We start from the raw sequence: 102,884 nt of genomic DNA on the forward strand, positions 1-102,884 counted from the left end.
ATTGCGGACTTGTTAATTCTGCTTAACTTGCCTATAAAATTAATAATCAGTTTTTTTAGTTTGTAATTAAAAATTTATTTACATGTAAAATTGTATAAAATTTGGAAAGTGATACATGGAAAAATTTATTGAAAGGTTGCTTGAAGAAGATATTAAATTTGAAAAAGATGTGAATAATGGTTTGAGTGATATAAATATATTTGATGCTTTGAATATTGAAACAAAAGAAAATTATCATTCTAAATTTATAGCTTATTTAATTGATATAAATAAGGATCATTATCAAAAAAATTTTGCAAAGGTATTTTTAGAAAAACTTGGTAAGAGTTTAGTAAATACGAAATTTGAAAATTTAAACATAGAAGATATAAAAAGCGTAGAAACAGAAGCCTGCATAAAAGATAATAGAAGGATAGATATTTTAATAACATTAAGTGATAAAAGATATATCATAATAGAAAATAAAATTTATGCAAAAGATCAAAAAAATCAATTGAAAGATTATATTAATTTTGTAAGAAAAAATATCAAAAATATAAAAGATTGTTATAAAAACATATTGACTATATATTTGCATCAAGATGAGTGTGCTAGTCCTAGTGATTATAGTTTGGGAAATTTTACAATAAAGACAAATTTGATTAAAGATAAAAATGAAAATAATGTTAGCTATTATTTGAAGATGGATTATATATGGATTAAGGAATGGATTGATGAGTGTATAAAAATATATGAAGAAAAATCAATCAAAGATCAAAAATTTATTCTTGATATACAAAACATTATTTTTACTCTAAATCAATACAAAAGTATTTTACAATGGTATATGACAGATGAGTATACTCAAAGAGATGATGTACTAGAATTTATTTTTCAAAACAATATAAAAATGCAAAATTTAAAAAATGCGATGATTTTATATAGATATAACAAAAATAAATCAGAGCTTAAAAATTTAAATGAAGAAAACTATAAGAAAGCTAAAGATATTATCCAGCATAAATGGAGCAACATCTGCGAATATATAATAGAAGAATTTTTTGATAGTTTTGAACACAAGGAAATTAAAATAGGTGATATAACTTTTATCGGCAATAAAATAGAAGAAAATCGTGTTAATCATGGTGTATTTACATTTTATCCTGTTGATTATAAGAATGAAAGCATATATCCATGTATATATATTTATTTTAAAAAAAATACTATGATATTATTGGTTTGACATTTGAAATTTCAAATGATGATGAAGAAGATATAGAAAATGAAAAATATAAAGAATGTTTAAAATTATTTAAAGATGTAAAAGAAGAAAATGTTAGAAAATATCAAAATCACTATTATTGTGATAAATTAATAAACAATGAAAAATTAGAAGGAGAATACGCTTTTATTTATTGGTTGATTGAAAATCAAAATTCTAAAAAAGATTTTATTCAAATTTTAAATGATTTTTTTATTAAAAAACCTATACAGGAAGCATATAAAGGTATTAATGATATATTAAATTCTTAAAAAATTTTATATAAAAGTAAAATTTGATAAAATACAAAATATTTTTTATAAAGGTTAAAAATGCATTTCACTTTGCTAAATGAAAAAGATTTTTTCAACCCATACTACCGCAAAAAGCAAATCATTCAAAATGAATTTGATATATTTAACAAGGCTTTAATGCAGTATTTAGAAAGACTTGAAAGTTCGCAAAGTGAAAATGAAGATTATCTTGTAGCTAATGCACTTAGTCCATTTTTAACCATGTTAAATTTCAAAACTCACATCAAAACCAAGCAAAAAGGCAAAAGTGAGATTGACTTATCCATCTCTAAAGATGAGTTTAGTAAAGACTTAGAAGTTCTTATTGAGGCTAAAAAGCCAAATTCAAAAGAATTTATCACTCATACAAAGGTAAATTCTAAAGCCTTACACGAGACTATTTTATATTATTTTAGAAATAGAGAGTATAGTTTTAGCTTAAAATTTATTATCATCACAGATTTTTATAAATTTTACATTTTTAAAATTAGTGAGTTTGAAGAGCTTTTTTATAAAAATCCAAGTTTTAAAAAACTTTTTGAAGAATTTTGTAATCCAAATTCACTTTTCAAAGGTAATACTGAAGAATTCTATAAAGAAGTAGCCAAACTCATAGAAAATTCCAAAGAAAACTTAAAAGGCTTTTTGATTGACTTGACATTTTTAAAAGACAAACAAAAATCAAATTTTAAAAACCTAGCAAGTATTTATAAAACTTTTCATAGAGACTTTTTGCTAAGTGAGTTTAACCCCAACGATGCAAATTCACTCAACAATGCTTTTTACAAAGAGCTTTTATATATCTTAGGGCTTTGTGAGAGCAAACAAAACTCAAAACTCATCATCGCAAAAAGTGAAGAAAGCAAAGAAGAGCAAGGCACTTTCTACACCGCTATAAACTCTAAGCTTAAAGAAGAAAATTTTGAAACCATCTTAAAACTTTTGATCTTATGGCTTAATCGCATTTTGTTTTTAAAGCTTATAGAGTCAAATTTGGTGCGTTTTAATGATGATAAAAATTTGAAATTTTTAAATTTCAAAAAAATCCCTGATTTTGACAAGCTTAGCGAACTTTTCTTTGAAGTTTTAGCCAAAGAAAAAAGCACGCGAAAGAAAAGCGAATTTGCTTATCTGCCTTATCTAAATTCTTCTTTGTTTGAAAAACAAAGCATAGAAAACACACTTGAAATTTCAAGCTTAAGCAATGACTTAAAGCTTTTTTACTATAAAAACACCGTGCTAAAAGATGATAAATGCAAGGCTAAAAAAGGACAAGTGGGGCTTTTAGAATACTTGTTTGAATTTTTGGATAGTTTTGATTTTGGTAGCGATGATGAGCAAAGCGAAATTTTAAGCCAAAAAGAACTCATAAGTTCAAGTGTTTTAGGAAATGTGTTTGAAAAACTCAATGGCTACAAAGAAGGAAGCTTTTACACGCCAAGCTTTATCACTTCTTATATGTGCAAAGAAAGCATCACAAAAGTTGTGCTTGATAAATTCAACGCTCAATTTGATCTTGATGCTAAAGATATAAGCGAACTAAGAAAGTCTTTAAGAAAAGAAGACAAAAAAGCACAAAAAGAGCTTTTAAACTCTATAAAAATTTGCGATCCTGCGGTGGGAAGCGGGCATTTTTTGGTTTCTGCTTTAAATGTTATGTTAAGCATTTATGATGAGCTAAATCTTTTTGATGAAGAATTTTATCTAGAAGTGCAAAACGATGAAATTCTCATCACGGGTAGAAAAGGCGAGTTTATAGAGTATAAACGCCCAAAAACACCTAAAGATAAAGCCCATCTTATCCAACAAGAACTTTTTTACACTAAAAAAGACATCATAGAAAATAACCTTTTTGGAGTCGATATCAACCCTAACTCATGCGAGATCACGAAGCTAAGGCTTTGGATAGAGCTTTTAAAACATAGTTTTTATCAAAGCTTTGATGATGAAAATTATCACGATCTTAAAACCCTGCCAAATATCGATATAAACATAAAATGCGGAAATTCTTTGGTATCTTACTTTGAAACAGGCAAAAGTCTAAGCCACTACCCTAACATCAAAGAACGCATTAACAAATACAAACGCATAGTAAAAGACTATAAAGAAGGCTTTTACATAGATAAAAGCCACATCAACCAAGAGATAAAAAATCTCAAAATTTCTTTTAAAAATTTCTGCTTTGCAGACAAATTTAAAAAAGAAATGAAAGGCTTTAACGATAAATGTGAAAAATACTCTAAAAAATACGGAAATTTCTTAGCCGTAGATGATGAAAATTTGAAATTCTTTGTTGGTGCGAATTTGACTCTTTTTGACTTTGATGAAAAAGAAGCCACAAAAGAATTTGCAAATCTTAAAAAAGAATACGACAATATCTTTAACCTAGAAAGCAATCATCCTTTTGAATGGCGTTTTGAATTCCCTGAAATTTTGGACGATGATGGAAATTTCAAAGGCTTTGATCTCATCATCGGCAATCCACCTTATATAAGAATACAAGGACTAGATAAAAATTCATCGCAATATTATAAAAAACATTTTAAAGTGGCAAGTAAAAATTATGATATATATATTTTGTTTATAGAACAATGTTTTAAACTTATCAAGAAGCAAGGTGTAATTTCTTTTATAATGCCTCATAAATGGTTTAATGCTGATTTTGGAGTAAATTTAAGAGAATTTGCAAAAGATAAAATTAGCAAAATCATATCCTTTGAAGAATTTCAAATTTTTGATGCTTCAACATATACGGCTTTACAATGGTTTGAAAACAATTCTTTGCATTTGAAATTTGTACAAGCAGACAAAAACATAAAGACAAAAGAAGAAATGTCGAATTTTATTTTTAACTTAAAAGAGGAAAATTTTAAAATGATAAATAATAAAAAATTATCCTCTTCATTTTGGAGTTTTGAAGAAAATTCAAATCAAGAAATTTTTTCAAAAATCAATCAACATATATCTGTAAAAGATTTATTTAGGGTTTTTGTAGGTTTGCAAACAAGCAAAGATAGTGTTTATTTTTTAAAAGATTGTCAAGAAAATAAAATTTCAGTTAAAGGGTATTCTAAAGAGCTTGATAAAGAAGTGGAAATAGAAAAAGAAATTTTAAAACCACTTTTAATGGGTGATAGTTTTCATAGATATGAAAAACCTATTTCAAATTCAATGGTTTTATTTCCTTATTGTGGACAAGATAATACAGATGTTAAAAAAATGTGTCTTTATGATGAAAATGAGCTTAAATCCAAATTTCCAAAGGCTTGGGAGTATTTGAAAGAATGTGAAAGTATTTTGAGGGCTAGAGAAAATGGAAGATTTGACAATGAAAAATGGTATCAATTTGGTAGAACTCAAGGTATAAATCAAGAAAATATAAGTAAATTACTTTGTCCTGATATTTGTAATAATACGCATTTTGTTTTAGATAATCTCGGAGAATTTTATTTTACTACAACAATTTATGGTTATGTTAGAAACGAAGAATATAAAAATTTAGATTATAAATATTTAATGGCTGTTTTAAATTCATCGCTAACTTGGTGGTTTTTACAAAAAACTAGCGTTGTGATGAGGGGTGGATTTTATAGGATTAAACCAGCTTATATAGAAAAATTTTGCATACCAAAAATAAATTCTAAAAATGAAAAATTAGCCGATGAACTTATAAATTTAGTCGATGAAATTTTAAAAGCCAAAGAACAAGACAAAAACGCAAACACCCAAGAGTTAGAAAATAAAATCAATTCTTTGGTTTATAAACTTTACAACCTAAACGAAGAAGAAATAAAAATCATAGAAGGGAAATAATGGAAGAACTAACAAAAGAACAAAGACAAATCATAGAAGAAGAAATTAAAAAAGAAATTAAAAAAGCTGATACTTTTTTAAAACCTGAATCAATTAACAAAACTATACAAGATATTATTGGAAATATAAAAGGAAATTTTAAATACCCAAAAAATTTAGAAGAAATATTATCGAGTATTCCGCAAAAAGTTTATGTATCTTTAGGAAAAGAAGAAATAAAACAAATTTTAAAATTAGATTTTTGTTGTTTTGTCGATAATGTATTTTACATTGATTTTGCTCCTAAAATAGAACCTTACGAACACAATCAAAATAAAACTGCTATCGAAGAGCAAAGAATAATACAATGCTCTTATGATGATTTATTGTATTTGTTTAAAACCTATCCTTTAATATTTAATCATTGTATATTTGATTATAAAATAGATAAGAAAACACCCATAGAACAAATCAAAAAACTTTCTTTTTTAAATTGTAATTTTAAAAAAGAAGTTTATTTAAATTTTCAAGAATGCTTAGATATTTTTCAAATGGATAATTGTGTATTTGAAGATAGGGTTACCATCAAAGGAAAATTTAACGATAATGTTTATTTCAATAATTCTATTTTTAAAAATTACGCTGATTTCCACGAGTGTGAATTTGAAAAAACTGCTAATTTTTATGGAGTGAGATTTAATAAAACTCCAAATTTTTCTCAAGCGATTTTCAGAGGAAATTTAAATGCTGTAAATGCGAATCTAAATTTTACTTTTGATGATTTACAAGAGAGAATCAAACAAGAATATGAAGATTTTAATAAAAATATAGAAAACAAAAAATCTTTAGATAAATTTGCAAATGATTTTAGAGATTCTTTTAGGACTTTTAAAAATGCCTTGATAAAAGATAATAATCTTTTAGACGCTTCAAATTTTCATAAATACGAGCTTTATTGTAAAGAGATAGAGCTAAAACAAAATTGGGATAAAAGGGGTGAGAATGTAAAAAATACGACAGATTTAGAAAAAAATGTTTCGAGAATTCGGGATTTTATGGATTTTTTACTTTTAGGATTTTATAGAAAGCTTTGTGATCATCACACAGACTTTTTAAAGGTTTTTAATAATCTTATATTATTAATTGCTTTGTATGCTTTGCTTGTTTTTGGTTTTACTTGGCTTCACGATGATAAACTAGAAGATACAAGAGCGATTTTAACTTTATTTGGATTTTTTGATAAATTTAGGCTTTATTTTGATATCATAAGTGCTATTTTTGTAGTTTTTGGATGCGGTTTTTTTGTTTGTAAATTAAATTCATATGAAAAGAAAAACAATGTCTCAAAAAAACAAAACATAAATTTTATATATATCATTGGTGATTTTTGGAATTTGACTAAAAGCTTATTTTTCGCATCCTTTATCTCTTGTGTTTTTTATGTGTTATTTTCATTATTTGGATTTTTTTTAAATTTAGATAAAGACTTTGGATATTCACTACTTATAAATACTTTGTTTGTTAGTTTATATATTTGTTTAGTTTATACCAAATCTTTGTTTTTTGGTAGATATGTGGTGCTTATCTTTTCATATATAGGATTTATTATAATGCTCATAAAACAACCTAGTGTAATTCACCCTTTGATAGGAAAAATCGCAAATGAATCTGATAAATTTTTTAATTACCCAAGCTTAATAGCGCTAAACATACTATATACCATACTTTTAGCTTTAGTTCTTTTCTCACTCCAAAAAACCGCACGAAAAAATTCCATAGTGCCAAGCTAAGCCTTAAACTTAGCTTGAAATTTTATCATCAGTCTTTTAAGTAGTATTCTATAGTAGAAACCACTCTTATAGTTTTGATATAAGGGGTGTTTTTATCTCTGTTGCTGATGCTAAATTGTCCTTGAGAAGCCTTTTTTATCTTGCCTAGATGGCTGTTTGAGTCTTGTGCGAATTTTATTGCTGCGTTTCTAGCATTGAGCGTTGCTTCTTCTATCATTTGTGGTTTTATCTCATTTAGCTTGGTGTAAAGGTATTCTATGTCATAATTATCGATTTTCGTTACTATACCAAATTTTGCAAGACTTGAAATTTTTTCTAGTATGCTTTTTCCAAGCTTTACATTTTGAGTATAGATGAGCAAATTGGCAGTGCCTATGTATCGGTATGCAGCTTGAGTGTCGTTGCCATAAGGATCGCTTAAACGATCTATGATATTTGGCGAGTTGTAGTTGATCTCATCTTCTTTTACGCCTTGTTCTTTTAAAAATTTGATGATATTTTCTTTATCTTGTTCTAGTTCTTCGTATAAATTTGTAAGATTGTTATTTGATCTTGTGAATTTTATAGGAAGTATCAAAGTATCCGCTTCGACTTCTTTTTGACTTAAACCCTTTACGCTTACACTTCTTTCAAGTGTTTTAAAATCGCTTAAAGCCTTGTTAAATCCAAAAGCTAGAATCAAACTTGCTAAAACTATGGCTAAAGCCATAAAGATATTATTTGTTTTCATTTTTTCTCCTTTATTTTGATTAGAAAATATATCATATTTGCAACCAATACGCAAGCACACATTACAAAAGCAAGGATTGTCGGCGTATTTGCGTTAATAGCCCCAACCACGAAGGAGATAAAACCTGCAAAACCAAATTGCACCGTTCCAAGCACCGCAGAAGCAGTTCCGCTATGTTCTTTAAACCTTGCCATAGCCAAAGTCGTGGTATTGGGTGCGATGAAACCGAGCATAGCGATACTTGTAAAAATACTAAGCTCAAAAAGCAAGAAATTTGGGTGAAAAAAGGCATTTGCAAGTAAAATCACAGTCGATATAAACATTATCATCAAAGCTTTTGCCAAAATTTTTTCGCTTTCGTATTTTAAAACCAATCTTGCATTGATATTTGCACAGATGACAAAACCTAAAGCATTTACCCCAAAAAGCAAGGCAAATTTTTGCTCACTTAAGCTAAAAAACTGCGTAAAAACAAAGCTTGATCCTGTGATATAAGCAAACATCGCCGCCAAAGCAAAAGAAGCACATAGTATATAAACTAAAAAGCGTTTATCGCTTAAAACAAATTTGTAGCTTTTCATCGCTTCATGATGGGAAAATTTTTTGTTTTTAAGATGAGGTGCGGACTCTTTTAAACCAAAAAGTATCATCAAAAAAAGCAAAATTCCCAAAGCAAACAAAGTCGCAAAAATACTATGCCATGAAAAATACTCTAGTAAAATTCCCCCAAAGGTTGGTGAAAGCATAGGAGCAAGAGAACTAAAAACCATCATCAAAGCAAAAATCCCTGCAGCTTCTTTGATCTCAAACAAGTCATTGATAATAGCCCTTGCGATAACCACACCTGCACAACCCCCAAGTGCTTCAAAAAATCTCAAAGCGATAAAAGCATAAATATCATCGATAATCACACAAAACAAACTCGAAACGATGAAGAAAAATATCCCCACCAAAGCTGGAATTTTACGCCCAAAAATATCACTTAAAGGCCCATATATAAGCTGTCCTAAAGCAAAAGCGATAAAAAAACTTGCGATACTAAGTTGGGTTAAAAAAGAATTAGTTTGAAAACTTTGCTCCACATGAGAAAGTGCAGGCAAATACATATCTGTAGAAAGCGGTGCTATGCTTGACATCAAAGCAAGGATAACGATGAGTTTAAATTTAGCAAAGCCGTGAATTTTGGTGTGTTTTTGCATTTGTAATCCTAATTATTCTAAAAGAATGATTTTAACAAGTCAATCTTAGAATAATCTTTGTTTTTCTATGTTAAATTTAGGGAAAAATTCTAAGGAAATTTTATGCAAAATTTAAACCAAAATGAACAAATCAAATGCCCAAGTTGTGGAAGTTTTATCGATATCAGCACTGCTTTATATGCTCAAATTTTAGATAAAGCTAAGCAAGAAATGCTAAAACAAAAAAAAGAATTTGATGATGAGGTAAATGCTAAAAGAGCTGAATATACCAAAGCTTTAAATGATTTAAAAACTCAAAAGATAGAACAAGAAAAACTCATAAACGAGCAAGTAAGCCAAAAGCTTCTTTTAGAAAAGCAAAAATTTGAACAAGAACTTCTTATACAAAAGCAAAATTTCCAAAAAGAATTCAGCGAGAAATTTAACAAAGAGCATGAAAATGAAATGAAAATCATGCAAGAAGAACTCGAGAAAAAAAGCAAAGAACTTAGCGAGTTTTTAAGCATAAAGGCTGAAAATGAAAGGCTAAAAAGAGAGCAAAAAGAAAATGAAGAAAGATTGAAATTTCAAGCCAAAGAAGAGGCTTTTAAAGAATTTAAAGAACAAGAAAGCAAAAATTTGGAATTTGAAAGAGAAAAAATGCGTCTTGAATTTCAAAAAAGTACTCAAGAGCAAGATCTTAAATACAAAGAACTAGAAACGAATTTTAAAAGTGTAGCTCAAAAGCTAGAAGACGCACAACGCAGGATAGAACAAGGCTCACAGCAACTCCAAGGCGAAGCAGCCGAACTACTCATAGAAGAATACATACAAAGTGAGTATTTAAGCGATGAAGTAAAAGAAGTGCCAAAAGGCGTAAATGGAGCTGATTGTCTGCATATAGTAAAGGATAATTTTGGAAATATTTGCGGAAGTATTTTGTATGAGAGCAAACGCACTAAAGAATTTAATAAAGAATGGCTTGATAAGCTTAAGCTAGACAGCATAGCCGCAAAAAGTGATATAGCGGTTTTGATCACAAAAACTATGCCAAAAGATAAAGAAAAAACGCATTTTAAAGAAGGAATTTTGATCTGTACTTTTAATGAATTCAAAGGTGTTTTAGCAGTGCTTAGAGAAAGCATTATAAACGCTTATAAACTCAAAAATGCTTTACAAAACAAAGATGAAAAAAATCACATTTTATACGAATACTTAAATTCCAAGGAATTTAATACGCAAATCACTTTTATACTTAAAACTTATCAAAATATGAAAGAAGAATTAGAAGCTGAAAAAAGAGCTTTGCAAAATATATGGAAAAAAAGAGAAAGAGCTATAGAAAATCTAAGTTTTAATTCCACTGCCATAGTGAGTTCTTTAAATGCGATATTTAGCGACTTACAAGGTGGAAATTTGATAGGCGAAGAAGGGATTAAAAGTCTTGAAAATTTAGCCAAAGATGAGGATTAATTTTGGGCTAAGCCCAAAATTAATCATTCTCCTGGGAAGTGATTTGGATTTTTCCAAGGTCCGTATTTTACTTTTATGTATTCTTTAGGGTCTAAATTTTGTTGCGGTGAGGCAAAATACTCAGGTTTTAATGATGGGGATTTGCTATAAGCTGTATCAAGTCCTGCACGATTTTCTGTAGTGGTTATAGGCATTCTTACAAAACCTGTATTGACATAAGCTGCTATATCTAGCGCATCTTCATCGCTTAATATAGGATTATCCGCACTCGCACCAAAAGGCATGGCTGATTTTAAAAATCTTGCTAAAAATGGTATCATAGCCATGTGTCCACCATCAGGATAGATAAGTAAAGATGGATATAAATGTCCGCTACCTTGTTCGTAATTATCATTTTTTACCCCAAGTCCTCTTTCGCCATGACAAGCAACGCAATTTTCTTCAAAGAGCTTTTTCCCACGCACAGGGTCAGCTGGGCGATTTGGAAAATTCATCTTAGCAAAAAAATCTCCTTCAAGTTTTACACCGTCTTTGATACCATAAGCTTCTTTTAGCCATTTAAAATAAGCTAAAATTGCTTTCATTTCTTTAGAATCATTAGGAAATCTATGAGAGTCAGTTCCGCCCATTCCGCGAATTCTATCTTCAACAGAGATGATTTTCATCGTTTCTATGTCAAGTCTTGGATAATTGTTTAGGATATTTAAAAATGGAATAACATATTTTTTTGTCCCTGGCAAACCATTGCCGTCATTGTCCATGTGACAGGAAATACAATTTACTTCGTTGCTTGTCTTTTTTAGCTTGCTATAGGGTCCTAGAGTACTTTCTGTCTTGCTTAAAAGCTCTATGCCATAACGGATTAAATCCCCTTGCTTGCCTTTTGGAACATCATTGATGCTTAAATTTTTATTTGGCCATTCTTGCACAGGTCTTTTGGAAAGTTCCTTAAAATACTCTACTCCTTCCTTGTCGCTTAATTCTTCTCCTACTTTGTAATCACTCACGCTTTTAGCACTAAGACTCAAACTAAGACATAAGCCAAGCAATAAAATGTGTTTTTTCATGATTTTCCTCCTTTTTATTTGCAGTTCAAATTGATTTTAATGTATTTTTTCTTAAATATTAAGCATAATAAGAATAATTTAAATAAAATTAAATTTTAAAGTGTTACTAAAAGTAATATATATTTAAAGTATATAATTAATATTTATTAAAATTTTATGATATTAACTTTATATTAATTATTTAAATAATTTATTTTTTATAGAATTTAGATTTTCTTCTAAATCTTTGAAATTGCTTTCTAAATCTTTTTTTATATCTATAAAGAAAGGATTGCTTAAAGTAGCAATAAGATAATGATTTTCTTTAGAAAAAACGTGATTTAAAGTGAAATTTTTATCTTGAAGTTTGATATAAATTTGCTCTTCATTTTCAAAGCTAGGATTTTTGTTTGCACTTAAAATTTCGAGCAAAATTCCGCAAAAAAAGCGTTTATTTTCGTCCAAAAACTGAATATCATAAATTTTAAAATCCTTAAATTCAAAGCAGTTTTGACTTTTAAATTCTTTCAAATCCTTTGTAAGTCCTAATTTTAAAAAGTCTTTTTGGCTTAAACTTTGCTTTTTAAATTTTGCCCCAAAACGACGCAAAAATAAATTTAAAGCATTAATTTGTAATTCTTTTTGTGCGAGTTTTAGTTTTTTGGCTGTAAAACGAAAGAAAAAAACACCTACAAAAACAGCTAAAATTACTGCGATTAAGGCATCTCTTATAAAAACAAAGGCTAAAAAACCTACAAGTAAGGCTTCGATAATGCTTAGGAATTTTAAGATTCCTAAGCGTTTAAGTATATAAAGTCTATTATTTTCTAAGCTTTTTAAATCCATTAAGATTTTGCTTTTTCCATTCTTTTTCTTTGAGTTGGGTCAAGATAGCGTTTGCGAACACGCACATTTACAGGTGTAACTTCTACAAGTTCATCTTCTTCTATCCACTCTAAAGCTCTTTCAAGACTTAATTTTCTAGGTGGCACAAGTTTGATTGCATCATCGCTTCCACTTGCTCTTACATTGGTAAGATTCTTTCCTTTGATAGGATTAACATCTAAATCATTTGGACGAGAGTGCTCACCTATAATCATACCGGTATAAACTTTAGTTTGAGGCTCTATGAAAAGTACTCCACGCTCTTGAAGGTTAAACAAAGAATACCCTAAAGCCACGCCATTTTCCATAGAAATTAACGCTCCATTATTACGCTTTTCAACCGCACCGCTAAAAGGACGGAATTCTAAAAAGCTATGATTCATCACGCCTTCGCCTTTGGTATCAGTTAAAAACTGACTTCTAAAACCTATAAGTCCGCGTGCTGGAATTTCAAACTCAAGTCTTGTTTGTCCATCGCCTGTTGGCGCCATGGTTTTCATTTCAGCTTTTCTTTTGCCAAGTTTTTCTATTACCGCACCGCTAAATTCTTCAGGCACATCGATAACTAAATGTTCAAAAGGTTCTGTTTTAACTCCATCTTCAACTTTTACGATAACTTCAGGTCTTCCCATGCAAAACTCAAAACCTTCACGACGCATATTTTCAGCTAAAATAGTGATTTGAAGTTCGCCCCTACCGCTTACTTTAAATTTACCTTCGCCTGTGCTTTCGTATTTCATAGCAATATTAGTTTTCATTTCAGCTTCTAAACGTTCAGCGATTTTATTTGAAGTTACATGTTTTCCTTCAGTTCCTGCTAATGGTCCATCATTTACAGAAAATACTATGCTTAAAGTCGGCTCTTCAATGTGTAAAGGATCAAGTGGCATAGGATTGTTTGGATCTACAACGCTATCACCCACATCTAAAGCTTCAAAACCTGCTATAGCTACGATATCTCCACTTCCTGCTTCTTCGATGTCCATTTTTTCTAAGCCCATAAAGCCAATGAGTTTTGAAATTCTACCATTTACCTTGGTACCATCAGCTTTTGCAAGCATTACGCTTTGGTTTTTCTTCACAACCCCATTGAAAATTCTAGCAATGCCTATTTTACCTACGAAATTATCATACCCCAAAGTGAAAACTTGAAGCTGCAAAGGATTTTCATCACTACCACTTGGAGCTGGAACGCGTTCAAGTATGGTTTTAAAAAGTGGCTCCATATTATCACTTTCATCGTTTAGATCAAGCTTAGCATAACCATTTTTTGCTGCAGCATAAACTATAGCAAAGTCAAGTTGCTCATCGTTTGCATCTAGGGCTACAAAAAGATCAAAAATTTCATTGATCACTCTTTCAGGATCAGCAGCTGGTTTGTCTATTTTGTTGATTACAACTATAGGTTTAAGCCCTAAAGATAAAGCTTTTTTAACCACGAATTTAGTTTGTGGCATAACGCCTTCTTGAGCATCTACTAAAAGCAAAACTCCATCAATCATTTTTAAAACGCGTTCTACTTCTCCGCCAAAATCAGCATGCCCTGGAGTATCTATGATGTTGATTTTTGTACCTTTGTAATTGATCGCTGTGTTTTTTGAAAGTATGGTAATACCGCGTTCTTTTTCTATATCGTTGCTATCCATAACGCGTTCTGAAATTTGTTCTCTTTCACTAAAGGTGCCTGATTGTTTTAACAATTCATCTACCATAGTGGTTTTACCATGGTCAACGTGAGCTATAACTGCTATATTTCTAATGTTTTCCAAATTTTCTTCTCCAAAGCTAAATTTTTAAAAGCTTAAATTATACAAAAATTTAACTTAAACTACAAAGTATCAAAACTTGGAACACTTCTTGCTTTAAAAACTTATGAAATTAAAATTTTAAAAAGGAAGTTAAAATGTCAAAACCATTAAATGAAGAGATTTTTGTTGAATTTAAAAGTGATCTAGCTGAAAGAAAAAATGAAGTTTTGCTTCAAGTTTTAGAGCTTTTAGAAACTTTTAGATCAGATGAAAACGAAAAAATGGCAAGAATTTCAAGTGAGCTTACAGAAATTTTAGAAAATGAAGAAAATTTAGAGAAAATTTTAAATGCTAAAAATTTAGAAGAGCTTTTAAATATCTTAACTGCTTTAAATGAAGATAAGATGATTAAAGTATATGAAGATTCTTATTTGAAAGAAAAATTTCCTAATGTAATGGTAGATAAATTTTTAAAATAATTTTTTGAAGGAAAAGTGATGTCAAATTTAGCTCCGCAAAATGATGTTTTAAATCTTACGCCGAGTAAAACTTCTACTACTAGCAGTTCTTTTAGTAAAACTAGTAAAAATAAAGAACATGAAAGTAGTGATAGTAAAAATTCAACTCAAGATGATACGGAAAGTTTTTTAAATTCTTTGCTTAATTCTATCAATGAAACCAATGAATTTTTACCTGATCATATGAAGATCAGTCAAAAAGAAGTTGTTAATGAAGCGATGAGCAGACTTCAAAAAGGAGCTTTTGATGAGAGCGATAAGATAAGCATTTTCGAATCTGCTTCTTTTATGCAAATTCTTTCTTTGTTAGATAAGCTAAAAACAGATACAGCAGATGTTAAACTAGCAAATCTTTCTACTCAACTTTCAAGTCTTATTAAAACAGAGGCTAATTTTAATGCTTTAAAAGGTGCATCAAATCTTAGTGAGCTTTTGGACATAGCTAAAGATCTGGGCTTAAATGTAAAAAATATTAAAGTAGATCGTCTTCTTGATCTTAAAGCAACTTTTCCAAATTTAGATAAGGCTGATTTTTTTAAGGGTGCTGTGGATAATGTTTTTAAAGAAATCATCAATAATAAAATTTCCAATGTGAGTAAAAATTTAAATCACAATTTAGAAAATACAACTCATACTACAAGCACTCATTCTATGCAAAAAACAAATTCTAAAGATAGCGGTTCTTTGCTTTCTCAAACTTTAAAAAATTTAGATTCCATACTTTCATCCAAAGAAAGCAAACACGAAAAAAACGATAAAGTTAAATCAAAAATAGAAGAAGATACCACAGATGCTAAAAATACTTTAAAAAATATCAAAAATGATGAGTTTGCAAAAAATTTAACAGAAGAGTTAAATATAAAAGATAAAAAAAACCAAGATAATTTAAATAAAGAAAGCAAAGACTTAAACAAAGATTTTAATAAAGAGTTAAATAAAAATCAAGAAAAAAACAATTTAAATCAAGAAAATATACAAGATCAAAATAAAAATTTAAAGAACAATGATCAAAATTTAAATCTTGATAAAAATTTAAATAAAGAAATTGTTAAAGATACTCAGAAATTAGTTTCAAATTTAACACAAAAAGATTTTAATCTAAATAAAGAGCCTAAAAACAACAACAAAGAAAATAAAGATATAAAACAAAATTTCTTTGATCAAAAATTAAATTTTGAAAATTTAAATAAAACTCAAGTAGTTCAAAACAAAGAGAATAATGCAAATTTTAATAATAATACTACTAATAAAGAAACTTTTACTCAAGAGCAAACAAAAACGCACAGTGAAAATGTAGATAAAAATAGCTTAGATGAGTTAAATTCTTTAGTCAAAGATTTAAATAAAGTAACACAAAACAATGCTCGCAATATCACTCCTAAAGAAACTTTGCAGTATTTTTCACAAGATTTAAAAGAGGCTGTGGATCAATACAAAGCGCCTATTACTAAACTTAGTATCACTCTAAATCCTAATAATCTTGGAGAAGTGGAGGTAACTTTGATACAAAGAGGTAATAACCTTCATATCAATTTCAACTCCAATGCCAATGCAATGAATTTGTTTATCCAAAATCAAGCCGAGTTTAAAAATTCTCTTGTAAATATGGGATTTACTGGACTTGAAATGAATTTTAGTGATCAAGGTAAAAGAGAGCAAAATCAAAATCAAGGAAAAAATCGTAGTGGATATGGTTTTAAAGATGCTTTAGATGGAAAAAATGAAAGTGAAAAAGTCAATCTAGAGCTTGTTTTAGCGAAGTATTTTTAAATTGGAACACTTATTGCTTAAATAATAAAAAACTAAATAAAAAGGAGTTTATAATGATATCATCATCGGATTGGAATTTAAATACCACTGCTACAACTTCAGGTACTACTTCTTCAGGAAGTACTAGTGGAACAACTAGAACAGATTCAAGCAGTAGCTCAGGAATAGTGAGCAATCCAAATGCTACCTTAGATAAGGATGCGTTTTTAAAACTTCTTTTGATAGAGCTTCAACATCAAGATCCAACAGATCCTATGGATAGCGATAAAATGCTTACTCAAACTTCACAGCTTAGTGCACTTGAAATGCAGCAAAATACCAATACAACTATGCAAAAAATGGTTGAAACTATGCAAAAGCTTTCTGATTCTTTTAGTACAAGTATGAGTACTTCAGCTTTAGGGGCTATTGGTAAAATGGCAACTGTTTCAGATAATAAAATCAAACTTACAGGTGCAGATGAGCTTATCGCTCTTAAAATGTATTTGCCTGAAGATTCTGATGAAAACGGTGTTACGCTAGAAATTTATGATAGCAATAATAAACTTGTTTTCAGTGAAAAAAGCGATGCTAAATCTATTTCTCAAGGTTTATTTACTATGGAGTGGCCAGGAAGAAATAACGATGGGGTTTATGCAGGTGATGGTGAGTACACTGTTAAAATGGTTTATAATAATAAAAATGGTGAAAAAATCACTGCAAATTACGGAACTTATCCTATCGAAGGTGTTGTTTTTAAAGATGGTGTTGCCTATGCAAAAATGGCTGGACAAGAAGTTCCTTTTGATGCAATACAAGAAATAACAGATTATAAGCTTGGTTCATCTTCATCTACTGGAGGAAGCGGTTCAAGTGGAGACTCAAGTGGTGGTTCAAGCGATGGAGATTCTTCTGGGTCTGGATCTACAGAAGATGGCGACAAAGAGGAAAAGGCATAAGCCATGATGAATTCATTTTATAATGGGATTTCTGGAGTAAAAAGCAATAGCTTTGGTATTGATATCACTGCTAATAACATAGCAAATGTCAATACCACGGGCTTTAAATACTCTGATGCTCAATTTAAAGATATTTTTTATACTACCATAACAACCCAATCAACCAACCCTGCTCAAGGTGGTTATGGTAGCGGTGCAGCATCTTCTCAAGTTGTTTTCGAACAGGGTTCTCCTGTTGCAAGTGATGGCGAATTTGATGTGGCTTTGCAAGGAAAAGGATTTTTTGGGGTTTTAGGGGCTGATGGCAATGCTTACTATACTAGAAATGGATCATTTAGAAGAGATGCCAATGGATATTTGGTAGATTCTTATGGAAATTTTGTTTTAGGAACAATGAATCCTGCTTTTACTGGTATTAACTATAGCGATAGAGTTGCTGGGCTTATGGGGGATTATCTTAACACAGGAACTCCGGTAAATAATGGTTTTACTGTAAATTCAAATAATTCTTTCAGTATAGGCACAACCGCTTCTCAAGGGGCTATTAAAGTACCTGTGAATATGTATTTACCTCCTCAAGTAACTCAAAATGTAAAATGGAGTGGAAGTTTAAATACTAACACAACAACAGAAGTAGTTAAAGTAGATCTTGATCCTAGTAAATTTAACATTACAAAAACTGAAGATGGAAAATATGTAGTTAGTGGTAGTGTTAGCAAAGAAGATGTGTTTAGTGCTAAAGCGGGTGATAGGATTATTTTAAATTTCACTGATGATAATGGCGTAAAAACAAGCTTTGAAGCGACTTTAGATGAAAATCTAAATTTTAAAAGTAACGAGCTTGATTTAAAAGGATTGGATGAAAATAGCATCAAGCTTGATACAGCTCAAATTTCAACAGAGCAACAAAAAGCCAATAAAGATATTTTAGAATCCCCTATTTATAATGCAGATGGAAGTAAAAGCACTTTAAGGGTTACACTTGAAAGAGTTTTACCGCAAGAAGGCGATAATATACAATATAAAGCTATTGCACAAATTTATGATTCTAATGGCAATGCCGTAGGCAATCCGACTGAAGGAAATATGGTTTTTGATAAAAATGGTGCTTTGCTTCAAAACAATATTACAAGCATTGCAAATCCAAATGGTGGAACAATTAATATTGATTTAGGTTCTCCTTATGATGCTAACAAGCCTGGTTCGGGTTATAGTGGGATTTATATTAAACAAGGCGTCGAAAAAAATGTAGTTACACAACAAGATGGTGTAGCTGAAGGGTTTTTTGAACAATATAATATATCCGATGATGGAAGTATTGTTGCGCAATTTAGCAATGGTAAAAATGCCATAGTTGGAAAGCTTGCTTTATATAATTTTATCAATGAGCAAGGATTAGTTGCTATGGGAGATAATATTTTTGCAGCAACGGCAAATAGCGGTGATGCAAGTTTTATTATGAAAGATGGTCAAGTTGTTAATACAGCTAAATTTAAAGGCGGATTCTTAGAACAATCAAATGTTGATTTAAGCGCAGAGCTTTCAAACCTTATCGTAACTCAAAAAGCCTTTGATGCAAGCTCAAAAAGTATCACTACAAGTGATCAGATGATACAAAAAGCCATTAATATGAAAAGATAATTCTTAGGAATTATCTTTTTCTAATTTTTCAAAAATAATTTTAATTTCTTCTATGTCGCTTTCGCTATAATTATGGCTTGATTTAATATAACTTACTTGCTGTCCTTTTTCAAGATATAAAACCTTTTCATAGTCTTTTAAATTTATATGATGTTTTAGTTCAAGGTTGGTGTTTGTGTTAGGATAAAATTTTAAAAAATTATCCTCTCCGATATTTTCGGCTTTTATGTATATTTTTACATTGTAAACCATTTCATTTAAGAAATTTAATTTCGCATCAATTTGATATTTTAATTTTACAAGTTTTTTATACGAAATGCTAAGATGATTGTATTTTTTTATGATATCGTGATAAAGATTTGAAAATTTCATTTCTATGGCGCTAGGATTTTTAGTCTTTTGAAGTTTGATGATTTTGATTTGATTTTTGATTAGATAATCATAGTAATTTTGCATTTTGCTTATGGTGTCATCAAGCTTACTTTTTATTTTAAGGCTTAGATTTTTAAGATTTTCGCATTCTGTATCTGAGTTGTTTTCAATAGAAACTAGTGGTGAAACTACGATATTGTTTTTAAATTTTATATTGTTTGTTATGATTAGATTTTTTCTTGGATATAAAGTATTATCCGTTAGTAAATTGCAAATATAAATATTTTCTGCTTCTATTTTTCCACCCATGCAGTTTTCAACAAATACATTTTTAGCTATAATTGTCCCATTTTCTAAATTTTTTATATATACAGTGTCAGCTTGCAAAGTTCCTTTGTGTGTTGTAATAAAAATATCTTGTGCAAAAATTTCGCTTTTTGCATGAGTTAAGCCTTTGATACTGATATTTTTTCCATAAAGTTTTGTTGCTCCAACATTCCCATTTACTTTTATATTTGAAGCTTGAACATTTACAATACCTGATTTAATAGCATCATCACTTATATCAAAATTAGTGATTTCTAAGTTTATATTTTCATCGGTATTTGTTTTGATTGAACCGGTTGTTTTAAGCCCTATTTGTGATAATTTTAAATTATTTGCGATACAATATCCTGTATGATCTTTGTTTAAAAATCCATAATTGGCACTAAAATATTTAATTCTATCTTCTAATTCTTCTGTGTAAATGCTTTCATCTTTTATGATAAAAGGATTATCAAGAAAGGCTATTGGATTTAAATGAAGTATCTCTCCTCTTAAATTTCGTCCTTCTTTTCCAAGAATTCTATAAATGTATTCAAAAAGTAGCTCATTTTTTTCAATAGGTTTACAGTAGTTTCCTTCATCATAGTTAATATTTTCGTCAAAACATTCTTCGTTAACATCTCTATGATAAATAATTTCATCACTTTTATGTTCAATCTTATCTACACCTTTGGCAATTTCAAGCTCTATTTCTTTAATAGATGGACTTTTTTGTATTGATAAGATAAAATCATCAATCTTGTCAAATAAATTTTTATCAAGTCTTAAGATTAAAAATTTTTGTTTGATCATTATTTTGTAGATATTTTGCAAAATATCAAATTTTAAATTAGGATAATATTTAAAATTTTCTGTAAGGTTGATACTGGCTTTTAGATGGGTTAGGTTGGAGTTGGATCTAAGTTTGACTGTAAAAGGAAAACTTTGGGTTTTTGGGTAAATTTCTATAAGAAATTTTTGCACTATGGTATTGTAGTTTTTTACAAAAAAATCATCTGCATAAAATAAGTCAAAATCCTTTCTTTCATAAGTTTTTGTTTTTGCTGGTTTTACACTAGAACACAGAAGTTTAAAATCTATAACTCTAAAATCAAGAATTTGTTCTGTGTTTGCTTGTTCATGATTTAAACTTTCAAAAGGATTGAAAGTTTCTAAGGTTTTTACTTGAAAATTCATCTATCCCCCCCCATATCATTTTTTTGAGTCGTGAAATGGTGATTTTGTAGTGCATCTTCAAAAATAGCATTGAATTTTTCGAAATTTTGATTCAAATCAAAATAATCCAAATGAACTAAAATTTGCCCACATTTTTCGCACTTTAAGGTATTTTCTTTGCTAACAAGCTCTTGATGTATAGTCTGTGGAACTGCATGGATACGCAAAGAACAATTGCAAATATAATCATGAGTTTTTTCAGCTCTTAGGTCTTGTTTGATTGATTTTAGTTTTATGTATTGTTCTAAGGTATAATGGATTTCTTGAAGGTGTAGGGTTTTTTTTGTAAAATTAGCTATCCATAAATCTTCATTAGCAAAATGATCTAAAATCCAATCTTTGGTTAATATGGAAAGTTCTTGAGACATTTTTACAATATCATTTGAGTGTTCTAAAAGCTCTTTAGTTTTTTCTACTAATATTTGATGAGATTTTTTATGTTCTTCAATTAAAGGAAAATCAATGCTTTCCATAAATTTTTCTTCATCTTTAAAATGAATTTTGATGTATTGAAATAGCTTTACAAGAATTTGTTTTAAATCATTTTTGTGTTGTGTATTATTATCTTGAATGTTTAGAGCTAAATCATTTGCAAGATTGGTAATTTCAAAAATTAGTTCGTGTTGTTTGTCTAATTGCATATTTTTAATGCTAAAATCTCTACTCCATTTAACTTTCATATTTTTTCCTTGCGATATAAATTATTTTTATATCGTATTTTTAGAGAATAAAATAATAGTTTTTATAAATAAATTTTAAAAAATGTATAAAATTTTAACCAATTTATTATTTATATATTATTTTTTTAGTTTTATAATTCTCAAGGCTTTTTAAGTATATTGTGATATAATTTTAGAGCCTTTTCCTAGACCTGTGCAATGCTATTTTTAAGCACCGCTTCAGGGTGGGAACACAGCAGAGCACTTGATTTTAGTGTGTGCCGCAGTTATCTGGGGAAGGGTTTTATTCATTTTAAAATTCCCTATTTATTTTTCAATCAGGCTAGCTTTTTTATAAATTAAAAATTTATTTAAAAATTATAATTTTAAGATTTATTAAAATATTAGTTAACTAGAATTTCATTACCAATATCAAAAGATAAACAATGGATAGAAAGAAAATTCCCTTGTTGGTGCTGCGTATTTTATTGCAGCTGTGTTTTGGCCTATACCTACTCCTTGTAGGTTTGGAAGATAATTCTTGGCATTTTCTTGGGCTTTTTATTGCTGTGATTATGGCAGTGATTTTACAAGTAATGCCTTTGGGGCCTGTTTGTATGATAGCTATTGCCATAGTAGCTCTTAGTGGCATTACCACTACCCAATTGAAAATCTAAGTAAAATTTACACCAAAGCTACTTCGAAAACTTCTACGCAACAACTTATTGATGAGACTAAAATTTCCTTTAAATACTTCAGTACTTGATTTTTTATATCAAAAGAGTATAAGATGAAAAGGTAAATACTGCTATATCAAATTTAAAATCTAAAACGGGTATAAAAGACGCTTTAAGTGGTTTTTCAAATTCTTTTATTTAGCTTATAGTTATTCTATTATTGTGGCTCGTGGAGTTATTAAAACAGGACTTGGAGAGCATTTGGCTTATCATTTTATCAGTATTCTTGGTAAAAAAACCTTAGGTATTGCTTATTCTATAGCTTTTTGTGAAACTATTTTAGCTCCAGTTACTCCTTCAAATACTGCAAGAGCAGGGGCTATCATAAATCCTATAGTTCAAGTTATTGCAAGAAGTTTTAAATCCACTCCTGAAGATGGAACACAAAATAAAATAGGCACTTATCTTTCTTTGGTAAATTATCAAGAGCCAATCCTATTTCATCAGCTATGTTTATTACAGCTACAGCTCCAAATCCTTTGGTGCTTTATTTTCTCTCTCCGCTAGAAATTAAATCCACGCCTAATGCTTCTACTTTTGCTAAAGATAAATTAAAAGAACTTGTAAAAATGAAAAATAGTGAAAAAATCATTCTCAGTGTTTTTGTCTCGCTTTTACTTTTATGGGCTGGAGCTTTGGGCTTGTTTTTTTGGAATTTCTCTTGATGCGACTAGTGTGGCTTTGCTTGGGTTGTCTTTGGTGTTGATTAGTGGAGTTTTAACTTTTGGGGAAGTTTTGGCTGAAAAAGCTGCTTGGAATACTTTAGTATGGTTTTCAGCTCTTGTAATGATGGCAACTTTACTTGGCAAACTTGGCGTTACACAGTTTTTAGCTGAAGCTTAAGGTGAATTTGCTTCTGCTATGGGACTTGGGGAAATTTCTATTATGATATTTTTAAGCCTTGCTTTTTTTATATACACACTATTTCTTTGCTTCCATTACAGCTCATATATCAGCAATGTTTTTTGTTTTTTATAGTGCAGCTTGCCTTAGGAGCACCACCACTTTTTTATGCTTTTATTATGATAGCTTCAGGTAATGTTATGATGGCATTAACTCACTATGCAATAGGAACAGCTCCTGTTATTTTTGGAACAGGCTGTGTAACTCTTAAAAAATGGTGGAGTACAGGTTTTGTGATTTCCATAGTTGATATAGTAGTGATGATAGCTGTTGGGCTTGTTTAGTGGAAAATTTTAGGATTTTATTAATAATTTCTAGGAATTAATTCCTAGAAATTATTCTATAAAACCACTTGCTATGACTTTATCATGATCATAAAAGACTGCCATTTGTCCGCTAGCAAGCCCATAAACAGGATCTTTTAGGATGATTTTTGCACTTTTATCTTCATAAATTTCTACCTTGCAAGGTGTGGATTTTGAACGATAGCGGATTTTTACTTCGCAATCAAGCTCTTTAGCGTCTATAAAAAGATTGATATTTTTTAGGTTAAATTCACTGATTTTAAGCTCTTCTTTTGTTCCTACGATGATTTGATTTTGCTTAGGATTGATTTTTAAAACAAAATGTGGCTCATGTGCTCCACGCACTTCAAAACCTCTTCTTTTGCCTATGGTATAGTGCATATAGCCCTCATGTTTGCCTACTACTTTTCCGCTACTATCTAATACTTCTCCAGGAATTTTTGTATCCATAAACTGATCTAAAACTTGCACATAAGTATCTTCAACAAAGCAAATTTCAGAACTTTCCTTTTGGGTGGCAAAAGATTTTAAAACCTCTATAGTGGAAGCAAATTTTTTCACATCTTCTTTTTTCATTTCGCCTAGCGGAAAAATAAGATATTTTAAAGCTTCTTTATCTGCACTGGCCAAAAAATAGCTTTGATCCTTGCTTTCATCTACTGCGGTTTTTATTAAGTTGTTTTCAAGTCTTGCATAATGCCCTGTGGCAAGTTTTTCACAACCTAAACTTTTAGCAAATTCTAAAAGTTTTCCAAGTTTGATAAAACGGTTACATAAAGCGCAAGGATTTGGTGTTTTACCCTCTTTATAAGTATCCACAAAAGGCATGTAAACTTTGTTTTTAAAATCTTCTTGTAAGTCTAAAATATGATAAGGAATTTGCAAAAAGTTTGCAACTTTTTCTACTTTTTTGATATTTTCTTCGTGATAATTTGGTTTGCCATGAAGTTTCATATAACAACCTATAACTTCATGACCTAAATTTTTAAGTTTATAAGCAGTGACTGTACTATCAACTCCACCGCTCATAGCGACTAGAATTTTCATTAAATTTCCTTTAAAGTATTAATTATAAAATCCAAGTCGTCAGTGATTTTATACTTTAACTCATCTCCTTTAGAAATCACTTCAAGTTTGAGTAAAGAATTTCTGACGAACTCATCAAAACCTCGCCAAAATTCACTCCCAAACAAAATAATAGGAACATCTTTTTTAAATTCTAACTGTTTTAATGTAAGAATTTCACACAATTCATCAAGTGTTCCAAAGCCGCCTGGGAAGATCACAAAAGCTAGACTCTTTTCAATAAGAGCCATTTTGCGTATGGCTAAGCTCTCAAAAGTAATATTATATTCTACAAAATCATTAAGTTTTTGCTCGTGAGGTAAAAATATATTAAACCCTACAGAACTCATTGAATTTGTATTATTTTTTTGTGAAAAAGCACCTTCGTTGGCTGCACGCATAATACCACCACCTCCACCACTTATCACACAAAAACCATTTTGAACACATTTTTGTGCCAAAATTTTAGCCTGCTGATAATAAAAATTATCTTCTTTAAGTCTTGCTGAACCAAAAAAAGTTACGGCATTTTTTAGGTTTGGTATGTTAGCAAATTTTTCTAAATCTTGGCTTATTTTTTCATTCATTTTTCAACCTTTAGTTAAAATAAATTCCATTCTAGCTAAAAATTTATAATAAGTTCTTTATTATATAAGTTTTAATAGGTTTATTTTATTAAGATTAGGAATTTAAAGACTTTTAAATCCTTAAGCTTTAATATCTATACTTTTTTGTGCAGTATTTTGAGAAATAATTTTGTTAAATTCTCCTGTGTTATCATCACTAAATTTCATACCAAAAAGAAGTTCTAACTCATCGCTTGTGCCAAATTTATTTTCCAGTAGCTTTTTTAAAAGCTCATTCATTTTATTATCATCTTTATAGGTTTCGCTTGAACTTTGCGCTTGTATAGGTTTAAATGACTTTTTTTTGTCTTCTTCTGAAGTTTCTTTGTTATTTGTATTTTTTGTAGGATTGTTTAAATTTTCTTTTTGTTCTAGTATTTTTTGTTTAAAATCATCAATGCTCATATCTGAATTTAATAAATCAAAAAGCTTAAAAATATCTCCTTTAAAATTCATACTATTTTCACTTATGAATTTGTTTAAATTATCAATTTCACTTTGACTCATAGTTTTATCAAATCCTTGCATTTTGCCTAAAATACTTGTTTGTCCTTCGATAAAATAGTTTTTTGCTTGAAATCCAGTAAAGAAAGTCATAAAAATACCACTTTTTGTTATAGTTTTATCATTATTACTATAAGGAGTAGGATCTATTAAAGAATATTTAAAAATATCACTTTTATCATCAAGTGAGAAAAAAGTCATTATTTTTATATTATGGGAAGTCGGAGAGTAATTTTGATAATTAGACATAAAATCTTTATACTCTTTATCATTTAAATTATATTTTTTATTTATCTCCAAAGTATTTTGATTAAATTCGAAACCTTGTGGTATTTTTACTAAGTCTTCTTTTGTAAAATTGATTTTATTGTTTAACTCATCATTTAAAAGTTGTGAAAATACTTTATAAGCATTTCCTATACTTTTTGCTATATCAATATTAATATAACTTGATAATAGACTTTTTGTTTGAATATTAACAAAATTTTCTATATCTTTAGCATAAATCTTATAATCTTTTGGTAAGCCTGCAGCTTCGTTAAAATCGCTTGTAAAAAAGCCATCTTTATCTACGCCATATCCTAGCATTTTACTTACTGCCCTAGATTTATCGCTTACAAGGCTTGAGTTATCATTTGCAACATTAGATGATTTTATATTTGAAGTATTATTACTAAAAGTATTTGTGTAATTGTAGCTTGAATAAGAATTTATACCATTAATCATTTTTACCTTCCTGTAAGTAAAGTTTTATTTATAAGATAAATCGGCAAAAATGATTTTTTCATAAGTTTTTTATCTTCTAGCTCTAGCAGTCCAGCCACCAAGATTACTTTCAAATTGAGTTTTATATTTCATAGTTAATTCTTTAATAACCTGATTATTATTTAAAATCTCACTCGAATTAACTCTATGCAACCCCGTTTGTCTATCAAGTAGTGCAACACCATAGTTAAAAAGAACATAAGGTTTTCCCGAGCTTGATATTGCGATATTTCTTTTTACTGTATAACCTAAAAATGTATTTGAAAAAGTGTTATCGCCAGTTACGGTATAAATGGCTACCAACTGTTTATATGTTGTTGTATTATCTGGAATAGCTAATGCTATATATTCAGAATTTCCAAGTTTGCTTGTAAGAACTTGATATCCACCCTTAACTTGTTTCATCTCATCTAAATTAAGAGCCTTAACTCCTTGAGAATTATCACTTAAAGCACCATTACTAACCTTAGCTAAAAAATCCCCAGCAAAAGCAGAACTTGTAAATAAAGAACCCAAAATTAAACAATTTACTAATTTTTTTAACATATAATTCTCCTTTTCTTAACTATTTTACTCTTTATTTGAATAATATCATAAATTATATATTAAAATCAAATTTTTTTATTTGGAACATTCATTGCTTTAAAAAAATTTTTTAAAATATTTAGAAAGGTAACAATGAAAAAGATTTATTTAACATTTATGGTTTTAGCCAGTTGTGTTTTTGCTAGTGATGAACTAAATATAGACAGTTTGTTTAAAAAGCAAATAGGTTTAAGAAGTATTACAAGCTTTTCTTTACTTAGCACAGGAAATGCAAACTCGTATTCTCTTTATCCTAATATAACAATAGGCGGAGATCCTACAATTTGGAATGATACAAAGCAAGTGTTTTTAACTCAAACTTTCATTTATACCATAACACCTAAGTTTGACATACTTATTTCAGGGGGCGGAAGTTATGCAAGACAAGAATATACAAACTTTTTTACAAATGAGTATTCTAGTAAAAACAGAATAGGTTTTGATAGTTTATGGCTAGGTTTTATTTATACAGGCGATAGCATTGCAGATTTAATTCCACAAATTACCTTTCAAGCTGCAGTCGTTCAAAGAGAAAAAGCAGTCAATCAAACCAAAAACTTTTATCTAAAATCACAAAGCTTACAAGCTAGTTTGAGGGGATATAGCGATCCTGTAGTTTATAGCATTTATACCGTTTTGGTTATAATCAATCAAGAAAATTTAAAACCCTTAAAATAGAGTATGGAAATAGTATTTATGTGGGTGGGGATTTATCTATTATTCTAAGTCCTAAAATTACTTTAGATTTAGGAGCAGAGCAAAGATTTCAAACCGAGCAAAAAATTAATGGTTATCAAAATTCTGAAGTGCGTTCTATTCCAACTTTAAGTTTAGGTTCTACTTATAGCATTAATTCAGATACCGCAGTTTCTGTTAATGCTAGTTTTGGAGGAAGCTCTGCTTCTCCTGATAGCATATTTGGGATAAGCTTATGGAAAAAATTCTAAAAATTTTATTATTTTTACCCATTCTTACTTTGAGTGCAAAAGCGGAATGGGTAGTTAAATCCTATCAAGAAATTAAAAACGAAAGAGTAATAAGGCAAACTTACGAGCAATCTTGTGGGGCTTCATCTTTGGCAACTTTACTCAATATACTTGATGATAAAAAGTTTGATGAACTTGAACTTTTAAAGATTATGAGCGGACAAGAACTTTATACGGATATGGTAAGCTTTGCAGATTTAAGCGATGCAGTTGAAAAACTGGGCTTTCAAAGCAATTCATATCAAATCAATAGAGAAAACTTGGATAAACTTGTAAATATTCCAATGCTTGTAAAAATTGAAGATGATCCGCGCTTTCCACATTTTGTTATAATTGTCAATCATAAAGGTAATTATTTACAAGTGCTTGATCCAAGTCATGGAGAATATATAAGTTCTAAAAGTCAATTTTTTAGTATTTGGGATAGATATAATAAAGGTGGTTATGCTTTAATTGTTGCTCCTAAAAAAGAGCTAAAACCTTTTAAGTTAAATACTCCAAAATCTTTACATTTTGATTTTAGCCCTTTTAGTTTGTTTTAGTTTTAATTCGTTTATATTTATTATTCTTAATTTGTAGGCTAAAACTTTTTATCTTAGTTGTTCTAATCTTTCTTTTTTAGAACCAATTTCTGTAATTTGAACGCCGAAGTTACCATCGACAATTACTACCTCGCCATAAGCAATTCTTTTATCCCCAATTAAAATTTCAAGCGGATCGTTTGCAAGTTGATTAAGCTCCACAACTGAGCCTATATCCATAGTTAAAACATCTTTTAAAAGCATTTTTTTATTGCCTATACGCACACGAACAGGCAAACGCACATCCATGATAAGATTGATATTTTTAAGCTCTTCGCTAAGCATTATCGCTTTTTCTTCAGTATTGTGATTAGAATCAGTGCTTGTATTTCCTGTTTCAGCAGGTTTCCCGCTTAGGATGTTATGGAGTGTTTGATCCATGGCTAAAGAAACTTGTTCTTCTAAATCGCCTATTTTTACATCATATAAAAATAATTTTTTAAAATCTTTAAAATCTACGCTTTCAGGCACAAATTCACAAGATTCTATGCTAAAATCCATTTTTGGAATGTCTTTTTGGGCTCCTAAGGTTGTAGAAAATGCTGAAATGATATTTTGGATGGCTTCTTTAGCTGCATCCATTTCATCAGGACCTAGTTTATCGTTTTTGGTGATCTCTTCTTCACCCATCATCCATTCACCAATAGCACTCATTAAAACAGCACCAGCTAAAATTCCTATTTTTCCACTATTTGCTATATTAAATATAGCATACACTAAAGGTGCTTTTAAAGTATCGCTTGTATTGACATCAAATTCTTTATATTCGCTAAATTCAGCACTTTTTCCTGTTAAACCTTCAATGGTGCTGATGCATTCATTTGTAAACATTTTTAAAAAATCATTGATCATATTTCTTCATCCTCCTCTTCAGGCTCATCATAAACACTGGCTTTAGCTTTACGCTCTTCTTCGTATTTTTCCAAAATTTCTTTGATTTCATCTTTATCTGTGCGTATAAGTTCTAAAATTTTAATAGATTTTCTAAAACGATGCAATCCAATTTGTGCTAAGAAAACATCTTTTTTATCGATACTTACTATAGCTTTATCGTCTGCTTCTCTATCAAGCCTTAAAATATCGCCTTGTTTAAGTTCTAAAAATTCATGAACATTAATTAAGGTTTTTCCTAAAATTGCCTCATATACCACTTCAGCGCGACCGATTAAAGTTTTAAGTTCTTTGTTGCGTGATTTTTTGGCTGAGGTTTCACCCATCATAATATCACGGTTTGCTAAACGGCTTAATATACTTTCTAAATGTACTACAGGATAGCAGATATTTACCATTCCGCTTGAATTTCCTATGATGATTTCCATTACCACCATGATAACAATCTCATTTTGAGATACGATTTGTACAACATTTGGACTTGATTCTTTAGCTTCTATACTAGGATAAATTTCAGTTACGGTAGCCCAGCTTTCTTTAAGTCTTTGCATAATGATACGCAAAATAGAATCAAGCAAATTAAGCTCAATATCCGTAAGCTCACGCGAAGCTTCATAGCTATCACCTTGTCCGCCCAAAAGTCTATCTATCATAGGAAAAGCTATGCTTGGATTGATTTCTAAAACACAGTTTCCATCTAAAGGTTTGATAGAAAAAACGTTAAAACTTGTTGGGCTTGGCAAAGACATTAAAAACTCTCCATAAGTCATCTGATCGACTGAATGAAGTTTAGTTTCAACAATACTTCTCATCATCGATGAAATTTGAGAGGCTAAATTTCTTGCTAATTTATCATGTATGCCTTTGATTGTCCTAAGTTGTTCTTTTGAAACTCTGTTGGGACGCTTAAAATCATATACAACGATATTTCTTTCATCTTTTTCATCTTTTGAATTTGAGGCTATGGGTGTGTCAGTGTTATCATCGACAACTTCAAGTAGAGCATCAATTTCTTCTTGGGAGAGTATCTCAGCCATTACACTAGCCTTTCTCTAAGTTTTTTAAGAAGTTTTTTGTGAATTTGTGAAATTCTGCTTTCACTGATTTGTAAAATTTCACTGATTTCTTTTAGGCTTAATTCTTCATAATAATAAAGCTGAATAATTAACTGATCGCGCTCTTTAAGATCATCTAGCACTTCGTGAATTTTTTCTAAAAGTTCTTCTTTTTCAATTTTTTCTAAAGTATTGTCTTCATTATAAAGTTCGATTTGCTCATCAATGGGCAGGGTATAGCTAATAGCATGAGCTGTTCTTACTTCTTTGATTTTTTCTACATCTAAATCAAGTTTTTTGGCTAGATACTCATCATCAGGTTCGCATTCATGTTCTAAAAAATATTCATCCATGATTGCATCAATATCTTTAATAATTTTACGATTATTTCGACTCATTACATCAAGACTTCTAAGATAATCAAGCATAGAGCCGTTAACTCTTTTTCTTGCAAAACCCCAGAAGTTATCATTTTGTTCTTTATCGTAACGGCGTGAAAGCTTTATCATTTCTTCAACGCCTATGCTAATAAGATCATTAACATCTATACTTGAAGGCAAGCGTTCTTTTAGTCTAAAAGCCATAGCACGCAGAGCTGGCATGTAAGAAAGCACAAGCTCATCTTGCTCTTTCTTTAGCATTTGTGCATAAGCTTTAGGCGGCTCTTTTAGCATTTCTTCGTCTTTCTTTGAATTCATTTTTCTTTAGCTCTTCTCTTTCTTCATTGAGCTTTTCTAAAATTATATCCATTTTCTTTTCACGAATAACTAAATCGTTGATAATATTATTGCTAGTTTTTTCATAATCGTGTTTATTAAAGATTCTGCCACTAATTTTCTTTACATCTATAAAATTCATAATAGCAATATGAACAAAAACATAAAACATAAAAGTAATAAAACAAGTAAAAATCAGTATATCAAAGGCTTCATCTATACTAATAATGCTAAATGCAAGTCCTATAAAAAATCCACAAACAGTGAAAAATGCTACGTAATTTTCTGGCCTCATAATCTCTTCTCTTTATTGCTAAAATCTTTCAATAATTTTTCTAAAAAAACTTGAAAAACTACGATTTGAAACATTATCAAGCACTTTCCGTTCCAATCTATATAAAAGCTTGGAAGCTAGGGCTTTAATCTCATCACTTGAGGCTGTGTTTTCATCGCTAAATAAAGTTCTTTTTTTAATACTACCACTTACATCTTTAGAAGCGCTTAAATGACCTAAGAATTCTAAATTTAAAGGATTTTTAATGTTTGCATCTGCAACTTTTTTAATATTTTCAAAAACTTTTAAAGCTTCATTTTCATTTTTTACAACATTAAAGAGCATTAGTAAATTTTCTTTTGTCTTAGAAGTTGTTTTTATGGTTGCATACGCATCAGTGATTGCTGCAGGATCAGGAACAGTTACTACTATAACTTCATCAGCCATTTCTAAAAAATTTAAAATATTTCCACCAATACCCGCGCCTGTGTCGATAATAAGAAAATCAAGTTCATCTAAAATACTTGCTTGATTTAAAAATCTCTCGTAAATATTTTTATCATTATATTTTAAAATCTCATCTCCACTTTCGCCTGGGATGAGCCATAAATTTGGCTTAACTTCTATTAAAATGTCTTCCAAGGAGCATTCTCCGCGTAAAACATGCAAGAGATTTTTTTGTATGCGTACATTTAAAATGACATCCAAATTTGCCAAGCCAATATCAGCATCAAAAAGCCCAACTTTATAGCCATTATTTGCTAAAACATTGGCTAGATTCGCACTAATCGTACTTTTTCCAACGCCACCTTTTCCACTTGTAATAGCTATAAAATGAGTGTTTTGGGATTTTTTGGTTCCATTTTGACTCATGAGATTGCGAAGTTTATTTGCTTGGTTATTCATTATTTTTTCCTTTGTTAAACCCTTCTAAAATACAATGAACTAGAAAATCACTATTGGCTACTTCTAAATCATCTGGCACTTCTTGTCCTATAGAGAAAAAGCTTAGAGGAATATTTGTTTCATAAACAAGAGAGAAGATATTTCCAAAAACCTTTGTTTCATCAAATTTAGTAATAATCAAAGTATCAATATTTAAGAATGAAAAATTTTTATAAATTTCCATTAAATCTTCATGTTTGGTGTTTGCAGAAACCACTAAATTTACATCAATTTCTGCATTTGAGTGCATTAAAAATTCTTTAGTTTTAGCAAGTTTGCTTTGATCGTATTGTGAATTTCCTATAGTATCAACTAAAATTACTTCGCAATTATTTAAGCTTTTTATCGCTTCATCTAAATCCTTTGGTTCTATGCTATCAATAATAGGAAGTTTCATCATTTTTGCATACTGAAAAAGTTGCTCAACCGCACCGATTCTATAAGTATCAAGCGTAATAATACCTGTTTTATAACGCTTATCTCCATAAGCATAGCGAAAAGCTAACTTAGCTAAGGTTGTTGTTTTTCCGACTCCTGTTGGGCCTACTAGCATCATGATTTTTTGTTTTTTTATATCGCTTTCAACACGACAAGGCAAGATATTTCTTAAAAGTGAGTGAAAATATCTTTGAACCGCATCTTTGTTGGTTTTCATAGCAGCTGGCATATTTTCTATAGTTGCTTTCATAATCGCTTCTAGATGATTTTCAAGCATTCCACTTTCTTTGGCTTGTTTATAAATACTTGCAAATTCAGGAGGTATCATAAGATTTTTTCTAGCTTCAGCTTTATCGTCCCACATCATATCTGCAAGAAGATCTATTTTATCATTAAGCTTGTTGATTTGTTTTTCAAATTGCTTTTCAAAATTTTCTATTTTTTTATTATAATTTGGATTAGGGGTGTAATTTTCTAAAGGTGTGTTTGTGACTTTAGAAATTTCATTGCTAACTTCACTTAGTTTTTCTTTGAAATCATCAAAGCCTAGAGTCTTATTTTGATGAGGGTTGATTTTGTTTTGCGGAAAATCTTGATAGGTTTTTTTAGTTAAGTCATTGTTTTTTACAGTGTTTAAATTTGTATTTAAGCGAGTGTTTGAGAAATCCAAGACTACATCTTCATCTTCTTGAGGGATTTGAGATCTAATTTTTTCTTCTGCAAGAGAGGTAGAAGATGGTTTTGGCGAGCTTTTTTTTGCAGGTAAAGATTTTCCTTGTTTTTTTAAGTGTTCTTCATAGTCGCTTTCTTCTATGGCTACCATAACCTCATAAAGCGCACTGCGATTTAAGGTTTTAGGACGAATTTGTTTATTTGTTATAATTAAAGCTTTATCTCCGTAATCTTCTTTTACTTTGGGTATAATTTGTTCTGTATCTTCAACAGTAAAAGTATGTATAAGTTGTCCCATTTATATTCCTTATATCATGCCTAAAGGCAAAATTACACTCACTCTTTCTTTAGCCCCTTTATGAGGCACCTCACACCACTTATCACGCTTGACTTTTTGTGAAAAGTATAAAAGATCTAAATCAAGCGTTCTAGGAGCGTTTTTGAAAGTTCTCTTGCGTTTAAATTTTACTTCATAGTAAAGTAAAACTTTCAAAAGTGCTCGTGCATGCAAATTAGTTTGTATCAACATAACAGCATTGGTAAAATCTTTTTGCTCTTTAAAACCAAAGGCTTCATTTATCAACATAGGAGATGTGGATAAAATTTTAAATCTTTTATCATCCATCATTACTCGAAAAAGCATATCAAATCTTTTTTTTTCGGGCTCTATATTGCTTCCTAAGCCTATAAGAGCTAAATATTTAAAAGATCGTATATTTTGACTAAAAAAAGGAAAAAAACGACTTTTTTCAAAGTGTTTTACTCCTTGAATTTTTAGCATTATTATTTATTCGTTTGTTGTGCTTGTTGCATTGCGCGCAAATTTTTTATTTGTTCGCAAATTTGAATTATACCCATTAAAGCCAAGTGATAGCCAAAAGGACCAAAACCAACAATAGTTCCAGAACATACAGGCGCTATAAGACTTTTTTGACGAAATTCTTCTCTGCGATAAACATTGCTAATATGTACTTCAATTGTAGGCAAAGCTACTGCTGCAATAGCATCGCGAATAGCTACTGAAGTATGAGTATAGCCTGCTGCATTGATAATAATTCCATCAACTGTTCCAAGGCATTCTTGAATTTTATCTACGATTTCACCTTCAAAATTACTTTGGAAAAAGTCAAGTTCTACATTATTTTGCGATGCTGCAAGTTTCATTTGCTCGTGAATTTCTTCCATTTTCATAGCACCATAAATTCCCACTTCTCTTACGCCAAGCATATTAACATTTGGGCCTTGGATAATCATTATTTTCATGGATTTAACCTTAAAAATTTATTTTTAACCTTTTATTATAACATTTTAAAAATAAATTTTTGCTACAATGTAATTTTTGAAAGGAAAATCGTGTTTATAGTTGCTGCAAGATATCTTTTTTTATGTGATGAAGATTTTACAATACTAGAAAATCAAGCCTTTGTTTTTGAAGATAAAATTTTAGAATTGGGTGAATTGGATAATTTAAAAAAAAAATATCCTAAGGCTAAAATCATCAAAACACCTAAAAATTCGGTTATTTTACCTGCTTTTATAAATCCTCACACACACTTAGAATTTAGTGCAAATTCAACAACTTTACATTTTGGAGAATTTTTAATTTGGCTTAAAAGTGTTATAAATTCTCGTTCCATATTAAATGCACAGGCCAAAGAAGAATTAATACTTCAAAGCATTAAAAAAATGCAAAAAAGTGGTATAGGCACTATAGGTGAAATTTCAAGTTTTGGGAGTGATTTAGATCCTTGCTTAAAGGCTAGTCACAAGGGTATGCGTATAGTATTTTTTAATGAAATTTTGGGTACAAATGAAAATCAAGTTGAAGATAAAAAACAAGAATTTTTAAAAAGATTTGAAAATTCTTTGAAATTTAAAAATGATTTTTTTATCCCGGCAATTTCGATTCATTCTCCTTATTCAACTCATCCTAGTTTGGCTCATTTTGCTCTTGATTTAGCTAAAAAGCAAAATTTACTAGCTAGTACGCATTTTTTAGAAAGTAAGGCTGAAAATATCTGGCTTAGAGAGTCTAAAGGGGGTTTTAAAAAATGGCTTGAAAATTTCACACTTCATCCTAAGCCTCTTTATACACCAAAGGATTTTGTTAAACTTTTTAAAGGAGTAAGGACTCTTTTTACGCATTGTGTTTATCTAAAAGAATATGAATGGTTAGATAAAAATTTACATTCTATTACACATTGTGCATTTTCAAATCGCCTTTTAAGTCAAAAAAGCTTAGATTTAAAAACGGCTTTAAAAAGTGGATTAAATATCCATTTAGGAACTGATGGACTTAGCTCAAATATTTCATTGTCTTTACTTGATGAAATGCGCGCGAATTTGCTTATACATAAGAATTTTGATTTATTAGAGTTAGCCTCTAAGCTTTTGCAAATGGTAACACTTTATCCTGCAAGGGCTTTAAATTTAAATTTAGGAGAGCTTAAAAAAGGTAAAATTGCTGATTTTAGCGTATTTGAGCTAGGAGAATGTAATAAAAAGCAAGCTCCTTTGCAGTTTATTTTAAATGCTAAGGAAGTGGATAAATTATTTATAAAAGGAAAAGAATGCAAATTTTAAAATTATTTTTTAAGGCTTTAGGATGTGGTATAAAATTTATCAATACTTATTTTAAAACCTTTGTTTTATTGTTGATTGTTATATGGATTTTAATGCCTGGTGCAAATTCAAGCTCCAATCTTGCAAATTTAGAACGCATTGATTTAAAGGGTGAAATTTTTGATAGCTCTGCGGTTTTAGAAAAAATTATCAATGCTAAAAATGATAGCAATATCAAAGGAGTGCTTTTTGTTATAGACTCTCCTGGTGGAGCTTTTGCTCCTAGTATGGAACTAGCTCTAGCTATAAAGGATTTAAAAATTAAAAAGCCTGTGCTTGTTTATGCAAGCGGAACTATGGCAAGCGGAAGTTATTTAGCAGGAGTTGGAGCCAATAAAATTTTAGCCAATCCAGCAAGTTTTATAGGCTCTATCGGTGTGATTATGCAAGGAGCTGATTTAAGCGGATTGGCTAATAAACTCGGTATTAAAGAACAAACTATTCAAGCAGGTGAATTTAAAAGTGCTGGAACTTTTGCAAGAGCTTGGAATGAGAATGAAAGAAATTTTTTACAAGGTTTAATAGATCAAAGTTATGATCTTTTTACAGGTTTTGTTGCTAAGGAAAGAGCATTAGATCTTAACAAAAAAGATCAATGGGCAAATGCAAGAGTGTTTTTAGCTGCCAAGGCTAAGGAGCTTGGTCTTATAGATGAGCTTAGTAATTATGAAAATGCTAAAAAGGAGCTTGAAAAACTTGCTAATGTTTCAAATCCTATTTGGAAAGAAGAAGATAAGATTGATAAATTTCTTAACCGCCTAGAAGGACAAGCATCAAGCTTGATAAGTAAAAGCTTAATCGAAATCGCTTATAAGACTAATAGCAGTTTTGTAAACGCTAGATAAAATATATAAATATTTTTATTTAATTTTTGTAATATTTTTATGCAATAATTATTTATATCTTAGATAAGGAGTAAAATAATGAAAAAAAATATTGTTTTTTTCGAAGTTAAAGGTGGGAGTGATAAAGGTGAAGATGGTTATAGAAAAGATACTATGCCTATGGTAAATGCTTTAAAAGCTAAGGGTTGGAATGCTGAGGTGATTTTTTTTGAAGTGGGTAAAAAAGATGAAATTTACAAATATGTAAAAGAAAATTTTGATGGTTATGTTTCTCGCATCAATCCTGGCAATCTTAAAGAAGAAAATGAGTATTTTGATATGTTAAGAAAACTTTGTGCCGATAAGCTTGTAGGTATGCCTCATCCTGATGCTATGATAGGTTATGGTGCTAAAGATGCACTTACAAAATTAGCAGATACTGATCTTGTTCCAAGCGATACTTATGCTTACTATGATATTAAGACTTTTAAAGAAAATTTTCCAAAAAGTTTGGCTAAAGGTGAAAGGGTTTTAAAGCAAAATCGTGGCTCTACAGGAGAGGGAATTTGGCGTGTGAGTGTAGAGGGTAATGTTAGTGGAGATAGTTTGCCTTTAAACACAAAAATCAAATGTACTGAAGCTAAGGATAATCATGTAGAACATAGAGAGCTTGGGGAATTTATGGATTTTTGTGAGCAATATATCATAGGTGATAATGGTATGCTTGTGGATATGACTTTTTTACCGCGCATTAAAGAAGGTGAAATCAGACTTTTAATGCTTTATAACACCCCTGTAAATGTAGTGCATAAAAAACCAGCTGAAGGTGCTGATGCTTTTTCTGCTACGCTTTTTAGTGGGGCAAAATATCGCTATGATAAGCCAGAAGATTGGAAAACTTTGGTGGATATGTTTTTAGGCGAGCTTCCTAAGGTAAGGGAAAAATTAGGCAATTACGACTTACCATTGATTTGGACGGCTGATTTTATTTTAGATACTGATGAAAAGGGCAATGATAAATATGTTTTAGGTGAGATTAATTGTTCTTGTGTAGGCTTTACTTCTCATTTAGAACTTGCTGATGAAGTAGCTTCAAATATTATTAATATTGTAAGTAAAACTAAGGCTTAGTCTTTAAGTTTAATGTCCATTTTATTATTGTAAAATGGACATTCTTTTTCTATTGTTTTTAAGTTTGAGCTATATTCTATCGAGAAAAAATTTTCACAAAATGAGCATTTTGTATCTTTGGTTAGTATAGGATAGGAATAGTCAAATTTATCCAAAATAAAATATTTTATTTTTTTATCCATTAAATTTCCTTCTTTGTCTAACTTATACTTTATTTATTATTTTAACGCATAAATAGTTAATTAGAAATTTTCTGAATATTTTTTATAAAACTGTATGGCTTCTTTGCATTTTTTACATTTAAATTTTACACCCTTAAGTTGAATTTTTTGATGAATTCCAAAAGGTACATCATGCATTTGTCCTACGCATTCACATGTATAAAGATAAACTGCATTTTCATCATCTTTTTCTTCTTTGACTTCTTCAAAGCTTACTTCTCCATCATCTTCAGAAGCTAAAGAAGATCTTCTGTATTGTTCAACTTTCATATCTTCATAGAGTATATGTTCTAAAAGCCATTTTTTAGAAACTGTGTAAAGCTTCTCTTTTAAATCATTAGTGGTTTTTATGTTTTGTATAAGATAAGACATATCACGAATGATATTTTATGCATGATTTTGTGTTCATTTAAATAAGGATAATGAATTTCTTGCATATAATCTTCTTCATTACTAAAATGTTCTTTCATATAGTTAAAAAGTTCTGTTAAAATTTCTTTGAGTTCTTCTCGTTTTACAAATTTATAAACAGCACTTTCAACCTTGCTTGCAAGTTCACAAAGTTTTTGGTGTTGAATGTCAATCATTGTGTCATGAATACTGTATTTTTCATTCCAAGTTGGAATTAGTTTATCTAAAAGCACCTTCTTTAATTTTTGTATTTAAAATTAATTTAATATATTTGAGTGAAATATTACATAATATTTTATTAAAATATTATTAATTAGAAATTATTTATTTTATTTATATTTGTATAATATAAAAAATATATATAATTAATATTAAAAATTAAGACTTACTGATTCTAGTATAGAATCAGTAAATAATAATATGTGCAATTTGTGGCCCATGAACACCAAAAACAGTGATAAGTTCTATATCTGCTGTTCTTGAAGGCCCTGCTATAAATAAGATATTAGTAGGTAAAATTTCATTTTCTTTTTTTACTAAATTTAAAGCTTCGCTAAGACTTTTAACAACATTTTCTTTTTTAAGTAATACTATGCAAAGTTTAGGTGCAAGGCTTAGCATTCTAGGTTGGGTTTTACTTGAAGGTATAAGTGCAACTCCGTGAGAGCTTACCCCTGCTCTTGCGTGAATGATGGAAAAATCACTATGAAAAACTTCAGATCTTAAATTTTCGATTTCTTTATCAAAGCAAATCTTTTTTTCTGCTTTGATTTGTTCTAAATTTAAATTTAAATCCGCTCCATAAATCATACTTTTAAAGCCATATTTTGCGACAATTTCATTGATTTTTTCTTCTAAGGTATCTTTTGTAGCATTTTCAACGATGTATTTGTTATCGCTCATTTTTTGCTTCATTTCTGTAAGCATATCTTGGGTTGTCTGGATATGTTCTACAGGATCTATACTTTCAATGCGTGTGAAAGTTGTTTCTTTGTAAGCTTTTTTAAGATGTTCTAAAATATTTGCTTTGCTTTTGCTTGAAATTTCATCGATTTTACTCATAGCTTACTCCTTCTAGTTTTTGCACTTCTTTATAAAGATCCATTTTAATTTGAGGTAATTCTTTAAAAGCGTACCATTTTTTAATCACAGGCAAAATGCTTGCGAAATTTTGTACCGTCCAGTTGAAATAATGTGCTTTTGAAAGTGAAAAACGCCATTTATCGCCATTGGTTGCGATATTTTTAAATTGTTTAAAAGCAAAGGCTTCTAGGGCATTGTGATGAACATTATTTGCTCCTAAAGGTGGATTTTTACCTTGTCCTATTTTATCACATCTTAATTTGCGAATAAGATCAGCCAAAGGAATTTGGACTGGACAAACTTCAGAACAACGCCCACAAAGTGAACAGAAATTCAAAATATCTCCTGTATAATCTATACCAAAAATATTAGGACTGATTACTTCTCCTATAGGCCCTGGATAAGTGGTTTGATAAGCATGTCCGCCGATTTGATCATAAACAGGGCAAAAATTCATACAAGCCCCGCATCGAATACAACGCAAAGCCTCATAATAATCCTCATGAGCTAACATTTTAGAGCGATTGTGATCAAATAAAATCACATGTACTTCTTTAGGACCATCTAAATCTCCATTTTTTCTAGGGCCTGTAATGATATTGTTATAAGTTGGTATAAATTGTCCTGTGGCTGAAGGAGTAAGTAAAGAAACCATAGTAGCCGCATCTTCAAAGCTTTCCATGACTTTTTCTATACCACAAAGTGCGATATGAATATCAGGTGCTGTAGTGCACATTCTACCATTTCCTTCATTTTCTATAAGCCAAAAAGCTCCTTCTCTTGACATGGCAAAATTGACCCCACTAAGTCCAAGTTTTAAGCCTTCAAAATCTTTTCTTAAATGTTCTCTAGCCACCGCATTTAAACTTTCGGGTTCATCGTTTTCTAAATTTGCTCCTAATTTTTCTTTGAAAATTTCTCCGATTTCATGGCGGTTTCTATGTATGGCAGGTACAACTATGTGTAAAGGGGGTTCTTCATTAAGCTGTAAAATAAGCTCTCCAAGATCGGTTTCTATAGCTTTTAAACCTTTTTTTTCTAGGTAGTGATTTAGGCCTATTTCTTCACTTGCCATAGACTTGCCTTTTAAAAGCTTGGTGATATTTTTTTCTTTCATGATTTCATAGACGATTTCACAGGCATCTTCATCACTACTTGCCCAATGCACCTTAATGCCATTTTTTGTAGCATTTTTTTCAAATTCTAAAAGTCTTTCTTCTAAGCTCATTAAGGCATTATTTTTAGCTTGCTTAGCTTTAGCTCTTAAGCCCTGCCAGTCTTTAAATCTAGCATCAATAACATTGAGTCTATTTTTTTGCAAAGTATGCATGGCAGTCATTAAATTTTCTTGCATTTGTTTGTCATTGAGTTTAATTTGAACGATTTGTTCGTGAGGAATTTTTTGACTCATAGTCTCTCTCCTTCTAAGCGTTTAAGTAAAAAGTCATATAAATGTATGCCTTTTATATCCAAACCCATTCTTTTCATTGTGCCATCTATATTTAAAAGACAACCTCCATCACCACTGATGAGATATTTTGCACCGCTATTTTGTATATCTTTGATTTTGCTTCTTACCATAGCATTTGAAATTTCAGGCTCTTTTACTGAAAAGGTTCCTCCAAAACCACAGCATTCTTCTTCGTATTGAAGTTCTACTAATTCTACATTTTTTAGTTTTTTGATAAGATTTTTACTCGCTTGTATGCTTTTTTGCACTCTTAAAGCATGGCAATTAGAATGCCAAGTTACTTTTATAGGTGCACCTTTATCTTCATAATCTACTTTTAAAACTTCATCAAGGTATTGTGAAAGTTCTATCACTCTAGAGCTAAAAGTTTTTATTTTGGAAAATTCAGGTCTGTTTTTAAAAAGCTCTTTATAGTCATGACTCATCATACCCGCACAAGAACCACTGGGTACAACGATGGGATAATCTTTATCAAATAAATCTACATTATATAAAGCGATCTCACGACTTTCATCGAAATAACCTGAGTTAAAAGAAGGTTGGGCGCAACAGGTTTGATTTTTTTTGAAAATCACTTCAATACCCTCACGCCTTAAAAGTTTTATCGCATTTAAAACGCTTTGTTGCATAGCAGCACTTCCTAAGCATGTGGCGTAAAAATACACTTTTTTCATCATTTTTCTCCTTTTAGGATAATTTAGGATAAATATTCTAATCCTGTAAAAATAAAAGCAAAGTAAAATTTCTAACAAATATTCTAAAAACGAATATTTGTTGAAATAAAACTTAAATTTTTTTAATTATTTCACTATAACTTCAGGGATGATTCCTTGTAAGAAAAAAGCTATAATGCAAGTCCAAATTCCTATTAAAATAATAAAAGCTACAGAATATTTTAATGTGAATTTGAAAAGATCAGATTCTTTTCCCACAAGTCCAACCGCTGCACAAGCTATAGCAATGCTTTGTGGACTGATCATCTTTCCAACAACCCCACCTACTGAATTAGCTGCTAAAAATAAAGCTTCGCTAATACCTAGTTTTTGAGCGCTTACTTGTTGCAAGGTTCCAAAAAGTAAATTAGCACTTGTATCAGAGCCTGTTAAAAATACCCCTATCCAGCCAATGATTGGTGAAAAGAAAGAAAAAGCATCACCTGTGTGTGCAAAAGCAAGTCCTAAAGTAGTGCTCATACCACTATTTTTAGAGATAAAAGCAAAGGCCACAACCAAACCTATGGTGATACAAGGTATAGCCATTTCTTTTAAGGTAACCCAAAAGCATTCTGCAACATCTTCGGCTTTGATTTTTAAAATAGCTATAGTTAGAAAAGCGGCAAGTAAAATCGCTGTTCCTGCTTGAGCTACGGTTTTTCCATTGATTAAATCTACACCCAAGGCCAAAGATAAAGGCTTAGCTTCTCCTATGCCTGTGATAGAAGGGCTTAAAATTCCAGTTGTGATATTGCTAAATTGTAAAGTAATACTTGTATAGCTTAAAATTCCGTCCTTATCAAAGAGAGCTTTAAACCAAGGTTGTGTCCAAATGATAATACAAACAATGAGTAAAATAAAAGGTGACCAAGCTTTTAAAATTTGATTAAAACTTAAGGTGTTATCTTGAGTGAAATTGCTTTCATTGTCAAATCTAAAAATATTTTTTGGTTTCCAAAATTTCAAAAATACAGTCGTAACTGCTAAAGAAACCACAGCTGAAATAATATCAGGTAATTCCGCTCCTAGGTGATTTGAGCTTAAAAATTGAGTAGTTGTAAAACTTAGCGCCGCAACTAAAATAGCTGGAAAAGTTTCTTTAATACCTTTAAATCCATCCATTAAAAAAACTATGAAAAAAGGTATAGTAAGGCTTAAAGGAACTAGCATTCTACCTACCATGGCAGAAACTGAATGCTGTTCTATGCCGACAAGATTTGCCATAGCAATAATAGGAATTCCCACCGCACCAAAAGCAACAGGAGCGGTATTTGCGATAAGACAAAGCCCTGCAGCTTGTAAAGGACGCAAGCCAAGTCCTACTAAAAGTGCAGCGGTTATAGCCACAGGGCCACCAAAACCTATAGCACCCTCTAAAAATGAACCAAAACAAAAACCTATTAAAATCACTTGAATTCTATGATCTGGAGTAATGCTCATCACGCTTTTTTTAATGATTTCAAAAGAACCTGACTTGATAGAAAGTTTGTAAAGAAAGATTGCCGCGATGATAATCCAAGCTATAGGCCACATACCATTTGTAAAGCCTTGAATAAAACTTGCACCCACTAAATTCCAAGGCATTTTATAGGCAAATAAAGCTACTAAAGTAGCAAGTATAACAGTTAAAAAACCTGCTTGATAGCCTTTAAGCTTTAAAACAACCAAACAAACTAAAAAACATAGTATAGGTAAAAATGCCACTAAAGCACTTAGCCAAATGTTTGAAAAAGGGTCATAAATTTGTTGCCATGTTAAAATTTGTTCCAATTTTTCCTCCTTGATAATTATTATGTATAAATTTATTGTAACAAAAAATTAAATTAAAATAAAAGAATTATAGAGTAAGGTAAATTATATTGTATTATTATTAATTATTTTGTGTATTTTAGTAATATCATAAATATTAAATAAATATAAAAATAGAACAAGATAAAAATCTTATTCTAAAGGGGTAGCAGCTGTTAAAGGTGGGGTTATAATCATTAGTTCATTTACTTCAGCAAAAAAAATAGGATCTAGGGTGCAAGGGGCTATTCCAAAGCGTTTTTGTATAGGAATATTTGGATTAAAAAAAGTTACTATACATTCATCAGATTCCAAAACTAAAGAACGAATTTGCACAGCTGAAGTTGTTGTTGGCATTATAGAAAATACAGTTTCTAATTTACCATCTTTTAGATCATCTTGACAAGATTTTGCTCCAAAGGTTCCATCTTCTAAGATGGCTAAACAAAGATCGCTTTCTTTTGGATTTGTAAATTGCACATAACCAAAAGGAAGTTCATCAGCTAATTTATCTTTTTGTTTTAACTTATCGCTTAAAACAATTTCTTTAATATTCCAATTTTGATCAATAGGATCTTTTGAGGTATCCCTAAAGGCGCTTAAAAAAATTCCCGTTTCTAAGCTTCTTATAGAAACCATTTCGGTAAAATCTTTCAAATCTCCAGTAGGAGTTGCAAAGGCTAAAGTTATAAACATAAAAAACAAAGTAATAATTTTTTTCATATTAAATGTCCTAAAATTTTCTAAAATTTACTGGAAAATGATCTGAAACTATATGAGATCTTAAACTTGCAAGCATTAAAATCGCAGCTAAAAGCGGTGGAGTATAGGTTTGTTGTCTATTTGAATTTCCCGTAATTGCATAATCAAGAGTCCCTCCGCTTGCTTGAGTGGCGCTAGTTGGAAAAACCACTCTAATTCTATTTGCTAATTCTCTATCCACTGTACTTGTTATAGTAGAAGGATCACGGTTAAAATCCCCTGCTATCATCCAGTTAACTTGAGGCATATTTGCAAAATGTGCATCTACAGCTGTGATAATTGCTCCTACATCTGTTCCTCCATTAGCTAAAGCATGGATATTGAAAAAAGCATCATTTCCATTGCGAATTCCTATAATGGGTCTTGAAACTGTAGTAGGTGGAGGTAAAACAATCACTTCTTCAGCTTGCATTCTTGAAACTATAGCTAAATTTACACGATTAGCTCCTACATCAACGCGAGAATAATAAATAAAAACCCTATCAGGCCTTGAAAGAGTTCCTAAATTCCACTCATATTCATCAATAGGTGTTCCACCTTGTTGCACATGGCGTCCTGTTGGAGTGGCTGTTCTTGGTAAAGTTCCTGCTTCTTGTATCATTAAGATATCTAAGGGGTTTGCTCCACTTACAAGTTGTCTTACGCTAACACTCCATTTGCTTTCTGTGGCTGCGGATGAGCCTTGCAAATTCCAAGTGCCAACATTAAAATTTTCTAAATTTGCAAAAGCAAGGTTAAAAGATAAAAATAAACATATAATTTTTTTCATCGTACCTCTCCTTGACGATATAAAGGTTTTGCGGTAAAAGGCGGAGTAGTTAAAAACCATTGTTGATCAAAATTATCTTTTTTTGCACACTCTACGGTAAAAATTTTAAAAACCTTGTGAAAATCACCATAAAGATTTGTAATAGGTGCTTGTATGCATTTTCCATTTCCTAAATTTTTAATTTGAACCGCTGTATTGCTCATAGGGATAAGTTTCCACATTTGTGCGTGATTGCTTGCATCGCAAGGATAATGGACAATTCCATTACCATAAGCATTAAGACAAGTATTGGTTTTGGCATTTTTAATCATTGCAAAATCATTAGGATAAAGCAAAAGTTGCCAAACTCTAGCATCGCCAAATCCTTTACTATCGATTAAAGTATAGCCCCAAATCCAATTTCCTTGCGCTAAAGCCCAAACCGTTAAAGCTGCTCCGCTAGGGCCTAAAATGGTTAAAAAATCAGAAACCGCAGGGCGATTTTCAAAAATTAAAACATCATTAAAAGCTTCGTCTTTAAAGCGAGGATTGATCCCATTTACTGCATTATTGTTGGCACTATTGCTTGTTCTAGTTAAAGGTGGGGTAATAGGAGTAATAGGTACTAAATCAGCACCGCTAATTAAACTTGGAATTTCTTGATTGGTAGGAAAAGTAGGTTCAAGTCCTAGTTTTAAAGGATCAGTATCTTCAAATTCTCCAAATGAACGCCCCAAAGGATTTACATTTTCAAATTTAGAAGAACATGCATAAAGAAAAAAAGTCATAAAACAACATAAAATAAAAACTATAATTTTTTGCATTAAAAACCTTGATATGTATTTAAATTTTTAAGAAAATAATAACATAAATTTCATTATAATTTTCCGCTTTTTAAAAATGTTTTATTTTGTTGTTTTTAAAGGTAGAATTTACATGTATCTTAAACACTTATATTTTAGCATCTCTCAAATTTTTAATTTTTACAAAGAAGGTTTTAAAAATTTAACTCTTGGAAAGACCCTTTGGAAAATTATCTTTATCAAACTTTTTGTTATGTTTGTGATTTTAAAACTTTTTGTTTTTGATGTAAATTTTAATTCTATTTTTAAAAGCGACAAAGAAAAAAGCACTTTTGTACTCAAAAATCTTACACTCGAAGGAAAATAAATGAACGAACTTAGTAGCGTTGATTGGTCAAGAGCGCAGTTTGCCTTAACTGCACTTTATCATTTTTTGTTTGTGCCTTTAACCTTAGGCTTGTCTTTTATGATTGCTATCATGGAAACCATCTATGTAAAAACTAAAAATGAAAGATGGAAAAAAATCACCAAATTTTGGCTTTCATTATTTGCCATAAATTTTGCTATCGGTGTAGCTACAGGCATTATAATGGAATTTGAATTTGGAACAAACTGGGCAAATTATAGCTGGTTTGTGGGCGATATTTTTGGCGCACCTTTGGCGGTTGAAGGTATTATGGCATTTTTCTTAGAGGCTACTTTTTTTGCAGTTATGTTTTTTGGCTGGGATAAAGTAAGTAAGGGTTTTCATTTACTTTCAACTTGGTGTGTGGCTATAGGAAGCAATCTTTCTGCTTTTTGGATTTTAGTGGCAAATGGTTGGATGCAATATCCTGTAGGAATGAGCTTTAACCCTGATACAGCAAGAAATGAAATGCAAAGCTTTTTTGAAGTAGCACTTTCTCCTGTAGCTATTTCAAAATTTTTACATACCATAGGCAGTGGTTATGTGATTTCAGCTTTATTTGTAATGGGAATTTCAGCTTGGTTTATGTTAAAAGGACGCCATATTATCGAGGCTAAAAAAAGCTTAGTTGTAGGAGCTAGTTTTGGTTTGGTTTGTTCAATCTTTTTGTTTTTCAGCGGAGATGAAAGCGCTTACCGTGTAACTCAAACTCAACCTATGAAACTTGCAGCTATGGAAGGGGTTTATCAAGGTGAACATCGTGCAGGACTTGTACCTTTTGGAATTTTAAATCCTAAAAAAACCATAGATAATAACGAAAGTGTGTTTTTATTTGACATTACTATACCTTACGCTCTTTCTATATTAGGAAACCGTGATCCAAATTCTTTTGTTCCAGGAATTGAAGATTTGATCTATGGAAATGAAAGCAAAGGTATAGAACCTATGCAAAATCGTATCGATAGAGGAAAAATCGCTATACAAGCTCTAAAAGACTATAAACTTGCTAAAGAAAACAATGATACAATAGCTATGGCAAATCACAAATCCATTTTAGAAACTCATTTTAAAGATTTTGGTTATGGATATTTAGAAAAACCAAGCGATACTATTCCACCTGTGGCTTTAACTTTTTATAGCTTTCATATCATGGTTGCTTTAGGAAGTTTTTTCTTTTTACTTTTCATCGTTACGCTTTATCTTACCATGGCAAATGATATTGAGAAATTTAGAAAAGTACTTTGGGTGTGTTTGTTATCCATTCCATTGGGTTATATTGCCGCTGAAGCAGGTTGGATTGTTGCTGAAGTAGGTAGACAACCTTGGGCAATTCAAGACTTGCTTCCTGTACATATCGCAGCAACACAACTTGGAAAAGTCAATGTTCAAATTTCATTTTGGATTTTTGCAGTACTTTTTACAGCCTTATTGATTGCAGAAGTTAAAATCATGCTTACTCAGATTAAAAAAGGTTTTGACGCACATGCAGGACATACTCCACTTATGGGCAAAGGAGAAAAATAATGTTTTTTGGTTTAGAACTTGAAGGTTTGCAAATTTATTGGTGGTTGATTTTAAGTTTACTTGGTGGACTTTTAGTTTTTATGTTTTTTGTTCAAGGTGGACAGACTTTAATCGATGAGCTTAGCAAGGATGAGCTTGAAAAAACTATGCTAGTTAATTCTTTAGGGCGTAAATGGGAGCTTGGTTTTACAACTCTCGTACTTTTTGGCGGAGCAGCTTTTGCAGCTTTTCCACTTTTTTATAGTGCAAGTTTTGGCGGAGCTTATTGGGCTTGGCTTTGTATTTTATTTTGTTTTATTTTACAGGCTGTGGCTTATGAATATCGCAAAAAAGAAAATAATGTTTATGGCTCTAAAACCTATGAAATTTTTCTTAAAATTAATGGTTATTTAGGTGTGTTTTTAATCGGAGTTGCAGTAAGTAGTTTTTTTAGCGGTTCTGAATTTATCTTAAATGAGCATAATTTTGTTTCTTGGCAAAATCCTTTGCACGGCTTAGAACTTTTACTTAATCCTTTTAATTATCTCTTAGGCTTAGCTTTAGTATTTTTAGCAAGGCTTTTAGGTGCAGCGTATTTTATGAACAATATCAATGATGAGAATATCAAAATAAGAGTTATGAAAAAACTCATGATCAATAGTATTTTATTTTTACCTTTTTTCTTAGGTTTTTTAGCGTGGATTTTCTTAAAAGATGGTTTTAGTGTGGATACAAATGGAGTTGTAAGCATGAGTGCGAATTTATATTTATATAATTTCTTAAATCAAATGATTTTTGCTGTTTTGCTTGTTATTGGTGTGATTTTAGTGCTTTTAGGTATGGTTCAAGGAACAAAAGGTTGCTCTAAAGCTATTTTTACCCTAGGACTTGGAACGGTTTTAACAGTTTTTGCTTTATTATCAAGCATTGGTTTAGGTCAAAGTGCTTTTTACCCATCTTTAAGTGATTTACAAAGTTCTTTAACTTTAAAAAATGCAAGTTCAAGCTATTATACTCTAAGCGTCATGGCTTATGTATCTTTACTTGTACCTTTTGTTTTAGCTTATATTATCTATGTTTGGAATGCAATGGATAAAGTAAAAATCACACGCGAAGAAATCGCAAACGATGATCACGCATATTAAGGAGAAAAAATGTTACATGCTTTGTTTTTATTGGCTTGGCCTTTAGTAATTTATCTGAGCTATAAATTTATAATGCTAAATATCAATCAATTAGAAAAAGATAGCAAACTATAAAGCAAGATAAGATTTAAACCGATATAAGTATAAATCTTTTCAAAATATTGCAATTTGCCCATTTTTGGGCATCTTTTAATCATAAATCTTTTAAAGCTTCATTAGCAGCATCAAGGGCGTGAATAAGGCTTGTGTCAAAAATTTTGATATTTGTATCATTTTTGGATATTAATAAACCAATTTCAGTGCAAGCTAAAAGCACTCCTTTTGCCCCTTTTTCTTGTAGTTTTTTTATAATATTTAAATATTTTTCTTTAGAATCTTGCTTGATTTCACCTTTGCAAAGCTCATTAAAAATAATATCATTAACGATTTTTATATCTTCATCACTAGGAGTAATAACGCTAATATTTTCTTCAATCAGCATTTTTTTATAAAAATCCTGCGTCATTGTGTATTTAGTACCCAATAAACCAATTTTTTGTATGTTTTCTTGTTTTAAAGCCTTAGCAGAACTTTTTGCAATATGTAAAATAGGGATATTTATATTTTGTTGAATTTCATCAAAAACCTTATGCATAGTATTAGTTGCAATTATTATAAAATTAGCCCCTGCAAGTTCTAATTTTTTAGCACATTGAGTCAAAATTTGTGCAGCTTCTTGCCATTTATCTTGGCTTTGTAAATTTTCTATTTCTTCAAAATTAACACTGTAAAGTAAAATTTTTGCAGAATTTAAAGATTTTAATTTATCATTTATAGCTTGATTTATTGTTTTATAATAAGTAATAGTGCTTTCAAAACTCATTCCGCCTATAATACCAATGGTTTTCATTTTTCTCCTTAAGAATTAATTTTTGAGTCGTTTTATTACAATATATTTCATAGAAATATGATTTATTTTTAAATAAATAAATATATTTTAATATTTTTATTAAAGTTTAAAATAATTTTTTAAACTATTTTCCAATCTATAGGAATTTTACCAACTTTTTTTAAAAATTCATTAGCCTTTGAAAAATGCTTACAACCTAAAAATCCTGTTCTAGCTAAAGGGCTTGGGTGAGCTGCTTTTAAAATCAAATGCTTAGTATTATCAATCAAAATCTCCTTGTTTTTTGCGTAATTTCCCCAAAGCATAAAAACAAGCCCTGATTTTTCATTACTTAATTTATGTATTATAGCATCACTAAATTCTTGCCAACCCCACGAACTATGGCTAGCTGCTTTATTTGCTTCAACGCTAAGAATAGAATTTAAGAGCAAAACTCCTTGTTTTGCCCAAGAGCTTAAATCTCCGCTTTTTGCTGGAGTGATGTTTAAATCATTTTGCAATTCTTTAAAAATATTATTAAGACTTGGTGGGATTTTTACATTTTTTGGAACCGAAAAACTAAGCCCCATTGCTTGATTTGGTTGATGATAAGGATCTTGTCCTAGGATAATAATTTTAATTTCTTTTAAAGGACATAAATTAAAAGCATTAAAGATTAAATTCGCAGGTGGATAAATAATTATATTTTGATTAATCGCATTTAGGTATTGTTTTTTGATTTCTAGAAAATATTTTTTTTGAAATTCGTCTCTTAAAAATTCTTTCCAGTCATCATTTATTTTAATCTTATCTATGTTTATTGTAATTTCTTCCATATTATCCCTAATTATTTAAATTATTAAAAATTTTATTCTAACAAAAAAGCTTGCAAAAATATATTAATTTTTTTTGAAGTAAATAAAATTTTTTATATTAATAAAAATTAAATATAAAGACATAATAGGATATAAAAATACTTAATTTATTGTATTTGAAAGTAGTTTTCTTATTAACCAATTATTAACTAAAAATGCAATATCATTATTTTATGATTTAAATCAAAAATTTTTGATTTTAAATTAAAATACTTTTATGAAAGGTTCAAAATGGGAACAAGAAAAGAACATGATTTTATTGGGGAATTAGAAATCTCTGATGAGGTTTATTATGGAGTGCAAACTTTTAGAGCTGTTGAAAATTTTGATATTTCTCATGATAGATTAAAAGATTTTCCTCGCTTTGTTAGAGCTTTGGCTAGAGTAAAAAAAGCTGCAGCTATGGCAAATCATGAATTAGGTCTTTTGGATAAAAATATCCAAGATGCGATTATTAAAGCGTGCGATAAAATTTTAGAAGGCGGGTATTATGATCAATTTGTAGTAGATATGATCCAAGGAGGTGCTGGAACAAGTACAAATATGAATGCTAATGAAGTTATAGCGAACATAGGACTTGAACTTATGGGTCATAAAAAAGGTGAATACCAATATCTTCATCCAAATGATCATGTTAATTTAAGCCAAAGTACTAATGATGCTTATCCTACGGCTTTACACCTTGCCTTACATGATTATTTAAGTGATTTGGCAAAAGCTATGGAACATCTAAAAAAAGCTTATGAGAGAAAAGCTGAAGAATTTAAAGATGTTCTTAAAATGGGTAGAACCCAACTGCAAGATGCTGTACCTATGACTTTAGGTCGTGAATTTAAAACTTTTGCCGTAATGATAGGTGAAGATATACAAAGAGTATTAGAAGCTAGAAAATTGATTTTAGAGATCAATTTGGGTGGAACTGCTATTGGAACAGGAATTAATTCTCATCCTGATTATCCGAAGGTTGTAGAAAGAAAAATAAGAGAAGTGACAGGTTTTGAATATACTGTGGCTGAGGATTTAATCGAGGCGACTCAAGATACGGGAGCTTATGTACAAATTTCAGGTGTTTTAAAACGTGTTGCAACAAAACTTTCTAAAGTATGTAATGACTTAAGACTTTTAAGTAGTGGTCCAAAATGTGGTCTTAATGAGATTAATCTTCCAAAAATGCAACCAGGTAGTTCTATCATGCCAGGTAAGGTAAATCCTGTTATTCCTGAAGTAGTTAATCAAGTTTGTTATTTTGTTATTGGAGCAGATGTAACTGTAACTTTTGCTTGTGAGGGTGGACAATTACAACTTAATGTTTTTGAACCAGTTGTAGCATATAGCTTATTTAATTCTGTTGTAATGCTAGAAAAAGCAATGTATACTTTAGCTGATAAATGTATAGATGGTATTACCGCAAATGAAAAAATTTGTTCAGACTTTGTCTATAATTCAGTAGGTATAGTAACAGCTTTAAATCCTTATATTGGTTATGAAAATTCAGCTTCTATAGCTAAAGAGGCAATGAACACTGGAAAAAGAGTGGCTGATATTGCGCTTGAAAGAGGGCTTTTAAGCAAAGAACAAATTGATGAAATTTTAACTCCATCAAATATGCTAAATCCTCACATGGAAGCTAAAAAATAGCACTTAGGATTTAATATGGATATAATGATAATTTTGCAAGTAATCGTCCTTCTTGGGGCGATTTTTATCGGTATTCGCCTAGGTGGTATTGCTATAGGTTATGCTGGAGGATTAGGTGTAGTTATACTAGGACTTGTTTTAGGTATGAAACCTGGTAATATTCCTTGGGATGTTATTTTAATTATTGCCGCAGCTATTGCAGCAATTTCTGCTATGCAACAAGCAGGTGGACTTGATTACATGGTAAGGGTGACAGAAAAAATTTTAAGATCAAGTCCTAAATTTATAAATTATTTAGCTCCAGCTTGTGGGTGGTTGCTTACAATTTTAGCAGGAACAGGAAATGCAGTATTTTCTTTAATGCCTGTTGTAGTTGATGTTGCAAAATCTCAAAACATAAAACCTAGTGTTCCACTTTCATTAATGGTTGTTTCTTCGCAAATTGGAATCACTGCTTCTCCTGTAAGTGCAGCTGTGGTTTATATGAGCGGCGTTTTAGAGCCACTTGGATGGAATTATCCAACTTTAATTGGAATTTGGATTAGCACAACTTTTGTAGCTTGTATGCTTGCAGCTTTTATAGTGAGTTTAATCACTCCTATGGATTTGAGTAAGGATAGTGTTTATCAAGAACGATTAAAAGCAGGACTTGTAAAGGATGCAGGAGCTGTTTTGCATGGCGAAGATAAACCAGGTGCTAAACTTTCAGTGGTAATTTTCTTGATCACTGTTTTGGCAGTTGTACTTTATGCAACCGCAATTTCAAGTAATATTAAATGGATTGATCCTGTTGTGGTTCCAAGAGATGCAGCTATTATGAGCTTTTTGCTTACTGCAGCAACTTTGATCACTTGGCTTTGTAAAGTTGAACCAGGTAAAATTCTTGACACTAGTGTATTTAAAAGCGGTATGACTGCTTGTGTTTGTGTTTTTGGTGTAGCATGGCTTGGAAATACTTTTGTTGCAGGACACGAAGCTTCTATCAAAGAAGTAGCAGGCGACTGGGTTAAACAAACCCCTGCTATGTTAGCAGTTGCATTTTTCTTTGCAAGTATGCTTTTATATTCTCAAGCAGCAACCGCAAAGGCCATTGTACCTGTAATTATCACCGCTTTAGGAATTTCAGCAGCAAATCCGCATGATTCTTATATGCTTGTAGCTTGTTTTGCAGCAGTTTCGGCACTTTTTGTGCTTCCAACTTATCCAACCTTGCTTGGTGCTGTGCAAATGGATGATACAGGAACGACTAGAATTGGTAAATTTATATTTAATCACTCTTTCTTTATACCAGGAGTTTTAGCTATTGCAATTGCTGTAGCATTAGGCTTTGTATTAGCTCCTATGCTTATTTAAATCAAACCCTAGGTTTTTCTCTCCTAGGGTTAAAATTTTTTCATTAGTTTTTAAGTATATACTACGCTATAATATTCATTTTTAATTTTCTTTAAGAAAGGAATTTAATGAAGATAAAAGTTGGGTTGATTTTTTCAGGTATTGTTTGCCTTTTTTTAACAGCTTGTGTTAATCAGGTTAAACAAAATACAACATTTGAAAATGCTTTAACACAAAAATATTGTGGTGATGATTTTTTCAATCAAAATTTAGAAAAAATTAAAAAAAATGATGATGTCATTTATACAGGATTAAATGCAGGTTTGATTGCTAGAAATTGTGGTGATTTTAACAAAAGTAATGTATTTTTTGATGCTGCGGAAGAATCTTATAAATATGATGTGGATTTAGAAAATGTAGGCTCTAAAGCAACTAAATTTGTTGGTACAACCTTGCTTAATGATACTATAGTAGATTATGATGGTTCTTTATATGAAAGAATTATGGTTAATATATATAAAGCTCTAAACTATATGGAAGAAGATGATTATGAAAATGCAAGAGTTGAGTTTAATCGTGCTTTAATGCGTCAAGATAAGGCAAAAGAATATTTTACTAAAGAAATTGAAAAAAATCGTGCTGATTTAGATAAGGCAAAAGAAGATAAAAATTATGATAAAAATATGAATGAAAATTCAAAAGTTATAGAAGAGCAATATGACAACTTATTTAAAGAATTTGATACAACAAAAAATTTCATAAATCCTTATGCGACTTATCTTGCTTCAATATTTTTCTTTATGGATAAAGATTATAGAAAAGCTGCAGATTTATTTAGAGAAGTAGCTATTATTTATCCAAAAAACAAAACTATCAAAAAAGAGGCTAAAATTTTTAAAGAATATGCCACAAAAATAAAAGTCAAAAAAGCTAAAAAATATGTTTTTGTAGTTTATGAAAATGGATTTGGTGTAGTTAAGGATGAATTTGTTTTAACCTTACCTTTTATAGTGGATAAAAAAATTATTAGCACAAGTATTGCTTTACAAACCTTGAAAAAAAGGGAAGCTTCTTTTGCAAATTTAAATATAAATGGTCAAAATACAAATGATTTTGTAGATTTAGACAATATTGTCGCTACTGAATTTAAAATAAATATGCCTGTAATGATTGCTAAAGCCTTAGCTCAAACTATAATTAAAACCACTTTAAATGTAGCTGTTGCAAATAATGACTCTACAGGTGGATGGCTAAGTCTTGCAACAGCAGTAGCAACTGCTGCAACCAATAAAGCTGATGTGCGTTCTTGGAGAGGTTTACCAAAAAGTATTGCTATAGCAACAATAGAAAACGACGGAAATTTAGAAATCAAAGATCCACAAGGCAATATTTTGTTTCAAAAATCATTAGATAAAAATAAAAATGTTCTTGTGATAGTGCGTTCTTTTGCTCCGTATTTAGCCGCAAGTGTTGCTATCATGGAAAAATAAGGCTAAAAGATGAAAAAAAATATTTTATTTATTTTAATGTTTTTACTTAGTGCTTGTGCACCAAGTTATCAAATAAATTCAAATCAAAATACTGTAATTTTAGGTTCAAATTTACCAAAAAGTTTAGTAAAACAATTTCAAAAGCGTATAAATAACAATGGTTATTTAGAATTTGAAGTGATTTTACGCAGTACTTTTGCTAAAGATGTAATTTATAAAGTGGATTGGTTAGATAAAGATGGTTTTGTGCTAAGAGATGTTTTAAATGAGGGCTATCAAGCCCTTAGAATTCCAGCAGGACAAGAGGTGATTCTTCGTAAACTTGCATCTGATATAAGAGCGAAGGAGTTTAGATTAGAAATTAAAGCAAAAAATTAATCTCATTTTAGGAAGGATAAATCATGAAAAAAACAAAAATTTTAGGAATAGCTCTTATTGGAGCTTTGCTTTTTAGTGGTTGTGCGCAAACAGCTTATACAGATGGAAAGGCAAGTCAGATAAAAAAAGGCGATGCTTTAACCTTGGGTCTTGATAGACAAGATTTTGAAAGTGCAGCTGAAACTATGATAAATAGTATGTTAAGTGATCCTGCTTTTGCAAATATTAAACCAGGTACAAGAAAGGTTATTGCTATTGGTAGGGTTGTGAATGATACCCCACAAAGAATCGATACTGAAAAACTCACCGCAAAAATCACTTCTGCATTAAGAAAATCAGGTAAATTTGTTCTAACTTCAGCAGTTGCTGCAGGCGGAGCACTTGATAGCATGAGTGAAGATGTAAGAGAATTAAGAGATAATGATGAGTTTAATCAAAAAACCATAGCAAAAAAAGGGACATTGGTATCGCCTGATTTTTCTCTTGCGGGTAAAATTAGACAAGATAATGTAAAACTTAGCAATGGTAAAACTCAAGTAGAATACTTTTTCTTGTTAAGACTTACTGATTTAACATCAGGTTTAGTTTATTGGGAAGATGAACAAACTATTGATAAAACCGGTTCTAGTAAATCAGTTACTTGGTAAAATAAAAATTAATTTATGAATAAAATTTTTTAGCTCAAGTGTTTGGCTTGGGCTTTTTTTATGATTTTTAAAAGGATACGAAATGAAAAAAATATTATTTATCGGCTCTTTAGTTATGGCAAGTTTACTTTATGCACAAGGTTCCCAGCCTGTAGAAATTACACAACAAGATATAAATACTCAAAATGAAATGTCTGACGCAAGTACTAAGGATATTACCCCAAAATCAATTGAAGATTTTTTTGAAGAATTTGCGGATAATTTCGGTATAGAATATGGTATAACCAAAGATGGAAAAACTTTTTATACAGGAAAAAGTACTGTTGCTGTAAATGATACTGATCCACAATTTGCACAAGCTTTACAAAATGCTTACCAAAAAGCAATGTTAAATTTGCAAAGCGAATTTATAAGAGATGCTTTTGGAAGAATTGCTACAAGCAAGATTCAAAATTATGAAGCAGACAATTCTACTAATGCTAAGGAATTTGATGAATTGCCAAAAGGTGATAAGGTTGATCAAATTTTAAATAAACTTACACAATTAGCTGGTGCTCAGCTTGATAAGGCATTAAAAGATTTAGGTATAGATACAAATTCTTTAAGCGAAGACAGAAAAAAGACTTTATTAAAGCAAGAATTTCTTAATAAAACTATGACAAATGCCATAGGTTCTATGAGTGGACTTGTTCCTGTGCAAACTATAGTTACACAAAGAAGAGGTGAGTATGATGTAGGTGTTATTGCTATTATTTCCAATAAAACTCGCCAATTAGCAAAAGATATGGCACTAGCAAGACAGAGTGCTATTAAGGGTAAAGGCAAGGCAATAAGTGAGTATCTGCCAAAAGATACAAAAGGCTTTTTAAATGAATATGGAATTCGCTTAGTTTATGATGAAAATGGTGCACCTATTATTTTAAGTTATGGAAACTGGGGTTATGTAGCAGATCCTAGCAATGCTAAAAAAACAAATATTTTAGAAGATAGAGCCAAAGAAACAGCACTTACTATGGCTGATGCTGCTATTATAGAGTTTATTAATACAAATTTAAGTCTTAAAGATGAAAGAACAACTGGTGATACTTACGAGGAAATCATCAAACAAAGTATTAATGTTAATGATAGTTCCACTCAAGAACAAACTCAAAACATAACAAATATTATTGACAAAGTAAATAGTAAAATAAAAGCAAGCACAAGCGGTAAAATTTGTGGTATTCGTACTCTTAAAAAATGGAGCTATACAAGTGAAAATGGTATTGAACATGTAGGAGCTGTGAGATTTTATTCTTATGAAAATTTAGCCAACACAAATGAGGCTTTAAATTCAAAGTCAAATACAACAAAAAATGAAGCTAAAAAATCTTCTAGCATACAAAGAAGCTCTAATGTTGTAAATAGCATGGATGATTTTTAAAGGTAAAAGATGAAAATAATTAAAATTCTTTTTTTAGGCTTATTTTTAAGCCTAAGTCTTAATGCTAAAGTTATAACCACAACTTCAACAAAATCAAGCACAGGTGAAGGCACAGGCTTGACTAGGGAAGATGCGATAAACAATGCCATTATAGAGGCTATAGGAAAAATGAGCGGAGTAAGCATCAATTCTCTTAAGAAATCTAACACTAGCGTTTCAACTGATAATTCAGGTTCAAACATACAAGATAATTACAGCGAGCAAATTTCAAAAGCCACCAAAGGTAGAGCTGATACTTATGAAATCAATAGTGTTGAACAAGATGCAAATGGTAAATATGCAGCTAATGTAACGATTTTTAAAACCACAACAACAAAAAAGTATCAAGCTCCAGGTTTAAGTGCAGATAATAGAAGAAGTATTACTGTTTTTGATTCTACTCCAGATGCTGCAAAAAGAGGCATAGGCTCAGCTTTGCAACAAAAAATCATTTCTGATTTATTGCAAAGTCGTAAATTTAATGTTTTGGACCGTGATTCTAGTGGCTATTATGAAATGGAAAAAGCTTTAATTAAAAGTGGCGACGCAGCTAGTGGTGAGGTTTATAAACTTAAAAATGTGTTAGCAACAGATTATATTTTATTGTTTTCTATTTCAGGACTTGAAGGTAAACAAAAAACAAGCAATTTAACAGGAAAAAGCAAAACTGAAATTGAAGTTATCGTAGATTATCGTGTGCTTTTATTTGCTACAAGACAAATTAAATTTTCTAATACTTTAAGCATGAAAGTCAATCTTAAAGACAATAGTCTTAGTGCCAATGAAACCGCACTCAAACAAATTGCAAATCGTATAGCAGGAGATATTTTAAACGCAATTTATCCTTTGAAAGTTGCAAGTGTTGAAAACAATGAAGTAATATTTTCTCAAAGCTTAAATCAAGGTGATGTTTATGAATGTTTTGCTCTTGGGAAGGTTATAAAAGATACTTATACAAAAGAAAATACAGGAAGAGTAGAAAGCAAAACAGGAAGTATTGAAATCACTCGCACAAGCCCTAAATTTTCTTATGCAAAAATCACAGAAGGTAGTGTAAAAGTGGGCGATATTTGCAGACCTTTAAGTAATACTGGTAGTGGAAATGGCTACACTATAGGTCGTGATGCAAATTATCAAACCCAAGAAGGCGGCGGAGTAAATCTAGGCTTTTAAATTTTTAGAGTTTGATTTTTCTCAAACTCTAAATCCTTTCTTAAATTCATCAAAAATTAAAGAAAAATTTTGTAAAATCGAAATTTTATTAAACCACTAAAGCTTTTAAATCCGTTATTGCGGTGCTTTATGGTACTACCAATTTATAAGGAAAAGCAATGTATGCTATTATCAAACACAGCGGAAAGCAATACAAAGTAAGTGTTGGCGATGAGCTAAAACTAGATCACTTTGAAGCTGAAAGCAAAGCAAGTATTGAAGTAAGCGAAGTTCTTGCTATCAATGATAAAGAATTAAAGGTAGGTGCGCCTTTCGTAGCAGGTGCAAAAGTTGTTTTGGAAGTGATCAATCACGGAAAAGATAAAAAAGTTGTGATTTACAAAAAAAGACGCAGAAAAGATTCTAAACTCAAACGCGGTTTTAGAAGACAATTTACTCGCGTTGTAGTAAAAGATATCAAAGCTTAAGGAGTAAAGAATGGCACACAAGAAAGGTCAAGGTTCAACTCAAAATAACCGCGATTCCATAGGTCGTCGTTTAGGTGTTAAAAAATTTGGTGGCGAGTTTGTTAGAGCTGGAAATATCATCATCCGCCAAAGAGGAACTGCAACTCATGCAGGTAACAATGTAGGTATGGGAAAAGATCATACTATCTTTGCTTTGATTGATGGTTTTGTAAAATTCGAAAGAAAAGACAAAGATAGAAAAAAAGTTTCTGTATATCCTGCATAAGTTTTTAGGACGCTTTTTAGCGTCTTGAAAACTTTAAATTTATAAATTTAACTTCTTTTATTTACTCAAATTTAGCTTTATAAATTTAAAGTCAAAGGCAATTTAAATGTTTATTGATAGTGTTAAAATTACTTTAGCTTCAGGCGATGGTGGCAAAGGTGCTGTAAGTTTTCGCCGTGAAAAACATGTTCCACTTGGTGGTCCTGATGGAGGAGATGGTGGAAATGGTGGTGATATTATTTTCGTATGTGATAATAATACCCACACTCTTGTAAATTTCAAAGGCAAAAGAGAATTACGCGCGCAAAATGGTGCTGGTGGAATGGGACGCAATAAAAATGGCAAAAAGGGTGAAAATTTAGAACTTATAGTGCCCGAAGGAACGCAAGTTATCGATGCACAAACTAATGAAATTTTACTCGATCTTACCAAAGAAGGACAAAGAGAGCTTTTTTTAAAAGGTGGAAAAGGTGGACTTGGCAACACCCATTTTAAACACGCCACCAATCAACGCCCCGATTACGCACAACCTGGTATAAAAGGAGAAAGTCGCTTAGTCAGACTTGAACTTAAACTTATTGCCGATGTAGGGCTTGTGGGCTTTCCAAATGTGGGAAAATCTACTCTTATAAGCGTTGTTTCAAATGCAAAACCTGAAATTGCAAATTATGAATTTACCACCCTTACTCCAAAACTTGGACTCGTAGATGTAGATGAGTATAATTCCTTTGTTATGGCTGATATTCCAGGGATTATCGAAGGAGCAAGTGTGGGTAAAGGCTTAGGACTTGCCTTTTTAAAGCACATAGAAAGAACGAGCTTTTTACTTTTCGTGCTAGATCCTATGAGGCAAATGCCTTTAAAAGAACAATTTATAGTACTAAGAAAAGAACTTGAAAAATTTTCCAATGAACTTTTTGGGCGTAAATTTGGCATCATGATTTCAAAAAGTGATAGTGTTCGTTTAGGAGAGGAATTTGCTGAGCAAATTGCTTTAAACATTAATGAGTTAGACAATTATCTCAAAGAAATAAATAATCCACAAAGCTTTTTAATCAAAGTCTCAAGCCTTGAAAAAACAGGACTTAAAGAACTTAAATTCATGCTTTTAGAAGAAATTAAAACTTTAAGAAATAACAAATAAAAATTTTAACAATCTAGGAAGTGTTTTATATTAAAAATTTCAAACACTCCCTATTTTTTCAAAAAATAACTAGTTTATATGAAATTTTGGCTAAAATTATAAAAATTTTTCAAGGAATAAGCATGAAAAGAATAGTTGTTAAAGTGGGTTCTCATGTGATTAGCGAAGAAAACACTTTAAGTTTTGAGCGTCTTAAAAATTTAGTCGCATTTTTAGCTAAACTCATGGAAAAATATGAAGTAATTTTAGTAACCTCGGCGGCTATTTCGGCAGGACACACCAAACTAGATATCGATAGAAAAAACCTTATTAATAAACAAGTTTTAGCTGCTATTGGACAACCTTTTTTAATCAGTGTTTATAACGAGCTTTTAGCCAAATTTAACAAACTAGGCGGACAAATTTTACTTACAGGCAAGGATTTTGACTCTAGAAAAGCTACCAAACACGCAAAAAATGCTATCGATATGATGATAAATTTAGGAATTTTGCCTATTATCAATGAAAATGACGCTACAGCTATAGAAGAAATTGTCTTTGGTGATAATGATAGTTTAAGTGCTTATGCTACGCATTTTTTTGATGCGGATTTGCTTGTGATTTTAAGCGATATTGATGGATTTTACGATAAAAATCCTAGTGAATTTAGTGATGCAAAGCGTTTAGAAAAAATCACTTATATTAAAGAAGAATGGCTACAAGCAACCATAAAAACAGGTAGTGAGCACGGAACAGGTGGTATAGTAACCAAACTTAAGGCAGCTAAATTTTTACTTGAACACAATAAAAAAATGTTTTTAGCAAGTGGCTTTGATTTAAGTGTGGCAAAGACATTTTTATTAGAAGATAAACAAATAGGTGGAACTTTGTTTGAGTGATTAATTTATTAAATTCTCTTTTAAAATCAAATAAGCTATAATTAAAACTTTTAATTTCACACAAAGCGAAAAAATGAAAAAAATTATTTTTATGGGCACTCCATCTTACGCAACTTGTATTTTAAAAGCACTAGTAGAAAATGAAAATTTTAAACTCGTAGCACTTTTTACTCAGCCTGATAAAGCCGTAGGTAGAAAGCAAATTTTAACTCCAAGTGATACTAAGGCTTTTTTAAGTCAAAATTATCCTAGTATTCCTATTTTTACTCCAAGTTCTTTAAAAGATAAAAATATTATAAGAGAGATTAAGGATTTAAATCCTGATTTTATCGTGGTTGCTGCCTATGGAAAAATTTTACCTAAAGCCATTTTGGATTTAGCGCCTTGTGTGAATTTGCATGCTTCTTTACTTCCAAAATACCGTGGTGCCAGTCCGATCCAAAGTGCGATTTTAAACAAAGATGAAAAAAGTGGAGTTTGCACCATGCTCATGGAAGAAGGGCTTGACACAGGTGCTATACTTGAAAGCTTAGAATGTGATATAAAAGATAAAAATTCAAGTGAAGTTTTTGAACTTTTAGCAAATTTGGCCGCTAAGCTCATCCTCTCTACTCTTTTAAATTTCGATAAAATCACCCCTAAAAAACAAGAGGAAAGTCTAGCAACACTTTGTAGAAAAATCAAAAAAGAAGATGGGCTTATAAATTTGCAAAATGCAAGAGAACTTTATCAAAAATATCTAGCTTTCACCCCTTGGCCTGGAGTTTTCTTGGAAAATGGACTTAAATTCTTAGAACTTGAACTTGTGGATGAATTAAAACAAAATGCTAAGATGGGTGAAATTTTAGAATTAGAAAAAGAAAGTTTTTTGCTTGCTTGCAAACAAGGAGTTTTGCGTATTAAAAAACTTCAAGAAAGTGGAAAAAAAGCTCTTGATGGCAGGACTTATTTAAATGGAAAAAGGCTTAAAAGTGAAGATAGTTTGTGTTGAAAGTATAGACTCAACTCATCTTTTTTTATGCGAGCAAATACGCAATGGAAAGATTGATGAAAATTTTGCTATTTATGCTTTAGAACAAACAAATGGAGTTGGAAGTAGGGAAAATTCTTGGCAAAGCTCTAAAGGAAATTTACATCTTTCTTTTTGTATTAAAGAAGAAGATTTACCAAAAGATTTACCTTTAGCTTCTGTGAGTATTTATTTTGCTTATTTACTTAAAGAAGTTTTACAAGAAAAAGGTTCTAAAATTTGGCTTAAATGGCCTAACGATCTATATTTAGATGATAAAAAAGCTGGAGGAGTTATAAGTGCTAAAATTTCAAATTTTATCATAGGCGGTATGGGTTTAAATCTTAAATTTGCACCCCAAAATACAGCTTTATGCGATATAGAAATTTCGCTTAAAGATTTAGTGAGTGAGTTTTTGCAAAAAGTAGAAAAAAAAATTTTATGGAAGAATATTTTTAGCAAGTATATGTTAGAATTTGAAAAATCAAGAAAATTTAGCGTCCATCATGAAGGTAAAGTTTTTTCACTTGAAAATTCTTTTTTGTACGAAGATGGTTCAATTTTACTAGGCGATAAAAGGGTGTATAGTTTAAGATGAGCGAAATTATTACAATAGCAAATCAAAAAGGTGGAGTAGGAAAGACTACAACAGCAGTAAATTTAGCCGCTTCTTTGGCTGTGGCTGAAAAAAAAGTACTTTTGATTGATGTTGATCCACAAGCTAATGCGACTACAGGGCTTGGTTTTAATCGTAATAATTATGAGTATAATATTTACCATGTTTTTATAGGAAGAAAAAAGCTTTCAGATATTATTTTAAAAACAGAATTGCCACAACTTCATTTAGCTCCTTCAAATATAGGTCTTGTAGGTATAGAACAAGAGCTTGCTAAAGGTGAAAATAATGAGAAAAAAATGTTACTTAAAAATCAAATTCAAGAAGTAATTGATGAGTATGATTTTATTATTATTGATTCTCCACCTGCTCTTGGAAGTATTACTATAAATGCTTTTGCAGCAAGTGATAGCGTAATTATCCCTATACAGTGTGAATTTTATGCGCTTGAGGGTGTAGCTATGGTTTTAAATACAATTAAAATTATCAAAAAAACTATTAATTCTAAACTCAGGGTTCGTGGATTTTTACCGACAATGTATAGCTCTCAAAATAATCTTTCTAAAGATGTTGTAGATGATTTGAAACAAAATTTTAAAAAACAACTTTTTACTATTAATGGAAACGAAGATGACTTTATTGTGATCCCTCGCAATGTAAAACTTGCAGAAAGTCCAAGTTTTGGAAAGCCTATAATTCTTTATGATATTAAATCGCCAGGTTCTGTTGCTTATCAAAATTTGGCGTATTCTATATTAGGATAATTATAATGGGGTTAAATAAAGATAGGGGTTTAAGTAGTTTAATCAGTGATATGGATACTGTTTATAGCAAAGAATTGGGTTTTGATAAAAATCAAAGCACTATGATAGAAATTGATCAAATTTCACCCAATCCATTTCAGCCAAGAAAGAATTTTGATCAAGAAGCTTTAGATGAGCTTGCTAATTCTATCAAAGAATTTGGACTTATTCAGCCTATTATTGTATTTAAAAAAAATAATAAATTTATTTTAATTGCTGGGGAACGTCGCTTAAGAGCAGTGAAAGCATTAGGAAAAAAAGAAATTCTAGCTTTTATTGCTGATATTGATGAGAATAAACTTAGAGAATTGGCTCTTATTGAAAATATACAAAGAGAGAATTTAAACCCTATTGAACTTGCTAATTCTTATAAGGATTTGATGCAAGTTCATAAGATTACTCAAGAGAATTTAGCAGAACTTATTCATAAGTCTCGTACTCAAATAACAAATACTTTAAGACTTCTGAATTTAGATATTAGAACTCAAGAGTTGATTGCTTCTGGAAAAATTTCTCAGGGTCATGCTAAAGTTTTGGTTGGTTTAGATCAAAAAGATGAAAAAATGTTGGTTGATAGCATAATAGGTCAAAAACTTAATGTTAGAGATACTGAAAAAATAGTTAAAAAAATAAAAAATAATGAAAGCTTACCTAATCAAGAATTTGAAGATGAAATAAAAAAATTAAAACAAATACTAAATCGCTTTGGATTTGACTGCAAAAATAAAAATAATGATTTTGTAATTCATTTAGAAAATATTGATAAAATTAAAAAATTAATCAAAATGCTTGAAAAGTTTTAACCAAAATCTTAGCTTTTTTATGGTAAAATAGTCCTTCAAAAATTCTAACCAAGGAGAATTATGTTTGAAGATATGCATCCTTCCATAATGCTTGCTACTATAGCTATTTTTTTGGCTATGATAGTTATTTTAAATAGTATGCTGTATAAGCCGCTTTTAAAATTTATGGATGAAAGAAATGATTCTATAAAAAATGATGAGAATAAAGTAAAAGAAAATTCTCAAGAAGTTTTATGTGTGAATGATGAATTAGAAGTTATTCATATTAACACTAGAGAAGAAATTCAAAAAATCAAACAAAGTGCTATAGCTGCTGCTAAAGAAGAGGCAGAGCAAATTCTTAGAAGCAAGAAAGAAGAATTAGAAAGAAAAATGGCCAGCTTTTATGCAGATTTAGCTATTCAAAAAAAAGAGTTACAAGAACATTTAAACATACATTTACCTGAGCTTAAGCAAGCTTTGCAAAATAACATAAAGAAAATTTAAGAGGAGAGAAATGAGTAAGTTATTATTTATTATATTTTTGCTACCTTTGTATGCTTTTGGTGCATCAAACGATAGTGGAGAATATGATATTATTCCAAGGACTATTAATTTTCTAATTTTTGTGGGTATATTGTATTATTTTGTTGCAACTCCATTTAAAAATTTTTACAAAAACCGTATTGTAAAAATTTCTTCTAAACTTGATGAAATTCAAAAAAAACTTTTAGAAAGTAAAGCTAAGAAATTAGATACGATGAAAAAACTTGAAGAAGCTAAGGCAAGTGCTGCTGCCGCTTTAATTACAGCAAAAAAAGAAGCTGAAATCTTAGTTAAAAATATTAAGAAAGAAACTCAAGATGAGTTAGATTTACTTCAAAAACATTTTGAGGAACAAAAAGATTATGAATTTAGAAAAATGGAAAAAGAATTAGTATCAAATACTTTAAATGAAATTTTTTCTGATCCAAATATGACATTAAAACAGAGTGAAATAATAGAACTTATGATGAAGAAGGTATCTTAAATATGGAAAATATAATTGCAAGAAGATATGCAAAAGCGATAGCTTCAAGAGCTGATATAAATGATTTTTATCAGAATTTGTGTATTTTAAATTCTGCTTTTGTTTTGCCAAAATTTAAAAATATTATAGAATCTAATGAGATTAAAAAAGAAAGAAAAATGGAATTTCTTGATTCTTTTCTTGATATTAAAAATTCTAGTTTTCAAAATTTTTTAAGACTTTTGATTGAAAATTCAAGATTAGAATGCATTCCTCAAATAGTTAAAGAACTTGAAAGACAAAAAGCTTTTAAAGAAAATATTTTTGTTGGTATTGTATATTCTAAAGAAAAATTAAGTCAAGAAAATCTTAAAGATCTTGAAGTCAAACTTAACAAAAAATTTGATGCAAATATTAAACTAAATAATAAAATCAGTCAAGATGATAGTGTTAAAATAGAATTAGAAGAATTAGGTTATGAACTTTCTTTTTCTATGAAAGCTCTTCAAAATAAGCTAAACGAATATATATTGAAAATTATCTAAGGAGAAAAAGTAAATGAAATTTAAAGCTGATGAGATCAGTTCAATAATCAAAGAAAGAATTGAAAATTTTGATTTAAATCTTGAAATTGAAGAAACAGGAAAGATTATTTCTGTAGCTGATGGTGTTGCTAAGGTATATGGACTTAAGAATATTATGGCTGGAGAAATGGTAGAATTTGAAAATGGTGATAAAGGAATGGCCTTAAACCTTGAAGAGTCGAGTGTAGGTATTGTTATACTTGGAAAAGGAGAAGGTTTAAAAGAAGGTGCTTCTGTAAAAAGACTTAAGAAATTACTTAAAGTTCCAGTAGGTGAGGCTTTGATTGGCCGTGTTGTAAATGCTTTAGGTGAGCCAATTGATGCTAAAGGTGTGATCAATGCTAATGAATATCGTTTTGTTGAAGAAAAAGCAAAAGGTATTATGGCGAGAAAAAGTGTTCATGAGCCTTTACATACAGGAATTAAAGCTATTGATGCGCTTGTGCCAATTGGTCGTGGTCAAAGAGAGCTTATCATAGGTGATAGACAAACAGGTAAAACTACCGTTGCTGTTGATACTATTATATCTCAAAGAGGTCAAGGAGTTATCTGTATATATGTTGCAATTGGTCAAAAGCAAAGTACAGTGGCACAAGTGGTTAAAAGACTAGAAGAACATGGTGCTATGGAATATACTATTGTTGTAAATGCCGGTGCTTCAGATCCTGCGGCTTTACAGTACTTAGCTCCATATACTGGTGTAACCATGGGTGAATTTTTTAGAGACAACGCAAAACATGCTTTAATTGTTTATGATGATTTGAGCAAGCATGCTGTAGCTTATCGCGAAATGTCTTTGATTTTACGTCGTCCCCCAGGTCGTGAAGCTTATCCAGGCGATGTTTTTTACCTTCATTCAAGATTGCTTGAAAGAGCAAGCAAGCTAAATGATGAATTAGGTGCTGGTTCTTTGACGGCATTGCCGATAATTGAAACACAAGCAGGAGATGTTTCTGCTTATATTCCAACTAATGTTATTTCAATTACAGATGGACAAATTTTCTTAGAAACTGATTTATTTAACTCAGGAATTCGTCCCGCAATTAATGTTGGTTTATCAGTATCTCGTGTAGGTGGGGCTGCTCAAATTAAAGCTACAAAACAAGTTTCAGGCACATTAAGACTTGACCTTGCTCAATATAGAGAGCTTCAAGCTTTTGCACAATTTGCTAGTGATTTAGATGAGGCAAGTAGAAAACAACTTGAACGTGGACAAAGAATGGTTGAACTCTTAAAACAACCACCTTATTCTCCGCTTAGCGTTGAAAAACAAGTAGTTTTAATTTTTGCAGGAACCAAAGGTTTCTTAGATGATATTGCTGTTTCTAGAATTAAGGAATTTGAAGATGGAATTTATCCTTTTATTGAGGCAAAACATCCAGATATTTTTGAGCAAATTCGCTTTAAAAAAGCTTTAGATTCTGATTTGGAAGAAAAACTAGCTAAAGCCATTAATGAGTTTAAAGCAAATCATTTATAAGGTCTTTTATGTCTAATTTAAAAGAAATTAAAAGAAAAATTAAAAGTGTTCATAACACTCAAAAGACTACAAATGCTATGAAGCTAGTTTCTACTGCTAAGTTAAAAAAAGCAGAAGAAGCAGCTAAAAGATCAAAAATTTATGCACAAAAAATCGATGAAATTTTGAGTGAAATTTCATTTCAGATCAATAAAATTGTTCACAATGAAGATGATGTGCGTTTATCTTTGTTTCATAAAAAAGAACAAATTAAAACCGTAGATTTAATATTTATCACTGCAGATAAAGGCTTATGCGGTGGTTTTAATATTAAGACTTTAAAAACAGTAAGTGAAATGCTAAAAGAATATGAAGCAAAAAATATTAATATTCGTCTTAGAGCTATAGGTAAAACTGGGATTGAATATTTTAATTTTCAAAAAATAGAATTGTTAGAGAAATATTTCCATCTTAGTTCTAGTCCTGATTATGAGAAAGCATGTGAAGTAATTCATGCTGCTGTAGATGATTTTTTAAATAGAAATACAGATGAAGTGATTTTAGTTCATAATGGTTATAAAAATATGATTACCCAAGAACTTAAAATTAATCATCTTATTCCAGTTGAACCAAAGAGTATTGAACAGACTCATAATTCTCTTTTAGAGCTTGAACCAGAAGGAACTGAGCTTTTAGAAGATTTAATGAAAACATATTTTGAGTATAATATGTATTATGCGTTAATCGATTCTTTGGCGGCAGAGCATAGTGCAAGAATGCAAGCTATGGATAATGCAACTAATAACGCAAAGGCAAGAGTGAAACAACTAAATTTAGCTTATAACAAAGCAAGACAAGAATCTATTACCACTGAGCTTATAGAAATTATCAGTGGTGTTGAATCAATGAAATAGTAAATTTTAAGGAGAAGATAAATAATGCAAGGATTTATTTCACAGGTATTAGGTCCGGTTGTTGATGTAGATTTTAACGACTATTTACCTCAAATTAATGAAGCAATTGTTGTAAATTTTGAAAGCGAAGGAAAAAAACATAAACTTGTTTTAGAAGTAGCAGCTCATTTAGGAGATAATAGAGTTAGAACTATTGCTATGGATATGACAGATGGTTTGGTAAGGGGTTTAAAAGCTGAGGCTTTAGGTGCTCCTATTAGTGTTCCTGTTGGTGAGAAAGTTTTAGGAAGAATTTTCAATGTTACTGGAGATTTGATCGATGAAGGTGAAGAAATTTCTTTTGATAAAAAATGGGCAATTCATAGAGATCCACCAGCTTTTGAAGATCAAAGCACAAAAAGTGAGATTTTTGAAACAGGGATTAAAGTTGTGGATTTACTTGCTCCTTATGCAAAAGGTGGTAAAGTAGGTCTTTTTGGTGGTGCAGGTGTTGGTAAAACTGTTATTATTATGGAGCTTATTCACAATGTTGCATTTAAGCATAGCGGCTATTCTGTATTTGCAGGTGTGGGTGAGAGAACTCGTGAAGGAAATGACCTTTATAATGAAATGAAAGAAAGTAATGTTTTAGACAAAGTTGCTCTATGTTATGGACAAATGAATGAACCACCAGGGGCAAGAAATCGTATTGCTTTAACAGGTTTAACAATGGCTGAGTATTTTAGAGATGAAATGGGTCTTGATGTGCTTATGTTTATTGATAATATCTTTAGATTTTCACAATCAGGTTCTGAAATGTCAGCACTTTTAGGAAGAATTCCATCAGCTGTGGGTTATCAACCAACCCTAGCAAGTGAAATGGGCAAATTCCAAGAAAGAATTACTTCAACTAAAAAAGGCTCAATCACTTCAGTTCAAGCTGTTTACGTTCCAGCTGATGACTTAACCGACCCAGCTCCAGCAACTGTTTTTGCTCACTTAGATGCTACAACGGTTTTAAATAGAGCTATTGCTGAAAAGGGTATTTATCCTGCAGTTGACCCACTTGACTCAACTTCAAGAATGCTTGACCCAAATATCATTGGAGAAGAACATTATAAAGTTGCTCGTGGTGTTCAATCAGTGCTTCAAAAATACAAAGATTTACAAGATATCATCGCCATTTTAGGTATGGATGAGCTTAGCGAAGAGGATAAACTTGTAGTTGAAAGAGCAAGAAAGATTGAAAAATTCTTATCACAACCATTTTTCGTTGCAGAAGTTTTCACAGGTAGCCCAGGAAAATATATAAGCCTTGAAGATACAATAGCAGGATTTAAGGGAATTTTAGAAGGTAAATATGATCATTTACCAGAAAATGCTTTCTATATGGTTGGAAATATAGATGAAGCTATTGCAAAAGCGGATAAATTAAAAGGTTAATTTATGAACGATTTGATTAATTTCGAGATAGTTACGCCTTTGGGTGTAATCTATCAAGGAGAAGTAAAATCTGTTACTTTACCGGGTAGTGAAGGAGAATTTGGCGTGCTTAAAGGACATGCTGCTTTGGTTTCTTCTTTAAAATCTGGAGTAATTGATATTGAAAAAGCTGATTTAAATCATGAATTAATTGCTATTGATGCTGGACATGCAAAGGTAGATGAAGATAAGATTTGCGTGTTAGCAAAGGGTGCGGTTTGGGTTTGTGGAAGTGATGAAAGTGAGATTGAAAAAAATCTTGCTCAAGCAAAAGATTTGATTAAATCTATGAGTTCTGATAATGCAGCTTTAGCAGCAACTTTTTCAAAACTTGATAATGCAAGGATGCATTAATGAATTTTGAAGCTATATTTCATTTTTTCAATAGTTCAAGTATTATTACTTATATAGTTTTATTATGGCTTTCTTTATATTTTATTTTAGCATTTAGTATTTTGTTTGCTAGATTGACTTATTTGGCTACATGGAGAAATAAAGAAAAAGAAAGTTTAGAAATTTTGCTCTTGGGTGAGAAGGATTTAAGTCGTACTGATTCGATTTTAAGAAAATGCAATGATACAACTTCAAATCATTTAGAAATCTATAAAAATTTAGCAAGTCGCCGCGCTTCTGCTGGACTTACTTGGCTTAGTATTATTGCTTCAACTTCACCTTTTATAGGTCTTTTTGGGACAGTTATTTCTATACTTGAAACTTTTGGTGGGCTTGGAACTCAAAATTCTTTAAGTATCATAGCTCCTAAAATCAGTGAGGCTTTAGTTGCTACAGGTTGTGGTATTTTAGTAGCAATTCCTGCTTATACATTTCATCTCATCATTAAAAGAAAAGCTTTTGAACTTTTAAGCATTATTGATAGCGAGATTAAAGTTATAAGTTCGAGTAAATAAGGTTAAAAATGCCATTTGATGATGAAAAACCTGAACTTAATATCACACCTTTAGTAGATATTATGCTTGTATTGCTTGCGATTTTAATGGTAACAGCTCCAAGCATTACTTATGAAGAAAAAATTAATCTTCCACAAGGTAGTCAAAAAAATACTAGCGCTCCAACTGTTAAGAGTTTAATTATTAGTATTAATGCAAAAAAAGAAATTTTTTTAAATCAAGAAAAATACGATTTTATAAGTTTTGCTGACAATCTTGCTCAAAGAAAAGCACAATTTAATACCGAAGATCCGGTTTTTATACGCGCTGATAAAAGCTTAAAATATGACGATGTTATTTCAGTCTTAAGAAGTGTAAAAAATTTAGGATTTAATAAAGTTGCTTTACAGACTGAATAATCATGAAAAATTATGGTTTGAGTAATTTAAATTCGTTTTTACTTGCTTTAGCAATATATATTAGTATAGTAATTCTTGTTTTTTTTAGACTTGTAAGCGAGGTTGAACCTGCTATACAATATACTGATATAAAAGATAGTTTTGTAGATATTGAACTTGCTGAACCATCAAAACAAGTTATTACTCAAAGCAACACTCCTAAAGAAATACAAAAACCAACAGAGCAAATTGATATAGAAAAGCTTTTTGCTCAGACTACAAATAAAACAGTTAAAACTGAAGATATTGACCAAAAGGCAAGTAATTTTAATGAGCTTTTTGGAAATATTAAAGAAATACAAGAAGAAAAGACTACAAAAATTCAATCAAGTGCTAAATCAGGAATTTCTAGTGCCCCAAAACCTCAAGCTTCTGAACTTGTAAAACAACTTAATGATAGCTTGCTTCAAGAAGAAAGTTCAACACAAGGTGAAAGTACAAAGGCACAAAAAATTGGAATTTATGATGAATTTTTAGGGAAAGTTGTGCGTATTATCACTCAAAGATGGACTCAGTATTATCCAAATAGTGAAAAAATTTCTGTTAAGGTAAAAATTTTTATTGATGAAAATGGAAAATTTGGCTATACTTCAGTTGAAAAAAGTGGGAATCCTTTATATGATGCTAAAGTGGCTGAATTTTTAGAAAGTCAAAAAGGTAAATTTATTACTTATCCTCCGCAAAATAAAAATATAAGCATTACCATGAATTTAAGAGATGAAGTAAAAGTTAAAAATGATTAGGAGAAAAAAATGAAAAAAATTGTAGCAATTTTTTTAGTCTTTTTAGGAAGTCTTTGGGCAGAAGATCCAGTGATTGATGTTGTTAATTCTGGTGTAGTTTTACCAAAGATTATTGTTAAAGACAATTCAAATTTAAGTGATGAGAATTTAAAGAAAAGCTTTTATAATATCATTGTGAACGATTTGAAAGTAAGTTCAAACTTTGAAGTTGTTGCTAATGCAACTGAAACAAGTAATTATACTTTTGAATACGCTTTAAATAAAAATGGTAACACTTTGAGTTTAAATGTAAAAATAAAAGCTGGCGGTTCTGATAAGTCAGAGCAAACTTATACTTTAAATGGTTTAGAGCAATATCCATTTTTGGCACATAAAAGCGTCAAAGCTTCTGTAAATGCGTTAGGACTTGCACCTGTTGATTGGATGGATCATAAAATTTTGATCGCGAGAAATTCCAGCTCTAAGAAAAGTCAAATTATTATGGCTGATTATACTTTAACTTATCAAAAAGTTATTGTTGATGGTGGGCTTAATTTATTTCCAAAATGGGGAAATAAAGAACAAACTCTATTTTATTATACAGCTTATGATCATGATAAGCCAACTTTATACCGTTATGATTTAAATACCAATAAAGCTAGTAAAATTTTATCAAGCGGCGGTATGGTTGTAGCAAGTGATGTGAGTGTAGATGGAAGTAAACTACTTGTTACCATGGCTCCAAAAGATCAGCCTGATATTTATTTATATGACTTAAATACCAAAAATCTAACACAATTAACTAATTATTCTGGTATTGATGTTAATGGAAATTTTATTGGCTCAGATGATAGTAAAGTGGTATTTGTAAGCGATCGTTTGGGATATCCTAATATTTTTATGCAAGATTTAAATAGTAATAGTGCTGAACAAGTTGTTTTTCATGGTAGAAACAATTCGGCTGTTTCGACTTATAAAGATTTTTTGGTTTATTCAAGTCGTGAACCAAATCAAGCAGGTGTTTTTAATATTTATTTGATGTCAATTAATAGTGATTATATTCGTCAACTTACAGCAAATGGAAAAAATTTATTTCCAAGATTTTCTAGTGACGGTGGAAGTATAGTATTTATCAAATATTTAGGTGCGCAAAGTGCTTTAGGTGTTATTCGTGTAAATGCAAATAAGACTTTTTATTTTCCTCTTAGGGTTGGAAAAATTCAATCAATTGATTGGTAAAAATTTCAATTTTAGGTTAAAATTAATTAAAAATTAGATATAATAGTAAGAATTTATTAACTTTGAAAGGTCATAAATGAAAAAAATTCTTTTTATTTCAATTGCAGCTCTTGCAGTTGTTATTAGTGGTTGTAGCACAAAAAGCACTAGCGTAAGCGGTGATAGTAGTGTTGATTCAAATCGTGGTTCAGGTGGAAGTGATGGTTGGGATATTGATTCAAAAATTTCTCAACTTAATGATACTTTAAATAAAGTATATTTTGATTTTGATAAATTCAACATTCGTCCTGATATGCAAAATGTTGTAAGCGCAAATGCTAATATTTTTAACACTGAAGTAAGCGGTGTAAGTATTACTGTTGAAGGAAACTGCGATGAGTGGGGAACCGATGAATATAACCAAGCTCTAGGTTTAAAAAGAGCAAAAGCTGTAAAAGAAGCTTTAATCGCTAAAGGTGTAAATGCTGATAGAATTGCTGTTAAAAGCTATGGAGAAACAAATCCTGTGTGCACTGAAAAAACTAAAGCTTGCGATGCGCAAAATAGACGTGCTGAATTTAAATTATCAAGATAATTAATGAAAAAAATATTCACAGTAGCTCTTCTTGGAGCTACTTTACTTTATGCAGAAAGCTCAGCTTTTGGTGCAGGAGATATAACAAGCAATTCTTCTTATGGTTTAACTTCAAATGAAAAATTATTTAAAGAAAAGTTAGATAATTTAAATAATGAAAATATACAAACAAATGCTAGAATTAATGAAATTAACGAAAGAATCGAGGGTTTACAAAGCACTTTAGAAGGTATAAATTCTCAATATGCTAAATCAAATTCTAGATTAAGTCAAGTTGAAGAGAATAATCAAAATATTGAAAATAATTTTACTAGTGAAATTCAAAAATTAAAGGCTTATGTTGAAGAAAGTAGAAAAATTCAAGAAGCTAATAATAAGCAAGTAAAAAAAGTTTTAGCCGAACTTAGTTCTTTAGTAGATGCTATTAATGCAAATTATGTTTCTAAAAACGAATTAAATGATGCAAATTTAAGCGTTAAAACTATTACACCTAGTGTTGTTGTTTCAACTACAGATTCAAATAGTACCATTGAAAACAATAATACTCAAAATACCCAAGATGATAAAGCAAAACAAATTGATGAATCTTGGAAAAAGAAAAAAAATAATGAAATTTTAGAATTAGCGATAAAAGATGTTGATAAAAATGCTTTTGAAGATTCCAAAGCAAAATTAAATTTTCTCATAACAAAGCAGTATAAACCTGCAAGAGCAAATTTTTGGTTAGGGGAGATCGAGTATAAACAAAAAAATTATAACAATGCTATTGTTTATTATAAAAAAAGTTCTTCTTTGAGTACAAAAGGAGATTATTTCCCAAAACTTTTATATCATACTGCCATTTCATTGGATAAAACAGGTGATACAAAAACAGCAAATGGTTTTTATAAAGCTTTAAAAACTAATTATCCAAATTCACCCGAAGCAAAAGCTTCACCTAATAGAAAATAAATTAAGGAGATAAAATGGCTATAGAAAAAAATAGTGTAGTTTCAATGTTTTATGAGTTAAAAGATGCAAATACAAATGAAGTTTTAGAATCAAATTTATATTCTCAACCTATTTCTTTTATTTTAGGCAAAGGTCAGATTTTAGAAAGCTTAGAAGAAGAAGTGATGAAGCTTGATTGCCCTAGCAATGCTGATGTGGTAATTAAAAAAGAAAAAGGTTTAGGCGAATACGATGAAAATGCCGTTCAAACTTTACCAAAAGAGCAATTTGCAGGTATTGATTTAAAAGTAGGTATGGAGCTTTTTGGCGAAGGCGAAAATGGCGAAACCGTTCGTGTAACTGTAAAAGAAATTGGTGAAAATGATGTCACAATTGATTATAATCATCCTTATGCGGGTCGTGATTTGCTTTTTTCTTTAAATATCGTAGATGCTAGAGCTGCGAGTGAAGATGAAATTCTTACAGGTATTATCGCAGGAAGTCATAGTTGTGGTTGTGGAAGCGGACATGGACACGATCATCATCACGGACATGGACATGGTGGCGGCGGTTGCTGTGGTGGTGGCGGTTGCGGTTGTCATTAATGAATGCTGCGTTTATATTTCCAGGTCAAGGCTCTCAAAGTCTTGGCATGGGAAAAGATTTTTATGAAAACTCTATAAAAGCCAAAGAACTCCTTCAAAACGCAAGTGATTTTTGTAAGATTGATTTTAAACATTTGCTTTTTGAAGAAAACGAAAAACTCAATCAAAGTGAATTTACTCAACCCGCCATCGTTTTAAATTCCTTAATGGCTTATAGTGTTTTACTTGAAAAAAAACCTGATTTAAGTTCGAAATTTGCTTTAGGGCATTCTTTGGGAGAATTTTCAGCCTTAGCTGTCAATGGTGCTTTTGATTTTTTAGAGGCTCTTTCTTTGGTCAATAAAAGAGGGCTTTTCATGCAAGAAGATTGTGCAAAAGTTGAAGCAGGTATGATGGTGGTTTTGGGGCTTGATGATGAAAAGGTTGAAGAGCTTTGTCAAAAAGCACAAAAAGAAAACAAGCAAATTTTCGCTGCAAATTATAACTGCGATGGACAAATCGTTGTAGCAGGTTTAAAACCTGATTTAACAAGTTATGAAAGTGTATTTAAAGAAGCAGGAGCTAAAAGAGCTATGCTTTTAAATATGAGCGTGGCAAGTCATTGTCCTCTTTTGGAAAATGCTTCAGCTAAGCTTTGTGTGGAGCTTGAAAAGGTGTTAAAACCAAATTTTAAAGCCGTAATTTCTAATGCAAATGCCAAAATTTATACAAGCAAAGAAGAAGCCCTTGAGCTTTTAAAAGCACAACTTATCTCTCCTGTGCTTTATAAACAAAGCATTAAGGCATGTGAAAATGAAGTAGATTATTTCATAGAATTTGGCGCAAGTGTGCTTAAGGGTTTGAATAAAAAAATCACTTCAAAAGAAACTTATGCTTTAACAAATATGAATGATATTGATGAATTTTTAAAGGTTGTATGATGAAAATAGCAATTTTAGGAGCCATGAGTGAAGAAATCACTCCTTTGCTTGAAACACTTAAAGATTATACGAAAATAGAACACGCTAACAATACTTATTATTTTGCAAAGTATAAAAACCATGAACTTGTTTTAGCGTATTCTAAAATTGGCAAGGTAAATTCTACTCTTAGTGCTAGTGTGATGATAGAAAAATTTGGCGCACAAGCTTTGCTTTTTACAGGAGTTGCAGGTGCTTTTAATCCTGAACTTGAAATTGGCGATTTGCTTTATGCAACAAAATTAGCTCAATACGATCTTGATATTACTGCTTTTGGACATCCTTTGGGCTTTGTTCCAGGTAATGAAATTTTTATCAAAACCGATGAGAAATTAAACAATCTTGCTTTAGAAGTTGCTAAGGAATTAAATATCAAACTGCGTGCAGGCATTATTGCAACGGGTGATGAGTTTATTTGCGATGAAGCAAAAAAAGCAAAAATTAGAGAAATTTTCAATGCGGATGCTTGTGAAATGGAAGGCGCAAGCGTGGCTTTGGTTTGTGATGCTTTAAAGGTGCCTTGTTTTATCTTAAGAGCTATGAGTGATAAAGCAGGGGAAAAGGCTGAATTTGATTTTGATGAGTTTGTGATCAATTCAGCTAAAATTTCAGCCAATTTTGTGCTTAAAATGTGCGAGAAATTATGATAAATCTTAGCAAAAAACTCATACGCCAAGTTGCACAAGCTAATGCTAAATTTGGACTTATTAAAGATGGAGATAGGGTTCTTTTAGGGCTTAGTGGCGGGAAAGATTCTTTGGCTTTAGCCCATCTTTTAAATCGTATGCAAGCTCACGCTCCTTTTAAATTTGAACTTGAAGCGGTAACTTTGAGTTATGGTATGGGCGAGGATTATTCTCATCTTCATGCACATTGTGAAGAACACGGCATTAAACATAGCGTGCTTGATTCAAATATTTATGAAGTTTCAGGCGATACCATAAGAGAAAATTCAAGTTTTTGTAGTTATTTTTCGAGAATGCGTCGTGGAGCTTTATATACTTACGCTCTTGAAAAAGGTTTTAACAAGCTTGCTATAGCTCATCATTTAGATGATGCAGCAGAAAGCTTTTTTATGAATTTTATTCATAATGGAGCTTTAAGAACCTTAGCGCCTATTTATCAAAGCAAACGCGGTATAACTGTGATACGCCCTTTGATTTTTGTGCGAGAAAGACAGCTTAGGGATAATGCTACGCAAAATGAACTTAGCGTGATAGGAAATGAATTTTGTCCTGGTATGAAACTCAGCGAAAAAAATGTGAAATTTCCACACGCTAGAGAAGAAGCTAAACAGCTTTTAGCAAATTTAGAAAAAGATCATCCTAAGCTTTTTACAAGCTTAAAAACTGCTTTTACAAATTTACACACAGAAAGTTTTTGGCTTCAAAAGGCATAAAAGCATGAAAAAAGCTTTTGTTTTAGTGGATTATCAAAATGATTTTATTGATGGAAGTTTAGGTTTTGATAAGGCTTTAAAAATCAAAGAAAATATTCTTAAAGCCTTAAATCAAATCGATTTTAATAACACGCATTTGCTTTTAACCTATGATACGCATGATGAGCATTATCTACAAAGTAAAGAAGGTTTAAATTTACCTGTAAAACATTGCATTAAAGAGAGTTTGGGTTGGCAAATGCCAAAGGAATTTGAACCTTTTTTACAAAAAGCTCATAAAATTTTTTATAAAAATACTTTTGGTAGCTTAGAATTAGCTAATTTCATACAAAAAAGTGATTATGAAGAACTTCATTTTGCAGGGCTTGTTTCTCATATTTGTGTGTTTTGTAATATTATTTTAGCTTTTGGTGCTAAGCCTAATGCAAGGATAATTTTACACCAAAATTTAAGTGCAAGTTTTGATGAAAATTTAGAAAAATCCGCTTTTGATATACTTAGGGCTTATGGTATTGAAATTGTTTAATGCAAGGCTTTATACTTCATACTCAAAAAGTTAAAGATGAGGATTTGATTGTTTATATTTTAAGTCCTAAAATGCTTATTAAGGCTTATCGTTTTTATGGACTTAGACATTCTAGTATTTTAAGCGGCTATAAAATCGACTTTGCTTTAGAAGAAAATCCTAGTTTTTTACCAAGACTTAAAGATGTATTGCATTTGGGATTTTTATGGATTATGCAAAGGGATAAAATGCTTATTTGGCAAGAATTTATCCGTCTTTTATATAGGCACTTAAAAGATGTAGAAGAGCTTGATAGTTTTTATTTTGATTTACTTGATGAGTGTGTGAAAAGGTTTGAAAAACAAAATCCAAAGCGTGTTATTGTTGATGCTTATTTAAAAATTTTGGAATTTGAAGGAAGATTGCATAAAGATTTTTTTTGTTTTGCCTGTGATGAGAAAATTCAAAATTCCATTACATTGCTAAGGGCTTTTTTACCTTCGCATTCTCAATGTGCTTTAGGATTTGAGTTTGAAGAGAAAAAACTAAAACAATTTTATAGTAGTAAAAATTGTGCGATTTTTGATGATGAAGAAATAGAAAATTTATATCATTTGATTAAGGAAGGTTTATGATATTAAGTGATGAAAAATGTGATTTTTTAGAATCTATAGCAAGTTTTTTAAGTCCTAAAGATGTGGAGCTTGTCTTTGTGGATAGTAAAGAAATGCAAGAAATTAACTTAGAGCAAAGAAAACAAGATAAAACCACTGATGTACTTTCTTTTCCACTTGAAAATATCGATGAGAGTTTGCCTTTGGGTTCTGTTGTGATCAATGTGGATTTGGCAAAAGAAAAGGCTAAAGAGTTAGGGCATAGCTATGAAGAAGAAATAAGCTTGCTTTTTATCCACGCTATGCTTCATTTGTTAGGTTTTGATCATGAAAATGATAATGGAGAAATGAGAGAAAAAGAGAAAGAACTTATAGAGCATTTTAATTTACCTAAAAGTTTGATTGTAAGGACTTTGGAAGATTAAGTAAGATTTTTTTCAAGGGCTAGAAGACTTGCGCTTTATATTTTAAATATATGAGTAAAAATATTAAAAAAAATCATTTTTGCCGATTTACTTTAGAATAAAATTTATTCCAAGGTGATAAAGATGATAGTATTTCCTCTAAGCTCTTTTAATAGATATTTTGGAAACAATCCTTTGCAAACACTTACCAAAATAAGAGATGAAAGTATTGAAAATGGAAATCCCGAGCTTACAAAAAAACAAAGAGAAGAATTAGGTAATGATTTGATAGATTTGTATAAGATTTCTAAAAAATTCAGCGATAAAATAGAATTAGTCGAGGGTTCAATAGAAGATAAGCTTAGAAACAATGAATTACCAGAATCAGAAGTTAAAAATTTATTTCAATGGATGGATGAAAATGCTAAACACCCTCGTTGGATGCATATTGATGGCGTGAGTTATGATGAAGCTTATGTTAAAATTTTTCACACAAGCAAAAGTATAGATGAATTTAAAGAAAAATATCTTGAGCTTCAAAAAAAATATTTTGTTGATTTTAACAATATTGATTCATCGCAGAAAAAACTGCAAGAAACTTCAGAAGAAGACAAAAAAGCTTTCAAACCTATACAAGTAGAAAGTAAAAGCGAAACCTACAAAGATGATAATACAAGAAATGAGCTTTTAAGAAAACTACTAGAAACTAAATTTGGCACAAGCGATGAGCTAGAAATTCTTTTTGGTATGAATTTTAGCAATGATAATGCAGGGGAATTTAATAAAATTCTTTCTCAAAACACTTCAGCAAAAATTATAGATATTAAGGCTTAAGATTTTTTAAATTATAAAAATCAATCAAGTTAAACTAAAAAATTCTTCTATTTTTTTTCGCATTTCTTCGACATTGTCGATACGATTAACGGTATCTCTAAAGGCTGAAGCGTCTTTATGCCCTTTAGAATACTCGTGTAAATGCTTGCGAAATATACTTACGCCTTGATCTTTGTAGTGTTTTATCATTTCATCAAAATGAGTGAGTATGATTTCTTTTTTGAGTTTTTCATCTACACTTTTACCGCTTTTGATTTCATAAAATATCCAAGGATTTCCTACGCTTGCACGCCCTATCATGAGTCCATCACATTTTGTGATTTTATAAACTTCTTTAGCGTTTTGTGCGTTAATATCGCCATTTGCAATCACAGGAATTTTCACGCTCGCTTTAGCACTAGCAATGGATCCATAATCGGCTTTTCCGCTATAAAGCTGTTTTCTTGTGCGTCCGTGGATACTTATAAAATCCACCCCCAAGCTTTCACAAATTTTAGCCATTTTTTCAGGATATTTTTCATTAAATCCTAGTCGAAATTTCACACTTGTAAGGCTTTTTTTATTGTTTTCTTTAATCACTCCTACAAGATTTTTAAAAAGCTCTAAATTTTCTAGCAAAGCACTGCCAGCACATTGTTTAACAACTTTATTTACAGGGCAACCGCAATTAAAATCGATCCCATCTACAAAATCCATTTCATTTAGCATTTGCACTGCTTTTTTTAGCACTTCTTTATCTCCACCTGCAATTTGGACTATATAGGGATTTTCTAATTCAGCTCTTTCTAGCATATGTAAAGTTTTAGAACTTTCATAAACTAAGGCATTAGAACTTATCATTTCACTTATGGTAATATCAGCACCAAATTTTTTTACTACATTACGAAAAGGCAGATCTGAAAAACCTGCCATAGGGGCTAAAAACAGGGGTTTTTTGCTAAAATCTATCATTGTATGAGTTGATTTAGATTGATTTTGATATTTTTTTCACGCAAGGCTAAAAAGGCTTTAAAATCATTAAATTTTTTATCATCATTGTGAATTTGTTCTCTTAACTCATCTAAAAGTCCAAATTCAGCCAAAAGATATAAATATGCTCTTAAAGCTTCGCTTTTTTCATTTTTAATTTTGTTAAAAATTCCTAAAATAGCATCAGGATTTAAAAGTTTAGTACTTAGTTTTGCTGCATTAAGATAGTCTTTTTCGCTTAATATGTTGTGTGAAAGTAAAACTTCATATTCTGCTACACTAAGTTCTAAATTTCCTTCTTTAAAACGCTTGATAAGTGTGAGAACTTCAGAAGGCTTTTTAGGGATTTTTACATTTTTAATTTGCTCATAACTAGCTTTTTCTATAAGAGTGTTAAAAGCAATTTCTTCAAATTCATCTTTGATTTCATTAAGGTTTTTAAGTTTGTTATAGGCATAATTTGCATCATTTTTGAGATGATTTTTTTCATTTTGCAAATATAAAACATTGTTATTTTCGAGTTTAAATTTGCTAAGGTTAAAAAATTCGTTTTTATTTAAACCATCAATAAGATCTAAAATTTCATTGATTTTATTTGAGTGTGGAATTTTTTCATGTGTTTTTATGGTTTTAAAAAGTTGTGCTACAGATCTAAATTCTTTTGTTTGAAAAGTGGTTTTAAGATCTTTTTCAAGGAGTAAATCTTGAGTATAAGCTTCAAATTTAGCTGCATCTTTAAAAAAATGCTTAAATTTTAAATAACGCAAAAATCCATAAAATGCTATGTGTAAAACGGCTAAAATCATATAAATAAATAAAGGAATAACAAGCCATATCATAATAGGTAGTTCAAAGGTATAAGTGCTGATATTTAGAGTATAGCTTCCTAGTTCTAGATGCCAAGCAAAGGCAAAAATAAGTGCTATATAAATAAAACTTGCAAGTAAGAAGAGTTTAATTTTCATGTTTTTTTCCTTGTTCTGCAATTTGACGGCAAGTGATACAATATCTTGCGTGAGGTTTGACTTTTAGTCTTTGAGAGTCGATTTCATCATCGCAAGATTCGCAAATTCCATAAGTGCCGTTTTTGATTTTATCTAAAGAATCTTCGATTTCTATAAGTTCTTCTTTGAGATTGGTGCTGATAGCAAAGTCAATTTGAGAGCCTGTTTCTATAACAGAAAAATCTACACTATCGCTTGGGACGCTATTGTGAAGAGCTTCGATTTCATTTGAATTGCTTTGCAAATTTTCTAAGATGGCTTTTTTTCTTTCTTCTAAAATATTTTTGAAATTTTGTATTTCATTTTTTTTCATTTTAAAACTTTCTATTTGTGATAAGGGTGATTGTTGTTGATGCAAAATGCACGATAAATTTGTTCTAAAAGTAAGGTTTTAACAAATTGATGTGCTAAAGTAAGTTTGCTTAATGATAGTCTAAAATCCAAACTTTGATTAAATTCTTCTCTTAAACCATAAGCACCGCCTATAAAAAAACTTAATTCATTTTTATCTTGGATGAGTTTTGCAAATTCTATACTTGTAAGATCTTTCCCTTTTTCATCAAGAGCGATACAATAGCCTTTTTTATAAGGCATAAAAGCTTCTTCATAGCTTTTTTTTGCTTCTATGGCATTTAAATTTTGAGCTAAGGCTATTTTTTTATTAAAAACATTTATTTCTTTTAAAGTGGCGTATTTGGAGATGAGTTTAGAGTATTTCTCACTCCAAGTTTTAAATTCATCACTTTTTTGAATACAAAAGATATTAACTTGCAAATTATTTTCCACTAAAAAATTTTAGTACATCGCTAAGATATTGTTTTTGTTCTCCTCTTTCAACTATGGCATCTATAAGTCCATGTTCTAACAAGAACTCTGCTTTTTGAAAACCTTCAGGTAAATCTGCTCCTATAGTTTGTTTAATAACTCTTGCACCAGCAAAACCTACTAAAGCTTCAGGTTCAGCAATGATTAAATCTCCAAGCCAAGCAAAAGAAGCACTTACCCCACCCATAGTAGGATCGGTTAAAATGCTAATATAAGGAAGTTTTTCTTTGCTAAGAAGTTTAAGTGCAGCGCTAGTTTTGCTCATTTGCATTAAAGAATAAGTACTTTCTTGCATTCTAGCTCCACCGCTTGCACTTACGATGACAAGAGGGGTTTTGCTTGTGATGGCTCTTTGTATAGCTCTAACGATTTTTTCTCCTTCAACAGAACCTAAAGATCCGCCCATAAAAGAAAAATCAAATACAACAAGTTGGGTTTTTAAACCATTGATTTCACATTCTCCACTGATGACAGAACTTTTTCTACCTGTTTTACTTTCACCTTCGCTAAGGCGTTTTTTATAGGATTTACTATCAACAAATTTTAAAGGATCTATAGCTTCTAAATTTGCATCATACTCAATAAAACTGCCTTCATCGCTTAAAAGTTTAATACGTTCATCAGCTGAAATTCTCATGTGATAATTGCATTTAGGACAAACATTAAAACAAGATTCTATTTCTTTATAATACATCAAAGCATGACAACTTTGGCATTTTACCCAGTGATTTGGAGCTTCTTTAATACTAGGTTGTTGTCTTCTTATTTTTGAAAAAATATCTGCAAAATTCATAATATTCACCTAATTATTTTTTAAAAATTCCAAGATTATATCAAAAATTTTTTTGTCTTGGCTTAGGAGAAGGAAATTTTCATTTTTTTCTATATATAAATTTTGATGAATTGCTAAAGCAGCTGCTGTATCAAAAATTCGTGTTTTTCCAAGAATTAATACAAAACTAAAATACGAAGCATAAGCGAGACTTAAGGCTGTTGCACCCAAAGAGCGAAATTTTAATTGATTTTTTGTTAAAAAATCGAGAAGTTTTGGATAAAGTGAAATTTTTTCAACTATACCTATTTTAGAAAATAGATTAGGTGTTAAGGGTGAGTATTTTGGATCGGAAAGATTGGATTTAAAAGCTTGATTGTTATTAAAAGCAAAAATTTCTTGACTGACAAGATTGCAAACAAAAGCACTTTTTGCCTGATCTTTTTCCATAAGAGCTATAGAAGTTCCATAAAATGGTATTTTAGAAACAAAATTTGAACTTCCATCCAAAGGATCAAGAATCATTTGTTTTGGGCTAGCTTTTCCGATCAATCCGCTTTCTTCAGAAAAAATTTGTCCAAAACAACTAAGATATTTTATGAAAATTTGTTCACATTTTAAGTCAAGCTCATAGCCTTGATTTTTATCATAGCCTAATTTAGAGCAAAGTTTAAGATCATTTTGTGGGATATTGTTTAGATACTTGCGTATTTGCAAATTTGCATTCAAGCAAGCATCTAAAAATTCTTTCATTAAAAGCGTGTTCCAAGATTAAATTCAAAACTATTAGTATCATCACCTTTTTTATCATTAAGAGGTTTGGCAAATACAAGTTGTAAAGGTCCAATAGGTGTAATCCATTCAATGCCTATACCTGTACTCATTCTTTTTATTTCATCTAAATTTTTACGCCCTATCATACCATAATCAAAAAACACGCTACCACGAAGTTTGATTCTATCAATCAAAGGAAAACTAAGTTCTACGGAATTGGCAAAAGCTATGGTTCCGCCTATTTCATCTCCCCATTGATTTTTAGGACTTACTGTTCTGCTTTCAAAACCGCGTATCGATCTAATACCACCTAAATAAATTCTTTGGTTAATTGGTAAATAACCTTCATCCCATACTTTATAAAAACTCGCTTTATAGCGATAAATAAGATCATATCCTATATAGTCTTGCAAACCTTGATAAAAGTTAAATTTAGAGCTTGATGAAATAAATTCTTGATCTCCGCCAAGTCCAGCGTATTCTAAACTAGTTGAAGCAATAATACCTGATCGTGGCAGATAATAATCATCTGTATTGTTAAAGGTGATTGCTGGAGTTATAGAGCTTTTAATACTTTTGCCAAGTTCATATCCTGTTCTTAAAAGAGTTGGACTTAAGTGATATATATCGCTTTGTTCAAGATTATAAGTTAAGCTTACATTATAGTATCTTGCAAATTGGCGTCCAACTGTTATATCAAAGCCGTAATTTTTTTCTGAATAATTATCCCATTCATAGTCATTTGAATAAAGTGTTCCACCCAGACTATATTGACTATCAAGAACGCGTGGATTTACGAGACTAATCCTTCCCGATAAAGTATCATCGCTTTTATCTACGCTTACAGAGCTTTTTATTCCTGAACCAAAGATATTTGTATCCGATAAAGAAGCGTTAAGCAAAATACCATCGCTTGATCCATAGCCAATGCCTCCAGAAATAGCTCCTGTAGAAGCTTCTTTAACATCAACAATCAAATCAATATGTGTATCATCAACTTTTTCTTCTTTGATATTTACATCGTCAAAATAAGAAGTTCTTTTTAAAGCATTTTTTGACTCGCTTAAGTCTGTTCTATTGTATAAATTACCTTCTGTTATATATAATTCTCGGCGTATGACGCGATCTACGGTGCGTGAATTTCCTGAAATAATAACATTTCTTATATAAACTTTATCGTGAGGGATTACTTTAAATACAACGGTGGCTTCTTGAGTTTGATCATTTTTTTGAATATCAGGATAGACTTCTACAAACGCATAACCCAAATCAGCACTTTGTGTTTCTATGGTTTTAACATCTTTTCTAATGTCTTCGATATTGATAGTTTTGCCAGCGCTTGATCTTAAATCTTTTACGGTTTGTGCATTTTGCTTATCATCAAATAAAGGATTTTCTATGCTTATACTTTTAATTTTATAAGGCTTTCCTTCTTTGATAAAATAAGTCAAATTTGCTTGATAAGTATCTGTGTAGGTTTTAAGATAAGGGGAGGATACTTGAACATCTAAATATCCTTTTTTCATATATTCATCAGCAATTCTTGAACTATCGTTACTAAGTTCAAAAACTTTTAATTTTCCATCATTGCGTCCCCACATCCATCCCATAAATTCTTTTTCTTTGTTAACAACAGCAGGTTCTATATCAGAATATGAAAATTTCTTGGCTCCACTTAAATGAACATTATCAATAATGATATTTTCGCCACGATTTACTATAAATTCAAGCTCTAGTCCATCAGTATTTTCTAAAGTCTTTTTTTTGTATTCTATAATAGTATCAAAATAACTTTTTGCTTCATAATAAGCTTTAATGCGTTCAATAGCTTCTTTTATACTTCCTTCATCAAGTAGTGTACCTCTTTTAATCCCTAAAATACTTTCAACTTGTTTTCTATCATTGGAAGCTATACCTGTTATACTAACCTTTGCTATAGTTGGTTTTTCAGTAACTATAATTTCCAAAATTCCATTGTTGTTTTCTACTGCAATATTTTCGAAATAATTTTGTTTATAAAGATTAAGAATAGCAGTGTTGATTTTTGCAGGATTTATTTCCTCGCCTATTTTAAGCCCCGCGATATTTATAGCGCTTGTGTTCGATAAATGATTTAATCCGATAAATTTAATATCTTTAATGGTTGCTGCATTGGCCATAGCAACTAAAGCACAAATACTAATAAGATGTTTTTTCATTGATTTTTTACCTAAAGCTTTATTAAAAGCTGTATAATAGCAAAAAAAATTTAACAAAAAAACTAAGGTAGAAAGTATGAAAATAGCAATTATAGGGCTTGGGCTTATGGGTGGATCTTTAGGGCTTTGTTTGAAAGAAAATAAGCTTATTTCTTGTGTTTATGGTATGGATTTAAGCAAAGAAAATGAAAAAGATGCCCTGCAATTAGGTCTTATTCATGAGCTTATAGAATTTAAAGATTTAGCTTTATGTGATATGATTTTTGTCGCAACTCCTGTTAATGCTATTATAGAAATTTTGCAAAAGTTAGTTGATTTGCCTTCTAATGTAACAATTATAGAGCTTGGAAGTACAAAAAGAAAAATTATAGAAAGTTTGCCTAAGAATTTAATCAAACAAACTCTTTTTGCTCATCCTATGACAGGAACTGAAAATTCAGGTCCAAAAGCGGCTTTTAAAGAGCTTTATAAAGATGCAGTTTGTGTTCTTTGCGATAGTGAAATAGCTGATGATTTGCATCAAAAAAGAGCAGTAGAAATTTTTTCTCATTTAGGGATGAAAATTGTTTTTATGGATAGTAAAGCCCATGATCATCATGCTGCTATTATTTCTCATTTGCCTCATGTTATAAGTTTTTCTTTGGCAAATTTTGTAATGAAAGAAGAGGATAAAAGAAATATTGTTCATTTAGCTGGAGGATCTTTTAAAGGCATGAGCAGAATTGCCAAATCATCGCCACAAATGTGGGAAAGTATTTTTTTACAAAATAAAGATAATTTATTAAGTTCTATTGATTTTTTTCAACAAGAATTAGAGAGATGTAAACAAATGATACAATTAGACAAAAATGATGAATTAAGAGAATGGATGAAACAGGCTAATACTCTAAGAGAAATTTTATAAATTTGCTAGATATTTACTGAAAATATAATAGAATTTATATTAAAAGCAACAAAAATATTGAAAATTTTTAAGGAAGGTTATGGCAAAAAGAAAAGGCAAAACTTATTTATCTGTTTTAATTTTAGTTTTAATAGCAATTTTGATTTTTTTTATTTCAAGATTAAGTATTTTTGAAAAAAATCCTCCTCAAATTTTAATGCCAGATGTTGTATATACTGATCTTAAAAAACCTATTTTAGTGCATATTAAAGATGATGAAAGTTCTATCAAAAATGTACAAATTATATTGCATAAAGACGACAATACTAGTGCAATGGTTATAGCAGATGAAAAGATTTCTAATTTAAAAGATATTACCTTACAAGTTGCTTTGCCAAAATTTGGTTACAAAGAAAATGTAAAATCTTTTGTTTTGGAGGTGATAGCTAAAGATTCTAGTTTTTGGAATTTTTTTAGTGGCAATGAAGCAAGAAAACAAATTGCGGTATTAGTAGATAATACGGCTCCAAAAATCAATATCATAAGCAATTCTTACCAAATCGAGCAAGGTGGTGCTGGGGCAGTTGTTTTTAAGGCTGATGATGCTAATTTAGATAAGGTGTATATAGAAACAAATAAAGGTAAAATCTTTAAAGCCACACCTTATGTAAAAGAAGGATATTATGCGGCTTTGATTGCTTGGGATGCAAGAGATGAGGAATTTCGTGCATTTGTTATCGCTACGGATAAAGCGGGCAATATTTCAAAAGAACGTATAAGGTATTATTTTGTTAATCGTAAATATCGTGTTTCAAATATCAATCTAACGGATAAATTTTTAGATGGAAAGATTGAGAATTTAGCAAATCAGTACGCTCCAAAAGATAATAATCTCAATCGTTATGAAAAATTTAAGTTTGTCAATGAAACTTTAAGAAATAGCAATGAAAAACTTATCCATGAAATCACTTCAAAAGTACCTGAGGAAAAAATTGATAATTTTGATTTGAATTTATTTTTACCTCTTAAAAATGGTATGAAAGTAGCGGATTTTGCTGATCATAGGTATTATTCTTATAATGGGCAATTTGTGAGTGATTCTTATCATATGGGACTTGATCTAGCAAGCGTAGCACAAGCTCCTATCATAAGTAATAACGCAGGCAAGGTTGTTTTTGCTGCTGAAAATGGAATTTATGGTTTAAATTTAATTGTTTATCATGGTTTTGGAGTATATAGTCTTTATGGGCACTGTTCTTCTAAAAATGTTGATTTAGATGAAATGATTAATAAACAAAGCATTATAGGCAAAACAGGAACAAGTGGTTTAGCCTTAGGCGATCATTTGCATTTTGGAGTTTTGGTTCAAGGGGTTGAAACGCGTCCTGAACAATGGCAAGATAAAAAATGGATAGAAAATAATATTTACAATGTTTTAAATGATGGTAAAAAGATAATTTTAGGAAAAAATTAATGAAACAATTAACTTTAGCAAAAACTGTCAAAGGTGTAGGTATAGGACTTCATAAGGGTGAACCCATAGAAATTACTTTAGAGCCTTTAGAAGCAAATAGTGGTATAGTATTTTTTAGAAGTGATCTTAATGCAAGCTATAAGGCAAGTCCTGAAAATGTGATCAATACTCAAATGGCAACTGTTTTAGGAGATGATCGTGGATTTATTTCTACAATAGAGCATTTAATGAGTGCGATTAATGCTTATGGAATCGATAATGTACGCATAGTTTTAAATGCAAATGAAGCTCCTGTTATGGATGGATCAAGTATTAGCTTTTGTATGATGCTTGATGAAGCAGGGGTAAAAGAACTTGATGCACCTAAAAAAATTATGGTAATTAAAAAGCCTATAGAAGTAAGAGATGGTAATAAATTTGTGCGTTTAACTCCTACTAAAGAACCCCGTATTAACTATACGATTAAATTTGACAATGCTGTTATAGGTGAACAAAGTTACAATTTTGAATTCAGCAAAAAAAATTATATAGAAAACATAGCAAGGGCTAGGACTTTTGGTTTTTTAAAAGATGTTCAAGCTCTTAGGAGTATGAATTTAGCACTAGGTGGAAGTTTAGAAAATACTATAGTGGTAGATGAAAATCGTATTTTAAATCCTGAAGGTTTGCGTTTCAAAGATGAGTTTGTAAGACATAAAATTTTAGATGCAATTGGAGATTTAACCTTACTTGGATATCGTGTTTTTGGGGATTATACTTCATATGCTGGGAGTCATCATTTAAATCATTTACTTACTAAAGAAGTTTTAAAAGATAAAGATGCTTATGAAATTGTAAGCCTTGAAAAAACAACCCAAAAAGCTTATGAAAAGGTATTTGCATAAAAACTTCTCTTTTACTTAATACTTTATCTAAGCCTTTAATGATCGGAATTTATCAAGATGATAAACTTATAAAAACTTATAAAAGTGAAGAAAAAGCAAGCGAATTTTTACCAAAAATTTTAGATGAATTGCTTAAAGAATATGATTTTACAAGTTTAATCTATGCTAATGGTCCAGGTTCTTATATGGGGATTAAAATTTCTTATGTAAGTTTGAGTACTTTAAGTATAGTAAAAAATATTCCTTTATTTGCGGTGAGTGCTTTTGAATTAAATGGCTATAAACCCATAAGTGCAAATAAAAATTTTTGTTTTGTATATAAGGAAGGTGAAATTTGTTTAGAGCAAAATATCCCAGCAGAGTTTTTTTTACCAAAAAATTTACAAGAGCTTAAACTAAATAATGATAATCTTCCCTTTTATTTTTTAGATGCAATTTAGGATGAAATTTGAAAATTTTAGTTCCGGCTACGAGTGCGAATTTAGGGCCAGGTTTTGATTGTTTAGGACTTAGTTTAAAGCTTTTTAATGAAACTCAAATCCAAAAATCAGGTGTTTTTAGCATTAGTATTGGAGGCGAGGGAAGTGATAATATTTTTCTTAAAAAAAACAATATATTTGTAAATATTTTTTATGAAATTTATGAAAAACTAAGCGGAAAAAAAGATAATTTTCGTTTTATTTTTCAAAATAACATTCCTCTTTCAAGAGGATTAGGAAGCTCTTCAGCTGTGATTGTTGGAGCTATTGCCAGTGCTTATTATATGAGTGGATTTAAGGTAGAAAAAGAATGTATTTTAGATGAAGCTTTAATTTATGAAAACCATCCAGATAATATCGCTCCAGCTACTCTTGGTGGTTTTGTGTGTTCTTTGGTTGAAAAAAATAAAGTTTATAGTATCAAAAAAGAGATTGATAAAGATTTAGCTGCTGTGGTTGTGATCCCAAATTTGGCAATGAGCACGGAACAATCACGCCAAGCTTTGGCCAAAAATTTAAGTTTTAATGATGCGGTTTTCAACCTTTCTCATGCTTCATTTTTAACCGCTTGTTTTTTGGAGAAAAAATATGAATTTTTAAAATTTGCAAGTCAAGATAAGCTCCATGAAATCAATCGTATGAAAAACTTACCCGAGCTTTTTGAAGTGCAAAAATTTGCCTTAGAAAATAAAGCTTTAATGAGCACACTTTCAGGTTCGGGATCGAGCTTTTTTTCTTTAGCTTTTAAAGATGACGCTTTAGCTTTGGCAAAGAAAATACAAACAAAATTTAAAGATTTTCGTGTGCAATATTTAGAATTTGATGATAATGGCTTTGAAATTTGCTAAAAAATATAAAAAAAAGATATAATTTTGAAAAAACATATACCAATTAGAATGTGCATAGTGTGTAAAAACCGCTTTGAGCAAAATATGTTATTTAGATTTAAAGTTGTTTTAGGAGATATTGTGCCTAAAGCAGAACATGGAAGAAGCGGATATTTATGTCAAAATTGTATTGAGAGAGAAGATAAAGTCTTACAAAAAGCATTTTCTAAAATATGTAAAAATTTAAATACTAAAATTACTCAGCAAGGACTTAAGGAGATATTTTTAAATGGCAAAGATTAGAATTCATGAAATCGCAAAAGAATTAGGTTATGATAGTAAGGAAATTATTGAAAAGGCAAATGAATTAGGACTTGGAATTAAAACAGCATCAAATGCTGTAGAACCTGAGATTGCGGCAGCTATTTATGAGTATATACAAACAAGAGAAATTCCAGAAGCTTTTAAGAAAAATATCAAAACTCCTACAGCAAAAAAGCCTAAAAAAGAAAATATAAAAGAACAAGAAAAGCTAAATGAATCTGAAAAAAAAGAACCTAAAAAAGAAGAAAAGCTTAAACAAGAAGTTAAAAAAGAAGAATTAAAAATTGAAAAAGAAAATGCAAAAGAGGAAGAAAAACAAGAAATTATTGATGCTCATAAGCCACAAAGCCTTGCTAGTGCAACTTTAGCCAAAAGGCGCGGACTTGTTATTGTTAAAAAGAAAAAAGACGAAGAAGAAATTCAAGTTAAAAAAGAAGAAGTAAAAAATTCAAATGATATATCTATCAATAATGAAGAGCGCTTAAGTTTAAAAACTATGTTTTCAAATGCTGATGAGAGTTTAAAGAAAAAGAAAAAAGAAAAAAAATCTTTTGTTGCGAGTAAAAAAGAAAGTACCGAAAAAATGAATTTTTTAGATGAACATGATTTTGGTGATATTTCTTTAGATGATGAAGATGAGGTAGTATTACCTGATTTTAGTGTAAAAGAACAAGAAAAACCACAAAATATCAATAAAAAACAACCTAATTTTATAAGACAAGCTGTTGGAAATTCTGCGGGTTTTGGGTTTGAAGGTGGAATTCAAAGAAGAAGTCGTAAAAAACCATCTAAAAAGATTGAAAAAAAGGAAGTAGAAGAAGTAGGTAGCGTTGCTATTTCTAAAGAAATTCGTGTGTATGAATTCGCTGATAAGATAGGAAAAAGCACTAGTGAAGTGATTTCAAAACTTTTCATGCTTGGAATGATGACAACAAAAAATGATTTCTTAGATGAAGATGCGATTGAAATTTTGGCTGCTGAATTTGGTATAGAGATCAATATCATTAACGAGGCTGATGAGTTTGATTATGTAAAAGACTATGAAGAAGAGACTGATGAAAAAGATTTAGTGACTAGAGCACCTGTGATTACCATCATGGGGCATGTTGATCATGGTAAAACTTCTTTGTTAGATTATATTAGAAAATCACGCGTTGCAAGTGGTGAAGCAGGGGGTATTACTCAGCACGTGGGTGCTTATATGGTAGAAAAAAACGGGCGTAAAATTACTTTTATCGATACTCCAGGTCACGAAGCTTTTACTGCTATGCGTGCAAGGGGTGCAAGTATCACTGATATTGTAATCATCGTTGTAGCCGCAGATGATGGGGTAAAACCACAAACCAAAGAAGCGATAAATCATGCTAAAGCAGCAGGTGTGCCTATTATTATTGCTATTAATAAAATGGATAAAGAAGCAGCAAATCCCGATATGGTAAAAACTCAACTCGCAGAAATGGAAATCATGCCAGTAGAATGGGGCGGATCTTATGAATTTGTAGGAGTTTCGGCTAAAACAGGAATGGGGATTGAAGATTTGCTTGAAATCGTGCTTTTACAAGCTGATATTTTAGAACTTAAAGCCAATCCAAAAAGTTTTGCTAAAGCAAGCATTATAGAAAGTTCTGTGCAAAAAGGGCGTGGTGCGGTGGCTACTGTCATCGTGCAAAATGGAACACTTACTGTAGGAAGTACTGTGGTTGCAGGCGAGGCTTATGGAAAAGTGCGTGCGATGAGCGATGATCAAGGTAAAGCTTTAAAAGAAATCAAACCAGGTGAATGTGGGGTTATCGTAGGACTTAGTGAAGTAGCAGATGCAGGTGAAATTTTAATTGCAGTAAAAACCGATAAAGAAGCAAGAGAATACGCTAATAAACGCCACGAATACAATCGCCAAAAAGAACTTAGTAAATCTACTAAAGTTAGCATTGATGAGCTTGGAGCTAAGATTAAAGAAGGCAATCTAAAAGCCTTGCCTGTTATTTTAAAAGCTGATGTACAAGGATCTTTAGAAGCCTTAAAAGCAAGTTTAGAAAAACTTAGAAATGATGAGATTAAAGTGAATATCATTCATAGTGGGGTAGGAGGAATCACGCAAAGTGATATAGAGCTTGCAAGTGCGAGTGAAAACTCTATAGTATTAGGTTTTAACATACGCCCAACAGGGGAAGTTAAAGAGCGTGCTAAAGATAAAGGCGTAGAAATTAAAACTTATAATGTAATTTATAATCTTTTAGACGATGTAAAAGCCTTACTTGGTGGTATGATGAGTCCGATTATTTCTGAAGAGCAATTAGGACAAGCAGAGATTAGACAAGTGATTAATGTGCCAAAAATCGGACAAATCGCAGGTTGTATGGTAACTGAAGGGGTGATTAACCGTGGAGCTAAAATTCGCCTTATCCGTGATGGAGTTGTGGTTTATGAAGGCAATGTAAGTTCACTCAAACGCTTTAAAGATGATGCTAAAGAAGTGGCAAAAGGCTATGAGTGTGGCGTAGGTATAGAAGGGTGTGATGATATGAGAGTGGGTGATTATATAGAAAGCTATAAAGAAGTAGAGGAACAAGCAAGTCTATGAACCCAAGTGAGATTAAAAAACTACGCACTGAAAGTATCTTAAAAGAGCTGATCCCTGAAGCTTTAGCAAATTTAGATGATGAAAATTTGAAAAATTTGTGTGTAGTGGATGTAGAGTGTAAAAAAGGCAGATACGATGCTTTTGTGTATCTTGATAAGATGTTTTTTAATGTTCATGAGCAAGAAAAAATTTTATCTTCTTTAAAAAAGGCAAGTAGAGCTTTGCAAAATTACTGCATGAGTGAGCAGGGTTGGTATAGGTGTCCGAATTTTCATTTTAAATTTGATGATAGACTTGAGTATCAAAACCATATGGATGCACTTTTTGAAAAAATAAAAAAGGATAAAAATGAATCTTGAAGCCCTTTGCAAAGAAACAGGACTTAGTTTTTATGATGATGAGCTAGTAAGTGAAAATGGCAGAAAAATTTATAGAATTTATGTGCAAAAAGAAGGCGGGGTAAATCTTGATGATTGTGCAAGACTTAGTGAAATTTTATCGCCTATTTTTGATGTAGAGCCACCTGTAAATGGGGAGTATTTTTTAGAAGTATCTTCACCAGGACTTGAAAGAAAACTTAGCAAGATAGAACACTTTGCTAAAAGTATAGGTGAACTTGTGAAGATTGCAACCAATGAAAAAGAAAAATTCGAAGCAAAAATCATTGCTGTAGATGATGAAAATATCATCTTAGAAAATTTAGAAACTCAAGAAAAAACTACTATAAATTTTAATGATATAAAAAAAGCTAGAACCTTTGTGGAGTGGTAAGAAATCTAAATATGATTTAAAAATAACATAATTTAAGGATTTGGTAATGTGGAATTTAGATGAAAAAAAATTACAAGAAATGCTTGATGGCTTTTTAAATTTTCAAGAAGTATGGACTTTAGAAAAAGTTAAAAATATGACTCTTGAAGAATATACTAACATTAAAAAAGATAATCCAAATAGAGATGATTTTACTTTTTGGATAGAAAGTAAATTGGATAATCTAGGAAGTATTTGGGGTGGCTCAGCTTTTAAATTTGGTATATATAGAAGAAATGATGAAAGTCAGAAAGAATCTTCTAGCGGTAGATTATATAGTCAAAATTATGCTTGGATTGCTAAATATGGCAATAATGAAAATGAAGCATTTAATAATATCAAAGAAAAAATCATACAAATAATACAAGCAAGTCAAGATAATAATTTAAAAACTATAGAAAAAATAGATTTTGGGGATGCAATTAAATGGAAAATAGCTTTTCATTATCAAGATGTAAAGAATATAAAAATAGTTAATATTTTTTCTAAAAATGTTTTAGATTTAATATCTTTAAATGAATTTAAAGAAAAATTAAAAATATATCAAATACATAAAAAATTATTAGAGAATAAAAATTTATCATTAGTTAAAATGATAGAAAATATAGCTATTCCTTTATGGAATAAATATGGCATGGATAGTCAAAATTATATAGATAAAATGAAAAATTTATTTAGTGAATATTTAAATAAAAAGAAATTAGATAAAAATACTATAAATAAATATATTCAAGTTATAGAAAATATATCAAAAGAATTTTTAAAAGAAAATCTATATAGTTGTGATTTATTTAGTTTTGATCAAAATATAAATAAATTAAATAAAAATGAAGAATTTAAGTTAAAAAATAGCAATGGACACAATATGTATTCTAGTGCATTGAATTATTATAGAGCTTTTTTGATTGATTATTATGAACAAGATATTTTTATAACTGAAAGAGTGCAATCTGAGGAATCAAATATGAAAATTATACCATTAAATCAAATTCTTTATGGACCTCCAGGGACAGGAAAAACTTATCATACTATAGATAAAGCTTTAGAAATTTTAGGTGAAAATTTAGAAAGTAGAGATGAGAAAAAAGCAAAATTTGATGAGTATGTAAGAAAGGGACAAATAGTATTTACCACTTTTCATCAAAGCTATGGATATGAAGAATTTGTAGAAGGTATAAAGCCTATAATAGACAATGATGAAAATTCTCAAGAAGTAAAATATGATGTAAAAGATGGAATTTTTAAAGAATTATGTGATAAATCTTTGAAAAATTATATTTTATCAATGCAAAATGAAAATGAAATTGATTTAGATAAATTAATTTTTGAATTTGCTAATTATATTAATCAAGATTTTTTAAATAAAGGAAATGAATTTCCTTTAGAAAATAAAGTTAGTATTAAAAAAATTCTTTTAAACTTTAAAGATGAATATCGTTCTTTTTCATTGGGTGGTTCAATTAAAAGTCCTCAAAGCTTAACTATAGATATTATAAAAAGAGATTATCTAAATTTTAAAAATAAAAAAATTCTATCTTTTAAAGATATTAAACCAAAATATGATAGTCAAAGTGATTATCATGGTAATGCAATTTACTATTTTATGTTTTATAATAAATTAAAAGAATTTGAAAATATACAAAATGAAAAATTTAAAATAAAAAAAGAAATTTTAAAATCTTACATAATCATCATAGATGAGATTAATCGCGGTAATGTGAGTAAGATTTTTGGTGAGCTTATAACCTTGATAGAACCTAGTAAAAGGATAGGTGAAAAAGAAGAGTTAAAAGTGACTTTGCCTTATAGCGGTGAAAAATTTGGAGTGCCTAAAAATGTTTATATCATAGGCACTATGAATACAGCCGATAGAAGCATAACTTCTCTTGATACAGCTTTAAGAAGAAGATTTGAATTTATTGAGATGATGCCTGATGTGAGCAAATTATCTATGGATTGTGAAGGTATTAATTTACAAGAATTATTAAAAGCTATAAACACTCGTATAGAATATTTACTAGATAGAGAAAAAACCATAGGTCATGCATTTTTTGTAAGTGTTGAAAATTTAGAAGATTTAAAAAAAGTTTTTCAAAATAAAATTATTCCGCTTTTGCAAGAGTATTTTTATAATGATTATGCTTTGATTAATGCGGTTTTAAATCATAATGGTATGATTAAAGAAGATAAAAAAGATGATAAATATCTTCAAAAAATAAAAAATCTAGATAGTGTTAATAGCGAGAGAAGTATTTATAATATTGCTTCATTTGATGATAAAATTTGGGATAAAATAGAAATATATCAAGCAATTTATAATGATGAAATAGCAAATAAATTAAAAAACGAAAATGAATAGCACTTTTTCCATCATCGAATACCAAGCTTTTTCTAAAGAAGATTTAAAAGAAATTTTCAAAGAAAAGGCCGAAGGGTTTTATAAAGAGCTAGAAGACTTTGCAAAAAATAATGAAAATCTTCTAGGCTTTAAAAACAAAAATTCCTTAAAAGCTAAAAATTATGTCGGCATTATACAGACTAAAAGCGGGGTTTTGGAGATTTTGCCAAAATGCACGAATTTAGATAGTTATAAAAAAGAAGATAGTTCTTCAAATCATGACAAAGAAAAACTAAGAAGATGTTATGAATTAGACAATATTTCTAAAAATAATGATTTTTATGAAAAAGATTTTAAATTTAATCCTAAAAATCTTTTGATAAATATGCTAAAAACCTTAAAAAACTCCCCCTTTAAAAAATCGCAAATTTCATCTTTGCAAAGTTCTAAAATTCCTTTATTTGAAGTGTTTATCACTATGTTTTTAGATGAATTTGATAGCGTATATAAAAAAGGCTTGATGAGATCTTATCTAAGTTGCGAAGAAAATAGGGCTTTTTTAAAGGGAAAATTACTATTTAACGAGCATATCAAGCGAAATTTGATACACAAAGAAAGATTTTTTACAAGCAATGATGAGTTTGTTTTAGATATAGCACCCAATCGTTTGATAAAATCAACGCTAAATTTTTTAAAATCAAAAACAAGTTTGAATAAATTTAGACTTATAAAATCTATGCAAATTCTCGATGAGGTAGAATTTTCTAAAAATTATGAAAAAGATTTTAGTTATAAAATTTCAAGACATTTTGATTATTATGAAAACTTGCTTTTGTGGTGTAAAATTTTCTTAAAAAATGAAAGTTTTATGCCTTATCATGGTAAAAATGAAGCTTTTGCTTTGCTTTTTCCTATGGAGAAAATTTTTGAAGATTATGTAGCTTATATGCTAAAAAAAGTAAATCCAGCTCAAGATATTAAAGTTCAAAACAATGGAAAGTATTTAATCTCAAAAAATGATGAAAATTGTTTCATGTTAAAGCCTGATTTATATATAGAAAATAAAATGATCCTAGATACCAAATGGAAAATTCCAAATGATAGTGAAAATGAGAAAAAACAGGGTATAGAACAAAGCGATTTGTATCAAATGTTTGCTTATGCTTGCAAATTTAAAATTTATGATATTAAACTTGTGTATCCTTTATGTGAAAAAACTCAAGATTTACAAAGAAAAATCGCAGAAAAATTTTTTGTTTTTAAAGCAAGCGAACATTTGTATTTTAAAGAACAAGGGCAAAAAGATATAAAAGTCCAAGTATTTTTTGCACCTTTACCTTTTTAAAAATTTGCCTATCAAATGCACTAAAAAACCAAAGCAAGCTATAGCTATGATGCAAGCACCGCTTGAGAGATTAAGATAATAGCTAAGTATAAGTCCTAAAATACAAAAAATCATACTTAAAAAACTTGCCAAAATCATGATAAAGCCAAGTCTTTTGGTAAAATTTTCAGCAATAAAGCTTGGGATACTAAGTAAAGCCATAACTAAAATAAGCCCTACAAGGCGTATGGAAATAACTATGCAAAAAGCCATAAGGGCGATTAAAAGATAATGAAAAAAACTTGTATTGATACCACGAACTTTTGCAAATTCCGCATCAAAGCTTAATGCTTCAAATTGTCTATAAAATAAAAAGATCAAAAGCACCACCACGCTATCAACCAAAGCCATAAGCCATAAATCTTGTGTTCCTACAGCCAAAATGCTCCCAAAAAGATAAGCCATTAAATCTGTGTTATAACTAGGGCTTAAATCGATTAAAATAATCCCAACAGCCATTCCAAAAGCCCATATTACAGCGATAATACTATCACTTCTGTGTTCATAGTGTTTAGCTAAAAAAGCTACTAAAAAAGCCAAAAATAAAGTAAATATTCCCGTGCTTAATAAAATAGGTAAAGAGAAATAAAAAGCTATACCTATACCACCAAAAGCCCCATGTGTTATACCTCCAGCCATAGAAAAAAGGCGATTTATCATCACCAAAGTGCCTATGATCCCACAAGCTATACTGACTAAAATCGCTCCTAGTAAAGCGTTTTGAAAAAAGGTGAAATTTAAAATTTCAAGCATTATTTTCCTTTGAAAATTTTAAACAAAAATTTTCTTTTTTAAATTCTGTTTTTTTCAAATTTCTTCTTGTAAATTCTTGTTCGCATAGTTTTTTACTATCGCAATTTTCTTCATCGCAAAAACAAGTATTTAAACTCATTTCTACATCACAAAAATGAGAGTGGTTTTCGTATAAATGTTTTAAAAATGAACTTTTTTCTTTTTCTTTAGTGTTGGTATGTAAGAAAAGTTCTTTGTTTAAATGTGCAATTTTATCGCTATAAGCTAATACAAGGTTGATATCGTGACAAATGAGTAAAATTCCCATGCCTTTTTGGTGCAAAGAGCTTAGAAGTTCAAAAATTTGTATAGCAGACTTGTTATCAACGCTTGCGGTAGGTTCATCTAAAATAAGCATCTTACATTCACTAGCTAAGGCTCTTGCGATAAAAACACGTTGTCTTTGTCCTCCGCTTAGAGAATCAATTGTTTTGTTCCAAAATTTTTCCATTCCTACACTTTTTAAAGCTTGCATAGCTTTTTCTTTATCTTTTTTCTCATAAAAACCAAAAATTTTTTTACTTACAAGTCCCATAAGAACGATTTCAAGTACTCTTGGACAAAAATTAGGATTGGCTAGAGTGTGTTGAGGAACATAGCCTATTTCTTTTCTTTGAAGAGCTTTGAAATGGATTTCATTTTTGGATTTTAAAAGTCCTAAGATAAGTTTTACGAGTGTTGATTTTCCTGCACCATTTGGACCTATGATAGAGAGAAAGTCTTTATTGTCATAGCTAAGACTGATGTTTTTTAAGATGATTTCATTATTATAAGCGTAGTTTAGATTAGAAATTTCAAAAAAAAGCATCAAAAAACCTGATTATAAATTATGAGAAAAGGCATCAGCAGTTTTTAAAAGCTCATTTTCCCAATCATAAGATAAATGATCTATTTTGTAAATTTTTGCATCACATTCTTTAGCAAGTGTTTTTGCTGCATTTTCAGGGAAACCATTTTGAACAAAAATGACTTTTAAATTTTTATCTTTCATTAGAGTGATAAGTTTTTGCAAATCTTTGCTTTTTGGTTCCTTACCTAAAATTTCTACAGGAATTTGCGTAAGATTATAGCGTTTTGCAAAATATGTCCAAGAAGGATGATAAACTACAAATTCTCTATTTTTTAATTTTTCTAATTTTGAGGCAATTTGTAAATTTAAACTATCTAATTCTGCTAAAAATTTATCTAAATTTTCTTTATATAAATTTTCATTTTGTGGATATTTTTGAATCAAGGTGTCATAAATATTTAAAGCCATAGTTTGGACTAAAATAGGATCTAGCCAAGTATGAGGATCAAAATGCTCATGTTCGTGGTGTTCATGCTCATGAGAGTGTTCATGTGTATCATGAGTTTGAATCAAAGCTATGTTTTTTTGCATATTTACAACTTGAAGTTTTGAAAAATTTTGTTTAAATTTATCCGTAAAAACTTTTTCAAATTCTAAGCCTATAGTGAAATAAATATCACTTTTTTCAAGTTTTTTCATAGTACTTGGTTTAAATTCAAAATTATGCTCATTGCTATTTGGGGGCAAAATAACATTGACATCTAGAGTATTTGCAGCTATTTTTTTAACAAAAAATGCTTGAGGTGCTATACTGACACTAACTAAATTGCTACTAGTATTTTGTTCTTGCTCTAAATTTTTAGCTTGTATGAAAGTATAAAATATCCCTAAAGATAAAATAAATAATAGAATTTTTTTCAAAATATTTCCTTCGATATAAATTTTTTAAATTATAACGATATTAAGCTTAATACATAGAATTTTCGAAGCGATATTTATTTAAATAAAAATAATAAATATAAATTAATTTAATATTTATTAAATGAAATTTTTTATCACTTTTATATTTAAGTAAAAATTTAGATTTTTTAATTTATAATTCTTAAGAAAATTTAGCATTATTTTATATTTTATAAAATTAATGTTAAAAGTTCTTTTACAAAAATTAATTAAATTTAAAAGGAAAATAATGAATAGTATTAAAATAAAACTTTCTGTTATTGCAAATTCAATTGCAATTTTTGCTTTAAGTATTTTGAGCATCATTAGCTTTTACTTTACAAAAGATTCTTTGTATCAAAGTACGCTTTATACTGAAACAGAACTTCTTAAAGCAACACAAATTTCTATAGAGGATTTTAGATCCAGAAATATATCTTTGCTTAATACTCTTGAAAAAGATATATTAAAATTACCCTATGAAGCACTAAATTCTCAAGATAACATAGTTAATAATGTAGGGGCCATATTAAAATACTACCGCAATAGTGGAAATTTGCTTGCTGTTTATATTGGTTTAGATAATGGTGAAAATATCATGAGTAGTGATCTAAGCGAGAAAAAAAATACTAATATAACTATAAATGGAAAAGCCAACAACTATAATGCAACTACTAGGGAATGGTATAAAGAAGCTAGAAATAGTAATCAAATCTATATAACCCCAGCTTATATTGATGCTATTAGTAATGAATACTGCATTACTTACTCTAAAGCTCTTTATAAGGATGGTAAATTTATTGGTGTTTTAGGAATTGATATTTTATTAACTAGTTTACAAGATCAAATCGCTAGAACTCCAGGCAATACCTTTGTTTTTGATAATAAAGATAAAATTTTTGCAGCCACCAACGAAGCTTTATTAGATCCTTCGGTAGACCATTCTCCTGTTTTAAATGCATATAAAGCTCATGGTGATAACAACTTCTTCTCTTATAAGTTAAATAATGAAGAAAGACTTGGAGCTTGTACTAAAGTCTTTGCTTATACAGCTTGTATTACCGAAAGCGCTGATATTATAAATAAACCTATATTTAAAGCAGCATATATACAAGTTATAGCCTTAATTGTTATGATATCTATTAGCGTCATCCTCCTTTAT

General features: G+C 30.3%; 108 protein-coding genes, 1 other RNA gene and 2 pseudogenes. 70 read left to right on the plus strand and 41 right to left on the minus strand.

Annotation, left to right across the window (positions count from 1 at the left end; translation table 11 throughout):
• Positions 1-115 precede the first annotated feature (115 nt).
• From FBF10_RS06640 to FBF10_RS06650, 3 genes and pseudogenes are all read left to right on the plus strand, one after another.
• Positions 116-1,512, plus strand: a pseudogene (locus FBF10_RS06640) (PD-(D/E)XK nuclease family protein).
• Between the two features lie 60 nt (positions 1,513-1,572).
• Entirely contained in the window at positions 1,573-5,346 is a 3,774-nt protein-coding gene (locus tag FBF10_RS06645; RefSeq protein ID WP_052804112.1) for an Eco57I restriction-modification methylase domain-containing protein, read from the plus strand.
• Positions 5,346-7,115 carry a pentapeptide repeat-containing protein gene (locus FBF10_RS06650; protein ID WP_052804111.1) on the plus strand — a complete coding sequence of 590 codons (1,770 nt, stop codon included), beginning with the start codon at positions 5,346-5,348 and terminating at the stop codon, positions 7,113-7,115. The genes FBF10_RS06645 and FBF10_RS06650 overlap by 1 nt, the downstream gene beginning before the upstream one ends.
• A gap of 28 nt (positions 7,116-7,143) precedes the next feature.
• Here the strand turns inward: FBF10_RS06650 and FBF10_RS06655 are convergent, their stop codons facing one another.
• Both FBF10_RS06655 and FBF10_RS06660 read right to left on the minus strand, forming a co-directional pair.
• Positions 7,144-7,845 carry an SIMPL domain-containing protein gene (locus tag FBF10_RS06655; RefSeq protein WP_020246807.1) on the minus strand — a complete coding sequence of 234 codons (702 nt, stop codon included), beginning with the start codon at positions 7,843-7,845 and terminating at the stop codon, positions 7,144-7,146.
• Positions 7,842-9,044 (minus strand): multidrug effflux MFS transporter, encoded by a 1,203-nt coding sequence (locus FBF10_RS06660; RefSeq protein ID WP_020246808.1) that lies wholly within the window; start codon positions 9,042-9,044, stop codon positions 7,842-7,844. The genes FBF10_RS06655 and FBF10_RS06660 overlap by 4 nt, the downstream gene beginning before the upstream one ends.
• Before the next feature lie 102 nt (positions 9,045-9,146).
• Between FBF10_RS06660 and FBF10_RS06665 the strand changes: the two genes are divergently transcribed.
• Positions 9,147-10,496 carry a DUF2130 domain-containing protein gene (locus FBF10_RS06665; protein WP_002805287.1) on the plus strand — a complete coding sequence of 450 codons (1,350 nt, stop codon included), beginning with the start codon at positions 9,147-9,149 and terminating at the stop codon, positions 10,494-10,496.
• 23 nt (positions 10,497-10,519) lie between these two features.
• Here the strand turns inward: FBF10_RS06665 and FBF10_RS06670 are convergent, their stop codons facing one another.
• From FBF10_RS06670 to typA, 3 genes are all read right to left on the minus strand, one after another.
• Positions 10,520-11,563, minus strand: a complete 1,044-nt coding sequence (locus tag FBF10_RS06670; protein ID WP_002860564.1) for a c-type cytochrome — start codon at positions 11,561-11,563, stop codon at positions 10,520-10,522.
• 177 nt (positions 11,564-11,740) lie between these two features.
• The gene (locus tag FBF10_RS06675) at positions 11,741-12,388 is read right to left on the minus strand and encodes a hypothetical protein (RefSeq protein WP_002866317.1); all 648 of its coding nucleotides are present in this window, start codon (positions 12,386-12,388) and stop codon (positions 11,741-11,743) included.
• Positions 12,388-14,196: a translational GTPase TypA gene (gene typA / locus FBF10_RS06680; RefSeq protein ID WP_002859745.1), complete on the minus strand. Its 1,809-nt coding sequence runs from the start codon at positions 14,194-14,196 to the stop codon at positions 12,388-12,390. Before typA ends, FBF10_RS06675 begins: the two co-directional genes overlap by 1 nt.
• Before the next feature lie 134 nt (positions 14,197-14,330).
• Here typA and FBF10_RS06685 point away from each other — a divergent pair, with 134 nt between their 5' ends.
• From FBF10_RS06685 to FBF10_RS06700, 4 genes are read left to right on the plus strand one after another with little or no spacing between them, the layout of a single operon-like run.
• Positions 14,331-14,654, plus strand: coding sequence for a hypothetical protein (locus tag FBF10_RS06685; protein ID WP_002782892.1), 324 nt, complete (start codon positions 14,331-14,333; stop codon positions 14,652-14,654).
• Positions 14,655-14,669: 15 nt separating this feature from the next.
• On the plus strand, positions 14,670-16,463 hold the full coding sequence (locus FBF10_RS06690; RefSeq protein ID WP_075912916.1) for a flagellar hook-length control protein FliK: 1,794 nt from the start codon (positions 14,670-14,672) through the stop codon (positions 16,461-16,463).
• 53 nt (positions 16,464-16,516) lie between these two features.
• Complete coding sequence (locus tag FBF10_RS06695) at positions 16,517-17,401, plus strand: flagellar basal body rod modification protein (protein WP_002805290.1); 885 nt, start codon at positions 16,517-16,519, stop codon at positions 17,399-17,401.
• A 3-nt stretch (positions 17,402-17,404) separates the two neighbouring features.
• Positions 17,405-19,042 carry a flagellar hook protein FlgE gene (locus FBF10_RS06700; RefSeq protein ID WP_002805291.1) on the plus strand — a complete coding sequence of 546 codons (1,638 nt, stop codon included), beginning with the start codon at positions 17,405-17,407 and terminating at the stop codon, positions 19,040-19,042.
• Positions 19,043-19,045: 3 nt separating this feature from the next.
• Here the strand turns inward: FBF10_RS06700 and FBF10_RS06705 are convergent, their stop codons facing one another.
• Positions 19,046-20,917 (minus strand): FapA family protein, encoded by a 1,872-nt coding sequence (locus FBF10_RS06705; RefSeq protein WP_002851645.1) that lies wholly within the window; start codon positions 20,915-20,917, stop codon positions 19,046-19,048.
• Entirely contained in the window at positions 20,914-21,636 is a 723-nt protein-coding gene (locus tag FBF10_RS06710; protein ID WP_002867885.1) for a bacteriohemerythrin, read from the minus strand. Before FBF10_RS06710 ends, FBF10_RS06705 begins: the two co-directional genes overlap by 4 nt.
• A 182-nt stretch (positions 21,637-21,818) precedes the next feature.
• Here FBF10_RS06710 and ffs point away from each other — a divergent pair.
• The 6 genes from ffs (at position 21,819) to FBF10_RS08935 (ending at position 23,539) form a co-directional block, all read left to right on the plus strand.
• Positions 21,819-21,916: signal recognition particle sRNA small type (gene ffs, locus FBF10_RS06715), an RNA gene on the plus strand.
• A 226-nt stretch (positions 21,917-22,142) separates the two neighbouring features.
• A complete protein-coding gene (locus FBF10_RS08975; RefSeq protein WP_002857729.1) occupies positions 22,143-22,292 on the plus strand; it encodes a hypothetical protein in 150 nt (49 codons plus the stop codon).
• 222 nt (positions 22,293-22,514) lie between these two features.
• Positions 22,515-22,859, plus strand: a complete 345-nt coding sequence (locus FBF10_RS06725) for an anion permease (RefSeq protein ID WP_002851927.1) — start codon at positions 22,515-22,517, stop codon at positions 22,857-22,859.
• Positions 22,802-23,017 carry an anion permease gene (locus FBF10_RS08925; RefSeq protein ID WP_002867887.1) on the plus strand — a complete coding sequence of 72 codons (216 nt, stop codon included), beginning with the start codon at positions 22,802-22,804 and terminating at the stop codon, positions 23,015-23,017. The genes FBF10_RS06725 and FBF10_RS08925 overlap by 58 nt, the downstream gene beginning before the upstream one ends.
• A complete protein-coding gene (locus tag FBF10_RS08980) occupies positions 22,932-23,195 on the plus strand; it encodes an anion permease (RefSeq protein WP_002867888.1) in 264 nt (87 codons plus the stop codon). Before FBF10_RS08925 ends, FBF10_RS08980 begins: the two co-directional genes overlap by 86 nt.
• Before the next feature lie 122 nt (positions 23,196-23,317).
• A complete protein-coding gene (locus FBF10_RS08935; protein WP_002887116.1) occupies positions 23,318-23,539 on the plus strand; it encodes an anion permease in 222 nt (73 codons plus the stop codon).
• A 51-nt stretch (positions 23,540-23,590) separates the two neighbouring features.
• Here FBF10_RS08935 and mnmA read toward each other — a convergent pair whose 3' ends face one another.
• The 4 genes from mnmA to FBF10_RS06760 form a co-directional block, all read right to left on the minus strand.
• Complete coding sequence (mnmA, locus tag FBF10_RS06745; protein WP_002851977.1) at positions 23,591-24,607, minus strand: tRNA 2-thiouridine(34) synthase MnmA; 1,017 nt, start codon at positions 24,605-24,607, stop codon at positions 23,591-23,593.
• A complete protein-coding gene (locus FBF10_RS06750; protein WP_002851677.1) occupies positions 24,607-25,212 on the minus strand; it encodes a TIGR00730 family Rossman fold protein in 606 nt (201 codons plus the stop codon). Before FBF10_RS06750 ends, mnmA begins: the two co-directional genes overlap by 1 nt.
• A gap of 120 nt (positions 25,213-25,332) precedes the next feature.
• Positions 25,333-26,481: a hypothetical protein gene (locus FBF10_RS06755; protein WP_052789900.1), complete on the minus strand. Its 1,149-nt coding sequence runs from the start codon at positions 26,479-26,481 to the stop codon at positions 25,333-25,335.
• Between the two features lie 69 nt (positions 26,482-26,550).
• Entirely contained in the window at positions 26,551-27,066 is a 516-nt protein-coding gene (locus FBF10_RS06760) for a hypothetical protein (protein ID WP_002870295.1), read from the minus strand.
• A gap of 132 nt (positions 27,067-27,198) precedes the next feature.
• Here FBF10_RS06760 and FBF10_RS06765 point away from each other — a divergent pair.
• Both FBF10_RS06765 and FBF10_RS06770 read left to right on the plus strand, forming a co-directional pair.
• Positions 27,199-28,052 (plus strand): annotated as a pseudogene (locus FBF10_RS06765) (hypothetical protein).
• Positions 28,037-28,633, plus strand: coding sequence for a C39 family peptidase (locus tag FBF10_RS06770; RefSeq protein ID WP_002859751.1), 597 nt, complete (start codon positions 28,037-28,039; stop codon positions 28,631-28,633). The pseudogene FBF10_RS06765 and the gene FBF10_RS06770 overlap by 16 nt, the downstream one beginning before the upstream one ends.
• 48 nt (positions 28,634-28,681) lie before the next feature.
• On the opposite strand, the gene fliY is transcribed toward FBF10_RS06770, so the two are convergent.
• Genes fliY through aroQ form a run of 8 tightly spaced genes read right to left on the minus strand, consistent with a single transcriptional unit; the run spans position 28,682 to position 34,926 of the window.
• On the minus strand, positions 28,682-29,524 hold the full coding sequence (gene fliY, locus FBF10_RS06775) for a flagellar motor switch protein FliY (protein WP_032584445.1): 843 nt from the start codon (positions 29,522-29,524) through the stop codon (positions 28,682-28,684).
• Entirely contained in the window at positions 29,521-30,600 is a 1,080-nt protein-coding gene (gene fliM, locus FBF10_RS06780) for a flagellar motor switch protein FliM (RefSeq protein WP_002851710.1), read from the minus strand. The genes fliY and fliM overlap by 4 nt, the downstream gene beginning before the upstream one ends.
• A complete protein-coding gene (locus FBF10_RS06785; protein ID WP_002851943.1) occupies positions 30,600-31,292 on the minus strand; it encodes an RNA polymerase sigma factor FliA in 693 nt (230 codons plus the stop codon). Before FBF10_RS06785 ends, fliM begins: the two co-directional genes overlap by 1 nt.
• A complete protein-coding gene (locus FBF10_RS06790; protein WP_002851727.1) occupies positions 31,273-31,629 on the minus strand; it encodes a membrane protein in 357 nt (118 codons plus the stop codon). Before FBF10_RS06790 ends, FBF10_RS06785 begins: the two co-directional genes overlap by 20 nt.
• 18 nt (positions 31,630-31,647) lie before the next feature.
• Positions 31,648-32,514, minus strand: coding sequence for a flagella biosynthesis ATPase FlhG (flhG, locus tag FBF10_RS06795; RefSeq protein WP_002851985.1), 867 nt, complete (start codon positions 32,512-32,514; stop codon positions 31,648-31,650).
• Positions 32,507-33,961, minus strand: coding sequence for a flagellar biosynthesis protein FlhF (flhF, locus tag FBF10_RS06800; RefSeq protein ID WP_002868362.1), 1,455 nt, complete (start codon positions 33,959-33,961; stop codon positions 32,507-32,509). Before flhF ends, flhG begins: the two co-directional genes overlap by 8 nt.
• Positions 33,962-33,970: 9 nt before the next feature.
• Positions 33,971-34,444, minus strand: a complete 474-nt coding sequence (gene folK, locus FBF10_RS06805; RefSeq protein ID WP_002851803.1) for a 2-amino-4-hydroxy-6-hydroxymethyldihydropteridine diphosphokinase — start codon at positions 34,442-34,444, stop codon at positions 33,971-33,973.
• A gap of 2 nt (positions 34,445-34,446) precedes the next feature.
• Positions 34,447-34,926 carry a type II 3-dehydroquinate dehydratase gene (gene aroQ / locus FBF10_RS06810; RefSeq protein WP_002852001.1) on the minus strand — a complete coding sequence of 160 codons (480 nt, stop codon included), beginning with the start codon at positions 34,924-34,926 and terminating at the stop codon, positions 34,447-34,449.
• A 90-nt stretch (positions 34,927-35,016) separates the two neighbouring features.
• On the opposite strand from aroQ, the gene FBF10_RS06815 reads away from it, so the two are divergent.
• The 3 genes from FBF10_RS06815 to FBF10_RS06825 all read left to right on the plus strand — a co-directional run bounded on the left by FBF10_RS06815 (position 35,017) and on the right by FBF10_RS06825 (position 38,240).
• Positions 35,017-36,246: a metal-dependent hydrolase gene (locus FBF10_RS06815; RefSeq protein WP_020246815.1), complete on the plus strand. Its 1,230-nt coding sequence runs from the start codon at positions 35,017-35,019 to the stop codon at positions 36,244-36,246.
• Positions 36,234-37,130 carry a signal peptide peptidase SppA gene (gene sppA, locus FBF10_RS06820; protein WP_020246816.1) on the plus strand — a complete coding sequence of 299 codons (897 nt, stop codon included), beginning with the start codon at positions 36,234-36,236 and terminating at the stop codon, positions 37,128-37,130. The genes FBF10_RS06815 and sppA overlap by 13 nt, the downstream gene beginning before the upstream one ends.
• 78 nt (positions 37,131-37,208) lie before the next feature.
• Positions 37,209-38,240 (plus strand): Cj0069 family protein, encoded by a 1,032-nt coding sequence (locus tag FBF10_RS06825; protein ID WP_020246817.1) that lies wholly within the window; start codon positions 37,209-37,211, stop codon positions 38,238-38,240.
• Here FBF10_RS06825 and FBF10_RS06830 read toward each other — a convergent pair.
• From FBF10_RS06830 to cdtA, 10 genes are all read right to left on the minus strand, one after another.
• Positions 38,237-38,422, minus strand: coding sequence for a hypothetical protein (locus FBF10_RS06830; protein WP_052789898.1), 186 nt, complete (start codon positions 38,420-38,422; stop codon positions 38,237-38,239). The genes FBF10_RS06825 and FBF10_RS06830 overlap by 4 nt on opposite strands.
• A gap of 60 nt (positions 38,423-38,482) precedes the next feature.
• The gene (locus FBF10_RS08625) at positions 38,483-38,833 is read right to left on the minus strand and encodes a hypothetical protein (protein ID WP_002873748.1); all 351 of its coding nucleotides are present in this window, start codon (positions 38,831-38,833) and stop codon (positions 38,483-38,485) included.
• Positions 38,809-39,105: a hemerythrin domain-containing protein gene (locus FBF10_RS08630; RefSeq protein WP_002864365.1), complete on the minus strand. Its 297-nt coding sequence runs from the start codon at positions 39,103-39,105 to the stop codon at positions 38,809-38,811. The genes FBF10_RS08625 and FBF10_RS08630 overlap by 25 nt, the downstream gene beginning before the upstream one ends.
• 172 nt (positions 39,106-39,277) lie before the next feature.
• Positions 39,278-39,934, minus strand: coding sequence for a lactate utilization protein C (locus FBF10_RS06840; protein WP_002857772.1), 657 nt, complete (start codon positions 39,932-39,934; stop codon positions 39,278-39,280).
• The gene (locus FBF10_RS06845) at positions 39,927-41,366 is read right to left on the minus strand and encodes a LutB/LldF family L-lactate oxidation iron-sulfur protein (RefSeq protein WP_002873749.1); all 1,440 of its coding nucleotides are present in this window, start codon (positions 41,364-41,366) and stop codon (positions 39,927-39,929) included. Before FBF10_RS06845 ends, FBF10_RS06840 begins: the two co-directional genes overlap by 8 nt.
• Positions 41,363-42,103, minus strand: a complete 741-nt coding sequence (locus FBF10_RS06850; protein WP_002860572.1) for a (Fe-S)-binding protein — start codon at positions 42,101-42,103, stop codon at positions 41,363-41,365. The genes FBF10_RS06845 and FBF10_RS06850 overlap by 4 nt, the downstream gene beginning before the upstream one ends.
• A 123-nt stretch (positions 42,104-42,226) precedes the next feature.
• Positions 42,227-43,909 carry an L-lactate permease gene (locus tag FBF10_RS06855; RefSeq protein ID WP_004308263.1) on the minus strand — a complete coding sequence of 561 codons (1,683 nt, stop codon included), beginning with the start codon at positions 43,907-43,909 and terminating at the stop codon, positions 42,227-42,229.
• 171 nt (positions 43,910-44,080) lie between these two features.
• Positions 44,081-44,650, minus strand: coding sequence for a cytolethal distending toxin subunit Cj-CdtC (gene cdtC, locus FBF10_RS06860; protein ID WP_002934619.1), 570 nt, complete (start codon positions 44,648-44,650; stop codon positions 44,081-44,083).
• A gap of 10 nt (positions 44,651-44,660) precedes the next feature.
• Positions 44,661-45,458, minus strand: coding sequence for a cytolethal distending toxin nuclease subunit Cj-CdtB (cdtB, locus tag FBF10_RS06865; protein ID WP_002851847.1), 798 nt, complete (start codon positions 45,456-45,458; stop codon positions 44,661-44,663).
• Positions 45,455-46,261, minus strand: coding sequence for a cytolethal distending toxin subunit Cj-CdtA (cdtA, locus tag FBF10_RS06870; RefSeq protein ID WP_002854626.1), 807 nt, complete (start codon positions 46,259-46,261; stop codon positions 45,455-45,457). Before cdtA ends, cdtB begins: the two co-directional genes overlap by 4 nt.
• Before the next feature lie 112 nt (positions 46,262-46,373).
• Between cdtA and FBF10_RS06875 the strand changes: the two genes are divergently transcribed.
• From FBF10_RS06875 to cydB, 3 genes are read left to right on the plus strand one after another with little or no spacing between them, the layout of a single operon-like run.
• On the plus strand, positions 46,374-46,607 hold the full coding sequence (locus tag FBF10_RS06875; RefSeq protein WP_002851632.1) for a DUF4492 domain-containing protein: 234 nt from the start codon (positions 46,374-46,376) through the stop codon (positions 46,605-46,607).
• Positions 46,608-48,170, plus strand: a complete 1,563-nt coding sequence (locus tag FBF10_RS06880) for a cytochrome ubiquinol oxidase subunit I (RefSeq protein ID WP_002859765.1) — start codon at positions 46,608-46,610, stop codon at positions 48,168-48,170.
• Complete coding sequence (gene cydB, locus FBF10_RS06885) at positions 48,170-49,294, plus strand: cytochrome d ubiquinol oxidase subunit II (RefSeq protein WP_002899742.1); 1,125 nt, start codon at positions 48,170-48,172, stop codon at positions 49,292-49,294. Before FBF10_RS06880 ends, cydB begins: the two co-directional genes overlap by 1 nt.
• Before the next feature lie 193 nt (positions 49,295-49,487).
• Here cydB and FBF10_RS06890 read toward each other — a convergent pair whose 3' ends face one another.
• Both FBF10_RS06890 and ung read right to left on the minus strand, forming a co-directional pair.
• On the minus strand, positions 49,488-50,183 hold the full coding sequence (locus FBF10_RS06890; protein ID WP_002851706.1) for an aspartate/glutamate racemase family protein: 696 nt from the start codon (positions 50,181-50,183) through the stop codon (positions 49,488-49,490).
• Positions 50,184-50,302: 119 nt separating this feature from the next.
• On the minus strand, positions 50,303-50,998 hold the full coding sequence (gene ung, locus FBF10_RS06895; RefSeq protein WP_002851931.1) for a uracil-DNA glycosylase: 696 nt from the start codon (positions 50,996-50,998) through the stop codon (positions 50,303-50,305).
• Positions 50,999-51,268: 270 nt separating this feature from the next.
• Between ung and aspA the strand changes: the two genes are divergently transcribed.
• The 36 genes from aspA to FBF10_RS07075 all read left to right on the plus strand — a co-directional run bounded on the left by aspA (position 51,269) and on the right by FBF10_RS07075 (position 80,675).
• Positions 51,269-52,675: an aspartate ammonia-lyase gene (aspA, locus tag FBF10_RS06900; protein ID WP_002851742.1), complete on the plus strand. Its 1,407-nt coding sequence runs from the start codon at positions 51,269-51,271 to the stop codon at positions 52,673-52,675.
• Between the two features lie 15 nt (positions 52,676-52,690).
• On the plus strand, positions 52,691-54,028 hold the full coding sequence (locus FBF10_RS06905) for an anaerobic C4-dicarboxylate transporter (protein ID WP_002892575.1): 1,338 nt from the start codon (positions 52,691-52,693) through the stop codon (positions 54,026-54,028).
• 107 nt (positions 54,029-54,135) lie between these two features.
• Positions 54,136-55,497, plus strand: a complete 1,362-nt coding sequence (locus FBF10_RS06910) for a COG3014 family protein (RefSeq protein WP_020246818.1) — start codon at positions 54,136-54,138, stop codon at positions 55,495-55,497.
• Between the two features lie 9 nt (positions 55,498-55,506).
• Complete coding sequence (locus FBF10_RS06915; RefSeq protein ID WP_004308248.1) at positions 55,507-55,875, plus strand: YcfL family protein; 369 nt, start codon at positions 55,507-55,509, stop codon at positions 55,873-55,875.
• Positions 55,876-55,898: 23 nt separating this feature from the next.
• Positions 55,899-56,522 carry a penicillin-binding protein activator LpoB gene (gene lpoB, locus FBF10_RS06920; RefSeq protein ID WP_004308247.1) on the plus strand — a complete coding sequence of 208 codons (624 nt, stop codon included), beginning with the start codon at positions 55,899-55,901 and terminating at the stop codon, positions 56,520-56,522.
• Between the two features lie 82 nt (positions 56,523-56,604).
• A complete protein-coding gene (locus FBF10_RS06925) occupies positions 56,605-57,942 on the plus strand; it encodes a DUF6844 domain-containing protein (protein ID WP_020246819.1) in 1,338 nt (445 codons plus the stop codon).
• 9 nt (positions 57,943-57,951) lie between these two features.
• Positions 57,952-59,154, plus strand: a complete 1,203-nt coding sequence (locus tag FBF10_RS06930; RefSeq protein WP_004308242.1) for a CsgG/HfaB family protein — start codon at positions 57,952-57,954, stop codon at positions 59,152-59,154.
• Between the two features lie 158 nt (positions 59,155-59,312).
• Positions 59,313-59,621, plus strand: a complete 309-nt coding sequence (gene rplU / locus FBF10_RS06935) for a 50S ribosomal protein L21 (protein ID WP_002778820.1) — start codon at positions 59,313-59,315, stop codon at positions 59,619-59,621.
• A 10-nt stretch (positions 59,622-59,631) separates the two neighbouring features.
• Positions 59,632-59,886 carry a 50S ribosomal protein L27 gene (gene rpmA, locus FBF10_RS06940; protein ID WP_002800974.1) on the plus strand — a complete coding sequence of 85 codons (255 nt, stop codon included), beginning with the start codon at positions 59,632-59,634 and terminating at the stop codon, positions 59,884-59,886.
• A gap of 106 nt (positions 59,887-59,992) precedes the next feature.
• Positions 59,993-61,030 carry a GTPase ObgE gene (gene obgE / locus FBF10_RS06945; RefSeq protein WP_002934627.1) on the plus strand — a complete coding sequence of 346 codons (1,038 nt, stop codon included), beginning with the start codon at positions 59,993-59,995 and terminating at the stop codon, positions 61,028-61,030.
• Positions 61,031-61,152: 122 nt separating this feature from the next.
• A complete protein-coding gene (gene proB, locus FBF10_RS06950) occupies positions 61,153-61,908 on the plus strand; it encodes a glutamate 5-kinase (RefSeq protein ID WP_020246820.1) in 756 nt (251 codons plus the stop codon).
• A 73-nt stretch (positions 61,909-61,981) separates the two neighbouring features.
• Positions 61,982-62,899: a methionyl-tRNA formyltransferase gene (gene fmt, locus FBF10_RS06955; RefSeq protein ID WP_002859775.1), complete on the plus strand. Its 918-nt coding sequence runs from the start codon at positions 61,982-61,984 to the stop codon at positions 62,897-62,899.
• Positions 62,862-63,515, plus strand: coding sequence for a biotin--[acetyl-CoA-carboxylase] ligase (locus FBF10_RS06960; RefSeq protein WP_002859776.1), 654 nt, complete (start codon positions 62,862-62,864; stop codon positions 63,513-63,515). Before fmt ends, FBF10_RS06960 begins: the two co-directional genes overlap by 38 nt.
• The gene (locus tag FBF10_RS06965) at positions 63,512-64,297 is read left to right on the plus strand and encodes an AAA family ATPase (RefSeq protein WP_002851697.1); all 786 of its coding nucleotides are present in this window, start codon (positions 63,512-63,514) and stop codon (positions 64,295-64,297) included. Before FBF10_RS06960 ends, FBF10_RS06965 begins: the two co-directional genes overlap by 4 nt.
• Positions 64,298-64,302: 5 nt before the next feature.
• Complete coding sequence (locus FBF10_RS06970) at positions 64,303-65,139, plus strand: ParB/RepB/Spo0J family partition protein (protein ID WP_002859778.1); 837 nt, start codon at positions 64,303-64,305, stop codon at positions 65,137-65,139.
• A 60-nt stretch (positions 65,140-65,199) separates the two neighbouring features.
• Positions 65,200-65,625, plus strand: coding sequence for a FoF1 ATP synthase subunit B' (locus FBF10_RS06975; protein WP_002859779.1), 426 nt, complete (start codon positions 65,200-65,202; stop codon positions 65,623-65,625).
• Positions 65,626-65,635: 10 nt separating this feature from the next.
• A complete protein-coding gene (locus FBF10_RS06980; protein WP_136696025.1) occupies positions 65,636-66,148 on the plus strand; it encodes a F0F1 ATP synthase subunit B in 513 nt (170 codons plus the stop codon).
• Positions 66,149-66,150: 2 nt separating this feature from the next.
• The gene (locus tag FBF10_RS06985; protein WP_002934628.1) at positions 66,151-66,672 is read left to right on the plus strand and encodes a F0F1 ATP synthase subunit delta; all 522 of its coding nucleotides are present in this window, start codon (positions 66,151-66,153) and stop codon (positions 66,670-66,672) included.
• A 13-nt stretch (positions 66,673-66,685) separates the two neighbouring features.
• Entirely contained in the window at positions 66,686-68,191 is a 1,506-nt protein-coding gene (gene atpA, locus FBF10_RS06990) for a F0F1 ATP synthase subunit alpha (protein WP_004308238.1), read from the plus strand.
• 8 nt (positions 68,192-68,199) lie between these two features.
• Positions 68,200-69,084, plus strand: a complete 885-nt coding sequence (gene atpG, locus FBF10_RS06995) for an ATP synthase F1 subunit gamma (protein WP_004308237.1) — start codon at positions 68,200-68,202, stop codon at positions 69,082-69,084.
• Between the two features lie 24 nt (positions 69,085-69,108).
• Positions 69,109-70,506: a F0F1 ATP synthase subunit beta gene (gene atpD / locus FBF10_RS07000; protein ID WP_002852005.1), complete on the plus strand. Its 1,398-nt coding sequence runs from the start codon at positions 69,109-69,111 to the stop codon at positions 70,504-70,506.
• Between the two features lie 3 nt (positions 70,507-70,509).
• The gene (atpC, locus tag FBF10_RS07005) at positions 70,510-70,899 is read left to right on the plus strand and encodes an ATP synthase F1 subunit epsilon (protein ID WP_002851752.1); all 390 of its coding nucleotides are present in this window, start codon (positions 70,510-70,512) and stop codon (positions 70,897-70,899) included.
• Positions 70,899-71,453: a MotA/TolQ/ExbB proton channel family protein gene (locus FBF10_RS07010; protein WP_002859783.1), complete on the plus strand. Its 555-nt coding sequence runs from the start codon at positions 70,899-70,901 to the stop codon at positions 71,451-71,453. Before atpC ends, FBF10_RS07010 begins: the two co-directional genes overlap by 1 nt.
• 8 nt (positions 71,454-71,461) lie before the next feature.
• Positions 71,462-71,851 (plus strand): ExbD/TolR family protein, encoded by a 390-nt coding sequence (locus FBF10_RS07015; protein WP_002866730.1) that lies wholly within the window; start codon positions 71,462-71,464, stop codon positions 71,849-71,851.
• A 2-nt stretch (positions 71,852-71,853) separates the two neighbouring features.
• A complete protein-coding gene (locus FBF10_RS07020; protein WP_002859784.1) occupies positions 71,854-72,633 on the plus strand; it encodes a TonB C-terminal domain-containing protein in 780 nt (259 codons plus the stop codon).
• Positions 72,634-72,642: 9 nt separating this feature from the next.
• Positions 72,643-73,851, plus strand: a complete 1,209-nt coding sequence (gene tolB, locus FBF10_RS07025) for a Tol-Pal system protein TolB (protein ID WP_004308236.1) — start codon at positions 72,643-72,645, stop codon at positions 73,849-73,851.
• 76 nt (positions 73,852-73,927) lie between these two features.
• A complete protein-coding gene (gene pal / locus FBF10_RS07030; RefSeq protein ID WP_004308235.1) occupies positions 73,928-74,425 on the plus strand; it encodes a peptidoglycan-associated lipoprotein Pal in 498 nt (165 codons plus the stop codon).
• A 3-nt stretch (positions 74,426-74,428) separates the two neighbouring features.
• The gene (locus FBF10_RS07035) at positions 74,429-75,376 is read left to right on the plus strand and encodes a tetratricopeptide repeat protein (RefSeq protein WP_002851738.1); all 948 of its coding nucleotides are present in this window, start codon (positions 74,429-74,431) and stop codon (positions 75,374-75,376) included.
• Between the two features lie 14 nt (positions 75,377-75,390).
• On the plus strand, positions 75,391-75,960 hold the full coding sequence (locus tag FBF10_RS07040; RefSeq protein WP_002851661.1) for a peptidylprolyl isomerase: 570 nt from the start codon (positions 75,391-75,393) through the stop codon (positions 75,958-75,960).
• Positions 75,961-76,007: 47 nt separating this feature from the next.
• Entirely contained in the window at positions 76,008-76,880 is an 873-nt protein-coding gene (locus tag FBF10_RS07045) for an ACP S-malonyltransferase (protein WP_240367372.1), read from the plus strand.
• Positions 76,877-77,566, plus strand: a complete 690-nt coding sequence (gene pfs, locus FBF10_RS07050) for an aminodeoxyfutalosine nucleosidase (RefSeq protein ID WP_002859787.1) — start codon at positions 76,877-76,879, stop codon at positions 77,564-77,566. Before FBF10_RS07045 ends, pfs begins: the two co-directional genes overlap by 4 nt.
• On the plus strand, positions 77,563-78,318 hold the full coding sequence (locus tag FBF10_RS07055) for a tRNA 2-thiocytidine(32) synthetase TtcA (protein WP_002857529.1): 756 nt from the start codon (positions 77,563-77,565) through the stop codon (positions 78,316-78,318). Before pfs ends, FBF10_RS07055 begins: the two co-directional genes overlap by 4 nt.
• Positions 78,319-78,322: 4 nt before the next feature.
• Positions 78,323-78,844: a cysteine hydrolase family protein gene (locus FBF10_RS07060; RefSeq protein ID WP_002785057.1), complete on the plus strand. Its 522-nt coding sequence runs from the start codon at positions 78,323-78,325 to the stop codon at positions 78,842-78,844.
• Positions 78,844-79,458, plus strand: coding sequence for a recombination protein RecO (gene recO, locus FBF10_RS07065; protein WP_002851895.1), 615 nt, complete (start codon positions 78,844-78,846; stop codon positions 79,456-79,458). Before FBF10_RS07060 ends, recO begins: the two co-directional genes overlap by 1 nt.
• On the plus strand, positions 79,455-79,862 hold the full coding sequence (gene ybeY, locus FBF10_RS07070; protein WP_002851664.1) for an rRNA maturation RNase YbeY: 408 nt from the start codon (positions 79,455-79,457) through the stop codon (positions 79,860-79,862). Before recO ends, ybeY begins: the two co-directional genes overlap by 4 nt.
• A gap of 123 nt (positions 79,863-79,985) precedes the next feature.
• Positions 79,986-80,675, plus strand: coding sequence for a hypothetical protein (locus FBF10_RS07075; RefSeq protein ID WP_020246822.1), 690 nt, complete (start codon positions 79,986-79,988; stop codon positions 80,673-80,675).
• A gap of 24 nt (positions 80,676-80,699) precedes the next feature.
• On the opposite strand, the gene FBF10_RS07080 is transcribed toward FBF10_RS07075, so the two are convergent.
• From FBF10_RS07080 to bamA, 7 genes are read right to left on the minus strand one after another with little or no spacing between them, the layout of a single operon-like run.
• Positions 80,700-81,626 carry a tRNA-dihydrouridine synthase gene (locus FBF10_RS07080; protein WP_002823485.1) on the minus strand — a complete coding sequence of 309 codons (927 nt, stop codon included), beginning with the start codon at positions 81,624-81,626 and terminating at the stop codon, positions 80,700-80,702.
• Positions 81,623-82,609, minus strand: coding sequence for a hypothetical protein (locus tag FBF10_RS07085; RefSeq protein ID WP_002888548.1), 987 nt, complete (start codon positions 82,607-82,609; stop codon positions 81,623-81,625). Before FBF10_RS07085 ends, FBF10_RS07080 begins: the two co-directional genes overlap by 4 nt.
• A complete protein-coding gene (gene dksA, locus FBF10_RS07090) occupies positions 82,599-82,961 on the minus strand; it encodes a molecular chaperone DnaK suppressor DksA (RefSeq protein ID WP_002851949.1) in 363 nt (120 codons plus the stop codon). The genes FBF10_RS07085 and dksA overlap by 11 nt, the downstream gene beginning before the upstream one ends.
• A gap of 11 nt (positions 82,962-82,972) precedes the next feature.
• A complete protein-coding gene (locus FBF10_RS07095; protein ID WP_002857335.1) occupies positions 82,973-83,422 on the minus strand; it encodes a 23S rRNA (pseudouridine(1915)-N(3))-methyltransferase RlmH in 450 nt (149 codons plus the stop codon).
• 1 nt (position 83,423) lies between these two features.
• Positions 83,424-84,266 (minus strand): acetyl-CoA carboxylase, carboxyltransferase subunit beta, encoded by an 843-nt coding sequence (gene accD, locus FBF10_RS07100; RefSeq protein ID WP_002857277.1) that lies wholly within the window; start codon positions 84,264-84,266, stop codon positions 83,424-83,426.
• 9 nt (positions 84,267-84,275) lie between these two features.
• Positions 84,276-84,998: an inositol monophosphatase family protein gene (locus FBF10_RS07105; RefSeq protein WP_002888545.1), complete on the minus strand. Its 723-nt coding sequence runs from the start codon at positions 84,996-84,998 to the stop codon at positions 84,276-84,278.
• Complete coding sequence (gene bamA, locus FBF10_RS07110) at positions 84,998-87,217, minus strand: outer membrane protein assembly factor BamA (RefSeq protein WP_020246823.1); 2,220 nt, start codon at positions 87,215-87,217, stop codon at positions 84,998-85,000. Before bamA ends, FBF10_RS07105 begins: the two co-directional genes overlap by 1 nt.
• A 76-nt stretch (positions 87,218-87,293) precedes the next feature.
• On the opposite strand from bamA, the gene FBF10_RS07115 reads away from it, so the two are divergent.
• The 11 genes from FBF10_RS07115 (at position 87,294) to FBF10_RS07165 (ending at position 99,162) form a co-directional block, all read left to right on the plus strand.
• On the plus strand, positions 87,294-88,121 hold the full coding sequence (locus FBF10_RS07115; protein WP_002864662.1) for a prephenate dehydrogenase: 828 nt from the start codon (positions 87,294-87,296) through the stop codon (positions 88,119-88,121).
• Between the two features lie 79 nt (positions 88,122-88,200).
• Complete coding sequence (locus FBF10_RS07120; protein ID WP_002858680.1) at positions 88,201-89,574, plus strand: M23 family metallopeptidase; 1,374 nt, start codon at positions 88,201-88,203, stop codon at positions 89,572-89,574.
• The gene (gene lpxC / locus FBF10_RS07125; RefSeq protein WP_002859351.1) at positions 89,574-90,458 is read left to right on the plus strand and encodes a UDP-3-O-acyl-N-acetylglucosamine deacetylase; all 885 of its coding nucleotides are present in this window, start codon (positions 89,574-89,576) and stop codon (positions 90,456-90,458) included. The genes FBF10_RS07120 and lpxC overlap by 1 nt, the downstream gene beginning before the upstream one ends.
• Before the next feature lie 38 nt (positions 90,459-90,496).
• Entirely contained in the window at positions 90,497-90,898 is a 402-nt protein-coding gene (locus tag FBF10_RS07130) for a tRNA (adenosine(37)-N6)-threonylcarbamoyltransferase complex dimerization subunit type 1 TsaB (protein ID WP_002851789.1), read from the plus strand.
• 8 nt (positions 90,899-90,906) lie between these two features.
• Positions 90,907-91,785, plus strand: coding sequence for a homoserine kinase (gene thrB, locus FBF10_RS07135; RefSeq protein WP_002888538.1), 879 nt, complete (start codon positions 90,907-90,909; stop codon positions 91,783-91,785).
• A 24-nt stretch (positions 91,786-91,809) separates the two neighbouring features.
• Positions 91,810-92,067: a YlxR family protein gene (locus FBF10_RS07140; RefSeq protein ID WP_002859353.1), complete on the plus strand. Its 258-nt coding sequence runs from the start codon at positions 91,810-91,812 to the stop codon at positions 92,065-92,067.
• Positions 92,054-94,669 (plus strand): translation initiation factor IF-2, encoded by a 2,616-nt coding sequence (gene infB, locus FBF10_RS07145; RefSeq protein ID WP_002864659.1) that lies wholly within the window; start codon positions 92,054-92,056, stop codon positions 94,667-94,669. The genes FBF10_RS07140 and infB overlap by 14 nt, the downstream gene beginning before the upstream one ends.
• A complete protein-coding gene (gene rbfA / locus FBF10_RS07150) occupies positions 94,666-95,028 on the plus strand; it encodes a 30S ribosome-binding factor RbfA (protein ID WP_002778650.1) in 363 nt (120 codons plus the stop codon). The genes infB and rbfA overlap by 4 nt, the downstream gene beginning before the upstream one ends.
• Entirely contained in the window at positions 95,018-95,440 is a 423-nt protein-coding gene (gene rimP / locus FBF10_RS07155) for a ribosome maturation factor RimP (RefSeq protein WP_052804107.1), read from the plus strand. Before rbfA ends, rimP begins: the two co-directional genes overlap by 11 nt.
• A 46-nt stretch (positions 95,441-95,486) precedes the next feature.
• Positions 95,487-97,838: an McrB family protein gene (locus FBF10_RS07160; protein WP_052804106.1), complete on the plus strand. Its 2,352-nt coding sequence runs from the start codon at positions 95,487-95,489 to the stop codon at positions 97,836-97,838.
• Positions 97,831-99,162, plus strand: coding sequence for an McrC family protein (locus FBF10_RS07165; protein WP_002868391.1), 1,332 nt, complete (start codon positions 97,831-97,833; stop codon positions 99,160-99,162). The genes FBF10_RS07160 and FBF10_RS07165 overlap by 8 nt, the downstream gene beginning before the upstream one ends.
• On the opposite strand, the gene FBF10_RS07170 is transcribed toward FBF10_RS07165, so the two are convergent.
• Genes FBF10_RS07170 through FBF10_RS07180 form a run of 3 tightly spaced genes read right to left on the minus strand, consistent with a single transcriptional unit; the run spans position 99,151 to position 101,704 of the window.
• The gene (locus FBF10_RS07170) at positions 99,151-99,954 is read right to left on the minus strand and encodes a metal ABC transporter permease (protein WP_052804105.1); all 804 of its coding nucleotides are present in this window, start codon (positions 99,952-99,954) and stop codon (positions 99,151-99,153) included. The genes FBF10_RS07165 and FBF10_RS07170 overlap by 12 nt on opposite strands.
• Positions 99,947-100,801, minus strand: a complete 855-nt coding sequence (locus tag FBF10_RS07175) for a metal ABC transporter ATP-binding protein (protein ID WP_002888532.1) — start codon at positions 100,799-100,801, stop codon at positions 99,947-99,949. Before FBF10_RS07175 ends, FBF10_RS07170 begins: the two co-directional genes overlap by 8 nt.
• Positions 100,802-100,813: 12 nt before the next feature.
• Entirely contained in the window at positions 100,814-101,704 is an 891-nt protein-coding gene (locus FBF10_RS07180; RefSeq protein ID WP_002874274.1) for a zinc ABC transporter substrate-binding protein, read from the minus strand.
• 268 nt (positions 101,705-101,972) lie between these two features.
• Here FBF10_RS07180 and FBF10_RS07185 point away from each other — a divergent pair.
• On the plus strand, positions 101,973-102,884 hold a 912-nt coding region (locus tag FBF10_RS07185), incomplete at its 3' end, for a cache domain-containing protein (protein WP_207306564.1).

The sequence above is a fragment of the Campylobacter sp. CFSAN093249 genome (assembly GCF_011067895.1).
GTDB classification, from domain to species: domain Bacteria; phylum Campylobacterota; class Campylobacteria; order Campylobacterales; family Campylobacteraceae; genus Campylobacter_D; species Campylobacter_D jejuni.

Bases quoted from the DNA above. Each gene is read 5' to 3' on its own strand.
- FBF10_RS06645 (WP_052804112.1), top strand. From the start codon at position 1,573: ATGCATTTCACTTTGCTAAATGAAAAAGATTTTTTCAACCCATACTAC.
- FBF10_RS06650 (WP_052804111.1), top strand. From the start codon at position 5,346: ATGGAAGAACTAACAAAAGAACAAAGACAAATCATAGAAGAAGAAATT.
- FBF10_RS06655 (WP_020246807.1), bottom strand. From the start codon at position 7,845: ATGAAAACAAATAATATCTTTATGGCTTTAGCCATAGTTTTAGCAAGT.
- FBF10_RS06660 (WP_020246808.1), bottom strand. From the start codon at position 9,044: ATGCAAAAACACACCAAAATTCACGGCTTTGCTAAATTTAAACTCATC.
- FBF10_RS06665 (WP_002805287.1), top strand. From the start codon at position 9,147: ATGCAAAATTTAAACCAAAATGAACAAATCAAATGCCCAAGTTGTGGA.
- FBF10_RS06670 (WP_002860564.1), bottom strand. From the start codon at position 11,563: ATGAAAAAACACATTTTATTGCTTGGCTTATGTCTTAGTTTGAGTCTT.
- FBF10_RS06675 (WP_002866317.1), bottom strand. From the start codon at position 12,388: ATGGATTTAAAAAGCTTAGAAAATAATAGACTTTATATACTTAAACGC.
- FBF10_RS06685 (WP_002782892.1), top strand. From the start codon at position 14,331: ATGTCAAAACCATTAAATGAAGAGATTTTTGTTGAATTTAAAAGTGAT.
- FBF10_RS06695 (WP_002805290.1), top strand. From the start codon at position 16,517: ATGATATCATCATCGGATTGGAATTTAAATACCACTGCTACAACTTCA.
- FBF10_RS06700 (WP_002805291.1), top strand. From the start codon at position 17,405: ATGATGAATTCATTTTATAATGGGATTTCTGGAGTAAAAAGCAATAGC.
- FBF10_RS06705 (WP_002851645.1), bottom strand. From the start codon at position 20,917: ATGAATTTTCAAGTAAAAACCTTAGAAACTTTCAATCCTTTTGAAAGT.
- FBF10_RS06710 (WP_002867885.1), bottom strand. From the start codon at position 21,636: ATGAAAGTTAAATGGAGTAGAGATTTTAGCATTAAAAATATGCAATTA.
- FBF10_RS08925 (WP_002867887.1), top strand. From the start codon at position 22,802: ATGTTTATTACAGCTACAGCTCCAAATCCTTTGGTGCTTTATTTTCTC.
- mnmA (WP_002851977.1), bottom strand. From the start codon at position 24,607: ATGAAAATTCTAGTCGCTATGAGCGGTGGAGTTGATAGTACAGTCACT.
- FBF10_RS06750 (WP_002851677.1), bottom strand. From the start codon at position 25,212: ATGAATGAAAAAATAAGCCAAGATTTAGAAAAATTTGCTAACATACCA.
- FBF10_RS06755 (WP_052789900.1), bottom strand. From the start codon at position 26,481: ATGATTAATGGTATAAATTCTTATTCAAGCTACAATTACACAAATACT.
- FBF10_RS06760 (WP_002870295.1), bottom strand. From the start codon at position 27,066: ATGTTAAAAAAATTAGTAAATTGTTTAATTTTGGGTTCTTTATTTACA.
- FBF10_RS06770 (WP_002859751.1), top strand. From the start codon at position 28,037: ATGGAAAAAATTCTAAAAATTTTATTATTTTTACCCATTCTTACTTTG.
- fliY (WP_032584445.1), bottom strand. From the start codon at position 29,524: ATGATCAATGATTTTTTAAAAATGTTTACAAATGAATGCATCAGCACC.
- fliM (WP_002851710.1), bottom strand. From the start codon at position 30,600: ATGGCTGAGATACTCTCCCAAGAAGAAATTGATGCTCTACTTGAAGTT.
- FBF10_RS06785 (WP_002851943.1), bottom strand. From the start codon at position 31,292: ATGCTAAAAGAGCCGCCTAAAGCTTATGCACAAATGCTAAAGAAAGAG.
- FBF10_RS06790 (WP_002851727.1), bottom strand. From the start codon at position 31,629: ATGAGGCCAGAAAATTACGTAGCATTTTTCACTGTTTGTGGATTTTTT.
- flhG (WP_002851985.1), bottom strand. From the start codon at position 32,514: ATGAATAACCAAGCAAATAAACTTCGCAATCTCATGAGTCAAAATGGA.
- flhF (WP_002868362.1), bottom strand. From the start codon at position 33,961: ATGGGACAACTTATACATACTTTTACTGTTGAAGATACAGAACAAATT.
- folK (WP_002851803.1), bottom strand. From the start codon at position 34,444: ATGCTAAAAATTCAAGGAGTAAAACACTTTGAAAAAAGTCGTTTTTTT.
- aroQ (WP_002852001.1), bottom strand. From the start codon at position 34,926: ATGAAAATAATGATTATCCAAGGCCCAAATGTTAATATGCTTGGCGTA.
- sppA (WP_020246816.1), top strand. From the start codon at position 36,234: ATGCAAATTTTAAAATTATTTTTTAAGGCTTTAGGATGTGGTATAAAA.
- FBF10_RS06825 (WP_020246817.1), top strand. From the start codon at position 37,209: ATGAAAAAAAATATTGTTTTTTTCGAAGTTAAAGGTGGGAGTGATAAA.
- FBF10_RS06830 (WP_052789898.1), bottom strand. From the start codon at position 38,422: ATGGATAAAAAAATAAAATATTTTATTTTGGATAAATTTGACTATTCC.
- FBF10_RS08625 (WP_002873748.1), bottom strand. From the start codon at position 38,833: ATGTCTTATCTTATACAAAACATAAAAACCACTAATGATTTAAAAGAG.
- FBF10_RS06840 (WP_002857772.1), bottom strand. From the start codon at position 39,934: ATGAGTAAAATCGATGAAATTTCAAGCAAAAGCAAAGCAAATATTTTA.
- FBF10_RS06845 (WP_002873749.1), bottom strand. From the start codon at position 41,366: ATGAGTCAAAAAATTCCTCACGAACAAATCGTTCAAATTAAACTCAAT.
- FBF10_RS06850 (WP_002860572.1), bottom strand. From the start codon at position 42,103: ATGATGAAAAAAGTGTATTTTTACGCCACATGCTTAGGAAGTGCTGCT.
- cdtC (WP_002934619.1), bottom strand. From the start codon at position 44,650: ATGAAAAAAATTATTACTTTGTTTTTTATGTTTATAACTTTAGCCTTT.
- cdtB (WP_002851847.1), bottom strand. From the start codon at position 45,458: ATGAAAAAAATTATATGTTTATTTTTATCTTTTAACCTTGCTTTTGCA.
- cdtA (WP_002854626.1), bottom strand. From the start codon at position 46,261: ATGCAAAAAATTATAGTTTTTATTTTATGTTGTTTTATGACTTTTTTT.
- FBF10_RS06875 (WP_002851632.1), top strand. From the start codon at position 46,374: ATGTATCTTAAACACTTATATTTTAGCATCTCTCAAATTTTTAATTTT.
- FBF10_RS06880 (WP_002859765.1), top strand. From the start codon at position 46,608: ATGAACGAACTTAGTAGCGTTGATTGGTCAAGAGCGCAGTTTGCCTTA.
- cydB (WP_002899742.1), top strand. From the start codon at position 48,170: ATGTTTTTTGGTTTAGAACTTGAAGGTTTGCAAATTTATTGGTGGTTG.
- FBF10_RS06890 (WP_002851706.1), bottom strand. From the start codon at position 50,183: ATGAAAACCATTGGTATTATAGGCGGAATGAGTTTTGAAAGCACTATT.
- ung (WP_002851931.1), bottom strand. From the start codon at position 50,998: ATGGAAGAAATTACAATAAACATAGATAAGATTAAAATAAATGATGAC.
- aspA (WP_002851742.1), top strand. From the start codon at position 51,269: ATGGGAACAAGAAAAGAACATGATTTTATTGGGGAATTAGAAATCTCT.
- FBF10_RS06905 (WP_002892575.1), top strand. From the start codon at position 52,691: ATGGATATAATGATAATTTTGCAAGTAATCGTCCTTCTTGGGGCGATT.
- FBF10_RS06910 (WP_020246818.1), top strand. From the start codon at position 54,136: ATGAAGATAAAAGTTGGGTTGATTTTTTCAGGTATTGTTTGCCTTTTT.
- FBF10_RS06915 (WP_004308248.1), top strand. From the start codon at position 55,507: ATGAAAAAAAATATTTTATTTATTTTAATGTTTTTACTTAGTGCTTGT.
- lpoB (WP_004308247.1), top strand. From the start codon at position 55,899: ATGAAAAAAACAAAAATTTTAGGAATAGCTCTTATTGGAGCTTTGCTT.
- FBF10_RS06925 (WP_020246819.1), top strand. From the start codon at position 56,605: ATGAAAAAAATATTATTTATCGGCTCTTTAGTTATGGCAAGTTTACTT.
- FBF10_RS06930 (WP_004308242.1), top strand. From the start codon at position 57,952: ATGAAAATAATTAAAATTCTTTTTTTAGGCTTATTTTTAAGCCTAAGT.
- rplU (WP_002778820.1), top strand. From the start codon at position 59,313: ATGTATGCTATTATCAAACACAGCGGAAAGCAATACAAAGTAAGTGTT.
- rpmA (WP_002800974.1), top strand. From the start codon at position 59,632: ATGGCACACAAGAAAGGTCAAGGTTCAACTCAAAATAACCGCGATTCC.
- obgE (WP_002934627.1), top strand. From the start codon at position 59,993: ATGTTTATTGATAGTGTTAAAATTACTTTAGCTTCAGGCGATGGTGGC.
- proB (WP_020246820.1), top strand. From the start codon at position 61,153: ATGAAAAGAATAGTTGTTAAAGTGGGTTCTCATGTGATTAGCGAAGAA.
- fmt (WP_002859775.1), top strand. From the start codon at position 61,982: ATGAAAAAAATTATTTTTATGGGCACTCCATCTTACGCAACTTGTATT.
- FBF10_RS06960 (WP_002859776.1), top strand. From the start codon at position 62,862: ATGGAAAAAGGCTTAAAAGTGAAGATAGTTTGTGTTGAAAGTATAGAC.
- FBF10_RS06965 (WP_002851697.1), top strand. From the start codon at position 63,512: ATGAGCGAAATTATTACAATAGCAAATCAAAAAGGTGGAGTAGGAAAG.
- FBF10_RS06970 (WP_002859778.1), top strand. From the start codon at position 64,303: ATGGGGTTAAATAAAGATAGGGGTTTAAGTAGTTTAATCAGTGATATG.
- FBF10_RS06975 (WP_002859779.1), top strand. From the start codon at position 65,200: ATGTTTGAAGATATGCATCCTTCCATAATGCTTGCTACTATAGCTATT.
- FBF10_RS06980 (WP_136696025.1), top strand. From the start codon at position 65,636: ATGAGTAAGTTATTATTTATTATATTTTTGCTACCTTTGTATGCTTTT.
- FBF10_RS06985 (WP_002934628.1), top strand. From the start codon at position 66,151: ATGGAAAATATAATTGCAAGAAGATATGCAAAAGCGATAGCTTCAAGA.
- atpA (WP_004308238.1), top strand. From the start codon at position 66,686: ATGAAATTTAAAGCTGATGAGATCAGTTCAATAATCAAAGAAAGAATT.
- atpG (WP_004308237.1), top strand. From the start codon at position 68,200: ATGTCTAATTTAAAAGAAATTAAAAGAAAAATTAAAAGTGTTCATAAC.
- atpD (WP_002852005.1), top strand. From the start codon at position 69,109: ATGCAAGGATTTATTTCACAGGTATTAGGTCCGGTTGTTGATGTAGAT.
- atpC (WP_002851752.1), top strand. From the start codon at position 70,510: ATGAACGATTTGATTAATTTCGAGATAGTTACGCCTTTGGGTGTAATC.
- FBF10_RS07010 (WP_002859783.1), top strand. From the start codon at position 70,899: ATGAATTTTGAAGCTATATTTCATTTTTTCAATAGTTCAAGTATTATT.
- FBF10_RS07015 (WP_002866730.1), top strand. From the start codon at position 71,462: ATGCCATTTGATGATGAAAAACCTGAACTTAATATCACACCTTTAGTA.
- FBF10_RS07020 (WP_002859784.1), top strand. From the start codon at position 71,854: ATGAAAAATTATGGTTTGAGTAATTTAAATTCGTTTTTACTTGCTTTA.
- tolB (WP_004308236.1), top strand. From the start codon at position 72,643: ATGAAAAAAATTGTAGCAATTTTTTTAGTCTTTTTAGGAAGTCTTTGG.
- pal (WP_004308235.1), top strand. From the start codon at position 73,928: ATGAAAAAAATTCTTTTTATTTCAATTGCAGCTCTTGCAGTTGTTATT.
- FBF10_RS07035 (WP_002851738.1), top strand. From the start codon at position 74,429: ATGAAAAAAATATTCACAGTAGCTCTTCTTGGAGCTACTTTACTTTAT.
- FBF10_RS07040 (WP_002851661.1), top strand. From the start codon at position 75,391: ATGGCTATAGAAAAAAATAGTGTAGTTTCAATGTTTTATGAGTTAAAA.
- FBF10_RS07045 (WP_240367372.1), top strand. From the start codon at position 76,008: ATGGGAAAAGATTTTTATGAAAACTCTATAAAAGCCAAAGAACTCCTT.
- pfs (WP_002859787.1), top strand. From the start codon at position 76,877: ATGATGAAAATAGCAATTTTAGGAGCCATGAGTGAAGAAATCACTCCT.
- FBF10_RS07055 (WP_002857529.1), top strand. From the start codon at position 77,563: ATGATAAATCTTAGCAAAAAACTCATACGCCAAGTTGCACAAGCTAAT.
- FBF10_RS07060 (WP_002785057.1), top strand. From the start codon at position 78,323: ATGAAAAAAGCTTTTGTTTTAGTGGATTATCAAAATGATTTTATTGAT.
- recO (WP_002851895.1), top strand. From the start codon at position 78,844: ATGCAAGGCTTTATACTTCATACTCAAAAAGTTAAAGATGAGGATTTG.
- ybeY (WP_002851664.1), top strand. From the start codon at position 79,455: ATGATATTAAGTGATGAAAAATGTGATTTTTTAGAATCTATAGCAAGT.
- FBF10_RS07075 (WP_020246822.1), top strand. From the start codon at position 79,986: ATGATAGTATTTCCTCTAAGCTCTTTTAATAGATATTTTGGAAACAAT.
- FBF10_RS07080 (WP_002823485.1), bottom strand. From the start codon at position 81,626: ATGATAGATTTTAGCAAAAAACCCCTGTTTTTAGCCCCTATGGCAGGT.
- FBF10_RS07085 (WP_002888548.1), bottom strand. From the start codon at position 82,609: ATGAAAATTAAACTCTTCTTACTTGCAAGTTTTATTTATATAGCACTT.
- dksA (WP_002851949.1), bottom strand. From the start codon at position 82,961: ATGAAAAAAAATGAAATACAAAATTTCAAAAATATTTTAGAAGAAAGA.
- accD (WP_002857277.1), bottom strand. From the start codon at position 84,266: ATGAATTTTGCAGATATTTTTTCAAAAATAAGAAGACAACAACCTAGT.
- FBF10_RS07105 (WP_002888545.1), bottom strand. From the start codon at position 84,998: ATGAAAGAATTTTTAGATGCTTGCTTGAATGCAAATTTGCAAATACGC.
- bamA (WP_020246823.1), bottom strand. From the start codon at position 87,217: ATGAAAAAACATCTTATTAGTATTTGTGCTTTAGTTGCTATGGCCAAT.
- FBF10_RS07115 (WP_002864662.1), top strand. From the start codon at position 87,294: ATGAAAATAGCAATTATAGGGCTTGGGCTTATGGGTGGATCTTTAGGG.
- FBF10_RS07120 (WP_002858680.1), top strand. From the start codon at position 88,201: ATGGCAAAAAGAAAAGGCAAAACTTATTTATCTGTTTTAATTTTAGTT.
- lpxC (WP_002859351.1), top strand. From the start codon at position 89,574: ATGAAACAATTAACTTTAGCAAAAACTGTCAAAGGTGTAGGTATAGGA.
- FBF10_RS07130 (WP_002851789.1), top strand. From the start codon at position 90,497: ATGATCGGAATTTATCAAGATGATAAACTTATAAAAACTTATAAAAGT.
- infB (WP_002864659.1), top strand. From the start codon at position 92,054: ATGGCAAAGATTAGAATTCATGAAATCGCAAAAGAATTAGGTTATGAT.
- rbfA (WP_002778650.1), top strand. From the start codon at position 94,666: ATGAACCCAAGTGAGATTAAAAAACTACGCACTGAAAGTATCTTAAAA.
- rimP (WP_052804107.1), top strand. From the start codon at position 95,018: ATGAATCTTGAAGCCCTTTGCAAAGAAACAGGACTTAGTTTTTATGAT.
- FBF10_RS07160 (WP_052804106.1), top strand. From the start codon at position 95,487: ATGTGGAATTTAGATGAAAAAAAATTACAAGAAATGCTTGATGGCTTT.
- FBF10_RS07165 (WP_002868391.1), top strand. From the start codon at position 97,831: ATGAATAGCACTTTTTCCATCATCGAATACCAAGCTTTTTCTAAAGAA.
- FBF10_RS07170 (WP_052804105.1), bottom strand. From the start codon at position 99,954: ATGCTTGAAATTTTAAATTTCACCTTTTTTCAAAACGCTTTACTAGGA.
- FBF10_RS07175 (WP_002888532.1), bottom strand. From the start codon at position 100,801: ATGCTTTTTTTTGAAATTTCTAATCTAAACTACGCTTATAATAATGAA.